This window comes from Pseudomonas sp. B21-031 (genome assembly GCF_024748985.1).
In the GTDB taxonomy this organism is placed as follows: Bacteria; Pseudomonadota; Gammaproteobacteria; order Pseudomonadales; family Pseudomonadaceae; genus Aquipseudomonas; species Aquipseudomonas kermanshahensis.
Map to the genome: position 1 here is coordinate 1659478 of NZ_CP087181.1, position 115343 is coordinate 1774820.

The following is a 115343-nucleotide window of genomic DNA, read 5'->3' on the forward strand; positions in this document are numbered from 1 at the left end:
GCGCCAGGGTGATAACGGCAATTTCAGCGCGGCCATGGAGTATCTCGTCGTAGGCAGCTTCTGAATCCATGAACTGAATATCCAACGCCACCGAAGGGTACTGCCGGGTGAAGGCCCGTAAAAGCGGGGGCAAGCGGTGCAAGCCGATATGGTGGCTGGTGGCCAGGGTCAACCGACCACTCACTTCCCCGGTCAAATTGGTCAGCGCACGTCGGGTATCATCAAGCACGTTGAGAATCTGATAGGCCCGTGGCAACAACGCCCGCCCGGCTTCGGTCAAGGTCACTTCACGCCCCAGGCGGTCGAACAGGCGCACGTCCAGTTGCTGCTCGAGCCCGGCGATGCGTTTACTGATAGCCGGCTGTGTCAGGTGCAGACGTTCGCCAGCCCCCGAGAAGCTGCCGGTCTCGGCAATGGCGATAAAAGCGCTGAGGTTGGCCAGATCCATCTTTCAGATTCCTGGTGGTTATGCAAAGCATAAAAATTATGAATTTGAGTTATTCAATCTATCGCCATAGCATCGTCCGTACAAGCCAAGGGGTCTTTGGCATAGAAAGACGCTGATGAGGAACAGTCTGATGGCTGGCAAAACGCTCTACGACAAACTCTGGGAAGCCCATGAGGTCAAGCGCCGTGATGACGGCTCGTCCTTGATCTACATCGACCGCCACATCATCCACGAAGTGACGTCGCCCCAGGCCTTCGAAGGCCTGCGCCTAGCGAACCGCAAGCCATGGCGCATCGATACCAACATCGCCACGCCCGATCACAACGTACCGACCACGCCAGAGCGCAAAGGCGGTATCGACGCCATCGTCGACCAGGTGTCGCGCCTCCAGGTGCAGACCCTTGATGAGAACTGTGACGAGTACGGCATCGTCGAATTCAAGATGAATGACGAGCGTCAGGGCATCGTCCACGTCATCAGCCCAGAACAAGGTGCCACCTTGCCGGGCATGACCGTGGTCTGCGGCGACTCGCACACGTCCACTCACGGCGCTTTCGGTGCCTTGGCTCACGGCATCGGCACCTCCGAGGTCGAGCATGTGCTCGCTACCCAGTGCCTGGTCGCCAAGAAGATGAAGAACATGCTGGTGCGCGTCGAAGGCGAATTGCCTGCAGGCGTCACTGCCAAGGACATCGTCCTCGCCGTCATCGGCAAGATCGGCACCGCGGGTGGCAACGGCCACGCCATGGAATTCGCCGGCAGCGCCATCCGTGGCTTGTCCATGGAAGGCCGCATGACCATCTGCAACATGTCGATCGAAGCCGGTGCCCGCGTGGGCCTGGTGGCGACCGATGCCACCACCGTCGCCTATGTCGAAGGCCGCCCTTATGCACCGAAGGGCGAGCAATGGAAGCAAGCCGTCGAGTCGTGGAAAGACCTCGTCTCCGATGAAGACGCCGTGTTCGACACCGTGGTCGAACTGGACGCCGCGCAAATCAAGCCACAGGTCAGCTGGGGCACGTCGCCCGAGATGGTGTTGGCCGTTGACCAGCGCGTACCGGACCCGGCTGCCGAAGCCGACCTGGTCAAGCGGGGTTCGATCGAGCGTGCCTTGAAGTACATGGGCCTGACCGCCAACCAGGCGATCACCGATATCCAGCTGGACCGCGTGTTCATCGGCTCATGCACCAACTCGCGGATCGAAGACCTGCGCGCCGCGGCCGAAATCGCCAAGGGCCGCAAAGTGGCCGCTACCGTCAAGCAGGCCATCGTCGTCCCAGGCTCGGGCCTGGTGAAGGCGCAAGCCGAGCGTGAAGGCCTGGACAAGATCTTTCTCGAAGCCGGCTTCGAGTGGCGCGAGCCTGGTTGCTCGATGTGCCTGGCGATGAACCCGGATCGCCTGGAAAGCGGCGAGCACTGTGCCTCGACGTCCAACCGCAACTTCGAGGGCCGTCAGGGTGCCGGTGGTCGTACCCACCTGGTCAGCCCGGCCATGGCCGCCGCTGCTGCGGTGACCGGCCACTTCATCGATGTCCGCGAGTTGATCCAAGGGAGCGCAGCATGAAAGCCTTTACCCAGCACACTGGCCTCGTCGCGCCATTGGACCGTGCCAATGTCGACACCGACCAAATCATCCCCAAGCAGTTTCTCAAGTCGATCAAGCGCACCGGCTTCGGCCCCAACCTGTTCGACGAGTGGCGCTATCTGGACGTGGGCCAGCCCTACCAGGACAACAGCAAGCGCCCGTTGAACGAAGAGTTCGTGCTCAACCACGCGCGCTACCAGGGTGCCAGCGTGTTGCTGGCGCGGGAAAACTTCGGTTGCGGTTCGAGCCGCGAGCACGCGCCTTGGGCATTGGACGAGTACGGCTTCCGCAGCGTCATCGCACCGAGCTTTGCCGACATCTTCTTCAACAACAGCTTCAAGAACGGCTTGCTGCCGATCATCCTCAGCGATGAGGAAGTCGACGAGCTGTTCAAGCAGGTCGAAGCCAACCCTGGCTATCAGCTCACCATCGACCTGCAGGCCCAAGCCGTGACCCGTCCTGATGGCAAGGTGCTGCACTTCGAGATCGACGCGTTCCGCAAGCACTGCTTGCTTAACGGCCTCGATGACATCGGCCTGACCCTGCAGGACGGCGATTCGATCAAGGCCTTCGAAGGCAAGCACCGCGCCAGCCAGCCTTGGCTGTTTCGCGATGCCTGATTGATGTAACCGGGTTTGCTAGCTTCATCGCCGGCAAGCGGTTGCCTCAGATCCTGTGCAGGTCGTTTGATCTGTTGGGTATCTGTGGGAGCCGGCTTGCCGGCGATAGAGGCAGTAGAGTCAACCCAAAATCAGAAGGAATTACCATGACCAGCACCACCCACACCGACGTGGTCCAACGCCAGTTCGGCGAGCAGGCCAACGCCTACCTCAGCAGCGCCGTACACGCCCAGGGCACCGAATTCGCCCTGCTGCAAGCCGCCCTGGCCGGCCAGGCCGAGGCCCGCGTGCTGGACCTGGGCTGCGGTGCTGGTCATGTCAGTTTCCACGTTGCGCCCCTGGTCGCCGAAGTGGTCGCTTACGACCTGTCGCAGTCCATGCTCGATGTGGTGGCCAGCGCCGCCGCTGACCGTGGCCTGGGCAATATCACCACGCAACGCGGCGCCGCCGAACGCCTGCCGTTCGCCGACGCCTCGTTCGACTTCGTCTTCAGCCGCTACTCGGCACACCACTGGAGCGACCTGGGCCTGGCCCTGCGCGAAGTGCGCCGCGTGCTGAAGCCGGGTGGGGTCGCGGCCTTCATCGATGTCATGTCGCCGGGCAGCCCGTTGCTCGACACCTACCTGCAAACCGTCGAGGTGCTGCGCGATACCAGCCACGTGCGTGACTATTCTGCCGCCGAATGGCAACGCCAGGTCAGCGAAGCCGGCCTGCATGTGCGCAGCCACACCCGCCAGCCGCTGCGCCTGGAGTTTGGCACCTGGGTCGAGCGTATGCGTACCCCCGAACCCATGCGTGTGGCCATACGCCAATTGCAGCAAGCCATGGGCGAGGAAGTGCGGCAGTATTACCAGATCGAAGCCGACGGCTCGTTCAGCACCGATGTGCTGGTGCTTTGGGCTGAGCGCTAAGTTTTTTTCGGTGTGGCCGAGCTGGCCGCACCGCTTGAATGGATAGAGGAAAGCATGAGCAAGCAGATTCTGATTCTCCCAGGTGATGGCATTGGTCCGGAAATCATGGCCGAGGCGGTCAAGGTGCTGGAGCTGGCCAACGACAAGTTCCAGCTCGGCTTCAGCCTGGCCCACGACGTGATTGGTGGCGCGGCTATCGACAAGCACGGCGTGCCGCTGGCTGACGAGACCCTGGAACGTGCGCGCCAGGCCGATGCCGTGCTGCTGGGCGCTGTGGGCGGCCCGAAATGGGACAAGATCGAGCGTGACATCCGCCCTGAGCGCGGCCTGCTGAAAATCCGTTCGCAACTGGGCCTGTTCGCCAACCTGCGCCCGGCCATCCTTTACCCGCAACTGGCCGATGCCTCGTCGCTCAAGCCGGAAATCGTCTCGGGCCTGGATATCCTCATCGTTCGCGAACTGACCGGTGGCATTTATTTCGGCGCGCCACGTGGCCAGCGTGAACTCGAAGGCGGCGAGCGCCAGGCTTATGACACGCTGCCCTACAGCGAAAGCGAAGTACGCCGTATTGCCCGCGTCGGCTTCGACATGGCCCGTGTGCGCGGCAAGAAGCTGTGTTCGGTGGACAAAGCCAACGTTCTGGCGTCCAGCCAGCTGTGGCGCGAAGTGGTCGAAGATGTGGCCAAGGATTACCCGGATGTCGAGCTGAGCCACATGTACGTGGACAACGCCGCCATGCAGTTGGTGCGCGCGCCCAAGCAGTTCGACGTGGTAGTGACCGACAACATGTTCGGTGACATCCTGTCGGATGAAGCTTCCATGCTGACCGGTTCCATCGGCATGCTGCCGTCGGCGTCGTTGGATGCCAACAACAAGGGCATGTACGAGCCATGCCACGGCTCGGCGCCGGACATCGCCGGGCAGGGCATCGCCAACCCGCTGGCGACCATTTTGTCGGTGTCGATGATGCTGCGTTACAGCTTCAACCAGCACGCTGCCGCCGAGGCCATCGAGCAGGCGGTCAGCCTGGTGCTGGACCAAGGGCTGCGCACCGGTGACATCTGGTCAGCCGGGTGCGACAAAGTAGGCACGCAGGAAATGGGCGACGCAGTAGTCGCAGCGCTGCGGAATCTGTAATCTCTCTGGCCCGCCACCGTTTTTGGTCGGTGGCGGCCCACTTTTAGCAAAGGTGTAGTTGCGATGAAACGTGTAGGTCTGATCGGTTGGCGCGGTATGGTCGGTTCCGTGCTCATGCAGCGGATGCTGGAGGAGCAGGATTTCGACCTTATCGAGCCGGTGTTCTTCACCACCTCCAATGTCGGTGGCCAAGGCCCGAACGTGGGCAAGGATACGGGTCCGCTCAAGGACGCTTATTCGATTGAAGAACTCAAGACCCTCGACGTGATCCTGACCTGTCAGGGCGGCGACTACACCAACGAGGTCTTCCCTAAGCTGCGTGAAGCGGGCTGGCAGGGTTACTGGATCGATGCCGCCTCGTCCCTGCGCATGCAGGATGACGCGGTGATCATCCTCGACCCGGTCAACCGCAAGGTGATCGACCAGCAGCTTGATGCCGGTACCAAGAACTACATCGGCGGCAACTGCACCGTCAGCCTCATGCTGATGGGCCTGGGCGGGCTGTTCGAAGCTGGCCTGGTCGAGTGGATGAGCGCCATGACTTATCAGGCGGCCTCCGGTGCCGGCGCGCAGAACATGCGTGAGCTGATCAAGCAGATGGGCGCGACCCATGCCGCAGTGGCCGATGACCTGGCCAACCCGGCCAGCGCCATCCTCGACATCGACCGCAAGGTTGCCGAGACCATGCGCGGCGAAGCGTTCCCGACCGAGAACTTTGGCGTTCCGCTGGCCGGCAGCCTGATTCCGTGGATCGACAAGGAACTGCCGAACGGGCAGAGCCGTGAAGAGTGGAAGGCCCAGGCCGAGACCAACAAGATCCTCGGCCGTTTCAAGAGCCCGATCCCGGTCGATGGCATTTGCGTGCGCATCGGCGCCATGCGTTGCCACAGCCAGGCGCTGACCATCAAGCTGAACAAGGACGTGCCACTGGCCGATATCGAAGGCATGATCAGCCAGCACAACCCTTGGGTGAAGCTGGTGCCGAACCAACGCGAGATCAGCATGCAAGAGCTGACCCCGACCAAGGTCACTGGCACCCTGAACATCCCAGTGGGCCGTCTGCGCAAGCTGAACATGGGTTCGCAGTACCTGGGCGCGTTCACCGTCGGCGACCAGTTGCTGTGGGGCGCCGCCGAACCGCTGCGCCGCATGCTGCGGATTCTGCTGGAGCGTTGATCGCTTTGCTGTGACCGAAAACCCGTGCTGGTGACAGCACGGGTTTTTTTATTCAAGGCACGGGCTTTACCCGTTCTGAAGGCCTTCGCGTCGGCTTCGTTGGCCACGCCTGGGCAATGCGAGTAAAGTGCCGCTCCCGTTTCGCCTGAGGCAGCCTGCAGCATGAACCCTTCTATCGATATCGCCGTCGTCGGCGCCACCGGCAGCGTCGGTGAAACCCTTGTACAGATTCTCGAAGAACTGGCGTTCCCGGTCGCCACGTTGCACCTGCTGGCCAGCATGGAGTCTGCTGGGAGCAGCGTGATGTTCGCCGGCAAGAAGCTCAAGGTCCGTGAAGTGGACAGCTTCGATTTCGCCCAGGTCAAACTGGCATTCTTTGCCGCTGGCGCTGCGGTCAGCCGCAGCTTTGCCTGCAAGGCGCTGCAGGCTGGTTGCACGGTCATCGACCTGTCCGCAGGCCTGGACGATGCCCTTGCGCTGGTCCCTGAAGCCAACGCCGAACGCCTGGCCGGCCTGACGCTGCCAGCGCGCATTGCCAGCCCCAGTTCCGCCGCCGTTGCCTTGGCTGTGGCGCTGGCGCCGCTTAAAGACCTGCTGGACATCGAGCGGGTGCAGGTAATGGCCTCACTGGCGATCTCCGCACAGGGGCGCGAGGCGGTCAGCGAGCTGGCCCGGCAGACCGCCGAGCTGCTTAACGCCCGCCCACTGGAGCCGCGCTTCTTCGATCGGCAGGTGGCCTTCAACCTGCTGGCACAGGTCGGCCCCGCCGACGAACAGGGCCATACTGCGCTGGAGCGGCGCCTGGTCAGCGAGCTGCGTGTGCTGCTGGGCCAGCCTGAACTGAAGATTTCCGTGAGTTGCGTTCAAGTCCCGGTGTTTTTCGGCGATAGCTTCAGTGTGGCTGTGCAGAGCCGTCGCCCGGTCGACCTGGCGGCGGTCAATCAAGCCCTTGAGGCTGCCGACAGTGTCGAACTGGTGGAGCGCGACGATTATCCGACGCCGGTCGGTGACGCAGTGGGCCAAGACGTGGTCTATGTTGGACGTGTACGCCATGGTGTCGATGACGACCAGCAGCTCAACCTCTGGCTGACCACCGACAACCTGCGTAAAGGCGCCGCGCTCAACGCTGTGCAAGTGGCGCAATTGTTGATTAAACACAGGCTGTAAAAGATACTGCGAGCACTTTTGTCCTGCTCTGCATGCAGGTTTCGGGACGATTCATACAAGGGAAGAGGTCATGCTTCGAATTCGCAAACTGGTCCTGGCCATGGCTGCTGCCTCGGCGCTGTCGTCGGGCATGGCCAATGCGTTGGGCTTGGGGGAGCTGACCCTCAAGTCGGCACAGAATCAGCCGCTGGACGCCGAGATCGAATTGCTCGACGTGCGCGACCTCACTGCCGCCGAAGTGGCGCCGAGCCTGGCGCCGCCGGAAGAGTTCAGCAAGGCGGGGGTAACCTTTGCGACTTACCTCGAAGACCTGACATTCACGCCGGTGATCAACCCCAACGGCAAGAGCGTGCTGCGCGTCACCTCCAGCCAGCCGCTGCCGGGGTCTGTGGTCAAGTTTCTGGTGCAGGTGATGTGGCCGCAGGGGCGACTGCTGCGTGACTACAGCGTCCTGCTCGACCAGGCCAAGGCGCAGGGCAAACAGCCTGCGCCAGGCAATGTCGCACCCGCAGTGACGGGTGCCAGCAACTACACCACCCAGCGCCGCGACACCCTGTGGCAGATTGCTGCGCGCAACAGCCAGGGCGGCTCGATTCAGCAGACCATGATCGCGATCCAGGCGCTGAACCCGGACGCCTTCATTGGTAACAACATCAACCAGTTGAAGGTGGGCCAGGTACTGCGCCTGCCCGACCAGCAACAAATCCAGGCCATTGCTCAGGGTGAGGCGGTTCGCGATGTGGCCGAGCAGTATGCGGCCTGGCGTGAAGGCCGGCGCCTGGGGCCGCGTGCCCGTCAGCTCGATGCCACCCGCCGCGGTGCCGCCGAGGCCGCGCCAGAGCGCATTGCCCAAGGTGACAACCTGCGCCTGGTCAGCCCCGGCAACCAGGCAGGCGCTGCGCCGGCCAAAGGGCTGAACGACAAACTGGCCGTGGCCCAGGAAAGCCTCGATACCACCCGTCGTGACAACGATGAGCTCAAGAGCCGCATGGCGGACCTGCAGAGCCAACTAGACAAACTGCAGCGTCTGATCGCGCTGAAAAACGACCAGTTGGCCCGGCTTGAAGCCCAGGGCGCAGCAGGTCAGGCGCCAGTCGCCGCTGCTCTGCCAGGCGAGCCTGCGCCGGCCAATCCGGCAGCTAATGCCGAGGCGGACGTAAAACCTGCACCGGCAGCCGTCGATACCGCGCCGGCCAGTGTGCCTGACGCCCAGCCGCGGGCTGACGGCGTGCTCGGCAACCCGTTGCTGCTGTGGCTGATTGCAGGGTCTGCGTTCCTCGTGCTGTTGCTGCTGCTGGTGCTGCTGATGCGCAAGCGCAAGGCCCAGGAAGAAGCCGAGAAACACCTGCGCATGGCGCGGGCCTTGGCGGAGGAAGAGCAGGGTGCGGGCCTGGATATCGATGCCGACAGCTTTGAAGGCCTGGAGGTCTCGGCGCCGAGCGTAACGCTGTCGCCAGCGGTGGTCGCGGCGTCTGCCGCTGCCGCCACTGCTGCAGAAAAACCCGCGGTCGCGCTCGCCGAGCCAGCGCCGCAGCCAGACACGACGGCCGCCCTGTTGGCGGAAGTCGAGCAAAGCCTGCAAAGCGGCCGCCTGAATCATGCCGCCGAGCTGCTTGAGACGGCCCTTGCCGCAGAACCTGAGCGTGACGTGCTGCGCCTGAAACTGATGGAAGTGTATGCCCGTCAGGGTGATCACAGTGCGTTTGTCGAGCAGGAGCGTGTGCTGCCGGCGACTGAGCAGAATGTTGCTCAGGTCGACGAACTCAAAGGCCGTTTCCCTGCGATGCTGGGGCTGGCCGCCGCCGGTCTGGGGGCAGCAGCATTGGCTGCCGAGATGGATGAGCAGTACGTGCAGGGCCTGCTGCAGGACCCGCCTGAGGCGCCGGTTGTTGAAGATACCGTGCCCGAGGGCGCCTCAGAGGCCGAGCCAGAGGTGCTGGTAGAGCCCGATTTTGTCGCAGAGCAAGCGCTGGACGACATCGTCGAGCCTGAGGCCGAGGCCATCAGCGAGGTGCCATCGCTTGATGCATCGGACCTGGACAGCGACTTCGACCTCAGCCTGGGTGAAGACCTGCCCGAGGAAGACCCGTTGACAGCGCCGCTGCTGGACGAGCCGGTGCTGGACGAAGTTGTGCTGGATGAACCTGTGCTGGACGAAGTGCAAGTAGAGGAACAGCCCGCTGCCGTGGAGGCTGAGCTGCAAGCTTACGCTGAAACAGACGCTGAAACAGACGTTGCAGCCGATGCCGATGCTGATTTCGAGGCGATGCTGGCGCAGGCCGAGCCGCAGCCCGTTGCCGATCTGGATGACTTCGACCTCGACGTCAGCGAGCCCGTAGCCCCGGCTGTCGGCGAAGAGACGCCGGTTGACGTTGCCGACGAGCTGGCAGCCTTCGACAGCGTGCCGGAGTTTGACCCGGTCACCGAACTGGACCTGCCGTCGGACTTCGACCTTTCGCTGTCGCTGGAGGATGATTCGCCGGCTGCCAAGAGCTTTGCTTCGGAGCTGGATGACGTCAACGCGGAGCTGGACAAGCTGTCCCAGAACCTCGAGTCGCCTTCGCTGGAGCCACACTTCACCGCTGAAGACGCCGTTGAGCAGCCTGAGCCCGAGCCGCTGGACGACTTGGACTTCGACTTCTTCTCTGGCAGTGATGAAGTCGCCACCAAGCTCGACCTGGCGCGCGCCTACATCGACATGGGTGACCACCAGGGCGCCCGTGACATCCTCGATGAAGTCGTCAAGGACGGCGACGGGACGCAGCGTCAGGAAGCCGAGGACATGTTGTCTCGGTTGGTCTGAGCCCTGTTTTGAGGTTTCGCGGCTAAACAGATGTAACCACCCCCAACGGCAGCCCAACAGGGCTGCCGTTGTCGTTATAATCCCGCCATTGCGTAATCACCACAGGTTTCATGCTCTTGGACATCATCGACACCGCCGCCGAATCCGCGGCTGAAGGCTACTCCCGCATCGCCCTGGGCGTGGAATACAAGGGCTCGCGCTACCGCGGCTGGCAGCGCCAGGCCAGCGGCGTGCCCAGCGTCCAGCAAGCCCTTGAGCAGGCGTTGTCGAAAGTCGCGAACGAGCCGATTTCCGTGATCTGCGCCGGGCGCACCGATGCCGGGGTTCACGGTTGCGGGCAGATCGTGCACTTCGACACGCGCGCCATCCGCGATGAGCGCGCCTGGACCCTGGGCACCAATTTCAACCTGCCCCACGACATCAGCGTGGTCTGGTCGCGCCCGATGCCGGCGGACTTCCATGCCCGCTTCAAGGCGACTGCCCGGCGTTACCGCTACGTCATCTACAACGACCCGATCCGCCCCGCGCACCTGGCCGAGGAGGTGACCTGGAACCATCGCCCGCTGGATGTCGAGCGCATGGCTGAAGCCGCCGAGTTCCTGCTCGGTACCCACGACTTCAGCGCCTTCCGCGCCAGCCAGTGCCAGGCCAAGTCGCCGATCAAGCACATCCATCACCTGCGCGTCACCCGCCATGGCCAGATGATCGTGCTGGACGTGCGCGCCACGGCGTTCCTGCACCACATGGTGCGCAACATCGCCGGTGTGTTGATGACCATCGGCGCGGGTGAGCGGCCCGCCACCTGGGCGCGGGAAGTTTTGGAAGGGCGTAACCGCCGCGAGGGTGGGGTGACGGCACACCCGTACGGTTTGTACCTAGTGCAAGTGGAATACCCCGAAGCCTTCCAACTGCCCCAGCGTTACATCGGCCCACACTTTTTGACCGGCTATGAGGCATTGGCAGACTGACGGGCCAAAAGCCTTTTGCTAACATCCGGCCTTCACCGAAACAGCAGGGTTCGCAGTCCATGAGCAACGTTCGCAGCAAGATCTGCGGGATTACCCGTATCGAAGACGCGCTGGCTGCCGCCGAGGCGGGGGCCGATGCCATCGGCTTCGTCTTCTATGCCAAGAGCCCGCGTGCCGTGGACGTGCGCCAGGCGCGCGCGATCATTGCCGAGCTGCCGCCGTTCGTGACCACCGTCGGGTTGTTCGTCAACGCCTCGCGTTGCGAGCTCAACGAGATCCTCGAAGTGGTTCCCCTGGACCTGCTACAGTTCCACGGCGACGAAACCCCGCAAGACTGTGAAGGCTTCCATCGCCCCTGGATCAAGGCCCTGCGCGTGCGCCCGGGTGATGACCTGGAAGCGGCCTGTCGGCTTTATGCTGGCGCCCGCGGTATCTTGCTGGACACCTATGTGCCCGGCGTGCCCGGGGGCACGGGTGAAGCCTTCGACTGGTCGCTGGTGCCGGCGCGCCTGAGCAAGCCGATCATCCTGGCCGGTGGCCTGGACGCGCAGAATGTCGACCGGGCCATTGCCCAGGTCAGGCCTTATGCGGTGGATGTCAGCGGCGGTGTGGAGCAGGCCAAGGGCATCAAGGATGCGGCAAAGATCGAAGCCTTCATGCGTGCGGTGAAACAGGCGTGACGGTGGATGTGACGGTTGGCGGCGCACCATCGTCCATAGCTATCGCAGCCCCTGCGGGGCGCCCGCCGATGCGGTGGGCGAACAACACATTAACGGTGGCGCGGCGCGCCGGAAGCCCCGGCGGCCGTTCCATCATCGTTTCATAAAAGATATTGAGCTCAAGGGCAGGGCAGGCCGGTTACGCCGGCCCCCGCCCGCCGATACTGGAGAAAGAAAGCATGAGCAACTGGTTAGTCGACAAACTGATCCCTTCGATCATGCGTTCCGAGGTGAAGAAGAGCTCGGTGCCTGAAGGCCTGTGGCACAAGTGCCCGGCTTGCGAGGCCGTGCTGTATCGTCCGGAGCTGGAAAAGACCCTCGATGTCTGCCCTAAGTGCAACCACCACATGCGCATTGGCGCACGTGCGCGTATCGACATCTTCCTCGACGCCGAAGGCCGTGCCGAACTGGGCGCCGAACTGGAGCCGGTCGACCGCCTGAAATTCCGCGATGGCAAGAAGTACAAGGACCGCCTCACCGGTGCGCAGAAGCAGACCGGCGAAAAAGACGCGCTGATCTCCATGAGCGGTACCCTGATGGGCATGCCGATCGTGGTCAGCGCGTTCGAATTCTCCTTCATGGGCGGCTCCATGGGTGCCATCGTCGGTGAGCGTTTCGTTCGCGCCGCCAACTACGCCCTGGAAAACCGCTGCCCGATGGTCTGTTTCTCGGCCTCGGGTGGCGCACGCATGCAGGAAGCGCTGATCTCGCTGATGCAGATGGCCAAGACCTCGGCTGTGCTGGCGCGCCTGCGTGAAGAAGGCATTCCGTTCATCTCCGTGCTGACCGATCCGGTCTACGGCGGCGTTTCCGCCAGCCTGGCGATGCTGGGCGACGTCATCGTCGGCGAGCCCAAAGCACTGATCGGCTTTGCCGGCCCGCGCGTGATCGAGCAGACCGTGCGCGAGAAGCTGCCAGAAGGCTTCCAGCGCAGCGAGTTCCTGTTGGAACACGGCGCTATCGACCTGATCATCTCCCGTGGCGAACTGCGCCCGCGCCTGGCCCGTCTGCTGGCACAGATGACCGGCCAGGAAACCCCGGAGCAGGCACGTGAGGCGGCTGCGGTCGCGTGATGACACAACGAACCCTGGGCGAATGGCTCGCCTACCTCGAGCAGTTGCACCCTTCGGCCATCGACATGGGGCTGGAGCGTTCGCAGAACGTGCTTGCCCGCCTGGGGCTGGGCAAGTTGGCACCGCGCGTGGTGACCGTCACCGGCACCAATGGCAAGGGCTCCACCTGTGCCTTCGTCGCCGCGATGCTGCGTGCCCAGGGGCTCAAGGTGGGCGTATACAGCTCGCCACACCTGTTGCGTTACAACGAGCGGGTGCTCATCGATGGCCAAGAGGCCAGTGATGAGCGCCTGTGCGAAGCCTTCGCCGCCGTCGAGGCGGCGCGAGGCGACATTTCCTTAACCTATTTCGAGATGGGCACCCTGGCGGCGTTCTGGTTGTTCTACCAGTCCAAGCTGGATGCCGTGGTGCTCGAAGTGGGCCTCGGTGGCCGTCTGGACACCGTGAACGTGGTGGATGCCGACCTGGCGCTGGTGACCAGTATCGGTGTCGACCATGTCGATTATCTGGGTGATACCCGTGAGCTTGTCGCCTTCGAGAAGGCCGGCATCTTCCGCGCTGGCAAGCCGGCGCTGTGTGGCGACCTTGATCCGCCGCAGCCCTTGCTGGACAAGGCCCATGAGCTGGCGGCGCCGTTGTTCTTGCGTGGGCGTGACTTCGACCTGGAAAGCACAGGCGACAGCTGGCACTGGCGTGGGAAAACGACCGAGGGTGGCCTGGTAGCGTTGCACGATCTGCCATTGCTAGACCTGCCCATGGAGAACGCCACCCTGGCCCTGCAGGCCTACCTGTTGATGGGCCTGCCCTGGGATGCCAGTCAGTTGCGCCAGGCGCTGCTCGATACCCGTATCACCGGTCGCCTCGATCGCCGTGAAGTGTGCTGGCAGGGCAAGCGTGTGGAGCTGTTGCTGGATGTCGGGCATAACCCGCATGCTGCGGCGTACCTGGCGCGGCGCCTGGCGGCAAGGCCGGTCAAGGGGCGCCGCCTGGCGGTGTTCGGCCTGCTGGCCGACAAGGACCTGCCGGGCGTTGTCGAGCCTTTGCAGGCACTGGTCGACGACTGGGCGGTCGCACCGCTGGACACGCCGCGCAGCCGTCCGGCCGCAGAACTTGCTGACACCTTGACGAACCTCGGCGCCGCGGTGAAGTCTTATGCCAGCGTCGACGCGGCCCTCGAAGGGCAATGCGCGCAGGCGACGGCGGATGATCAGGTCCTGCTGTTCGGTTCGTTTTTCTGTGTCGCCCAGGCCCTGGAGTGGTTGGCGCGGCAGGCCCCGGAGGGTTGAGTAGATGGCAGTGCTGGATAAAGGGATGAAACAGCGCATGGTGGGTGCGTTGGTGCTGGTGGCGCTGGCGGTGATCTTCCTGCCGATGCTGTTCACCCGCGAGGACGAGATGCGCCAGGTGCGTGTCGAGGCCCCGCAGGCGCCGGCCATGCCGAGCCTGCCAGAAGTGCAAGTGGAGCCGGTCGCCGTGCCGGAGCCGCAGGTGCTTGCAGAGGAGCCGCAGCAGCCACCGGTGGTGGTTGACGAGTCTACCGCGCCAGCCAGCACGCCTAGCCAGCCGATTACGCCATCCCCGCAGACGCAGACGCAAACGCAGGTCCAGGCTGCCAAGTCGCCAGCGCCCAAGGTTGAAGCCAAGCCAGCCGCCACACCTGCGCCTGCCGTTGCCGCCGCCAAGCCCGCAGCGCCGTCGAAGATCGACGTGAATGGGTTGCCGGTCAGCTGGTCTATCCAGCTGGCCAGCCTGTCCAATCGTGCCGGGGCAGAAAGCCTGCAGCAGACGTTGCGAAGCCAGGGCTACAACGCCTATATCCGCTCGGCGGGCGGTATGAACCGGGTGTACGTCGGGCCACTGATCGAGCGCGCCGAGGCCGAGCGCGTACGTGATGCAATCAACCGCAAGCACAGCCTCAAAGGCTTTGTGGTGCGCTTCCAGCCTGAAAAAGGTTGAGCCAGGGGCTGCTCTGCAGCCCATTCGCGGGACAAGTGGGATCGCCGCACCGCCGCTCCCACCCGAACTGTGCAGCCTTCAAGGCTAGCGCCGCACCTGTGGGAGCTGGCTTGCCAGCGAAGAGGCCAGAACCACCAACATAAGGCGGTTGCTAACCTACAGACCGTGCAGGCCATGCAGCGATCCAGTCTTAATAGGAGCGGCCTTTCGCCATCGCTAATCGGCCCGACATTCCGCTTACCCCCAGCCCGCCGCTCTGGTAAAATGCGCCGCCTCAAACGTCTGCAGGCAGCACCGTGGCATTTACCTGGGTTGATTGGGCGATCATCGCGATCATCGCCGTCTCCACACTGATCAGTCTCAAGCGCGGCTTCGTCAAGGAAGCCTTGTCCTTGCTCATCTGGATCATTGCCGGTGCGGTTGCCTGGATGTTCGGTGGCTCGCTCTCGGTGTATCTTGAAAGCTACATCCAGACGCCATCGATGCGCATCATCGCAGGCTGCGCCATTCTTTTCGTCGCCACCCTGCTGGTGGGGGCCATGGTCAACTTCCTTGTCGGCGAGCTGATCCGCGTGACCGGGCTGTCGGGTACCGATCGTTTCCTCGGCATGGCCTTCGGCGCAGCGCGCGGGGCCTTGCTGGTGGTAGTGGCCATCGGGCTGCTTAGCCTGGGGCCGGTTCAACAAGACACCTGGTGGCAGGAATCACGCCTGATACCACAATTTCTCTTGGTCGCTGACTGGTCGAAAAACCTGATTCTGGGTTTCACCAGCCAGTGGATGTCCAGTGGGGTGATCAGCACACCGGCTGATCTCCCGTTCAAGGAACAGTTGCTCGGGCCGGCAAAGCCCTGAGCGCTATTCACTCAAGTTTCGTCAAAGTAGGGGTTGCGTCGCATGTGTGGCATCGTCGGTATCGTCGGTAAGTCGAACGTCAATCAGGCGCTGTATGACGCGCTTACGGTCCTCCAGCACCGCGGCCAGGACGCTGCCGGTATCGTGACCAGCCATGACGGCCGGTTATTCCTGCGCAAGGATAATGGCCTGGTGCGCGATGTCTTCCAGCAGCGCCACATGCAGCGCCTGGTCGGCCACATGGGTATCGGCCACGTGCGCTACCCAACGGCGGGCAGCTCGACCTCGGCCGAGGCCCAGCCGTTCTACGTCAACTCGCCGTACGGCATCACCCTGGCGCACAACGGCAACCTGACCAACGTCGAGCAGTTGGCCAAGGAGATCTACGAGTCCGACCTGCGCCACGTCAACACCAATTCCGACTCGGAAGTGCTGCTGAACGTGTTCGCCCACGAGCTGGCCGTACGCGGCAAGCTGCAGCCGACTGAAGAAGATGTGTTCGCTGCGGTTTCCCACGTGCACAGCCGCTGCGTGGGTGGTTATGCGGTGGTGGCGATGGTCACCGGTTATGGCATCGTCGGTTTCCGTGACCCGAACGGTATTCGCCCGGTGGTGTTCGGCCAGCGTCACACCGACGAAGGTGTGGAGTACATGATCGCCTCCGAAAGCGTCGCCCTGGACGTGCTCGGCTTCACCCTGATTCGTGACCTGGCGCCAGGCGAAGCGGTGTACATCACCGAAGAAGGCCAGCTGTACACCAAACAGTGCGCACAAAACCCGAAACTGCAGCCGTGCATCTTCGAACACGTCTACCTGGCCCGTCCGGACTCGATCATGGATGGCGTCTCGGTGTACAAGGCGCGCCTGCGCATGGGCGAGAAGCTGGCTGAGAAAATTCAGCGTGAACGCCCTGAGCACAACATCGACGTGGTCATCCCGATCCCGGACACCAGCCGCACTGCGGCGCTGGAGCTGGCCAACCACCTCGGCGTCAAGTTCCGCGAAGGTTTCGTCAAGAACCGCTACATCGGCCGTACTTTCATCATGCCCGGCCAGGCCGCGCGCAAGAAATCGGTACGCCAGAAGCTCAACGCCATCGAGCTGGAATTCCGCGGCAAGAACGTGATGCTGGTGGACGACTCGATCGTGCGCGGCACCACCTGCAAGCAGATCATCCAGATGGCCCGCGAAGCCGGCGCCAAGAACGTCTACTTCTGCTCCGCAGCCCCTGCGGTGCGCTACCCCAACGTCTACGGCATCGACATGCCGAGCGCTCACGAACTGATCGCCCACAACCGCACCACCGAACAGGTGGCCGAGTTGATCGGCGCCGACTGGCTGATTTACCAGGACCTGCCGGACCTGATCGAATCGGTCGGTGGCGGCAAGATCAAGATCGAGCACTTCGATTGCGCGGTGTTCAACGGTGAATACGTTACCGGCGACATCGACGCAGCCTACCTTGATCGTATCGAGCAGGCCCGTAACGACCTGGCGAAGGTTAAGACCCAGGCGGTCAGCGCGATCATCGACCTCTACAACAACTGATTAGGGAGCGACGGCATGACGGATCAATGGGATGCCGGACGACTGGACAGTGACCTCGAGGGTGTCGGCTTCGACACCCTGGCGGTACGCGCCGGGCAAAACCGTACACCGGAGGCCGAGCACAGCGAAGCGCTGTTTCTGACCTCCAGCTATGTTTTCCGTACGGCCGCCGATGCGGCTGCACGCTTTGCTGGCGAAACGCCGGGTAACGTCTATTCGCGCTACACCAACCCGACTGTGCGTGCCTTCGAGGAACGCCTGGCGGCCATGGAGGGCGCCGAGCAGGCTGTAGCGACGTCCACCGGTATGGCGGCGATCCTCGCCGTGGTCATGTCGCTGTGCAGCGCCGGTGACCATGTGCTGGTGTCGCAGAGCGTATTCGGCTCGACCATCAGCCTGTTCGAGAAATACTTCAAGCGCTTCGGCGTCGAGGTGGACTATGTGCCGCTGGTCGACCTGTCGGGTTGGGAAAAGGCCATCAAGGCCAACACCAAGCTGCTGATCGTCGAGTCGCCGTCCAACCCGTTGGCCGAGCTGGTCGATATCACTGCCCTCAGCGAAGTCGCCCACGCGCGTGGCGCCATGCTGGTGGTGGACAACTGTTTCAGCACCCCGGCACTGCAGCAGCCACTCAAGCTGGGTGCCGACATCGTGTTCCACTCGGCAACCAAGTTCATCGATGGCCAGGGCCGTTGCATGGGCGGTGTGGTGGCTGGGCGCAGTGAGCAGATGAAAGAAGTGGTGGGCTTCCTGCGTACCGCAGGCCCGACCCTCAGCCCGTTCAATGCGTGGATCTTCACCAAGGGTCTGGAAACGCTCAAGCTGCGCATGCGTGCGCACTGCGAGAGCGCTCAGCAACTGGCTGAGTGGCTGGAGCAGCAGGACGGCATCGAGAAGGTGCATTACGCCGGCCTGCCGAGCCACCCGCAGCACGAACTGGCCAAGCGCCAGATGAGCGGCTTTGGTGCGGTGGTCAGCTTCGAGGTCAAGGGCGGCAAAGAAGGCGCCTGGCGCTTCATCGATGCCACGCGGGTCATCTCGATCACCACCAACCTGGGTGACAGCAAGACCACCATCGCGCACCCCGCCACCACCTCCCACGGCCGCTTGTCGCCGCAGGAGCGTGAGGCAGCGGGTATCCGCGACAGCCTGGTCCGCGTTGCCGTGGGCCTTGAAGATGTGGCCGACCTGCAGGCAGACCTCGCCCGTGGGTTGGCGGCACTGTGATTGAAATCAGCGGCAGTAAGCCAGGCCATAACGGCCGGGTAGCCTTGGTGACCGGTGCCGCTCGCGGCATCGGCCTGGGGATTGCCGCCTGGTTGATCTGCGAAGGCTGGCAGGTGGTGCTAAGCGACCTTGACCGCCCACGCGGCGCCAAGGTGGCCAAGGCGTTGGGTGACAACGCCTGGTTCATCACCATGGACGTTGCCGACGAGGCGCAGGTCAGTGCCGGGGTGTCCGAGGTACTGGGGCAGTTCGGTCGGCTCGACGCGTTGGTGTGCAATGCGGCGATCGCCAACCCGCACAACCAGACGCTGGAAAGCCTTAGCCTGGCGCAATGGAACCGGGTACTGGCGGTCAACCTCAATGGCCCGATGCTGCTGGCCAAGCATTGCGCGCCTTACCTGCGTGCGCATAACGGGTCGATCGTCAACCTGACCTCGACCCGGGCACGGCAGTCCGAACCGGACACCGAAGCCTATGCGGCAAGCAAGGGCGGCCTGGTCGCGTTGACCCATGCCCTGGCCATGAGCCTGGGCCCGGAGATCCGTGTCAATGCGGTGAGCCCGGGGTGGATCGATGCACGTGACCCTTCCCAGCGCCGTGCCGAACCGTTGACTGACGCCGACCATGCCCAGCACCCGACGGGCAGGGTAGGGACGGTGGAAGACGTGGCGGCCATGGTGGCCTGGCTGTTGTCGCGCCAAGCAGCTTTCGTCACCGGCCAGGAATTCGTGGTCGATGGCGGCATGACCCGCAAGATGATCTACACCTGAGCTGTCAGATGTTAAGAAGGGGACCGAAAGGTCCCCTTTTTGTTTCCAGCGATTATTCATCGCCCAACCGCTTGGTGTAGGAGCAGCCTTGTGCTGCGAAGGGGCAGCGAGCTCATGCTGAATCGTCGGTGCTTTCACCGGCCACTTCGCAGCACAAGGCTGCTCCTACAGTGAAGGCAGCATTGATCCGTGGCCTCACACCGGCAAACCTCTTTTTTGCCCTTTTTGAAAAAAAATTCAATGGGGGTATTGACTTAGCATCGGTACCTGCGTAAATTTCGCGGCCTCAGCGAAGCAAACGCAACAAGCAACATCGCGGGGGTGATTAGCTCAGCCGGGAGAGCATCTGCCTTACAAGCAGAGGGTCGGCGGTTCGATCCCGTCATCACCCACCACTTCCTGAGCGTTCCTGGTGCAGGAAGCTTCGAAAGAAGCAGATAGCCAGAGAGGAACAAGGCCTGATAAGCCAAGACGTAAGTCACTATGCGCAGCGGTAGTTCAGTCGGTTAGAATACCGGCCTGTCACGCCGGGGGTCGCGGGTTCGAGTCCCGTCCGCTGCGCCACTTTTTAGTAACAGATGGGTGCCTTGCACCGGTCTGAGACCAAAAGGCAAATATGCCTGAGGTCGATCCCAGTTTCAATTGGGCGCAAGCCTGAACGATACGCAGCGGTAGTTCAGTCGGTTAGAATACCGGCCTGTCACGCCGGGGGTCGCGGGTTCGAGTCCCGTCCGCTGCGCCATCTTCGCTTCGAAGCCCCTTGAACGCTTCGAAGCAACAAAAAGAGCGATCAACGTGTCGCTTTTTTTGTGCCTGACTTCACTGTGCCCTTGGCCAGTAAGCAGGCAACAGGTTTCAACTGGGCGCAAGCCCAAGCGATACGCAGCGGTAGTTCAGTCGGTTAGAATACCGGCCTGTCACGCCGGGGGTCGCGGGTTCGAGTCCCGTCCGCTGCGCCATCTTCGCCTCGAGGCCCCTTGAACGCCTCGAAGCAACGCGAAAAGCGACCTTAGGGTCGCTTTTTTCGTTTTCACGCCCTGCCAGTCCACATTTACACGAAGCTGACAGACTCTTCACGGATGAACGGTTTCAGTGCCCGTGCGCAGTGATGCACAATAGGCACCTTCTCGACTTACCCGGAATTCGCAATGACCAGATCATCCGTCTTTGGTGCGCTCGGGCTGGCCCTGGTGCTGGCGGGCGTGACCGGTTGTTCCTCAAAAAAAGCCGCCATCTACGAGCACGAGAACTTCGATGACTCGGGCACCTTCTCGCGCAGCTTCCCGGTGACCGATGCCGGCTCCTGCGAGGCCGCACGGCGCGCCTTGCTCAGCCAGGGTTACATCATTACCAGCAGCGGTGCCAACCAGGTGACCGGCAACAAGAGCTTCCAGCAGAATAGCGAAAACCACCTGCAGATCAGCTTCAACGTCACCTGCGCACCCGACGTGAGCGACGAGCAGCGCTCGACCATGTTCGCCAACGCCCTGCAGGACCGCTACAGCCTGAAGAAATCCAACACTTCCGCCAGCCTTGGCGTGGGCGTGCTGGGTTCGGTGTCCATGCCAATCGGCTCCAGTGATGACTCGATGGTCAAGGTTGCCAGCGAAACGGTGACGGCGGCGCAGTTCTACGACCGTTACTTCGCACTGGTAGAGAGCTATCTGCCGAAGCCGAAAAAGACCAGCAAGGCTAAGGCAAAGGTCGAGCCTGAGGCGCCCGCAGCCAAGGTTGAAAAGCCAGCCGTAGACCTGGGGCTGCCGGAGCAGGCGGCTGCAGCGCCTGTGGCCGCTCCCGTAACGCCTGCGGCTGAATCCACCCCAGCGCCTCCTGCCGCCATTGCCCCCGCCAACGAAGTGCCAGCGGCGCCAGTGGCGAATGACAGCCAGGGGTCACAGCCAGTAGCGCCGCCCGCCGAGCCTGCGCCTATCCACGTGCAACAAGAGGCACAGCCTGCAGAGCCCGCACCTGCGGCGCTCTGACACATTCCCTGTTACAGACAGGCGGCGATAACGCCGTCGATACCTGCTACGTTTACTTCTCATGAGCTTGTCATCATTCCTTCACCCAACCTGCTTAGGTTGAAGGCGACATCTACTAAGACAAATGAGAAAAGAGGACGCAGGGCAATGGATGAATATCAGGAAGAGCTGCTCGAGTTCCAGGCATACGAACTGGACACTCCGGAACCCGCCGACGACGCCACCGAACTTTAGCCGGCCTGCCGCTGAATGCGGCGAAACTCCCCCGGCGTGAGGCCGGTCCAGCGCTTGAATGCGCGCTGGAAAGCCTCTGCCGAAGCAAACCCCAACAGATAAGCGATTTCGCCGAAAGCCAGCTCCGTGTCACGGATGTAGGTTTCGGCCAGGTCGCGCCGTGTCTCGTTCAACACGTCGCGAAAACGCGTCCCTTCTTCGGCCAGCTTGCGCCGCAATGTCCAGGTCGGCAGTTGCAGGCTCAGCGCCACTTCGTCCAGGTCCGGTTCGCGGCCGCCATTGAGCAGTGGGCCGAGCAGGTGCGTGATGCGTTCGCCCAGGCTGCGTACCCGCGTGCGCTGTTGCAACTCCGCTTCGCAAAGTTGCAGCAGGTGCTGCCAGGTGCTCGGGCAGTGCTGCGGGTTGGCCATCTGCAGGGTGGCGCGGCTCAGGCGCAGTTGATTACCGTCGGCGCCGAACTGCACCGGGGTGCTGCACAGCGCCTGGTACTGGGCGGCATAGGGCGGCGCGGCAAATTCGATTTCAAGCCGTTCGGCCTGCAGCACAGTCCCCGCCAGGCCGCCCAGTTGCGCCAGCCAGCCGGCGAGCAGTGAGTCGACCACGAAGCGGTTGTAGGTGTTGTAGGGGCTGATGGAGTAAAAACGCAGCCAGGCGCCTTGGGCATCTTCCTGAAAGCGCGAGTGGCCCCGGTAGTTGGCAGCGTACAGCGGCTCGAAGCGCAACAAGGTACGCGCCGCTTCGCCCACTGTGGGCGCCTGGGCCGCGGTGATGCCCGCAAGGCCTGCATGGGCCATGCGGCTCAGGCGGCCCATGTGCAGGCCCAAGGCCGGCTCGGCGCACAGCGCGATGGCGGCATGCCCAAGGTGCATGTAACGCGGGATCGACAGGCGTGCACCGGCTTCGGCCAGGCGTGCAGCATCCAGGCCATAGCGTTGCAGCAGGGGCGCAGGGTCGTGGCCCAGCACGCGCAGGGCCTCGGCCAGTGGCTGGACAAACCCTACCGACAGATCACCCAGGCGCACGCGGGGGCGGGCCACGGGGTTACAACCAGAGGTTCAGCAGGCGGGCGCCATGGCTGGGGTTGCCCGCCAGCAGTTGGCCCGACTGATGGGCGAAGCCCTGGCCATCGCTGGCCTGCTCCCAGAACTGCCCACGCATGAACACGCTCATGCTGCTGACGTCTTCGCCAGCGGCCTGGGTCAGGCGTTGCCAGGCGTTTTGTTCGCTGACTTCGCCACGCTTGAGGGTGAGCTCGGCCGCCGCGTCCTGATGGCGATTGCCACGCCATGGCGCCTCCCAGCTGCCTTTGCCACTGAGGAATACCGGGTTGGCGATCAATTGCACGGATTGTTGTGCCAGTTGCTGGTGGTTTTCCGGGTACCAGCTGTCACTGCCGACCAGTACGCCCAGGCGCCCGGCCGGGGTTTGCAGCACCTGCAGCGGTTGCTGGCGGCCATCATGGATGAAACGGCGGGTTTCGCTGTCCGGGTACTGCTGACGCTGTGGCTGGCCCAGCAGCGAGCCGTCGCCGGCAAACACCACGCTGCTGTTGTACAACGGGCCATTGCCGGCGTGCAGCACGCCTTGTTTGACATACGGGGCAGGCAACACGATGGAGCCGGCCACCAGGGTGACGCCAAACTCCTTGGCCAGGCCACCGAACACCTGCTGATAATCGGCGGCCATCTGCTCGGCCTTCATGCGCAGGTGGGCGTCGCTGCGCCAGTCGTCGGCGTTGGCGCGCAGCATGGCCAGGCCATAGCGCAGTGGGTTGCTCAGCTCTAGCCATTGCAAGGCCTCGCGGCTCTGCGTGACTTGGTACAGCTCGTTCTTTTCACCCCGAGCCCACAGCCAGGTACCGATGTGCTCGGGCAGCACCACCACCGTGCGGGGGCCAACCAGTCCCTGTACGCGTGCCTGCTGCAAATAGGCCGAAAGCTTGCGGTGCAGGCGTTGCAGGTTCTGGTAGTCACTGGGGTAGAGCAGTGGTTCGACGCCAAGCAAATTGCCTTGCTCACCGGGCACGCCATGGTTGAGCGCCAGCTCGATGCGCAGGTCGGAAAGGTAATGGCCTTCCGGGCGCTGCTGGGTCCAGAAGCCGTAGCCGCACAGGGCGGCAATCATCACCAGCGCCAAGGCGCTTGCCAGAAGTTTTCGCATGAAGCGGTACAGCGCCTAGGAAGTCGGAGTTGTCTAGGGTAGCCCTGCTGTGCGGGAGGATCAATAAGTTGTCAGTTTCGATCATTGAGGCTGTTCAAACAGCTGTTTAATGTCAGGGGCAGATAAACGACGGGGCCCGCCGGCCGGCGAGGAACCCGCATTCCGTGATCACGCCACATGGGGACATTCCATGGCTGCCGACCGTTATCCGCACCTGCTCGCACCGCTCGACCTGGGCTTCACCACCTTGCGCAACCGCACCCTGATGGGCTCGATGCACACCGGTCTTGAAGAACGCCCCGGCGGCTTCGAGCGCATGGCGGCCTATTTTGCCGAGCGCGCCCGTGGCGGCGTCGGCCTGATGGTCACCGGCGGTATCGCACCGAATGACGAGGGCGGCGTCTATTCCGGCGCTGCCAAGCTCAGCACCGAGGAAGAGGCCGACAAGCACCGCATCGTGACCGAGGCGGTGCATGCCGCTGGCGGCAAGATCTGCCTGCAGATCCTCCATGCCGGGCGCTATGCCTACAGCCCGCGCCAGGTAGCACCCAGCGCGATCCAGGCGCCGATCAACCCGTTCAAGCCCAAAGAACTGGACGAAGCAGGCATCGAGAAACAGATCGCCGACTTCGTCAACTGCGCCGCGCTGGCCCAGCGGGCCGGCTATGACGGCGTCGAGATCATGGGTTCGGAAGGCTACTTCATCAACCAGTTCCTGGCCGCACACACCAACCACCGCACTGACCGGTGGGGGGGCAGCTATGAAAATCGCATGCGCCTGGCCGTCGAGATCGTCAGCCGTGTGCGTGAGGCGGTGGGCCCGAATTTCATCATCATCTTCCGCCTGTCGATGCTCGACCTGGTCGAAGGGGGCAGCACCTGGGACGAAATCGAGCTGCTGGCCAAGGCCATCGAGCAGGCGGGGGCGACCCTGATCAACACCGGTATCGGTTGGCACGAAGCGCGTATCCCGACCATCGCCACCAAAGTGCCGCGGGCGGCGTTCAGCAAGGTCACGGCCAAGCTGCGCGGCACCGTGAGCATTCCGCTGATCACCACCAACCGCATCAACACCCCGGAAGTGGCCGAGGTGGTGCTCGCCGAAGGCGATGCCGACATGGTCTCGATGGCCCGGCCGTTCCTGGCCGACCCGGATTTCGTCAACAAGGCCGCTGCCGGGCGCGCTGACGAGATCAACACCTGCATCGGTTGCAACCAAGCCTGCCTGGACCACACGTTTGGCGGCAAGTTGACCAGTTGCCTGGTCAACCCGCGCGCCTGCCACGAAACCGAACTCAACTACCTGTCTGTGCGCACCGTGAAGCGTATTGCCGTTGTCGGTGCTGGCCCGGCCGGCCTGGCTGCCGCCACCGTGGCCGCCGAGCGGGGCCACCAGGTCACTTTGTTCGATGCCGCCGGCGAGATCGGCGGGCAGTTCAACGTGGCCAAGCGGGTGCCGGGCAAGGAAGAGTTCTTCGAGACCCTGCGCTATTTCCGTAACAAGCTGAGCAGCACTGGTGTAGACCTGCGCCTGAACACCCGCGTCGATGTACAGGCGCTGGTGGACGGCGGTTTCGACGAGGTTATCCTGGCCACCGGCATCGCGCCGCGTACGCCCGCGATCCCGGGGGTCGAGCATGCCAAGGTGCTCAGCTACCTGGACGTGCTGCTGCAGCGTAAGCCAGTCGGCCAGGCGGTCGCGGTGATTGGCGCGGGTGGCATCGGTTTCGATGTGTCCGAATACCTGGTGCACCAGGGCGTGGCCAGCAGTCAGGACCGCGAGGCGTTCTGGAAAGAGTGGGGCATCGACACCCAGCTCGAGGCCCGCGGTGGCGTGGCCGGCATCAAGGCTGCGCCGCACGCGCCGGCGCGCCAGGTGTATCTGCTGCAGCGCAAGCAGTCCAAGGTCGGCGACGGGTTGGGCAAGACCACCGGCTGGATCCACCGGACGGGGCTGAAGAACAAGCAGGTGCAGATGCTCAACGGCGTGGAGTACCTGGGTATCGATGATGCCGGCTTGCATATTCGGGTCGGCGGCGGTGAGCCGCAATTGCTGGCGGTGGACAACGTGGTGATCTGTGCAGGGCAGGAGCCGCTGCGAGAGCTGCAAGAAGGCTTGCTGGCCGCAGGCCAGTCGGTGCACTTGATCGGTGGCGCGGATGTGGCGGCCGAGCTGGATGCCAAGCGGGCGATCAACCAAGGCTCGCGGTTGGCTGCCGAGCTTTGAGATGGCCGGGGGCCGCGAAGCGGCCCCCGATGTTCACTGATAAACTGAAGCCTTCGCTTCAGGCCCCGATCCATGTCTATCGATTTTCTGGACCTGCCCCAGGCTCCTCTACACCCCCTGAACCTGCCCTGGCTACAAAACGCCAAGGTCGAAGTCGCCATCTTGCGCCTGGACCTGATTGACCCCCTGATCAGCGGCAACAAGTGGTTCAAGCTGCGCCACCACCTCCAGCACGCCCATGAATCAGGTGCTCCTGGCCTGATCAGCCTCGGCGGCAGCCACTCCAACCACCTTCATGCCCTGGCCGCTGCCGGCAAACGCTTCGGCTTCGCCACGGCCGGCCTGCTGCGTGGCCACCCTCAGGACACGCCGACGGTGCGCGATCTGCAGGCGTTGGGCATGCACGTGCACTGGCTCGGCTATGGCGGCTACCGCGCCCGTCATGAGGCGGGTTTCTGGCAACCCTGGCAGGCACGCTACCCCGGTTGGCACTGCATCCCCGAAGGCGGCGGCGGCTTGGCCGGCGCGCAGGGTTGCGGGTTGATCGTCGCGCAGGCGCGCGCGCAACTGGCCGAGATCGGTTGGGACGATTACAGCGCCTGGTGGCTGGCCGCGGGTACCGGTACAACGTTGGCCGGCCTGGTGCTGGCAGAGGCGGGCGCGCATGACGTGCATGGCGCGCTGGCGGTGCCCCGCGATCACGGCGTGCCGGACGTTGTGAGGGATCTGGCCGGCGGCAGTGGCTATCAACTGCATGATGCCTGCCGGGGCGGCTTCGCTCGGATCGACGACGAGCTGCTGGCGTTCATCGACGCTTGCGAGCGGCACACAGGCGTGCCGCTAGAAGCGCTCTACACCGGCAAGGCCCTGCTGGCGCTGCGCGAGCAGGTCGAGGCCGGCCTGTTCGCGCCCGGCACCCGCCTGATCGTGCTGCATACCGGTGGCCTGCAAGGCCGGCGCGGTTATTTGTAGGGCAGCATGCGCAGCAGCGTGTTGTCGCGCTGCACGTAGTGGTGATACAGCCCGGCCAATGCATGCAGGCCGATCAGCCAGTAACCCCAGCTGCCGATGCGTTCATGCCAGCCTTTGATGAATTTGGCCTGGTCTGGGTCTGCGCCGATGAGGTGCGGCAGTTCCAGCCCATAAAAAGGGACTGGCTTGTCGGCGGCACTCAAAATCAGCCAGCCGGCGAGGGGTAGGCCGATCATCAGCAGGTACAGCGCCAGGTGCATCAGGTGGGCAAGGCCGGTCTGCCAGGCTGGTGGCTTGGGCAGGATGGGCGGGGTGGGGCGGCTCAGGCGCACGGCCAGACGCAGCCAGACCAGTACGAACACGGTCAGGCCCAGCATGAAGTGCAGGTCCTTCATCAGATTGCGCTCGGCGCTGTCCTTGGGGAACAGGCCGCGAAACTCGATGCAGGCGTATACGACGGCCAGTAGCACCAGCATCAGCCAATGCAGGGCGATGGACAGGCGCGCGTAATGTTGCGTGGGGCTGGATGAAACCATGGAGGATCCTCATCATCAGGTCTTGAAATGGCGCTCTTGGTGGCGCTCAGGACTCACTGTATCCGCTTGGCGGAACCAATCTTTGCTCCAGGTCGGTGAAAATTGTGTTGCTTGTACCGGCCTCTTCGCGGGCACAATCATCGCGTGGGCAAAAGTGGCCAGCTATCAGCCACCAGAAACACCCGCTCCACTTCATACCAGGCACCCTCGGCCTCCTGCTCCAGCCTGACCAACATCTGCGCCGGCGCATGCTCATCCAGCCCCTGCAGCCAGGCCCCGAACTGCAGTGCCGTCCAGCACTCATCCGCCTCGACCCGCGCCGGTGCCAGCCAGGCATCGCGGGGCAAAGGCTGCCAGCGTTCGCCAGTGGCCATCGACCAATCCTGCCGCCGCAACCAGCGCCCGCGCAGGTGCAGTGGGTTGGCCCCCGCGGGCGGTTCTGCCTGCCCAGGCCAGGGGTAGAACAGGTAACCGGCCAGCCACAGATGCGCCTGCACCTGCTGCACGCCAAGCCCGGCCAAGGCCACGCGGCTCTGTGCGCCACTGGACATCGGCAACTGATGCCCAGTCAGGTGCGCCAATTTGATCCCCAGCCGGTCATGGCAACCTGGGCCAAGCCATTGCGTCGGGTCTCGGCCATCGCTGTGGGTAGGCCCCAGATAAAACTTGATGGCCAACTCGAAATGCTGCACCCCTTCGTTATCCCTCAGCAGAATGTCCAGCTCACCCAGCGTCTGCCCGCCTGCGCGAATCGCCAGGTTCGCTGCCAGCAACTCAAGGCCCGGCGCCTGGCTCAGGGCGAACTGCCAGAGGCATTCGTAGTACAGGCCCAGCCGCCGACTGGTCAGGCGCGCCAGCCTGTCGCGCAGCGCTTGCTCGTCGGCATCCAGGGCCAGCAGCCAGGCTTTCAGGCGTTGCGGATCATCGGCCCAGGCGCTGCCGGCCAACGGGTGGCGCTGGGGGCAGGGCGGGGCGCTCAGCAGCGGGGGCGACAGCAATGCCCAGGCCAGGTCGCGCACGGCCGGGCGGCGCAACTGGCGAGGTAAGTCGTGGAGTTCGGCGAAAGGCATCATCCAGCGAGCATAGCCGGTTTGCCGCTACCCGGTCGTTTCGCCCATAATCGGCGCATAGTCACCCGCCGCAGAGCCTCGCAGGAGCCCCATGGAGCAATTTCGCAATATCGGTATCATCGGACGCCTTGGCAGCTCGCAGGTGCTCGACACCATTCGCCGACTGAAAAAATTCCTCCTCGAGCGCCACCTGCACGTGATCCTCGAGGACACCATCGCCGAAGTCCTGCCCGGCCACGGCCTGCAGACGTCCACGCGCAAGCTGCTGGGCGAGGTCTGCGACCTGGTCATCGTCGTCGGCGGTGACGGCAGCCTGCTCGGCGCCGCCCGCGCGCTGGCCCGGCACAATATTCCGGTGCTCGGCATCAACCGCGGCAACTTGGGCTTTCTCACCGACATCCGCCCTGACGAGTTGGAAGAAAAGGTCGCCGAAGTGCTCGACGGCCACTACCTGGTGGAAAACCGCTTCCTGCTGCAGGCCGAAGTGCGCCGTCACCACGAGGCCATCGGCCAGGGCGATGCGCTCAACGACGTGGTCTTGCACCCCGGCAAGTCGACGCGGATGATCGAGTTCGAAATCTACATCGACGGCCAGTTCGTCTGCAGCCAGAAGGCCGACGGCCTGATCGTTGCCACCCCAACCGGCTCGACCGCCTACGCGTTGTCGGCCGGTGGCCCGATCATGCACCCCAAGCTCGACGCCATCGTCATCGTGCCGATGTACCCGCATACCCTGTCGGGCCGGCCGATCGTGGTGGACGGCAACAGCGAACTGAAGATTGTCGTGGCCAAGGACCTGCAGATCTACCCGCAGGTGTCCTGTGACGGCCAGAACCACTTCACCTGCGCCCCTGGCGACACCATCACGGTGAGCAAGAAGCCGCAGAAACTGCGCCTTATCCACCCGCTGGACCATAATTACTACGAAGTGTGCCGTACCAAACTCGGCTGGGGCAGCCGCCTTGGAAGCAGGGACGACTGATGCTCGATCCGGCGCGAAGTTTTGACATCATCGGTGACGTGCATGGCTGTGCGCTGACCCTTGAACGCTTGCTCGACGCCCTCGGTTACAAACGTGTGGCCGGCGTCTGGCGTCACCCGCGGCGCCAGGCATTGTTCCTGGGCGACATCGTCGACCGTGGGCCGCGCATCCGCGAGGCATTGCACATCGTGCACGACATGGTCGAGGCCGGCCAGGCGTTCTGCATCATGGGCAACCATGAGTACAACGCCCTGGGCTGGGTCACCCCGGCGCTGCCTGGCAGCGGCAAGGCCCATGTGCGCGAACACACGCCACGTCACGCCCGGCTGATCGACGAGACCCTCACGCAGTTCGCCCACCACCCCGGCGACTGGCATGACTTCGTCAATTGGTTCTACGAACTGCCGCTGTTCGTCGACGCCGGGCGTTTCCGCCTGGTGCATGCCTGCTGGGACCCACGGCTGATCGAGCCGCTGCGCCAGCAATACCCGGACGGGCGCATCGACGAACATTTCATCCAGGCCTCGGCTGTGCCCGGCAGCTTCGCCGCCACCGTGTGCAATCGCCTGCTGCGGGGCACCGATATGCGCCTGCCGGACGGCTTGACCCTGACCGGTGGCGATGGCCTGACCCGCGCCTTCTTCCGCACCAAGTTCTGGGAAGAAGACCCGCAAACCTATGGCGACATCGTGTTCCAGCCCGACGCGCTGCCTGAAGCCGTCGCCAGCACGCCACTGAGCCATACCCAGAAGAACGCCTTGCTGCGCTATGCCGAGGACGAACCTTTGTTGTTCGTTGGCCACTACTGGCGCAGCGGCCGCCCAGCGCCGATCCGCGACAACCTGGCCTGCCTCGACTACAGCGCGGTGCTTTACGGCAAGCTGGTCGCCTATCGGCTGGATGATGAAACCCGTATCGACCCGCACAAGTTCGTCTGGGTCGACGTCGACCGCCCACAGGCCAATCAATGAACATAATCGAAGTGATGCGCCTGCCGCTGTCGGTCGACCTCAGCGGCTTCGTGCACCTGCTGCAACGCTTGCAGGTGCCACACCGGGTCAGTGAAGAAGGTGAAGTCCAGGTGCTGTGGGCCCCCGACACGCTGGCCCAGGATGTGCTGCAACTCTACCAGCGCTATCCCGACGGTAACGCCGACCTTGAGCTTGCGCAGGCCCCTGTGGAAGGGGATTCAGCCGCGAGTGCCCCCACACAACCGTCCTTGAAAGATCAGGTAAAAGCCTGCAAGGTCACCGCCGCTGTCCTGCTGCTGTGCTTCATCGTTGCCGGCATCACCGGCCTTGGCGACAATTTCTCGACCATTGGCTGGTTCACCTTCCTCGACTTCCGCGTGCAGGGCGACTACCTGTACTTCACCCCACTGGCTCAGGGCCTCGCCGAAGGCCAATGGTGGCGCCTGGTGTCGCCGATGCTGCTGCATTTCGGCGTGCTGCACCTGGCCATGAACAGCCTGTGGTACTGGGAACTGGGTAAACGTATCGAGCTACGCCAGGGACCATGGCTGTTGCTGGGGCTGACCCTGCTGTTCAGCCTGGTCTCCAACCTGGCCCAGCACTACACCAGTGGCGCGAGCCTGTTTGGCGGGTTGTCCGGGGTGCTGTACGGCCTGCTCGGGCACATCTGGCTGTACCAGTGGCTGGCGCCCAACCCGCACTTCAACCTGCCCAAGGGCGTGCTGGTGATGATGCTCATCTGGCTGGTGGTGTGCCTGACCGGCGTGGTCGGCCAGCTCGGTTTCGGCCAAATCGCCAACGCCGCCCACGTCGGCGGCCTGCTCATCGGATGCCTGACAGGGCTCTTGGGTGGCGGCATGGCCCGGCGTAAACTGTCGGCTTGAATTAGGAGACGCTATGTCCACTTTCGCGCAAATGATCGAAAACATTACTCCCGAGATCTACGAGAGCCTGAAAACGGCCGTGGAAATCGGCAAATGGTCCGATGGCCGCAAGCTCACTGCCGAGCAGAAAGAGCTGTCACTGCAGGCGGTGATCGCCTGGGAAATGAAAAACCTCCCCGAAGACCAGCGCACCGGCTACATGGGGCCGCAAGAGTGTGCCTCGAAGTCTGCGCCGATCGCTAACATTCTGTTCAAGTCGGACTCGGTACATTGATCGAACTCGCTCGTGGCTCTTTGAGCAAGATGGCGGTGCGCCTTGAAGCACCGGTCGTGCAATACAGCTTTCGCCTGGGTGAAGAGCAGGTACCGGTCAACCCGTTGATCGGCCAGCGCCTGCGCCTGGAGTACCTCGGCGCCATTCACTGCAGCCATTGCGGCAAGCGCACCAAGACCAGCTTCAGCCAGGGTTACTGCTACCCGTGCATGACCAAGCTGGCCCAGTGCGACGTGTGCATCATGGCCCCGGAACGCTGCCACTATGACGCCGGCACCTGCCGCGAACCGTCCTGGGGCGAGCAGTTCTGCATGACCGACCACGTGGTCTACCTGGCCAACTCGTCAGGGGTCAAGGTCGGTATTACCCGCGCCACCCAGCTGCCCACGCGCTGGCTTGACCAGGGTGCCAGCCAGGCGCTGCCGATCATGCGCGTGGCCACCCGCCAGCAGTCGGGCCTGGTCGAAGACGTGCTGCGCAGCCAGGTACCGGACCGCACCAACTGGCGCGCCCTGCTCAAGGGTGACGCCGAAGCGCTGGACCTGGTGGCCATTCGTGAACAGATTTTCGATGCCTGTGCCGATGGCCTGCGCGACCTGCAAGCGCGCTTCGGCTTGCAGGCGATCCAGCCGCTGCCCGATGCCGAAGTGGTGCAGATGCGTTACCCGGTCGAGGCCTACCCGACGAAGATCGTCAGCTTCAACCTGGACAAGAACCCGGTAGTGGAAGGCACGCTGCTGGGCATCAAGGGCCAGTACCTGATCTTCGACACCGGCGTGATCAACATTCGCAAGTACACGGCCTACCAGTTGGCCGTGCTCCAGTAAAAAGGACCTGCACATGCGTACCGAACAACCGCAAGTGATCTACCTCAAGGACTACCAGGCGCCCGAGTACCTGATCGACGAGACGCACCTGACCTTCGAGCTGTTCGAGGACCACACCCTGGTCCATGCGCAACTGGTCATGCGCCGCAACCCGGCACGTGGTGCCGGCCTGCCGCCGTTGGTGCTCGATGGCCAGCAGCTTGAGCTGCTGCGCGCTTCGCTGGACGATGTCGAGCTGCAGGCGAGCGATTACCAGCTCGAAGCCGACAGCCTGACCGTGCAGCCCAAGGCCGAGCGTTTCACCCTCGACACCAGCGTGAAGATCCACCCCGAGAGCAACACTGCGCTGGAAGGCCTGTACAAGTCCGGCAAGATGTTCTGCACCCAGTGCGAGGCCGAGGGCTTCCGCAAGATCACTTACTACCTCGACCGCCCGGACGTGATGAGCACCTTCACCACCACGGTGATCGCCGAGCAGCATCGCTACCCGGTGCTGTTGTCCAACGGAAACCCGACCGGCAGCGGGCCGGCCGAAGACGGCCGCCACTGGGCAACCTGGGAAGACCCGTTCAAGAAGCCGGCCTACCTGTTCGCGCTGGTAGCGGGTGACTTGTGGTGCATCGAAGACAACTTCAAGCGCCAATCCGGCCGCGATGTGATGCTGCGCATTTATGTCGAGCCCGAGAACCTCGACAAGTGTGACCACGCCATGGTCAGCCTGAAGAAGTCCATGCGCTGGGACGAAGAAGTCTATGGCCGTGAGTACGACCTGGACATCTTCATGATCGTCGCGGTCAACGACTTCAACATGGGCGCCATGGAAAACAAGGGCCTGAACATCTTCAACTCCAGCTGTGTGCTGGCCCGGGCCGAAACCGCCACCGACGCCGCCCACCAGCGTGTCGAAGGCGTGGTCGCCCACGAATACTTCCACAACTGGTCGGGCAACCGCGTCACCTGCCGTGACTGGTTCCAGCTGTCGCTCAAGGAAGGCTTCACGGTGTTCCGCGACGCCGAGTTCAGCGCCGACATGAACTCGCGCACGGTCAAGCGCATCGAAGACGTCGCCTACCTGCGGACCCACCAGTTCGCCGAAGATGCCGGCCCCATGGCCCACCCGGTGCGCCCGGACAGCTTCATTGAAATCTCCAACTTCTACACCCTGACTGTGTACGAAAAGGGCGCCGAGGTTGTACGCATGGTCCGCACCCTGCTGGGGGCCGAGGGCTTCCGCAAAGGCAGCGACCTGTACTTCGAACGCCACGATGGCCAGGCGGTGACCACCGACGACTTCATCAAGGCCATGGAAGATGCCAACGGCGTTGACCTGACCCAGTTCAAACGCTGGTACAACCAGGCGGGCACGCCGCGCCTGGAAGTCAGCGAAGCCTATGATGCAGGCGCCCAGACTTACAGCCTGACCTTCCGCCAGAGCTGCCCACAGACCCCGGACAAGGCCGAGAAGCTGCCGTTCGTGATCCCGGTCGAGCTGGGCCTGCTGGATGCCGAAGGCAACGACCTGCCGCTGCGCCTGGCGGGTGAGACTGCGGCTGGCGGCACCAGCCGCGTGCTGTCGGTGACCGAGGCGGAGCAAACCTTCACCTTCGAAGGCCTCACGGCCAAGCCGCTGCCCTCGCTGCTGCGAGGCTTCAGCGCGCCGGTGAAGTTGAGCTTCCCGTACGACCGCGACCAGCTGATGTTCCTCATGCAGCACGACAGCGATGGTTTCAACCGCTGGGAAGCGGGCCAGCAGCTCTCGGTGCAAGTGCTGCAGGAGTTGATCGGCCAGCATCAGCGCGGCGAAGCGCTGAAGCTCGACCCGCGCCTGATCACCGCCTTGGGCACTGTGCTGGGCAACGCGTCGCTGGACGCCGCGATGGTGGCCGAAATGCTGTCGCTGCCAGGCGAGGCTTACCTCACTGAGATTAGCCAGGTGGCCGACGTCGATGCCATCCACGCCGCCCGCGAGTTCGCCCGCCAGCAGATCGCCGAGCAGCTGTTCGATGGCCTGTGGGCCCGCTACCAGGCCCACCGCGAGGTCTCGCGCAGCACGGCCTACGTCGCTGCGGCCGAGCACTTCGCCCGCCGCAGCCTGCAGAACATCGCCCTGTCGTACCTGATGCTCAGCGGCAAGCCGCAGGTGCTGGAGGCGACCCTGGAGCAGTTCGACCAGTGCGACAACATGACCGAACGCCTGACCGCCCTGGCGGTGCTGGTCAACTCGCCGTTCGAAGCCGAGCGGGCCAAGGCGCTGGACACCTTCGCCGAGCACTTCAAGGACAACCCGTTGGTCATGGACCAGTGGTTCAGCGTGCAGGCCGCCAGTTCGCTGCCTGGCGGGTTGGCCCGGGTCAAGGCGCTGATGCAGCACCCGGCGTTCACCCTGAAAAACCCGAACAAGGTGCGGGCGTTGGTGGGGGCGTTTGCCGGGCAGAACCTGGTCAACTTCCATGCGGCCGATGGTTCGGGTTATCGCTTCCTGGCGGACCTGGTGATCGAGCTGAATGCGCTGAACCCGCAGATTGCTTCGCGCCAATTGGCACCGCTGACCCGCTGGCGCAAGTACGACGACGCGCGTCAGGCGTTGATGAAGGGTGAGCTGGAGCTGATTCTGGCTTCTGGGTCGCTGTCCAGTGATGTGTATGAGGTGGTGAGCAAGAGCTTGGCGTGAGTGCTCGATAGCCTGAACGGGCCCTTTCGCGGGACAAGCCCGCTCCTACAGGTACTGTGCACTACCTGTGGGAGCGGGCTTGTCCCGCGAAGCTTTTGGGCGGTTAACAAAACATAACGTCCCGCTCGTTGTATTCCCGCAACCTTCCCCGCTACGATCCCCTCAAGCTATTGCAGGCCTCTACCACAGGCATTTCGCAGTACCTGCAAGGCATTGACCCACTAAGAACAACAAACAGGGGACGGTCATGAGGGAGCAGCTGATGGCGCAGACCAGGCGTGGAGCCTGGCCGCTGGCCGCCGGTGCGATGCTGGCGCTGGCATTGGGCATGTGGACGGGCAGTGTCGAAGCCGCTGCCGCCGACGAATACTCGACCGAATCGGCCAAGGCCAGTCAGAGCCTGCTGATCGACGCCGCCCAGGCCGGCAAGCGTCTGGTCGTGGTCGGTGATCGCGGTCATATCCTGTTCTCCGACGACCAGGGCAAGACCTGGACTCAGGCCCGGGTACCCACCCGGCAACTGCTCACCGCTGTGTTCTTCCTCGACGACAAGCGCGGCTGGGCCGTCGGCCACGATGCGCAGATCCTCGCCAGCACTGATGGCGGCGCGACCTGGAGCAAGCAATTCGAAGACCTGTCCCGCGAAGCCCCGCTGCTCGACGTCACCTTCCTCGACGCCCAGCACGGTTTTGCCGTGGGTGCCTATGGCGCACTGCTGGAAACCACCGACGGCGGCCAGCACTGGCAGGACGTCGCCGAGCGCCTGGACAACGCCGATCAACTGCACCTTAACGGCATCGCCGTAATCAAGGACGCCGGCCTGTTCATCGTCGGAGAGCAGGGCAGCATGTTCCGCTCAGGTGACAACGGCCAGACCTGGGCCAAGGTCGACGGCCCGTACGAGGGCTCGCTGTTCGGTGTAATGGGCACCGCCCAGCCACAGACGCTGTTGGCCTACGGCCTGCGTGGCAACCTGTTCCGTTCTACCGACTTCGGCGACAGCTGGCAGCCGATCGAACTCAAAGCCGCGCGCGGCACGCTCGAATTCGGCCTGGCAAGCGCTACGCTTGTCGAGGATGGCAGCGTGGTGCTGGTCGGTAACGGCGGCAGTGTATTGCGCAGCCATGACGACGGGCAGACCTTCAGCGTCTACAACCGTGCCGACCGCATCGCCCTGGCCGGCGTCACTGGCCTGACAACCGGGGGCTTGCTGCTGGTGGGGCAGGGTGGCGTGCACCTGGCCACCGCCGAAGGCGCCGACCAGGCTGCCAAGGAGGCGCGTCCATGACCAGCAGGGAGAGCATCACCATGCACCCGCATCACCAGGACAAGGCCACGCTGCTCGAACGCCTGATCTTCAACAACCGCCCCGTGGTCATCGCCCTGTGCGTGCTGGTCAGCATTTTCCTGTTCTGGCAGGCCACGCAGATCCGCCCCTCGACCAGTTTCGAGAAGATGATCCCGCTCGAGCACCCGTTCATCGAACAGATGATGGAGCACCGCAACGACCTGGCCAACCTCGGCAACACCGTGCGTATTTCGGTGGAGGCGGTCAACGGTGACATCTTCGACAAGGACTACATGGAGACGCTGCGCCAGATCCATGACGAGGTGTTCTACATCCCTGGTGTCGACCGCGCCGGGCTGAAGTCGCTGTGGAGCCCCAGCGTGCGCTGGACCGAGGTGACCGAAGAGGGCTTCTCCGGTGGCGAGGTGATCCCCAATACCTACAACGGCTCGGCCGAAAGCCTCGATGCCTTGCGCGACAACGTGCTCAAGTCCGGCCAGGTCGGGCGCCTGGTGGGCAACAACTTCAAGTCCAGCATCGTCGATGTGCCGCTGCTGGAGAGCTACCCCGACCCGCAGGACCAAGGCAAGCAGGTCAAGCTCGACTACCAGCAGTTCTCGCACCTGCTCGAAGAGAAGATCCGCGACAAGTTCCAGGTGCAGAACCCCAACGTGAAGATCCATATCGTTGGCTTCGCCAAGAAGGTCGGCGACCTGATCGACGGCCTGGTGATGGTGGCGATGTTCTTTGGCGTGGCCCTGGGCATCACCTGGGTGCTGCTGTACTGGTTTACCTGGTGCATCCGCAGCACCATCGCTGTGCTCATCACCACCCTGGTGGCGGTGGTCTGGCAGCTGGGCTTGATGCATGCGGTGGGCTTTGGCCTCGACCCGTATTCGATGCTGGTACCCTTCCTGATCTTCGCCATCGGCATTTCCCACGGGGTGCAGAAGATCAACGGCATCGCCTTGCAGTCGAGCGGCGCCGACAACGCACTGACCGCTGCCCGGCGCACGTTCCGCCAGCTGTTCCTGCCGGGGATGATCGCCATCCTTGCTGACGCAGTGGGCTTCATCACCCTGCTCATCATCGACATCGGTGTCATCCGCGAGCTGGCCATCGGCGCCTCGATCGGCGTCGCGGTGATCGTCTTTACCAACCTGATCTTGCTGCCGGTGGCGATTTCCTATGTCGGCATCAGCAAGAAGGCGGTCGAGCGCAGTAAGAAGGACGCGACCCGCGAGCACCCGTTCTGGCGCCTGCTGTCCAACTTCGCCAGTGCCAAGGTGGCGCCGGTGTCTGTTGCCGTGGCCTTGGTGATGTTCGCCGGTGGCCTCTGGTACAGCCAGAACCTGAAAATCGGTGACCTCGACCAGGGCGCGCCGGAGCTGCGCCCGGACTCGCGTTACAACCAGGACAACAACTTCATCATCAGCAACTATTCGACCAGCTCGGACGTGCTGGTGATCATGGTCAAGACGCCGTCGGAAAGCTGCTCGATCCACTCGACCATGGCGCCGATAGACGAGCTGATGTGGACCATGGAGAACACCCCGGGCGTGCAGTCGGCGATCTCGCTGGTGACCGTGTCCAAGCAGGTGATCAAGGGCATGAACGAGGGCAGCCTGAAATGGGAGACCCTGTCGCGCAACCCGGACATCCTCAACAACTCCATCGCCCGCGCCGACGGCCTGTACAACGCCGACTGCTCGCTGGCGCCGGTGCTGGTGTTCCTCAACGACCACAAGGCCGAGACCCTGGAGCGCGTCACCGCAGCCGCCAAGGCCTTTGCCGACAACCACAACAAAGAGGGCCTGCAGTTCCTGCTGGCAGCCGGTAACGCCGGGATCGAGGCGGCCACCAACGAGGTGATCAAGTCGGCCGAACTGACCATTCTGGTGTTGGTGTACATCTGCGTCGCGGTGATGTGCCTGATCACCTTCCGCTCGTTCGCTGCAACCCTGTGTATCGTCCTACCGCTGGTGCTGACCTCGGTGCTGGGCAATGCGCTGATGGCCTACATGGGCATTGGCGTGAAGGTCGCGACGTTACCGGTGGTGGCCTTGGGCGTGGGCATCGGCGTGGACTACGGCATCTACATCTACAGCCGCCTGGAAAGCTTCCTGCGTGCAGGCCTGCCGTTGCAGGAAGCCTATTACGAAACCCTGCGCTCGACCGGCAAGGCGGTGCTGTTCACCGGGTTGTGCCTGGCCATTGGTGTGTGCACCTGGATCTTCTCGGCGATCAAGTTCCAGGCCGACATGGGCTTGATGCTGACCTTCATGCTGCTGTGGAACATGTTCGGTGCGCTGTGGCTGTTGCCGGCACTGGCGCGGTTCCTGATCAAGCCTGAGAAGATGGTGGGCAAGGAGGGCGGGTCCATTTTTGCCCATTGATTGCTGGGGGCCGCGTTGCGGCCCATTCGCAGCACAAGGCTGCTCCTACAGGGGTTGAGTGTTGTTTGTAGGAGCAGCCTTGTGCTGCGAATGGGCTGCAGAGCAGCCCCAGGGTTATACTGCCGCCACATTTCAAATTGGTACCCTCATGTCCCCCCTCGCCACCGCCCTCCAAACCTGCGACATGCTGCTGATCGACGGCCTGCACGCCTTCGATTTCACGTCCAACGAAACCGGCCTCACCGTCGAATGCATGGACGGCCGCCAGCTGCGTCGCTGGAACTTCACCCCCGAGCAGATCGCTGCCGCCACCGCCACGGGTGACGAGTGGACGCTCAACGGTGCCCAGGGCGAGCATCGTCTAGTCTGTATGAGTGCCTTTCGCGCCCCGGATGAAGACCACGATGAACCGGATCTGGACGAGCCTGCTGACCGCTAGCCTGATGAGCCTGACAATCAACGCCCACGCCGCCACGCTGCTGGTGGGCAGCTACACCGATGGCCAGAGCCAAGGCATCTACCGCTACCTGTTCGACAGCAAGACAGGCCAGATCGCGCCGACCCCGCAACAGGTGGTCAAGAGCGAGAACCCTTCCTGGCTGGTGCTCTCGGCCGACCAACGGCAACTGTTTACAGTCAACGAAACCGCGCAAGGCCACGTCAGCAGTTTCAGCGTGAGCCGCAAAGGCGAGATCCAACCGCTCAACCAGGTGGCCACCCGAGGTGACGAGCCGACCCACGCCAGCCTCAGTCGCGACCAGCGCTTCCTGTTCGTTGCCAACTACGCCGTCAAGCCAGACCCCGGCGGCAGCCTGGTGGTGATCCCGGTGGCCAAGGACGGCAAGCTCAAGGACGTGGTGCAGCAAGCCCGCCATAAACCAAGCGGCGTAAACCCCGAACGCCAGGCCGGCGCCCATGTGCATTCGCTGGTGCTGTCGCCGGACGGCCAGCACCTGTATGCCTGCGACCTGGGCGCCGACAAGGTGTTCATCTACCGTTACGACGGTGCCAGCACAGACCACCCGCTGACGCCGGCGATTCCGGCGTCGGTGGCCCTGCCGCCGGGCAGCGGCCCGCGTCACCTGCTGTTCGACGCTAAGGGGCGACACGCCTACCTGACCCTGGAAATGAGCGCCGAGGTGGTGGTGTTCGATGTGCAGAACGCCAGCCTGGTCGAACGCCAGCGTCTACCCCTGACGGACCACCAGGACGCTGCGGCCAAAGCGGCTGGCGGCCTGCACCTGTCGGCGGATGGGCGCTTCTTGTACGTGAGTAATCGCGGCACGGCCAATGAGATCGTGGCCTTCAGCGTGGGCAAGGACGATGGCCAGTTGGCGTTCTTGCAACGCCGTTCGGTAGAGGGCGATCACCCTCGGGAATTTACCCTCGACCCAAGCGACAAATTCCTGTTGGTGGCCAACCAGAAGAGTGACCAGATCGTGGTCATGCGCCGTGACCCGCGTAGCGGCAAGCTCGGTGAGACAGTACAGATGCTGCCGCAGGCTGCGCCGTCGGACCTGAAGTTCATCGAGTGACGCCAGGTGTTCGGCGTTCGTTTTTGGGCGTTCTTGAGATCGAGCGCCGCCCGCGCGGCGCTTCGCAGCACAAGGCTGCTCCTACATTTGTTTCGGGCCAGTCACGCCTGTGAAGGCGGCGCGCGACCGCCCTGTCAGTCCAACTCGATATCGCGCCATGCACCTGTAGGAGCAGCCTTGTGCTGCGAAGCGCCGCGCGGGCGGCGTTCGATCTCAAAACTACTCAAGCATGCCCGCCGGACACTGCCAGCTATCGCGCCATCACTGCCTTGAACAGATCCGACTCCAGCCAGCCCTCCAGCCAGCTCCGCACCCGCGGATAAGCCGCCTCGGCGAACCACTGCGGTTCGACCCCGGCAAACTGGCGCATCAGGGGCAGCAAGGCGGCATCGGCAAGGCTTGGGTGATCGGCCAGCAGGTAAGCACGCCCTTCGAGCAACGCCTCGAGCTCCGCCAACCAGGCTTCGGCCTGCTGGCGGTAGTGCTCGCGGGTATGTCCAGGGTAGCGCTCGGCGTACTTGTACAGGTTCACCTGCGCCTTGAACGTGCTGTCGTTTCGGGCGATCAGCGCCTCAGCCTGTTGCGCCGCCGCAGGGTCGGCCAGTAGCTGCCAGTCCTGCGGGTCGTTGCGTTGCAGTGCCCAGCGCATGATGTCCAGGCTTTCTTCCAGCACACCCGCCCCGGTGTCCAGCACCGGCACCGTGCCCTTGGGCGACAAGGCCAGCAGCGCGGCGGGCTTGTGCTTCATCGCCACTTCTTCGATCTGCACCTCGCACTCGGCGTAGCGCAAGGCCAGGCGCGCGCGCATGGCCCAAGGGCAGCGGCGGAACGAGTAGAGGATCACCCGCACACCTCGACGTCACTCAGGCCGTTGCCCTGGCGGCGTACCTGGATCTGCACCGGGATCCGCTCATGCATCTCCTGCACGTGGGAGATCACCGCCACCTTGCGCCCTTGGGCCTGCAGGCCGTCGAGGGCATCCATGGCCAGTTGCAGCGACTCTGGGTCGAGGCTGCCGAAGCCTTCGTCGATGAACAATGATTCAATGCGCAAGGTGCTCGACGCCATCGACGCCAGGCCAAGGGCCAGGGCCAGCGAGACCAGGAAGGTTTCACCGCCCGACAGCGAATGCACCGAGCGCAGCTCGTCGCCCATCTCGGTATCCAGCACCAGCAGGCCGAGGGCGCTGCCGCCACGTTTCAGGCGGTAACGACGCGCCAGCTGGCGCAATTGGCTGTTGGCATGGTGCAGCAGCAGGTCGAGGTTGTAACCCTGAGCGATCTTGCGGAACACATCGCCAGAGGCCGAGCCGATCAGCGCATTGAGCCGTGCCCAGCGCTGCCACTGCTGATGGGCGTGCTCAATTTCCGTGGCCAGGGCCTGGTACGCCTGTTGGCGGCGCTGGTCTTCGGCCTGGGCGGCGCGCAGCTCGGCGCACTGCTGTTCATGGTTGGCCAGCACTTCGCGTAGCTCAAGCAGTGACTGCTCCAGGTCCTCGGCCGTGGCCTCGACACTGGCTTGCGCGGCATGTTGCTGCAGCCGCTGTTCACGCTCCTGCAACAGCACGCGGCCTTGTTCGATAGCCTTTTCCGCCGCCTGCAGGTGCTGGCGCAGTTCAGCCATTTGCGCGTCGTCCATGGCCAGCAAGCGGTCCAGGCCACTGTCGTCCAGCTCGGGGTGTTCAGCGCGCCATTGGGCGATTTCCCCCTGCAACTGCTGGTGCTCCTGTTCGAGCGCCTGTTGGCGGGCGATGTTGGCCTTGAGTTCGCCGGCCAGTTGCAGGGCTTGGGTGCGGGCGTGTTGCAGGCGCTCGGCTGTTTCGGCCTCGCTGGTGCGGGCCTGCTCCACCTGCTGTTCCAGATGGCGCTGCCAATCTTCGGCGCGCGGGTGGTCACCCAGCAATTCGGCCAATGCGGCGCGGGCTTTTTCCATCTGCTCAGCCAGCCCGTTGATCTGCTGCTGCAGGTCTTGCTGGCGCTGCACGCGGGTGTGTTGCTGATCGTGCAGGCGCTCCAGCTGTTGCTGGCGTTGCTGTTGTTCCTGCAGTTCGTCCTTTTGCTGGTCCAGCTGTTGCTGGCGCTGGGCGATCTGCTGGTCAAGGCTGAGGAAGGCGTGTGCTGGCTCGTCGTGCAGTGACTGCAACACAGGCGCTGGCAGCAGGGTGGCGAAATCAGCCAAGGCCTGTTCGAGGCGTTCCTGGTCGGCGGCCAGGGCTTGATGCTGTTGGTCCAGGCGGCGCTGGGCCTGCTGTTGGGCTTCGCTGGCAGCCTGCAACTGCTGGTTCAGGCGGGCGGCATCGCGTTGCAGGGTCAGCAGGGTGGCCTGGCGTTTTTCGTCGCGCGCGATCTCTTGGTCGAGGCGCTGCAACTGGCTGTCCAGCCAACCACTGCGGGCCTTGCCTTCATGGGCGCTGAGGGCGGGCCACAAGGCATGGGCGGCGAGTTGGCCGGCCAATGGCTGCAATTGCTCGTTCAGTTGCGCCTGTTGGTGCTGGTACTCCTTGATCTGGCCGTTGACCACACCCACCTGGGTGCGCAGTTCGATCAGGCGGGTATTGAATTGCTCAACCTGGGCCAGGGCTGTGGCTTCTTCGGCCTGGTCATGCCGGCCAAGGCTCTGCAGCAGCGCTTCAGGCTGGTGGAAGGGGTGTTCGGCGCTGCCGCAAACCGGGCACGGTTCGCCATCGTGCAACTGCGCACGCAGTTCTTCGACGCTGGTGTTGCGTGCCAGGCGCTGGCGTTCCAGCAGTTGCCGGGTCAGTGCCAGCGCCTGCTCGGCGGCTTCCAGCTCGGCCTTGGCGGCAGTGCCTTCGCCAATCAATTGCTGGCGTTGCTGCAGGGCCTGTTGCTGGCGTTCGCGCAGCGACTGGATACCCTGTTGCAGCTCCTGCTCGCGGGCGTGCAGGCGCGACAGTTCTTCCACGGCGCGTTGTTGCTTACGGTTTTCTTGCAGCATGCCACCCAGCAGGTCGAGCTGCTCGGCCAGGGCCTGGGGCTCTGCTGCGGCTTCACGGAACAACACGTCGAGGGCGTCGCGCTGTTCTTGCAGTTGCGCATTGGCCTGGCTGGCCTGGGCCTGCAGGCCGGGCAGCTCTTCGCGGCCCTGGTTCAGGCGGTTGCCGATTTGCAGCAACTGTTGCAGTTGCGGGCGATAGGCCTGCCAGGCGTTGGTCAGGGCGGCCAGGGGCGCACTGTCAGCCAGGGCTGCTTCAATGTGGGCCAGCTGCTGTTGGCCGCGCTGCTGGTGCTCGCCCAGCTGCTGCAATTGTTGCTGCAGCTCGGCCGCGGCCAGGTCGGCCTGCTGGCCGGTTTCGCGCGCCTTGCCCAGTTCCTGTTCCAGGCGGGTGAGGGTGTCTTGCTCGGCGAACGCCTGGCGCAAGCGCGGGGCGTTTTCGCCTTGGCTGGCCTGGGCCTGGTTCAGCGCCTGGCGGGCTGATTCGAGGGCCTGCTCCAGTTCGCCGGTACGGTTTTGCAGGTCGCTTTGCTGGCGCTGTTGTGCGTCGAGCTCGCTGGCCAGTGGCGCGCGTTGCGCGGCCAAGGCCTGCTGCCGGTGGAACTGATGGCGCTGTGGCGCCAGTCGCTCCAGGCGTTGCAGGTCCAGGCGCTGTTCGGCCAGTTGCTGCCAGGCCTGTTCGGCGGCCTGCAGGGTTGCATGGGCTTCGGCCTGCTGCACCTGCAGCAGGCGCTGCTCATTGAGCCAGCCACGCTGTTGCTCCAACTGGCGCTCGCGCGCCTGGTCGGCCTTGAATTGCTGTTGCGCCTGCTCCAGGCGCTGGTCGAGCTCGGCGCGGGCTTCGGCCAGCAGCGGCAGCAGGTGGCTGGCACGGTCTTTCAGGGCGTTGTGCGTTTCACCGGCCTCGCGCGCCTTGCTAAAGGCGCGCTGGCCAAGGCGGGTGTAGATCGCGGTGTTTGTGAGCTTTTCCAGCAGCTCGCTGCGTTCCTTGTCGTCGGCCTTGAGGAACGCACCGAACTCGCTCTGGGCCAGCATCACCGCACGGGTGAACTGCTCGAAGTTCAGGCCCAGGCGTGCTTCGACCAGTTGCTTGTATTCGTTCTTGCCGCTGGCCAGCACCTGCTCGCTGTCCAGGTCATAGAAGCTCTGGCGGCTGTGTTGCAGCTTGCCATTGGCCTTGTCGCGGGCGCGGTTGGCTTCCCAGCGGGCGCGGTAGCGACGGCCATCGATGCCAACGAAGTCGACTTCGGCATAGCCGCTGCCCGTGCCGCGGCGCACCAGGTTGCGTGGGTCCGAGGTCGGGATCTCGCCGTCGGCGTCCGGTACCTTGGCTTCGCGGCCGATGTCGTTGAGCCGCGGCACGGTGCCGAACAGGGCCAGGCACAGGGCATCGAGCAGCGTGCTTTTGCCGGCGCCGGTTGGCCCGGTGATGGCGAACAGGCCGGCGCTGGCCAGGGGCTCGGCGGTGAAGTCGATGTCGATCGGGCCGGCCAGGGATGCCAGGTTCTTCAGGCGGATGGCGAGAATCTTCATGGCTGTTCCTCTTCCAGCTGGACGTCCTGCAAGAGCAGGGCGAAATCGGCCAGTGCCTGCTCATCGGCGGGGTTGCCGTAAGCCTGTTCCCAGGCGCGGCTGAACAGGTCCTGCGGGGTCATCTGGGACAGTTCGACGAAGGCCAGGTCGTCGTCCTCCGCACTAGCGCGCCCGGCGTATTCGGCGCTGATGCGGATCAGCCGCACGGCCTTGCCTTGCAGCGCGCCCTCCACTTGCTGGCGCAGGTCGGGTTGCGGTTCGTCCAGCACCACGCGCACTTCGAGCCAGGGCTGACGATTGGGGTCTTCGAGCAGGTCGATCACCGGCAGCTCAGCCAGCTGTACCAGCAACTCGCCGAGCGGCGCCGGGCCGATGCGTTGCAGGGCCACGGCGCGGGGCACCAGGCGCGGCTCGACACTGACCAGCTCGGCGCCGTCCAGCTCCACCTCCAGCACCTGGTGCGGGTAGTTGATTTCGGCAAACGACAGCGGGATCGGCGAGCCACTGTAGCGAATGCGCGCTTCGCGGTTGACCTTCTGCGGCTTGTGCAGGTGGCCCAGGGCGACATAGCTGATGGCCTTGTCGAACAGCTTGGCCGGCAGGGCCTCGGCATTGCCGATGATCAGGCTGCGCTCGGAGTCCTCGGACACCGCACCCCCGGCCATGTGGGCATGGCTGATGGCGACCAGCGCCTGGTCCTTCTTGCGCTTTTGCTGGGCAGCGGCAATCAGTTGCTGGTGCACCTGGGTGATGCCTTGCAGGTAGTCGTCACCCAGCTGCGGGCCGGTCACTTCTGCCGGGCGCAGGAAGGGCAGGGCCAGGCACCAGGCGCTGACCTTGCCGCGGGCGTTGGTCAGCGGGATCAGCAGGCGCTCGGCATCCAGCTGGCCTTCATCGAGCCAGTGCACACGGCCCAAGGCGTGGGTGCGCAGGCGGCGCATGAGCGCAGCGGGCAGTTCGATGCGTGAGCCGGAGTCGTGGTTGCCGGCGATCATCACGATGTCCAGCTTGGGCTGTTGCTCATGGGCCTGGACAATGAAGTCGTAGAGGCGCTCCTGGGCTTTGACCGGTGGGTTGACCGTGTCGAAGATGTCGCCAGCGATCAGCAGCGCATCCGGCTGGCGCAGGTGCAGCTGGCCGAGCAGCCAGTCGAGGAAGCAGGCGTGTTCGAAGTCGCGTTCCTGGCCGTGCAGGCTTTGGCCCAGGTGCCAGTCGGAGGTATGAAACAGACGCATGGATGACCTGTTGGTGTCGAGTCGAGCAAGCGGGGCTTGGCTTGGATGATGGGCGTTGGGCAGGGGGTATGGTAACTCAATGGTGGGGGGAGGGGGCATGGCTGGGGGGATGTTGGCGGATTGCGTGGGGGGGCGCATGTCTTGAGTTTTGCAGTGCCTATGAGATCGAGCGCCGCGCGGGCGGCGCTCGATCGGGGGTGTCAGAAATTTTGTGTTCGGGCATAACATGAGTAAGAGGTGCATGTATGCCAACCAAAAAGAAACCCCTTCGTGACCTACCAAAAATCCCCAAGGAGCTGCTCGAACAGTTCGGTGAGGGGCTGATGACCGCAGAGGCTATCGAAGACGCTTCTGCGGCCTTCAAGAAGGCCTTGATCGAGCGAGCATTGAGTGCCGAGCTCGGTCACCACCTGGGGTATCCGCCGGGCGCGCAGCGCCCAGAGGATGAAACCAACCAGCGCAATGGCAAAACGGGCAAGACGGTTTTGACGGGGGATGGCCCGCTGCGGCTGGAGATTCCCCGTGATCGGGATGGCAGTTTTGCCCCCATTCTGATCCCCAAGCATGAGCGGCGTTACACCGGTTTTGATGACAAGATCATCGCCATGTATGCCCGAGGCATGACCGTTCGAGAAATCCGCGCTTTCCTCTCTGAGCAATACGGGACGGACGTTTCCCATGACTTCATCAGCTCAGTCACGGACGAGGTGATGGAGGAAATTGGTGCGTGGCAACAGCGACCGCTTGAGCCGATGTACCCAGTCATTTTCTTCGATGCGCTGCGGGTCAAGATCCGAGAAGAAGGCCTTGTCCGCAACAAGGCGATTTACTTGGCGCTGGGTGTTTTACCCGATGGAACGCGCGATATTCTTGGTATCTGGATCGAAAACACCGAGGGTGCGAAGTTCTGGATGAAGGTCTTCAACGACCTCAAGACCCGCGGCGTAGAGGACGTGCTGATCGCCGTGACCGACGGTCTCAAAGGCATGCCAGAGGCGCTAAGCGCAGTATTTCCGGGAACAACGCTGCAAACATGCATCGTCCACTTGATCCGCAACAGCCTCGATTACGCGGCGTGGGACAAGCGCCGTGAGCTGGCCAAGGCGCTAAAACCGATCTATCAGGCCATCAACGCAGAAGCGGCTGAGGAAGCACTGGATGCCTTTGAAAATGGCCCTTGGGGTAAGCAATACCCAACGGTGGTGGCGGCCTGGAGACGAGCCTGGGATCGAGTGATTCCATTCTTTGTCTTCCCGCCTGCCATTCGAAAAGTGATCTATACGACCAACGCTATCGAAAGCATCAACGCTCAGCTACGCAAGATCATCAAGACCCGAGGCCACTTCCCGACGGATGACGCAGCGACCAAGCTGATCTGGCTTGGGCTGCGTAACATCACGGCAAACTGGGGATCGGCGGCTCATGACTGGAAGAGTGCGATGAATCAATTTGCGATTCTGTACGGAGATCGATTTATCAGGCCGACCTGGTAAAAGCATGGCCTGCCTGACGGCAGGCCGTTATCGGCCCGCACACAAAAAAACTGACACTCTCCTCGATCTGATAGGCGCTGAAATTACTGCGCCATGCACCCCACCCCTCATTTCGGATACAACGGCGGCAAGCTCCCGGTCTCCCCCGACGGCAGCAACACCTGCTCAGCCGGCGGAATCGTCCCGATCGCGCGCCACAAATCCTCACCCTGCCAATACTGCCCACTCTCGCTGTACAACGCCCCGTTCAACCCATCCAGCGCATCGGACAACGGTACGAACCGCGCTGCCATCTCCGCCAGGGTCTCCGGCTGCTGCCGCGCCCAGGCGTCGAGCGCTTGGCGTGTGGTCTGCGGGTCGTTGGCCTGGCAGGCGCGCTTGAGGTCGTCCAGCAGCGTGCGGGGGCTTGGGCCTTGTTGCGCGGCGCGCAGTACCGCGGGTTGTGAACGGGCCCGCCACCACAAGGCGAAGCCCAGCAGTGTGGTCAGGGCAAACACCAGCGTGGCCAGCTGCCACGGCCACAACAGGCTATTGCCCGCACGGGTGTCGCCGACCGGGGTGTCGGCGCTCAGGGCCGGGTTGTCCTGCACGCTCAGGGTGCGCGCTGGCAGGCTGGTGTGCTCCAGGTGGTCTTCGCGGGTGTTCCACCAGGCCACCTCCAGCGCTGGCAAGGCCAGTTCGCCGCTGTGGGTCGGCACCAGCGCTTCGCGCTCTTCGCGGTTGGCGGTCATGCCGCGCTCGTTGATTTCGTTGCGCAGCAGCGGCTGGTCGGGGTAGCGGCGCAGGCCGGTGATTTCGGTGGCCGGCAGCGGTGGCAGCTGGGTGCTGGACAAGCCGTCGGCGCGCAAGGTGATGTTGCGGGTGAGCGAATCACCGATCTGCGTCTGCTGGCTGCCCGGGTCGGGGTTCCAGTGTTCTTCAAGGGTCAGGCTGCGTGCCGGCAGCCAGGGCGCACCGGCTGGCCAGGCCGCTGGAATTGGGCGCACGTCCAGGCGCAGGGGCAGCGAGCTGACCTGGATCTGGCGGCCCGCACGCGGGGCGGCCGTGGCGGATTGTTCGTTGTCGGCGCTGGCAGCCGCAGTGGCGGTGAAGGTCAGCGCCGGCACTTCGAGGCTGCCACTTTGTTGCGGGTAGACGGCGTAGCGGGTTTCGATCACCCCGTGGCGCACGCCGTTGATTTCTTTCTCGTAGGTGCGCGACTCGCCCAGTGGTTCGACCTTGGCGTTTTCCAGCTGCAGTGGGCTGAGGCTGCTGTCGTCATACAGCGCCACCGAATGGTAGATGCGCAAGGTCAGCACGGCCTGGGCCTGGACATAGACCTCGTTGCTGTCCAGGGTCGCCTCGATGAACACCTGGGAGGCGCTTTCCTGGCGGCTGGCATCGGCTTGCAGCACTTGCAGGTCGATGGCCTGGCTGCGCGACTGGCCCAGTTGCAGCTCTGGAATGCGCAGGCTGCCGCTGCGCCGTGGCAGCAGGGTGATGATCCAGCGGGTGCTGGCGCGGGTCTCGCCATCAAGGGTGTGCAGGCTGTTCAGCTGGCGTGTGCCGCGTACTTCGAAGTCGCCTTCGAGGGCACGCAGGTCGGGTTTGCCAAACTGGGTCACGTCCTGGCTTTCAAGGGTCAGCTCCAGGCTTTCGCCGGCCTCCAGGCGGGTACGGTCGACGCTGGCTTGCAGCATGGGCTCGGCCTGGGCCATCAAGGCCCATGTGACACCGAGCAGAAAGACGCCGAAGCGACTCATCGTGGATTGTCCTGATGCAATTGCTGTTCATACCAGAATTTGCGCCGCAGCAGCTCCGCCGGGTTATCGGGGATCTCCCGTAGCCATTGTTCAAGGGCCTGACGCTGTTCGGCGTCGAGGTTGGTCGACACTGGGCGTTGGGGGGGCACGGTGACGTTGTCGTCGGCGCCCCCCTGGTTGCCGGGTGTGGCCTGGCTGTTGTTGCTGCCTTCGCCGGGTTGTTCGGCGTTGGCGGGTTCGTCATTGCCAGGGGTGCCCTGGGCCGGGCTGCTGGCCGAACTGCTGTTGCCTTCGGTTTCGCTGCCGGGTGTGCCTTGGGCCTCGTTGCTGGCGGGTTGTTCTTCGGCCTTGGCCTCGCGCTGTTGCAGCAGCTGCTGGACCAGTGCCTGGTTGTCCAGTGCCGGTTGCAGGTCGGGTTGGCGCTCCAGGGCCTGCTCGTAGGCGTCCAGGGCGGCTTCCAGCTCGCCACTGCGGGCCAGGGCATTGCCTCGATTGTAGTGGTCTGCTGCCGTGTTGCCTTGGGAGAATGCCTGGGCGGCACCGGCGTAATCGCCGGCCTGGTACAACGCCATGCCGCGCCACTGTGGGTTTTGGAAGTGGCGTGCGGCGCTGGCCGGGCGGCTCTGTTCGAGCAGGCGCTGGCCCTGCTGGTCGGGGCGCAGCCACAGGTCGTTGAACTCGAAGGCCTGGCTTGGTTGCGGCAAGGCCAGCAACAGGGGCAGGCAGAACAGCCAGCCGCGGCGACCGGCGCAGGCCGCCAGCAGCAACAGCGGAATCAGCAGCCAGTAACCCTGGTCGGCCCAGCTGTCCAATTGCAGGGTCTGGCCGTCGCTGCGTGCAGTGCGCGGGGTGTCGAACAGGCCCAGGCCGCGCAGGTCGAGGTCGTCGACCCGGGCATTGCGGTAGCGCCCGCCGGTGCCGCTGACAAATGCCTTGAGGCTGGCGCTGTCCAGGCGCGGCAGCAGAATACCGCCTTGGTCGTCCTTGAGGAATTCGCCGTTGGCTTGTCGCACCGGTGCCCCGTCTCGGCTGCCGATGCCCAACATCAGCAGGCTCGGGCCCTGGCGGCCGAGGGCCTGCGTGATGCCCTCGCGCTCCGCTGCGCTGAGCGAGGAGCCGATTAGCAGCAGGCGGCCTTGCCCCAGGCCGCTTTGGGCCAGCAGGGCCAGGCCTTTTTGCACGGCCAGGTCGGCGCGCTGGCCGGGTTTGGGCATGATCGAAGGGTCGATCGCCTCCAGCAGGTTGCGAGTGGTGCCCAGGTCATCGGACAGTGGCACCAGGGTGTGGGCGGACCCTGCGTAGACGATCAGCGCGGTCTGGCTGTCGTGGCGGCGTTCGAGCAGGTCGAGGACCTTGCGCCGGGCCTGTTCCAGGCGGTTGGGCGGGCTGTCCTCGGCGAGCATCTGCGGGGTCAGTTCGAGCAGGATGACCAGCGGGTCGGCAGGGCGCTGCCGGTTTTCTTCCACACGTTGCCAGCTGGGCCCGAGCAGGGCCAGCACCACCAGCGTCCAAGCCAGGCCCAGCGCCACCCAGGGCAGTTTGCTGGTGCTGCCGCTGCCGCCGCCGAGCAGCACGGCGTGGAACGCGGGCGGCAGGATCATTTGCCAACGCCCGGCGCGTTTGCGTCGGTGCCACAGCTTGAACAGCAGCCAGCCGAGCAGCGGCACTACCAATAGCCAGAGCGGGCGCAACCATTGTGGCCACAGGTCGATCATCGCCGTTTCCTCAGGCGCAGGCGTTTGAGGCGCTGGCGCCATTCGGGGTGCGGCTGCAGAAAGCGCGGTTTGCGCAGCAGGCGCTGCAAGCGGTTGTCTGGCCACTGCACGGCCACCACCAGCAGCACGCTGAGCAACAGTGCCAGGGCCAGCGGCCAGGCGTACAAGGCCTTGGCGGTGCGCGCCTGGGTTGGCTGCTGAGCCACTGGCTCCAACTGGTCGAGGGCGTCACCGATGGCGTTCAGTTCGGCGCCGTCGTGGGCGCGGAAGTAGGCGCCGTGGGTCAGCTCGGCGATTTCCTTGAGCGAGGCTTCGTCCAGGTCCAGGCTCGGGTTGAGGCCCAGCAGGCCGGGGGTGCCGCTGGCCTCGGGGTTAGCGCCGATGCCGATGGTATAGATGCGCACACCTTCCTGGGCGGCCAGGCGGGCGGCGGTCAGTGGGTGGATCTGCCCGCCGTTGTTGGCGCCGTCGGTGACCAGCACCAGCACGCGGCTTTGTGCCGGGCGTTGGCGCAGGCGCTTGACCGCAAGGCCTATGGCATCGCCGATGGCGGTGTTCTTGCCGGCGATGCCGATCTGCGCTTCGTCAAGGAAGGTGCGCACGGTACGCCGGTCGAAGGTCAGCGGCGCCTGCAGGTAGGCCTGGCTGCCAAACAGGATCAGCCCAACCCGGTCGCCTTCGCGGTCCTGAAGAAAGTCGCCAAGCAGCGCCTTGACCAGGTCGAGGCGGCTAATCTCGTCGTTCTTCCACTGCATGTCGGGGAAGTCCATGGAACCGGACACGTCCACCGCCACCAGCAGGTCGCGGCCGCTGGCGGCCACCGGTACTGGGTCGCCAAGCCATTGCGGGCGGGCCGCGGCCAGCAGCAGCAACAGCCAGATGATGACAAAGGGCGCCTGCTGGCGCCAGGTGGGCAGGTTGAGCCGTGCCCGGCGCCCGGCCAGGCCTTCCAGCTCGTTCAGAAAGCCCACTTTGAGCACCGGCTCGCCACTGTCGGCGGCTGGCAACACCAGGCGTGCCAGCCACGGCAGCGGCAGCAGGGCGAACATCCACGGCCAGGCCAGTTCAAACATGCTTGCGGATCCAGGTTTCGACGGCCTGGCTAAGCCCGACGATGGCTTTGTCGTCGAGCTTGCACTCAGGCTTGTAGGCGCCTTCGACCAGCACCATCCAACGCGTGAGGCCGGCGGCCGGGCAGCGGTTGTCGAGAAACGCCAGCCACTGGCGGCCGTTGAGGGTATGGCTGTTGGCGCCAGGGTAGTGGCTGCGGCACAGGCGCTTGAGCAGGGCATTGATCTGTTGCAGCCAGGCGCCGGCCGGGGCGCCGTCGTACGGGCGCGGCAGTTGGGCAAGTTCGGCCAGGGCGGCCACGCGTACCGGGTCGAGCGGTTGCTCGGCGCGCACGATGCGGCGTTTGCGCGGGCGCCAATGGCGTACGCGCCACAAGCCCCAGGCAAGCAGCGGCAGCAAGGCCAGCAGTACCCACCAACCTGGTGCCGGTGGCCACAGGCCGACTGCCGGCGGGGCAATCAGCGGTTGCAACTGGTCCAGCGGGGTCATTTGCTGCTCCCCGGGCGCTGGGCGTTCAGGTATTCGCGCAGTTGCTCGATCATCTCGCTTTGCGTACTCAGCGGCATCAGCACCACGCGCAGCTTCTGTGCCATCAGCTCCCAGCGGGCGATACGTGATTCGGCCTGCTGGCGGTAAGCCTGGCGCAAGCTGGCGTCGAGGGTGTCGAGCTCCAGTTGCGCGCTGCGCTGGGCGAAGCGCAGCAGGCCGGCTGCGGGCAGGGCATGGTCGAGCGGGTCGGAGACCGGTAGCAGCAGCAGGTCACAGTGGCGCGAGAGCATGGCCAGGTGCTGTTCGACCTGGTCGGTCAGCGAGCGCTCGTCGCAGATGACGATCGCCAGGCTGCCAGGGCGCAGCACCTCGCGCGCCCGGCGCAAGGCCAGGCCCAGGCTGTCGGCCTGGGGTGTGGCTTCGGTGTGCAGCGCCTGGTTGACCTTGGCCAGGCGGTTAAGCAGCTGCAGCAGGCTTTGCTTGCTGCGTCGGGGTTTGATTTCGTGGTGCTCGTTGTCGCCAAACACCAGCCCGCCGATGCGGTCGTTGTGGCCCAGTGCCGCCCAGCCGAACAGGGCCGCAGCCTGGGCTGCCAGTACCGACTTGAACATCAGCCCCGAGCCGAAGAACAGCCGCTGGCTCTGTTCGACCAGGATAAAGATCGGCCGCTCGCGCTCTTCATGGAACAGCTTGGTGTGCGGCTCCTGGGTGCGGGCGGTGACCCGCCAGTCGATGTTGCGCACATCGTCGCCGGCCTGGTACACGCGCACCTGGTCGAAGTCCACGCCGCGACCGCGTAGCTTGGAGTGGTGCAGGCCCACCAGCGGGCTGCGCTGGCCAGGCCGGGAAAACAGCTGGATTTCGCGTACGCGGTGGCGCATGTCGATCAGCTCGGCAAGGCCGATGCGGATGCCGGGTTCGGCGAGCTGTGCGGTGGGCATGGGGTCAGGCAACGGCGACGACGTCGAGGATGCGCTGGACCACGCGGTCCTGGTCGATCCCCGCAGCCTCGGCCTCGAACGACAGGATGATGCGGTGGCGCAGCACATCGAACAGCACCGCCTGGATGTCCTCGGGGCTGACGAAGTCGCGCCCGGCCAGCCAGGCGTGCGCACGCGCGCAGCGGTCGAGCGAGATCGAGCCACGCGGGCTGGCGCCGTAGGCGATCCAGTCGGCCAGTTCGGCGTCGAACTTGGCCGGCGTGCGCGTGGCCATGACCAGTTGCACCAGGTATTCCTCCACGGCATCGGCCATGTACAGGCCGAGGATTTCCTTGCGCGCGGCAAAAATGGCCTGCTGGCTGACCCGGCGCTCGGGCTTGGTCTCGCCGCCCAGTGCCTCGCCGCGTGCCTGCAGCAGGATGCGCCGTTCCACCGCAGCGTCGGGGAAGCCGATTTTTACGTGCATCAGGAAGCGGTCGAGCTGGGCTTCGGGCAGCGGGTAGGTACCCTCCTGCTCGATGGGGTTCTGGGTGGCCATGACCAGGAACAGCGGTGACAGGTCGTACGTGCTGCGGCCCACGCTGACCTGGCGCTCGGCCATGGCTTCGAGCAGCGCCGACTGGACCTTGGCCGGGGCGCGGTTGATTTCGTCGGCCAGCACCAGGTTATGGAAGATCGGCCCCTGCTGGAAGACGAAGCTGCCGGTTTCCGGGCGGTAGATTTCGGTGCCGGTAATGTCGGCCGGCAGCAGGTCGGGGGTGAACTGGATGCGATGGAACTGCGCCTCGATGCCTTCGGCGAGTTCTTTGATGGCTTTGGTCTTTGCCAGCCCGGGGGCACCTTCGACCAGCATATGGCCGTCGGCCAAAAGCACGATCAACAGCCGCTCGACCAGCTTTTCCTGGCCTAGGATCTGGGTGGAAAGAAAGGTGCGCAGCGCGATCAGCGCTTCACGGTGTTCCATCGGCGACGGTTCCTGGTATTGGGCCGCAGGCGCGCTGGGAACAGCTGCCTCGGCAAGGGGTGATACTTTAATCTATCCGGGGGGGTGGCGACCAATGGCGGCTGGCAAATTTATCCAGGCCGTCGGGCGTGGGCTTGTCGACAAGTCCTGCGTAACGTTCGGCGTTGGCTGATAGCCGGCCGCTGTGCCCTGGCGCCTGCTGATGCTCTTTGAGCACGCAGGACGCACGATGATGCAAACCCACCGCAGTAGCTTCGATACCATTGCGCCAACGACTTTGCGCGTTGGCGTGTTCTTTGATGGCACCGGCAACAACCTGGGCAATGCCACGGCGGCGGGCCAGGCTTCGGGGCCGCTGGCCGGTACCAGCTATGGCAATGCCTGGAGCAATGTGGCTTTGCTGCACGCGCTGTACCCGGCCGTCGGTAGCCCTGCGCCGGGCACGATGGCCTTTCTCAAGCTGTATGTCGAGGGCATCGGCACTACCGCGGGGGCGGCGGATTCCAGTTTTGCCTCGGCCACCGGGCGTGGGTGTACCGGCGTCGAGGCGCGCGTTGCCGAAGCCGTGACAATGATTGCCGACCAGTTGCGGGGCTGGTGCTCGGCGTATCCGCAAACGTGGCTCGCGCGGGTCGAGCTCGACCTGTTCGGCTTTAGCCGTGGCGCCGCTGCCGCCAGGCACCTGGCCAATGTGCTGTGTGATGACGCGAGCAACCTGTTGGGCACCTCGTGTGCTGTGTGCATCAATTTCATTGGCCTGTTCGACACCGTGGCGGCCATCGTCGCGCCGTTGCAGGGGGACTTCGACCCTGCCGACGATCGCCACGGCGGCTTGCGCCTGGGCCTGGGCAAGGGCATTGCGCGGCATGTGGTGCAATTGGTGGCCGGTGACGAGCGCCGGCATAACTTCCCGCTGGTGCGCAGCGAGGGTGACATTGTCGTGCCGGGCGTACACTCGAACATTGGCGGGGGCTACCTGCCGTGCATGCAGGAGCAGGTGCTGCTGTGCAAACCCCAGTCGCAGCGGGTGCCCGCGTGCACGAAGGCCGAATGCACCCGCGCCTACTCGGCGGCCAGCACCTTGCTGACATCGGCATTTGCCGAGCTGGGGGAACCACGGCCGTGGGTGCTGACCTGGGAGCAGCCAATTGCCGGCGGCAAGCCGGACGAGGCGCAAAAGCAGGTGTATGCGGCGGTTTATCGGGAGAGGGACGTGGCCGGCCATCTTTCCCGGGTGTACCTGAGCATCATGCGTGAACTGGCAGTGCGTGGTGGGGTGCCGTTTGCCGAGCTGGGCGGCGATGAAGCCCATCGGCTGCCCGATGACTTGCTGGAAATCAGCCGCAAGCTGCATGGCTTTGCCTTGGGTACCCGCCCCGATGTTGGCCTGACCGAGGGCGAGCAGCGCCTGCTGCGCGACACGTACATTCACACCTCGGCGCACTGGAACCCCGTGAAGGGCCTGCGCAACAGCACGCTGGACGTGCTGTTCGTCAATCGGCCTGGCGAAGCGGGGCGGGTGGAGCATGCAGACCCGATGGGGTGATTACGGCTGAGTACGTTTGAACCCAGGGGCGCGCCCGTTCAGTACCGCGTAGGCCAGCAGGCCGATGACCAAGCCCCAGAAGGCCCCGCCGATGCCCAACAGGGTGATGTTGGCGGCGGCTGCCAGAAAGGTGATCAGCGCGGCTTCGCGTGACTTCGCGTCGGCCATTGCACCGGCAAGGCTGGTGCCAATGGTACCCAGCAGCGCAAGGCCGGCGAGGGTGGTGATGAAGGTGGCGGGGAGTGCCATGAACACGCTGGCAAGTGTGACGCCGAATACCCCCACAAGGATGTAGCAGACCCCTGCGGCGATCCCCGCGATCCAGCGTTTGGCCGGGTCTTCATGGGCTTCCTTGCCGGTGCAGATAGCGGCGGTGATGGCCGCAATGTTGAACGCGTGCGAGCCGAACGGCGCCATAAGCAAAGAGCCCAGGCCGGTGACTGCGACAATCGGGTTGGCGCTGGTCTTGAAGCCGTCGTTGCGCAGCACCAGCATGCCGGGCATGTATTGCCCGGTCAGGGTAATCAGGAACAACGGCAACGCGACGCTGAGGGCTGCATTGAGGGTAAAGGCCGGGGCAGTGAACACCGGTGTCGCGATTTCCAGCGTGAGTTGCGAAAGGCCGGCCTGCCCCTGGACCAGCAGGTAAGCAAGGCCGAGGACGAGAATGCCTACGACCGCGTAACGGGCAGTAAAGCGTTTGAACACCACGTACGCTGCGATGAGCAACCCGGCCAGCACCGGGTCGACTGACAGGCCGGCAAATGCGCCGATGCCGAACTGTAAAAGAATACCGGCCAGCAACCCTGCCGCGACCCCGGCTGGGATGATCCGGACCAGCCTTTCGAAGTAACCGGTCAGGCCCAGCACTACGAAGCCGGCAGCGGACAGCAGGTACGCGCCAATGGCCTCGGCGTAGGGCACGCTGGCCAGTGCCGTGACCAGAAACGCGGCAGCCGGGGTGGACCAGGCCGTTATCAAGGGTTCGCGGCTGTACCAGGACAAGACAAGCCCGGTGATACCTACCCCGATCGACACCGCCCAGACCCATGACGAGGTCAGCTCCGGGCTTAGCCCGGCGACCTTGGCTGCCTGGAACACCAGGATGAAAGTGCCGCCGTAGTTGACGATGACCGAAACCAACCCGGCGATGGCGGGGTGCAGGATGTCGGTCAGCCCAAGCGATGCCGATGGGTGTTGAGCAGGCGTTGTCACAGGTGGCCTCCGTGCTTATGTGATTGATGAGTGCCTCTGCGCGTGTTCGCACAGAACGATGATCGCCAGCGTGGCGCACGCCGGGTAGGAGCAGCCTTGTGCTGCGAAGAGGGCCGTAATAGCAGCGACGATTTATGGTGTTGTCACCGGCCTCTTCGCAGCGCAAGGCTGCTCCTAAACGGTGCTGCTAGGTGCGGGCAGCTGATGCGTCCAGCAACCCTTTCAGGTAGGCACTGCCTTGAACGTCCAGTGGTTGCAGCGGCAGGCGCGGCGCCCCCACGTCCAGGCCAAGCATTTTCAGCCCGGCCTTGATGGTGGTGGGCAGGCCGCGTTGGGTGATGTATGCCAGCAACGCGTATTGTTGGTAGAACAGTGCCCGTGCTTCAGCCAGCTCGCCCTTCTGCACGGCGTCCCACAAAGCCAGGTTCAATGCGGGGATCAGGTTTGGCGCTGCGGTGCACCAGCCAGCGGCGCCGGCAACCAAGGCTTCCAGGGTGAGCGGGTTGCAGCCGTTGTAGAACGCCACCTTGCCATCGGTCGCGGTGTACAGGCGGTGCATGCGCTGAATGTCGCCGGTGCTTTCCTTGACCATGGTCACATTGGCCACCTCGCCGAGGATGCGCAAGATCAGCTCCACCGACAGGTCGGTGCCGCTGGTGCCCGGGTTGTTGTACAGCATGATCGGGATGTCGATTGCCGCGCCGACCGCCTTGTAGTGGTCGACCACCTCAGCCTCGGTCAGCTTCCAGTAGGAGATGGGCAACACCATCACCGCCGTGGCTCCGCCCGCCTGGGCCAGGCGGGCGCGCTGCACGGTACGTGCGGTAGTCAGGTCAGAGACGCTGACCACGCTGGGCACGCGACCAGCGATTTTCTCCAGGCTGTAGCGCACCACAGCTTCCCACTCGGCCTCGGACAGGTAGGCACCTTCGCCCGTGCTGCCCAGCGGGGCGATGGCGTGCACACCGGCCTGGATCAGGCTGTCGATGGATGTGCCCAGGGCGTCCAGATCGACCGAGCCGTCTGCCGCGAAGGGAGTGATGGTGTAGCCGATGACGCCGCGAATTACAGGTGTAGACATGACCAGGCACCTTTGCCGTTGTTCAGGAAGGGGGACAGCTGCAATTAGCCCAGGCACTCGCCATGGGCACGCAAGGCACGGCGCGCGTAGTAGCTGAACGCGGCGCCATGGCGTTTTGGCGTGGAAATCCAGTCATGGGCCTCTTTGCCAAGTGCTTCGGGGATCGGGCGGATTTCACCGGCGCCCATGGCCAGCAACTGCATCCTCGCCGCACGTTCGAACAGCAGGGCGAGTACGCAGGCTTCTTCGATCGATCGACCGGCGATCAGCAGGCCATGGTGAGAAAGCAGAATGGCCCGCTTGTCGCCGATGGCGCTGGCGATGATCTCGCCTTCTTCATTGCCCACCGGCACGCCTGGCCATTCTTTGAGGAAGGCGCAATCGTCGAACAGCGGGCAGAGGTCCATGTGCGAGATGGCCAGCGGCACTTCGAGCATCGACAAGGCCGCGCTGTGCAGCGGGTGGGTATGGATGATGCAGTTGACGTCGGGGCGTGCGCGGTACAGCCAGCTGTGGAAGCGGTTGGCAGGGTTGGCCATGCCCTGGCCTTGCAGCACCGTCAGGTCTTCGTCCACGACCAGCAGGTTGGAGGCCGAGATCTCGTCGAAGCCCAGGCCAAGCTGTTGCGTGTAATAGGTGCCAGGTTCCGCAGCGCGTGCGGTGATCTGCCCGGCCAGGCCCGAATCGTGGCCGCCGTCGAACAAAATCCGACAGGTCAGTGCGAGCTTCTGCCGCGCGGTGTAGGTGTTGTCGGCCAGCGCAGTCAGCATTTGCTGTTGGGCACGTTTGACGAGCTGGTCCTTGGGGGTCTGCATGGTCGTGGTCACAGTGGGGTACCTGCACGGGATAAGGGCGATGACGTCCTGGTTGCCGTGGTTGGCTTGAGGACACACGTCGATCTTAATGACACATTGTGTCATATGCAAGCAAAGTGTCATCGCACCATGGGATACCCCATGAAGGCATGCTCACGCCAAGAGAATGCCGGGGCCGCAAAGCGGCCCCAATACAGGCGACCGCTAATTCGGGCTTTGCTCCGGCAGCATCCCGCCTGCGGTTTCTTTTTCTAGAATCCTGGCCCCTGCACCGTCCTTGCCCAGCACATCCTCGGGGTTGCGCAGCGGGCAGTCTTCCAGCGACAGGCAGCCGCAGCCAATGCAGTTGTCCAGGCTGTCGCGTAACGCTTCCAAGGTGCGGATGCGTGCGTTCAGGTCTTCTCGCCAGGCCGATGACATCTCGCCCCACTGGGCGGCCGTGAGTTTGCTGTTCGGCGGGTAGCGGCCAAGGGCACGTTTGATGACCTCGAGGGGGATACCGGTGCGCTGGGCCACCTTGATGATGGCGATGGTGCGCAACACCAGCGCGGGGTAACGCCGCTGGTTGCCGGCGGTGCGCGTGCCGGCGATCAGCCCCTTGGATTCGTAGAAGTGCAGAGCGGACACCGCAACGCCGCTGCGCTTGGCGACCTCGCCGACAGTCAGCAGCCGCGTGCTGTTGGTGGATGATTTGGCTGTCACACCTGTTGACCTCAAGTTAAGTTGAGCTCTTATAGTCCTGCCCGATCTTTCCTGCAACCACCCCGCTGATCGGAGCAAGGCATGAACAAAAGGATGTTACTGGCCATGACTGTCGCCGCTGTCGGTGCCTTGGTCGGCGTCTACGCATTGTCGGGCAGTAGGGTTGCGGCCCAACAGGCTGCGGCGTGGCCGGTCACCAAAGTTGCGCTGGCCACTGCCGAGCCGGTCGACCTGGCGCGGCAACGTTTTGCCTCGGGGGAGCTGGAGGCGGTCAACCAGGTGCAGGTCGCGGCCGAGGTGGCAGGGCGCATCACCCACATCGCCTTTGCGTCGGGGCAGGCCGTCCGTGCCGGGCAGTTGCTGGTACAGCTCAACGATGCGCCCGAACAGGCTCAGCGCGTGCAACTGCGGGCGAAGCTGCGCAATGCCCAGGTCGCGGCGCAGCGGGCCAGTAAGTTGCGCGCGCTGAATGCCGTTTCGCAAGAGCTGCTGGATAACGCGACCACGGCGGTGGATGTGGCCGCGGGTGAGCTGCAGCATGTCGAAGCGCTGATTGCGCAAAAAGCCATACGCGCACCGTTTGCAGGCAATGTGGGTATTCGCCGTGTTCACCAGGGCCAGTACCTGGGCGCTGGCGAGGCGATTGCCAGCCTGACGGATACGCGCCAGTTGCACGTCAATTTTTCCCTCAGCGAACAGGCGGCCCCCGAGGTGAATGTCGGGCAACTGCTGGAACTGACCGTCGATGCTGTGCGCGGGCGGGTGTTCCAGGCACAGGTAGTGGCGGTCGATCCGCTGGTCAGCAAGTCGCGCCTGGTCCAGGTGCAGGCTGCCCTGCCGAACCTGGATGGGCAGCTGCAGCCGGGCATGTATGCCGGGGTCCGTTTGCCTGCCGCGCAGCTGTCGAGGGTACTGGCCGTGCCGGAAACGGCGATCACCTACACCGCCTACGGGCAGACGGTGTTCATTGCCAGCCAGGATCAGCAGGGCGTCATCAGCGTCAGCCGAGTACCGGTAACGACCGGTGAGCGCTGGCAGGGGCGTGTGGAAGTCACCTCGGGCCTCGCGCCGGGCGACAGGGTGGTGGTTTCCGGCCAGCTGAAATTGAGTGATGGCATGCAGGTCGAGCAGGTCGCAGAAGACAGCCTGCTGGACGTGGCCGGGGGGCAGCAACCGTGAACTTCACCGATACCTTCGTGCGTCGCCCCGTGCTGGCGCTGGTGGTCAGCAGCCTGATCGTGCTGATGGGGCTGTTCGCCCTGGGCAAGTTGCCGGTGCGCCAGTACCCCTTGCTGGAGAGCGCGACCATCACCATCAGTACCGACTATCCCGGCGCCTCCGCCGAACTCATGCAAGGCTTCGTGACCCAGCCGATCAGCCAGGCGGTTTCATCGGTTGAGGGCGTTGACTTCATGTCGTCATCATCGCTGCAGGGGCGCAGCCTGATTACCCTGCGCATGCTGCTCAACCGAGACTCGACCCAGGCGCTGGCCGAGACCATGGCCAAGGTCAACCAGGTGCGCTACCGCTTGCCAGAAAAAGCCTACGACCCGGTGGTGGAGCTTTCTGCCGGTGACTCTACGGCGGTGGCGTATGTCGGCTTCTCCAGCCAGACCCTGTCTATCCCGGAACTCAGTGACTACCTGTCGCGGGTGGTTGAGCCGCTGCTTTCGGGGATCGACGGCGTGGCCAAGGTGCAGACCTTCGGCGGGCAGAGCCTGGCCATGCGCCTGTGGCTCGACAGTGAGCAGATGGCCGGGCGCGGGGTGACGGCTGCCGACGTCGCGCAAGCGGTACGGGCCAACAATTACCAGGCGACACCGGGGCAGGTGCGCGGGCAGTTCGTGCTGGCCGATATCCAGGTCGACACCGACCTGACCCGCGTCGAAGACTTCCGTGACCTGATCATCCGCAACGACGGCACCGACCTTGTGCGCCTGCGTGATGTGGGCACTGTCGAACTGAGCGCGGCGGCCACCCGCACCAGTGCCACCCTGGATGGTAAACCCGCTGTGCACTTGGGGTTGTTCCCCACGCCATCGGGTAACCCACTGATCATCGTCGACGGCATTCGCGAATTGTTGCCGCAGATCCAGCAAACGCTCCCGCCCGGTGTGAAGGTGGCGCTGGCCTATGAGACGGCGCGGTTCATCGAGGCTTCGATCGAAGAAGTGTTGCGCACGCTGGTGGAAGCGATGCTGATCGTCGTGCTGGTGATCTGGCTGTGCCTGGGGTCACTGCGCAGCGTGACGATCGCGGTGGTGGCCATTCCGTTATCGATGCTGGGTGCAGCGGGGTTGATGCTGGCGTTCGGCTTCAGCCTCAACCTGTTGACCTTGTTGGCGATGGTGCTGGCCATCGGCCTGGTAGTGGACGATGCCGTCGTGGTGGTGGAGAACGTCCACCGTCACATCGAAGAAGGGCAAACACCGGTGGCGGCGGCGTTGGCCGGTGCCCGGGAAATCGCCGGGCCGGTGATCGCCATGACCCTGACCCTGGCCGCCGTGTACGCGCCCATTGGCTTGATGGGTGGGTTGACCGGTACGTTGTTCCGTGAATTTGCCCTGACCTTGGCGGGGGCGGTGATCGTTTCGGGCGTCGTTGCACTGACTCTGTCGCCGGTGATGAGTTCGTTGCTGCTCAAACCCGGCCAGCAGGACGGGGCCATGGCGCATTTCGCCGAAAGGGTGTTCGCTGCGCTCATGGCGGCCTATGCCCAGGCCTTGGCGTTTACCTTGGCGCGACGCTGGCTCAGTGCTGGTGTGGCCCTACTGGTTTGCCTGAGCCTGCCCTGGCTGTACCTGTTGCCACAGCGCGAGCTCGCACCGCCGGAGGACCAGGCGGCCGTGCTGACGGCAATCAAGTCGCCGCAACAGGCGAGCCTGGACTACGTCGAGCGTTTTGCCAGCAAACTCGACCAGGTGATGAAATCGATTCCCGAAACCACCGACACCTGGATCATCAACGGCACCGACGGCACGGCGGCCAGCTTCGGTGGCATCAACCTCAGTGCATGGCAGCAGCGCGAGCGCTCTGCCTCACAGATTCAAGCGCAACTGCAACAGGCGGTCGCGGACATCGAGGGCAGCAGTATCTTCGCCTTCCAGGTGGCGTCGTTGCCAGGTTCCAGTGGTGGCTTGCCGGTACAGATGGTGTTGCGCAGTGCCCAGGATTACCCGGTGCTGTACCAGACCATGGAAGTGCTCAAGCAGCGCGCCCGCGAGAGCGGTTTGTTCAGCGTGGTGGACAGCGACCTGGACTACAACAACCCGGTGGTCAAGGTCAGCATCGACCGCGCCAAGGCCGCCAGCCTGGGGATCAGCATGCAGGACATCGGCGAGTCGCTGGGCGTGCTGGTGGGCGAGCAGTACCTGAACCGCTTTGCCCTGTTCGGCCGCGCCTATGACGTGATCCCGCAAAGCATCCAGGACCAGCGCCTGACCCCGTCGGCACTGAACCGCCAGTACGTGCGGGCCGAAGATGGCAGCCTGGTGCCGTTGTCCACGGTGGTGCGCCTGGACATGCAGGTCGCGCCAAACCGCCTTTTGCAATTCGACCAGCAGAACGCAAGCACCCTGCAGGCCATCCCCGCGCCCGGTGTTTCGATGGGTAAGGCGGTGGCATTTCTGCAGCAGCTTGCCGCCGAGCTGCCGCCCGGTTTCAGCCATGATTGGCAATCGGAGTCGCGCCAGTATGTGCAGGAAGGCTTTGCCCTGATGTGGGCCTTTCTTGCCGCCTTGGTGGTGATCTACCTGGTGCTGGCCGCGCAGTATGAAAGCCTGGTGGACCCGCTGATCATCCTGGTGACCGTGCCGTTGTCGATCTGCGGTGCGTTGCTGCCGCTGGCGCTGGGTTGGGCCACGTTGAACATCTACACGCAGATTGGCTTGGTCACGCTGATCGGGCTGATCAGCAAGCACGGCATCCTGATGGTGGAGTTCGCCAACGAGATTCAGGTGCGCGACAACCTTGACCGTGCGGCGGCCATTGTGCGCGCCGCGCAAATTCGCCTGCGCCCGGTGTTGATGACCACGGCGGCGATGACCTTCGGTGTGATACCGCTGTTATTTGCCAGTGGCGCAGGGGCCAACAGCCGCTTTGGGCTGGGTGTGGTGATCGTCTGCGGCATGTTGATCGGTACGCTGTTCACCTTGTTCGTGCTGCCGGCTATCTACACCTGGCTGGCGCGAGATCACCGGCTGACCACCCTGCGTAAACAGCAACTGGCAGACGCCGAGCGGAGCGTTGGGGGGAGTATGCCTTGAGTGTTCATGTGGCGCCCCGGTGCCATATACCGCGGCGCCTGCATCGCCGGCAAGCCGGCTCCCACAGGATTCGGGGCTCGCTTGCGATTTTTGTGCTCTGCGTGACAGCCCAGCCCAGAGGAACAGGCGCGCAAATGCCCGGTTAGGCGCGTTCTGGTTTAAGGTGCGCGTAGGCCAAAATGGACTCTCACTGGAAGGACACGACACTGATGGACACTGCTTTTTCACCCGTCGCCGAGCGCCTGCACAATCGCCGATTCGCGGTAGCGAACAATGCACAAGGGCTCTCCGGTGCTGGCACGGTCTTTCATTACGTTGTCGATGGAGGCGCCATCACCAGCCACTATCAGGGCGGCAGGATCGGGATTGGCAATCAGGTAGGCCGTGTTACAGGCCCCGACACGATCGAGCTTCTTTTTCAGTGTTTGACCACTGAAGGTGAAATGCTGGCCGGCTGGTCGCGCGGTACGGTGGGGCTCGATCAAGCCGGTCGCACCACGCTGCACTTCGTTTGGGGCTGGTTGTCGGGTGCGACGGGGGGAGGCGAATCCCGCTACGTCGAGCTCGTCGAGTAGCAGCAGCCCCCCGCAGCGCTCACTTGCCGCTGATCACCCGGGTCCACAGCCGGGTGCTCAAGCGCATGCCTGCCGGTGACAGGGTCTGGATCGGATCCCGTTGCACGCTGCACGTTGGGAATTTAGTCTCGCGCTTTCCGCGTCGTGTCGCACAGCACATACCACGCATCAGGATGGCGTTTGTGTGTGTTGATTTGCGTATGATTTTACGCAATATTGTGTGTTGTCGATTCGGGGGAGCCGCTGCATCTCCTCCCGTCTCCCTTTACTCTTTGGAGGCAATGCAGCAAACCGATGGGAGCAAGCATGCGATGGCTGGACTAATGACCAGAGCTGAGCAGGCGGTGTCTGCTACGGCAATGGCTAGAACGTTTGGAGCGCGTTTAAAGGAAGTGACGAGCGGGGATGCAACCCACCTCGTCATTTTCAAGGACAATGAGCCGGCTGCTGTGCTGATAGGTGTTGAGGCCTACCAAGCCATGCAGGACGAGCTCGAAGATCTGCGCGCAGAACGGCTGGCTGCCGAGCGCCTACTCAGCCTGAAAGAGGAAAATAGCGTGAGCCTTGAAGATATGGAGGCTCGCTTCAGGTAGGAACGCGATGATCTGGAATGTCAGGTTTCACCCTGAAGTAGAAAATGACCTTCTGCAGCTTGGGCGCGCGGAGGCACAAAGAGTCCTCAGAGTGGTGCGTGAGCGTATCGCAGGAGGCGAGCCTGACAAGCTAGGCAAGCCCCTTAGGGGCGTGCTGGCGGGTTGCCGCAGAATTCGCACAGGCGATGTGCGCATTGTCTATCGAATTAACGGCACCGAGATCGTTTTGGTTCTCTGCATAGATGCCAGGCGCGATGATGAAGTGTACGAAGCTGCCTATAAACGTGTGTAAACCCTAAGTCCCGCTTGAGCGGGATTTAGGGTTCCCTGCTTGGGAAATGACAGCCCTCAAACCTCGCAGACAAACGTCCCCGTCCCCTCAAGAATGTTCTGCAGCGTCTCCTTCACCTCGTCCATGTCGCTCAGTTCGCTGGTCAGGATGATCTCCAGCGCTTCATCCCCCCTCAGCGCATCGCGGTCCCCGGCCGCCACTTCGATCAGCAGGCGCTGCGCGCTCAGGGTCACTTTCAGCCCGTCCAGCGTCGACGGCTCGTCATCCAGGGTCAGGTCGACCGTGTCTTCATCCGGGTAACGGGTAAGCAGGAACATCTGACCCTTGTCGCTGTGGCAGCAGAGGGTCGCCATGTTGTCTTCCTCGTCATCGCAAGGGGTGGCGAAGAGCAGGGCGGTGTTGATTTGCATGGACAGGCTCAGGTCAAAGGAAACGGAAGGGAATTCTGACAGTCTTGCACGTATCCATAAACGTAAAGTTACCCCCCCTTGACCGAAATTGTCGCAGCGCTGCAAGCGTTGGTGACTACTCAGTCGTTAAGCTTCGGCGAGCCCTGGGCGTGCTGTGCACGTCCAACGCCTGGTTATAACCGTCCGCCATGCCACGGGTTGGCTATTGTTGATCCGTACACGGCGCACGCGAGCGACGCTTCAATTATTACAAAGCCCAAGCGGAGTACCACAGATGGCGTTTTTCACCGCAGCCAGCAAGGCCGACTTCCAGCATCAACTGCAAGCGGCTCTGGCGCAGCACATCAGCGAACAGGCACTGCCACAAGTGGCGCTGTTCGCCGAACAGTTCTTCGGCATCATCTCTATGGACGAACTCACCCAGCGCAGGCTTTCCGACCTGGCTGGCTGTACCCTTTCTGCCTGGCGCATCATCGAGCGCTTCGACGCCGAACAACCTCAAGTGCGGGTGTACAACCCTGATTACGAACGCAACGGCTGGCAATCGACCCACACCGTGGTCGAGGTGCTGCACCACGACCTGCCCTTCCTGGTCGACTCGGTGCGCACCGAGCTCAACCGCCGTGGCTACAGCATCCACACCCTGCAAACCACGGTATTGAGCGTACGCCGCGGCGCCAAAGGCGAGCTGCTGGAGCTGCTGCCCAAGGGGACCCACGGCGAAGGCGTGCGCCATGAGTCGCTGATGTACCTGGAGATCGACCGCTGCGCCAACGCCGCCGAACTGACGGTGCTGGCCCGTGAAATCGAACAAGTGCTGGCCGAAGTGCGGGTGGCGGTCGCCGATTTCGAACCGATGAAGGCCAAGCTACGCGAAGTCGTGGCGCTGGTGGAACAGACCGCGTTTGGCCCGGCGCAGCATGACAAAGGCGAGGTGAAGGCGTTTCTCGAGTGGCTGCTGGACAACCATTTCACCTTCCTTGGCTACGAAGAATTCACCGTCCAGGGCGGCAGCGATGGCGGCCAGATGGTCTACGACGAACAGTCGTTCCTCGGCCTGCCACGGCGCCTGCGCGTGGGGCTGACGGCTGAAGAGCTGCGTATCGAAGACTACGCCGTGGCCTACCTCAACGAGCCGCTGCTGCTGTCCTTCGCCAAGGCCGCGCTGCCCAGCCGCGTGCACCGCCCGGCCTACCCGGACTACGTGTCGATCCGCCAGCTGGACGCGGATGGCAAGGTGGTCAAGGAACACCGCTTCATGGGCTTGTACACCTCCTCGGTGTATGGCGAGAGCGTGCATGCCATCCCGTACATCCGGGTCAAGGTTGCCGAAGTTGAGCGCCGTTCGGGCTTTGACCCCAAGGCTCACCTGGGCAAGGAACTGGCCCAGGTGCTCGAAGTGCTGCCGCGCGACGACCTGTTCCAGACCCCGATCGATGAGCTGTTCAGCACGGTCATGGCCATCGTGCAGATCCAGGAACGCAACAAGATTCGCGTGTTCCTGCGCAAAGACCCTTACGGCCGCTTCTGCTACTGCCTGGCCTATGTGCCGCGCGAGGTCTACTCCACCGAAGTGCGGCAGAAGATCCAGCAGGTGCTGATGGAGCGCCTCAAAGCCAGCGACTGCGAGTTCTGGACCTTCTTCTCCGAATCGGTGCTGGCGCGCGTGCAGCTGATTTTGCGGGTCGACCCGAAGAACCGCATCGACATCGACCCGCAGCAGCTGGAAAACGAAGTGATTCAGGCCTGCCGCTCGTGGCAGGACGATTACTCGACCCTGGTGGTAGAGAACTTTGGCGAAGCCCAAGGCACCAACATCCTGGCCGACTTCCCCAAAGGCTTCCCAGCGGGCTACCGCGAACGCTTCGCGGCGCACTCGGCCGTGGTCGACCTGCAGCATGTGCTGGGGCTGTCTGAAAGCAAGCCGCTGGCCATGAGCTTCTACCAGCCGCTGACCCAGGTCGGCGAGCGTACCCTGCATTGCAAGCTGTACCACGCCGACACCCCGCTGGCGCTGTCCGATGTCTTGCCGATTCTGGAAAACCTCGGTTTGCGCGTGCTTGGCGAGTTCCCGTATCGCCTGCGCCACGCCAATGGCCGTGAGTACTGGATCCATGACTTCGCCTTCACCTACAGCGAAGGCCTGAGCCTGGATATCCAGCAGCTCAACGACACCCTGCAGGACGCCTTCATCCACATCGTCCGCGGCGATGCCGAGAACGACGCCTTCAACCGCCTGGTGCTGACCGCCGGCCTGCCGTGGCGCGATGTGGCGCTGCTGCGTGCGTATGCCCGTTACCTCAAACAGATCCGCCTGGGCTTCGACCTGGGCTATATCGCCAGCACCTTGAACAACCACACCGGTATCGCCCGCGAACTGACCCGGTTGTTCAAGACCCGCTTCTACCTGGCGCGCAAACTGACCCAAGACGACCTGGACGACAAGCAGCAGCGTCTGGAGCAGGCGATTTTGACGGCGCTGGACGATGTTCAGGTGCTCAACGAAGACCGCATCCTGCGTCGCTACCTGGACCTGATCAAGGCCACCCTGCGCACCAACTTCTACCAGCCCGATGCCAACGGCCACAACAAGTCGTACTTCAGCTTCAAGTTCAACCCGAAGCTGATCCCCGAGCTGCCAAAGCCGGTACCCAAGTTCGAGATCTTCGTTTATTCGCCACGGGTCGAAGGTGTGCACCTGCGCTTCGGCAACGTCGCCCGTGGCGGCCTGCGCTGGTCGGACCGCGAGGAAGACTTCCGCACTGAGGTGCTCGGCCTGGTCAAGGCCCAGCAGGTGAAGAACTCGGTCATCGTGCCAGTCGGCGCCAAAGGCGGCTTCCTGCCGCGCCGCCTGCCCCTGGGCGGCAGCCGTGACGAGATCGCTGCCGAAGGCATTGCCTGCTACCGCATCTTCATTTCTGGCCTGCTCGACATCACCGACAACCTCAAGGACGGGGGCGTGGTGCCGCCGGCCAACGTAGTGCGGCACGATGAAGACGATCCGTACCTGGTAGTGGCCGCCGACAAAGGCACCGCGACGTTCTCGGACATCGCCAACGGCATCGCCATCGACTACGGCTTCTGGCTGGGCGACGCCTTTGCCTCGGGCGGCTCGGCCGGTTATGACCACAAGAAGATGGGCATCACCGCCCGTGGCGCCTGGGTGGGTGTACAGCGCCACTTCCGCGAGCGCGGCATCAACGTGCAGGAAGACCCGATTACCGTGATCGGGGTCGGCGACATGGCCGGCGACGTGTTCGGCAATGGCTTGCTGATGTCCGACAAACTCAAGCTGGTGGCGGCGTTCAACCACCTGCACATCTTCATCGACCCGAACCCGGAGCCGGCCAACAGCTTCGCCGAGCGCAAGCGCCTGTTCGACCTGCCGCGTTCGGCCTGGAGCGACTACGACACCAGCATCATGTCCGAAGGCGGCGGGATCTTCCCGCGCAGTGCCAAGAGCATTGCCATCAGCCCGCAGATGAAAGAACGCTTTGCCATCGAAGCCGACCGCCTGACCCCGACCGAACTGCTCAACGCACTGCTCAAGGCACCGGTCGACCTGCTGTGGAACGGCGGCATCGGCACTTATGTGAAGGCCAGCAGCGAGAGCCACGCCGATGTCGGCGACAAGGCCAACGACGCCCTGCGCGTCAACGGCAATGAGCTGCGCTGCAAGGTGGTGGGCGAGGGCGGTAACCTGGGCATGACCCAGCTTGGCCGGGTCGAGTTCGGCCTCAATGGCGGCGCGACCAACACTGACTTCATCGACAACGCCGGCGGCGTGGACTGCTCGGACCACGAGGTCAATATCAAGATCCTGCTCAATGAAGTGGTGCAGGGTGGCGACATGACCGAGAAGCAGCGCAACCAGTTGCTCGGCAGCATGACCGAAGAAGTCGGCGCGCTGGTGCTGGGCAACAACTACAAGCAGACCCAGGCGTTGTCCCTGGCGGCCCGCCGCGCCCGCGAGCGGATTGCCGAATACAAGCGCCTGATGGCGGACCTGGAAGGGCGTGGCAAGCTCGACCGTGCCATCGAGTTCCTGCCGTCCGAAGAGCAACTGGCCGAGCGCCTGGCGGCTGGCCAGGGCCTGACCCGTGCCGAGCTGTCGGTGCTGATCTCGTACAGCAAGATCGACCTCAAGGAGCAGCTGCTGAAGTCGCTGGTGCCTGACGACGATTACCTGACCCGCGACATGGAGACCGCGTTCCCGCCGTCACTGGTCAGCAAGTTCGCCGAGTCCATGCGCCGTCATCGCCTGAAACGCGAGATCGTCAGCACCCAGATCGCCAACGACCTGGTCAACAACATGGGCATCACCTTCGTCCAGCGCCTGAAGGAATCGACCGGCATGAGCCCGGCCAACGTGGCGGGCGCCTATGTGATCGTGCGCGACATCTTCCACCTGCCGCACTGGTTCCGTCAGATCGAAGCGCTGGACTATCAGGTGCCGGCCGAAATCCAGCTGACCCTGATGGACGAGTTGATGCGCCTGGGCCGCCGTGCCACGCGCTGGTTCCTGCGCAGCCGCCGCAACGAGCAGGATGCTGGGCGTGATACCGCGCATTTCGGGCCGAAAATCGCGCAACTGGGGCTCAAGCTCGACGAACTGCTGGAAGGCCCGACCCGCGAGCGCTGGATGGTTCGCTACCAGGGCTTTGTCGACGCCGGTGTGCCAGAGCTGCTGGCGCGCATGGTGGCCGGTACCAGCCACCTGTACACCTTGTTGCCGATCATCGAGGCGGCGGATGTGACCGGCCATGACCCGGCGCAGGTGGCCAAGGCGTTCTTTGCCGTGGGCAGCTCGCTGGACCTGACCTGGTACCTGCAGGAGATCAGCAACCTGCCGGTGGAAAACAACTGGCAGGCCCTGGCCCGCGAGGCGTTCCGCGACGATATCGACCTGCAGCAGCGGGCGATCACCATTTCTGTGCTGCAGATGGTCGATGCACCGCAGGACATGGATGCCCGCGTGGCGCTGTGGGCTGAGCAGCACCGGGTGATGGTCGAGCGCTGGCGCGCGATGCTGGACGACCTGCGCAATGCCACCGGGACTGACTATGCGATGTACGCGGTGGCCAACCGCGAGCTGGTCGACCTGGCCATGAGCGGGCAGGCGGTGGTGGTGCCGTCCTGATCGATAGTCTGAAATGAAAAAGCCCCGGCAGTGATGCCGGGGCTTTTTTAGGGGGCTTGCCCCGCGAAGAGGCCGCTGCAGGCTTACTTGAACCGCCGCTCCACGCCTTTTTCCACCAGAATCTTCGCCGAAATCTCCTCCACCGAAAAATGCGTGGAATTGATATTGGGAATGTTCTCCCGCCGGAAAAGGCTCTCTACCTCGCGCACCTCGAACTCGCACTGGGCAAAGCTGGAATAGCGGCTGTTGGGCTTGCGCTCGTGGCGGATGGCCGTCAGGCGGTCCGGGTCGATGGTCAGGCCAAACAGCTTGCTGTGGTGCTTTTTCAGCACCGCCGGCAGTTGCAGGCGCTCCATGTCATCTTCGGTCAGCGGGTAGTTGGCCGCACGAATACCGAACTGCATGGCCATGTACAGGCAGGTTGGCGTCTTGCCGCAGCGCGAGACACCCACCAGAATCAGGTCGGCCTTGTCGTAGTAGTGCGTGCGCGCGCCATCATCGTTGTCCAGGGCGAAGTTGACCGCCTCGATACGCTCCATGTAGTTGGAGTTGCCGCCAATCGAGTGGGATTTGCCGACGGAATACGACGAATGGGCGGTCAATTCTTGCTCGAGCGGGGATAAAAACGACGAAAAGATGTCGATCATGAAGCCATTCGAGGTCGCCAGGATCTCGCGGATGTCCTGATTGACGATGGTGTCGAAGATGATTGGGCGCACACCATCGCGCTCGGCGGCAGCGTTGATTTGCTGCACCATGGTGCGCGCTTTGTCCGGCGTATCGATGTAGGGACGGGTGAATTTGTTGAACGGAATGCTTTCGAATTGAGCGAGCAAGCTTTGCCCCAGGGTCTCGGCGGTGATGCCGGTGCCGTCGGAGATGAAGAACGCGGTTCTTTTCATTTGCACCCTGGGCCTTAAGCTGATGACGTTTCTTGGATATGATAAGTTCGGTTTGCCGAATGCGGCTGTCGGCATTCTCACTTATTTTCCAGGTACAGGCCACAAACGCCCGGCCAAGTCAAAGCAGACAGGCGGGCGCCTTTGAGCTTTTCCAACACAGTTAGTGGAGAGATCACCTTGGTAGAGTACGTAGTTTCCCTCGATAAGCTCGGCGTCCATGATGTGGAGCATGTGGGGGGCAAGAACGCATCCCTGGGCGAGATGATCAGCAACCTTGCGGGTGCTGGTGTATCGGTGCCGGGCGGCTTTGCCACTACGGCGCAGGCGTACCGCGATTTTCTCGAACAGAGTGGTCTCAACGACCGGATCCATGCCGCACTCGATGCGCTGGACGTGGATGACATCAACGCCTTGACCAAAACCGGCGCGCAGATTCGCCAGTGGGTCATGGAAGCCGAGTTCCCGGCGCGTCTGGATGCGGAAATCCGTACGGCCTTCGCCGAAATGGCCGCTGGCAACGACAACATGGCCGTAGCCGTGCGCTCTTCGGCCACCGCCGAAGACCTGCCGGACGCCTCGTTTGCCGGTCAACAAGAAACCTTCCTGAACATCCGCGGCGTCGACAACGTGATCCGCGCGGCCAAAGAAGTGTTCGCCTCGCTGTTCAACGACCGCGCCATTGCCTACCGCGTACACCAGGGCTTCGACCACAAGCTGGTGGCCCTGTCGGCCGGCGTGCAGCGCATGGTCCGCTCCGAGACCGGCACCGCCGGCGTGATGTTCACCCTCGACACCGAGTCGGGCTTCCGCGACGTGGTGTTCATCACCGGCGCCTATGGCCTGGGTGAAACCGTCGTGCAGGGTGCGGTCAACCCTGACGAGTTCTACGTACACAAAAACACCTTGCAGGCAGGCCGCCCGGCCATTCTGCGCCGCAACTTGGGCAGCAAGGCGATCAAGATGATCTACGGCGACGAGGCCAAGGCCGGTCGTTCGGTCAAGACCGTCGAAGTCGACCGCGCCGAACGCGCCCGCTTCTGCCTGAGCGACGCCGAAGTCAATGAACTGGCCAAGCAGGCCATGATCATCGAGCAGCACTATCAGCGCCCGATGGACATCGAGTGGGCCAAAGACGGTGACGACGGCAAGCTGTACATCGTTCAGGCCCGCCCTGAAACCGTAAAAAGCCGTTCCAGCGCCAATGTCATGGAACGCTACCTGCTCAAAGAGAAAGGCACCGTACTGGTCGAAGGCCGCGCCATCGGCCAGCGCATCGGCGCCGGCAAGGTGCGCGTGATCAACGACGTGTCGGAAATGGACAAGGTCCAGCCGGGCGACGTGCTGGTTTCCGACATGACCGACCCGGACTGGGAACCGGTCATGAAGCGCGCCAGCGCCATCGTCACCAACCGTGGCGGGCGTACTTGCCACGCGGCGATCATTGCCCGTGAGCTGGGTATTCCGGCCGTTGTCGGTTGCGGCAACGCCACCCAACTGCTCAAGGATGGCCAGGGCGTAACTGTCTCCTGCGCCGAAGGCGATACCGGCTTCATCTTCGAAGGCGAGCTGGGCTTCGACATCAAGCAGAACTCGGTCGACGCCATGCCGGACCTGCCGTTCAAGATCATGATGAACGTCGGCAACCCGGACCGTGCCTTCGACTTCGCCCAGCTGCCCAACGCCGGTGTCGGCCTGGCGCGCCTGGAGTTCATCATCAACCGCATGATCGGCGTGCACCCCAAGGCGCTGCTGAACTATGCCGGCCTGCCGGCAGAGCTCAAGGACAGCGTCGACAAGCGTATCGCCGGCTACGACGACCCGGTCGGCTTCTATGTCGAGAAACTGGTCGAAGGCATCAGCACCCTGGCGGCAGCCTTCTACCCGAAAAAGGTCATCGTGCGCCTGTCGGACTTCAAGTCCAACGAATACGCCAACCTGATCGGCGGCAAGCTGTACGAGCCGGAAGAAGAAAACCCGATGCTGGGCTTCCGTGGCGCTTCGCGTTACATCAGCGAATCGTTCCGTGACTGCTTCGAGCTCGAATGCCGCGCGCTGAAGCGCGTGCGCAACGAAATGGGGCTGACCAACGTCGAAATCATGGTGCCGTTCGTGCGCACCTTGGGCGAAGCCAGCCAGGTCATCGACCTGTTGGCTGAAAACGGCCTGGCCCGTGGCGACAATGGCCTGCGCGTGATCATGATGTGCGAGCTGCCGTCCAACGCGATTCTGGCCGAAGAGTTCCTGGAATACTTCGACGGCTTCTCGATCGGCTCCAACGACCTGACCCAGCTGACCCTGGGCCTGGACCGTGACTCGGGTATCATTGCGCACCTGTTCGACGAGCGTAACCCGGCCGTCAAGAAGCTGCTGGCCAACGCCATTCAGGCATGCAACAAGGCTGGCAAGTACATCGGCATCTGCGGCCAGGGCCCATCGGACCACCCGGACCTGGCCAAATGGCTGATGGAGCAGGGCATCGAAAGCGTGTCGCTGAACCCGGACTCGGTGCTCGAGACCTGGTTCTTCCTGGCCGAGGGCCAGGGCGCAGCCTGATACAGTGAATTGCGGGAGCGCGTCTGGCGCGCTCCCGCCTGGTTTTATCCAGGGCGAGTTCCAGTAATGGTTCCCGCCCTTTTTTGTGCACCAAGCAACCTTATGCATAGCAGCAGCACTTTATTTCCCGTGGCCTTGCTCAGCGCAGAGCGCCGAGGCGATCTGAGCGAGGACGTGTACCGGATCAAGGCTGGCAACAGCCCAGACCCGAGCGTCGAGCTGGCCGTGACCCGCCTCGGGTTGGCTGACCAGCCGGGCGCCCAGGGCGTACCGGTCATTCTCTTGCACGGCAGTTTCTCCAACCGCCGTTTTTGGTATTCGCCCAAAGGCATCGGCCTGGGCGCGTTTCTCGCCCGCGCAGGTTTCGATGTGTGGATCCCGGAGATGCGAGGCCATGGCCTGTCGCCGCGCAATCGCCAGTGGCAGCACAACCGTGTCGCCGACTATGCCCGCGATGACTTGCCTTTGATCGCCGCGTTCGTTCAGGAGCAGGCCGGCCAGGCGCCGCACTGGGTTGGCCATTCCCTGGGCGGTACTACCCTGGCCGCCGCGCTGGGTGGCGGGTTTCTGACCCCTGAGCAGGTCGCCAGCGCCGCTTTTTTTGGCACCCAGGTCAGCCGGGTGTATTGGCCCTTGAAAGTGCCGCCGGTGGTGTGGGGGGCGAAGTTGTTGCTCAAGCGATGGCGGCAGATTCCGGGGCAGCGGTTAAAACGTGGCCCCGAGGACGAGCCGATCGGCCTGGCCCTCGAAAGCATGCGCTGGCATGGCCTGTTCGGGCGCTTTGGCGACAAGGACAATGACTGGTGGGCCGGGCTTGCACGGGTCGATGTGCCGGTGCTGGCCGTGGCCGGCGCGGGCGACTTCCAGGACCCTGTATGGGCTTGCCGCAAGCTGTTCGAGCAGTTGGGCGGGGCGCGCAAGCAGTTTCTGCGGCTGGGGCGCGAGGAAGGCTTCGAGGCGTTCGGGCATGTCGACATGCTGGTCAGCAAGCCGGCCCAGGCTCAGGTCTGGCCGTTGGTGGAGCGCTGGTTGAGGGACCCCTTGGTGCCCGTGCATGCTTCGATTGTGATGGTGGAGCCTGTGTTGGCCAGCTGATTCTTTGCGGCCTGCACTGGCCCTTTCGCGGGCAAGCCCGCTCCCACAGGATTACTGCAGCTTCAAGGCCAGTGGTATTGCTGTAGGAGCGGGCTTGCCGCGAAAGGGCCAGTACAGGCACAAGCTGACCACTCAGTCCTGGATGACTGCGACAGCCTCTCCGGTGTAGCCTTGGCCCACACCCGCTTTCGTTGTGACTGACAGGAGCTTCCCATGCAGCATTACGTAACGCCCGACCTCTGCGACGCCTACCCCGACCTGATCCAGGTGCTCGAACCCATGTTCAGCAACTTCGGTGGCCGCGATTCGTTCGGCGGCCAAATCGTCACCCTCAAATGCTTCGAAGACAACTCGCTGGTCAAGGAGCAGGTCGAACTCGACGGCAAGGGCAAGGTGCTGGTGGTCGACGGCGGCGGTTCGCTGCGCTGTGCGCTGCTGGGCGACATGCTAGCCGAGAAGGCTGCCAAAAATGGCTGGGAAGGCCTGGTGATCTACGGCTGCGTACGCGACGTGGACATCCTGATCCAGACCGACGTCGGCGTGCAGGCCCTGGCCAGCCATCCGAAAAAGAGCAACAAGCGCGGCATCGGCGAGCTCGACGTGCCAGTGACCTTCGCCGGTGTGACCTTCCGCTCGGGTGAATACGTATATGCCGACAACAATGGCGTGCTGGTCTCGCCAAGCCCGCTGAAAATGCCGGAGTGATGCGCCGCACGCGCTGATGGAGCTTTGATGTTCGAGGAAGACAACGCGCAGTGGGGGCTGGTGCATGCCCTGGTGCTCGATGGCAAAGGCGGCGCGCGCTCGATTGCCCGTACCGAACTGGACGACCTGCAACTGCACCCCCAGGAAAGCCTCTGGCTGCACTGGGACCGCAGCCACCCGCAAACCCGTACCTGGCTGCTGCGCGACAGCGGCCTGAGCGAGTTTGCCTGCGACTTGCTGCTGGAAGAAAACACCCGGCCGCGCTTGCTGCCGCTGGTGGATGAACAGCTGTTGCTGTTTTTGCGCGGGGTCAACCTCAACCCGGGCGCCGAGCCTGAAGACATGGTTTCGGTGCGCATTTTCGCCGAGGCGCAACGGGTTATCTCGCTGCGCCTGCGGCCGCTGCGGGCCAGCGATGAGATTCTGCAGTTGCTCAGCGAGGGCAGGGGGCCGAAGTCGGCTTCCGAGTTGTTGCTGTTGATGGGGGAGCTGTTGACCGAAAAGGTCCAGGGCCTGGTCAGCGACCTGTCCGAACTGGTCGATCTCGAAGAAGAAAAGGTCGAATCCGACGAACGGTACACACCAGAGCAGGGCAGCCTGCAGCAGATCCGCCGCCGGGCTGCTGGCCTGCGGCGTTTTCTGGCGCCGCAGCGTGAAATCTACGCCCAGCTGTCACGCAGCAAGTGGAGCTGGTTCGCCGATGCCGACGCCGACTACTGGAACGAGTTGAACAACAGCTTGATCCGCTACCTCGAAGAGCTCGAGCTGACCCGCGAGCGAGCCGCGCTGGTGCTTGAGAGCGAGGACCGGCGCCGCAGCGAGCGGATGAACCGGACCATGTACCGCTTCGGCATCATCACCTGTATTTTCCTGCCCATGAGCTTCGTTACCGGGCTGCTCGGCATCAACGTCGGCGGTATTCCGGGGTCGAACAGCCCGTATGGCTTCCTGTTCGCCAGCCTACTGGTGCTGGGCCTGGCGGTGGGGCAGTGGTGGCTGTTCCGGCGGTTGCGGTGGGTGTGAATGGCTATTGACCTGTACTGGCCCCTTCGCGGGCAAGCCCGCTCACTCCGGCATTGCATTGAGTTATCTCGCAGCGCGATCCCTGTGGCAGCGGGCTTGCCCGCGAAGAATCCGGCGCGTGTTCATTTTGAAACATTCGTCCCAATGCGATGTGTGACCCATCGCCGTGCCATCTCGTCTCTTGCTGATACTGCGCGAGGTGCCCATGCACGATCCGTTTGAAGAATCCCTGCGCGACCTGCTCAAGGCGTCACCGTCCGGCCAGGACCGAGATGACGCCGCCTGCCTGGGTCGTGTGCTGAAAACCGCCAACCGCCAGGTCGGTGCGGGTGATCTGTTCAGCCTGCTTGGCCGTTGGAGCCAGGCGCTGCTGATTGCCGTCAACAATGGCTCGGCGCATGTTGCGCCCGTGCGTAGAAACTCTACCCGCAACGCTGCCACCGGCAGCAAAGCAGATAAGGCCGATTGAATATGGAACTGGATCTCTGGACCCAAAGCCTGGTCACTGCCATGACGGCCCTTTGGACCAAGGTGGCGAACTTCATCCCTAACCTGTTCGGCGCGCTGGTGGTGGTGCTGCTCGGTTTCGTGGTGGCCAAGCTGCTCGATGCGCTGCTCTCCAAGTTGCTCGCCAAGCTTGGCCTGGACCGCCTGATGGCCGGTACCGGGCTGACCAAGATGTTGAGCCGGGGTGGCATCCAGGTGCCGATATCGACCCTGATCGGCAAGATCGTCTACTGGTTCGTGTTGCTGATCTTCCTCGTCTCGGCTGCTGAATCGCTGGGCCTTGAGCGGGTGTCGGCGACCCTCGACATGCTCGCTCTGTACCTGCCTAAAGTGTTCGGCGCGGCGTTGGTGCTGCTGGCCGGCGTGCTGCTGGCGCAGGTGGCTAATGGCCTGGTGCGCGGTGCTGCCGAAGGCATTGGCCTTGAGTACTCCGCAGGCCTTGGGCGTATCACCCAAGGCCTGGTGATCATCATCAGCATTTCTGTGGCCATCAGCCAGCTCGAGGTCAAGACCGACCTGCTGAACCACGTCATCGTCATCGGGCTGATTACCGTTGGTCTGGCCGTTGCCTTGGCCATGGGCCTTGGTAGCCGCGAAATCGCTGGGCAAATTCTGGCCGGCATCTACGTGCGCGAGCTGTACCAAGTCGGCCAGCAGGTGCGGATTGGAGAGGTCGAAGGGCATATCGAGGAAATCGGCACGGTGAAGACGACGCTGTTGACCGATGATGGCGAACTGGTGTCGCTGTCTAACCGCGTGTTGCTTGAGCAGCGTGTCAATAGCCGCTAACCGCACAAAAGCTGTTAATGTATGCCGCCGCGAAATCGACCCCACGGGGTCGAGCGGCGACATTGACCTGACTGTCGGCCAGATCCGTTTTGAATAAAGTTCATTCGCCGCCCATGCGTTATGACCCCCGCGAGCTCACCGACGAAGAGTTGGTGGCGCGTTCGCATGAGGAGCTGTACCACGTTACCCGCGCCTATGAGGAGCTCATGCGGCGCTACCAGCGGACCCTGTTCAACGTCTGTGCACGTTATTTGGGGAACGACCGGGATGCCGACGATGTCTGTCAGGAAGTGATGCTGAAAGTGCTGTACGGGCTGAAGAACTTCGAAGGCAAATCGAAGTTCAAGACCTGGCTCTACAGCATCACCTACAACGAGTGCATTACCCAGTACCGCAAGGAGCGACGCAAACGTCGGTTGATGGATGCCTTGAGTCTGGACCCTATTGAAGAGGCGTCCGAAGACAAGGCACCCAAACCCGAAGAAAAAGGCGGGCTGGACAAATGGCTCGTGCATGTGAACCCGATTGATCGGGAAATCCTGGTGCTGCGATTTGTCGCAGAGCTGGAATTTCAGGAAATCGCGGATATCATGCACATGGGCCTGAGCGCGACGAAAATGCGTTACAAGCGCGCGCTAGACAAGCTTCGAGAGAAATTTCACGGGCTGGATGAAACTTAAGCGCGTGCAATAATCTCTAACGAATCGGCGAGTTCTGCTAGACTAGCCGTCGAGTTGTCCCCCTTGTTGTTGGTGGGACTGCTTAACTATCACCAGATGGGGATTTAACGGATGAAATTGAAAAACACCTTGGGCTTGGCCATTGGCTCGCTCGTAGCCGCTACTTCGTTCGGCGTTCTGGCTCAAGGCCAAGGCGCAGTTGAAATCGAAGGTAACGTTACCAAGCAGTACTACGACAGCGAGCGTAACTTCAAGAACGACGGCACCAATCCTGGTGTTCGCCTCGGTTACTTCCTGACCGACGACGTCTCCCTGGACCTGGGCTACAACGAGACTCACAACGCTCGTGGTGAAGTCTTCAACAAAGACATCAAAGGTTCCAAAGCCAAGCTCGACGCTACCTACCACTTCGGTACCGTAGGCGATGCTCTGCGTCCGTACGTTTCCGCTGGTTTCGCTCACGAGAGCCTGGGCCAAGCTACCCGTAGCGGCCGCGACCACTCCACCTTCGCCAACGTTGGCGCTGGCGCCAAGTGGTACATCACCGACATGTTCTTCGCCCGTGCTGGCGTTGAAGCCATGTACAACATCGACAACGGCAACACCGAGTGGGGCCCATCCGTTGGTGTTGGTCTGAACTTCGGTGGCAGCGGTGGCAAAGTTGCTCCAGCTCCGGCTCCAGTAGCTGAAGTCTGCTCCGACAGCGACAACGACGGCGTGTGCGACAACGTCGACAAGTGCCCAGACACCCCGGCCAACGTTACCGTTGACGCCGACGGCTGCCCGGCTGTTGCCGAAGTCGTTCGTGTTGAGCTGGACGTCAAGTTCGACTTCGACAAGTCGGTCGTCAAGCCAAACAGCTACGGCGACATCAAGAACCTGGCTGACTTCATGAAGCAGTACCCACAAACCACCACCGTGGTTGAAGGTCACACTGACTCCGTAGGTCCAGACGCTTACAACCAGAAGCTGTCCGAGCGTCGTGCCAACGCTGTCAAGCAAGTCCTGACCCAGCAGTACGGCGTAGAATCCAGCCGTGTTGACTCGGTTGGCTACGGTGAGACCCGTCCGGTTGCTGACAACGCCACCGAAGAAGGTCGCGCTGTTAACCGTCGCGTTGAAGCGCAAGTAGAAGCCCAAGCCAAGTAATTGGTTCGATGCTTCATGAAAAACCCGGCCTCGGCCGGGTTTTTCTTTGCCTGCTATTTCATGGCCGCCGGCTAGCCAGCGGCTGACCATTCCATCAGCTGTGCCGGAGCAACCCCAACCACCTCGCCAATCACCAATATCGCCGGGCTGCACAGCCCGAACGCCCGCGCATCCTCAACCATCCCCTGCACATCACTGCGGCACTCACGCTGCTGCGGCAATGACGCATTCTCGATCATCGCCACCGGTATATGGGGCGCCATGCCGCCTTCCAGCAACCCCTGGCGAATCTGCTCCAGCCGCGCAACACCCATGTACACCACCAACGTCGTGCCGCCCTGCACCAGCGCCGCCCAGTTCAGTTCGCTGTCATCCTGGGTATGTGCGGTTACCAGCGTCACGCCGCGGCTCACCCCGCGTGACGTCAGTGATATGCCGCATTGCGTCGCCCCCGCCAAGCCTGCCGTGATGCCGTTGACCAGCTCGACCTCGATGCCATGGCTTTGCAGCCAGGCAGCTTCTTCGCCACCCCGGCCGAAGATGCACGGGTCGCCGCCTTTGAGCCGCACTACACAGCGTCCCTGGCGCGCATGGCGCAACATCAGGCGCTGGATGAAGGCCTGCGGCGTGGAGCGGCAGCCACCGCGCTTGCCCACAGCAATCACCCTTGCCTGTGGGCAATGCTCCAGCACGGCGGGGTTCACCAGGTCGTCGATCATCACCACCTGGGCGTGCTGCAGGGCGCGCACAGCCTTCAAGGTGAGCAGTTCGGGGTCACCAGGGCCGGCACCGACCAGCCAGACTTTTGCATTCATCAACGTTTCCTCATCGGTAAGGCGACTCAGCCCTTGAGCAGGGTGAGCAGCAGTATCAGGTTGCCCAGCAGGGACAGCAGGGCCAGGGTGCGCCAGACTTTCAGCGGTTCGCGCTCCAGCAAAGGCCGGGGGCGATGGGGCGCATCCTGGCGGTCGCCGCGTTCGAGCAGCAGCAACCAGTGTTCGGCTGTTTCAAAGCGGTGCGCCGGGTCGGCCGCCACTGCTTGCAGCAGGTTGTGCTGCAACCATTCCGGCAGGTCAGGGCGATAGCGCGAGGCATTGACCGGCTGGCCGAAGCGTGGCCGCTGGAATGGCTCCACTTCGCCATAGGGGTAGTGCCCGGTCAGCAGGTGGTAGAGCGTCACGCCGGCGGCATAGAGGTCTTGCCGCGGGCTGGGGGGCTGGCCTTCGAAGGCTTCCGGGGCGATGAAGGAGGGCGTGCCGGGCAGCTCGTGCTGCGGGTCTTCGGACAGGCCAGGGCAGTAGGCCAAACCGAAGTCCAGCAGGCGCAGTTGGCCATCGGCGCCCAGGTGCAGGTTTTCGGGTTTGATGTCGCGGTGTAGCAAGTTGCGCCGATGCAGCACGCCGACGGCTTGCAGCAGTTGACGGGCCATTTCCAGCCACTGCGCCAGCGGCAGCGGCCCGTGCTCGTTGAGCAGCGCCGAAAGGCTTTGGCCGGGGTATTCGCGCATCACGTAGTACAGGTGCTGGCGCTGGCTGGCGACGTGCAGTTCAGGGAAGTGCCGCCCGGCCACCCTGCGCAGGAACCACTCTTCCATCAGCAGCCCTTGTGCCGCCCCGGTCTCCTGTTCGCGGACGGCGGGCAGGGTCTTGAGCAGCCACGCGTGGCCGTGGCCGTCGCGTGCCCGGTACAGCAGGGATTGGCGGCTGTGCGAGAGCAGCGCCTCGATCTGCCAGCCATCGATCACCTGGCCTTCGCGAAGGGGGCCGGGCACAGGCCACTGCTGTAGCTGTGCCAAGGTATCGCCCAGGTTGGTCGGCCCCAGTTCTTCAACCTGCACCAACAAGGCGCTGGCGTTGTCCTGGCTGCCATTGAGGTGTGCGCTGGCAACCAGGGTATCGGCCGCCTGTTGCAGGTCGGGCTGCTCGCGCAAGACCGACTGGATGTGCTGGTCACCCAGGCTGGCCCAGACCCCATCGCTCAAGAGCACGAAGCACTCGCCTGCCTGCAGTTCGCCTTCCAGGTAATCGACCAGCAGGTGCTGGTCCAGCCCTAGCGCGCGTTTGAGCACATGCTGCATGCCCGGTTGATCCCATACGTGGTCTTCGCTCAAGCACTGCAGGCGGCCATGGTGCCAGCGGTAGACGCGGCAGTCGCCGACATGTGCCAGGGTAAAGCGCCGACCGCGCAGTACCAGTGCGCTGAGTGTGGTCAACAGCGGCTGGCCGCTGCCCTGAGCGCGCAGCCAGCGGTTTTGCGCCAGCAGCAGGCGGTCCAGCGCTTGTGCCACGCTCCAGGTGGCGGGGGTGGCGTAGTAGTCCAGTGCCAGCGCCTGCAAGCTGGCCCGTGCGGCCAGGCCGCCATCGGCGCATTGGCTGACACCGTCGGCGAGGGCGAACAGGTAACCCTTGCTGGCGGCCAGCTCCGGCGCCGGGGTGACCAGGCGCAGGGCATCCTGGTTTTCCGCGCGGGGCCCGGTGGCGCTGGCGTGGGCAAAGCTCAGTTGCAGGCTCATGGGGGCGCCTCAGACCCGTGCCGCGGTCACGGCAGCCGAGCCCCAGGTGGTGCGCCAGCGCTGCTTGACGCCATGCAGGCCGAACCAGGCCAGCAAGCCGAGGCTGGCGAACAGCCACAGCCCCAATTGATAGTCGCCGGTGTGTTGCTTGATGGTGCCAAGGCCCGCGGCCAGCAGGAAGCCGCCAATGCCGCCGGCCATGCCGATCAGCCCGGTCATCACCCCGATTTCCTGGCGGAAACGTTGCGGCACCAACTGGAACACAGCGCCATTGCCAGCGCCCAGGCCGAGCATGGCGCTGACGAACAGCGCCAGCGCCGCCGCCGCGCTGGGCAAGTTGAAGCCTACGGCCGCGATGCAGATGGCGGCCACGCTGTACATGCCCAACAGGGTGCGAATGCCGCCAAAGCGATCGGCCAGGGCGCCGCCGAGCGGGCGCATCAGGCTGCCGGCAAACACGCAGGCGGCAGTGTAGTAGCCAGCGATAACCGGGCTCAGGCCATACTGGTCGCTGAAGTAGCCGGGCAGGGCACTGGCCAGGCCGATGAAGCCGCCGAAGGTAACGCTGTAGAAGAACATGAACCACCAGCTGTCGCGGTCACCGAGGGCCTTGAGGTAGTCGGCCATGGCTTTGCGCTTGGGCCGCTCGGGCGCGTTGCGCGCCAGCAGCGCGAACACCACCAGGGTCAGCGACAGCGGGATCAGGGCGAAGCCGAACACGTTGTTCCAGCCAAAGCCTGCAGCCAAGGCCGGTGCCAGCAAAGCGGCGAACACCGTGCCGGAGTTGCCGGCCCCGGCGATGCCCATGGCCTTGCCTTGGTGCTGCGGCGGGTACCACTGCGAAGCCAGCGGCAGCGAAACCGCGAACGAGGCGCCGGCAAAGCCCAGGAACACCCCCAGCAGCAAGGCCTGTTCATAGCTGTGCACGCCCAGGTACCAAGCGCCAGCCAGGGCGACGATGACGATCACCTGGCCGATCAGGCCGGCGGTCTTGGGCGAAAGGCGGTCAACCAGCAGCCCCATGGCAAAGCGCAGTATTGCGCCGGCCAGGATCGGCGTGGCCACCATCAGGCCCCGTTGCTGTGCACTCAGTTGCAGGTCGGCAGCGATTTGCACCGCCAGCGGGCCGAGCAGGTACCAGACCATAAAGCTCAGGTCGAAATACAGGAACGCGGCGAACAGCGTGGGCACATGCCCGGATTTCCAGAAGCTGGTACTCATTGAACACCTCACTCGGCAAAGCAACGGAACGAAAAAGACGCCGCTACCCGGTCCACGGTTGTGGATGGGTGAGCGACGTCTTTGTCGGGATTTAAGTGGGGCAACCGCCGTTGGCTACCGGTGATGTTTGTTCAGCAAGAGATGGGCCAACATTGCTGCGGCCGCTTCGCAGATGACCCTGCTGTCATTGAACGACACATAACTGATTCATTTAGCAGAGCCATGTGGGAGCCGGCTTGCCGGCGATCACCGGCAAAGCCGGTGCCATACACCGTGGCGCCTGCATCGCCGGCAAGCCGGCTCCCACAGGTTTGAAGGCTCGCTTACGATCTTTGTTCTCGCGCGACAGCACAGCCCAAAGGGCTATGTCTTCTCAGCCCAGCATCTCGTGCATGGCGATGATCTGCTCGGCCACCTGGATCAGCTTCTGCTGGCGGCTCATGGCCTGGCGGCGCATCAGGGTGTAGGCCTGCTCTTCGTTGCAGTCTTTCATCTTCATCAGCAGGCCCTTGGCCTGTTCGATCCGCTTGCGTTCGGCCAGTTGCTGGTCACGCGCCAGCAACTGCGCCCTAAGGGCCTGGTCGCTCTCGAAGCGGGCCATGGCCACATCCAGAATCGGCTGCAAACGCGCAGCATGAATGCCCTCGACGATATAGGCGCTGACCCCCGCCTGGATCGCCTGGCGCATTACGCCGGGGTCATGTTCGTCGGTAAACAGCACGATGGGCCGCGGTCGGTCGCGGCTGACCAGTACCACGTGTTCCATCACGTCGCGGTCCGGTGCGTCGGTATCGATCAACACGACGTCCGGATGCACCGTTTCGACGCAGGCGGGCAAATCGATGGTCAGACCAGGGGCTTCGATCACGTCGAAACCGGCCTCGCTCAAGGCGGCCTTGAGCCGGCCCAGTTTGTTTTGAGTGTCGTCGATCAGCAGGATACGCAGCATGTTCATCCCCCTCACAGGCCAACGCGGGCTTCGGGTGTGTCGCCCAAGGCGTGCAGGCTGAAGCTGCGGGCATAGCCGTAGGGGTCGCTGCCGTCCCAGCGGGTACCGTCGATCAGCAGGCTGCTTCGCATCGGTTGCTCAAGGCACGCTATGCCTAGGGCGTCTGCCGCTTCGTGGTAAAGCGCCAGTTGCTGGACCTGGCTGGCCACGCCGAGGTAGTCGGGGTCGTCTCGCAATAGTCCCCAGCGGCGGAACTGGGTCATGAACCACATGCCGTCGGACAAATACGGCAGGTTGGCCCGGCCCTGGTCGAACAGGCGCAAAGCGTGGGGGTCTTGCCACTGGTTGCCCAGCCCGTCTTGGTAGTCACCCAGCAGGCGGGGCTCGACAGTGCTCGTCGGCGTGTCCAGGTAAGCACTGCCGCTGAGCAACTGTGCTGTGCTGCGGCGGTTCTCAGGGCTTTGCTCAATGAAGCGGCTGGCTGCGAGTATCGCCTTGATCAGGGCACGGGCGCTGTTGGGGTATTGCTCGGCGAAGGCGCGGGCGCAAGCGAGCACCTTCTCCGGGTGGTCTGGCCAGATCGACTGGCTGGTTGCCAGGGTAAAGCCCTGGCCCTTGGCGACGGCATCCGCCGCCCAAGGTTCGCCTGCACAAAACCCGTCGATGCGGCCAGCCTGGATATGTGCGGCCATCTGCGCGGGCGGCACCACCACGCTGTCGACATCGCGCAGCGGGTGGATGCCCTGGCTCGCCAGCCAGTAGTACAACCACATGGCGTGGGTGCCGGTGGGGAAAGTCTGGGCAAAGGTCAGGCGTGCGCCATGCTGGTGCACCAGCCGCGCCAATGCCTCAGGGCTGGTCACGCCCTTGCGTTGCAGGGCGGGCGATAGGTTGATGGCCTGGGCATTCTGGTTCAGCCCCATGAGCACGGCCATGTCGCTGGCGGGCACACCGCCAATGCCCAGGTGCACGGCATACGCCAGGCCATACAGGCAGTGCGCGGCATCCAGCTCGCCGCTGACCAGTTTGTCGCGCAGCCCCGCCCAAGAGCCCTGGCGCTTTAGGTTGAGGGTCAGGCCGTGTTGCTGGGCAAAGCCCTGGGTGGCGGCGACCACGACCGAGGCGCAGTCGGTCAGGGCCATGAAGCCAATGTTCAGGCTGGGCTTTTCCGGTGCGTCGCTGCCGTTGACCCAGGCCAGGGGCGTTGCTCGGGTTGCTGTGTTCACAAGGATCCTCGCCCGTACTGAAAAGGCAGTGTGCGGTGAGCGAAGCAACGCATGTGCCAATCGGCCCTAGGATTTACTGTCATGCCAGCCGTGCGCTGGCTATAATCGCCCCCTCATTCACCCCGAGCCTTGCCCGCCCATGTATACCCTGGCCCGCCAGCTGCTGTTCAAGCTTTCCCCGGAAACCTCCCACGACCTGTCCCTGGACCTGATCGGTGCCGGTGGCCGTCTCGGCCTCAACGGCATGCTGTGCAAACAGCCGGCAGCGTTGCCGGTGTCGGTCATGGGCTTGAACTTTGCCAACCCGGTGGGCCTCGCCGCTGGCCTGGACAAGAACGGCGCGGCAATCGATGGCTTCGCCCAACTGGGCTTCGGCTTCGTCGAGATCGGTACCGTCACACCGCGCCCGCAACCCGGCAACCCGAAGCCGCGGATTTTCCGTCTGCCAGAGGCAACGGCAATCATCAACCGCATGGGCTTCAACAACCTGGGCGTCGATCACCTGCTCGAGCGCGTGCGGGCATCGCGTTACAACGGCGTACTGGGCATCAACATCGGCAAAAACTTCGACACCCCGGTCGAGCGGGCGGTCGATGACTACCTGATCTGCCTGGACAAGGTCTATACCGAAGCCACCTACATCACAGTCAACGTCAGCTCGCCGAACACACCGGGCCTGCGCAGCCTGCAGTTTGGCGACTCGCTGAAGCAGTTGCTCGATGCCTTGGCCGAGCGCCGTGAGCATTTGGCGGTCACGCACGGCAAGCGCGTGCCGTTGGCGATCAAGATTGCCCCTGACATGAGCGACGAAGAAACCGCACTGGTGGCTGCTGCGCTGATGGAATCGGGCATGGACGCGGTGATCGCTACCAACACCACCCTGAGCCGCGAAGGCGTCGAGCACTTGCCTTATGGCGGCGAAGCCGGTGGTTTGTCGGGGGCGCCGGTGCTTGAGAAGAGCACCCACACGGTGAAGGTGTTGGCCGGTGAGCTGGGCGGCAAGTTGCCGATCATTGCGGCGGGTGGCATTACCGAGGGGCGTCACGCCGCCGAGAAAATCGCTGCGGGTGCCAGCCTGGTACAGATTTACTCGGGCTTCATTTATAAGGGGCCGGCGCTGATTCGCGAATCGGTCGATGCGATTGCCGCTCTGCCTCGCGCTTAAGTCGCGGGCATAAAAAGGGCCCCATCAAGGGGCCCCTGGGCCGAAGCCCGCCGCCCGGATGGGGCGCGCATGGTGACTCGAATTCAGTGTCCTCGTTCAGCCAAAGGCGTGATTTTCGGAGAGCCTGTGGATGCCAGCGATGCCTGTTTCACCGGCGCACCTCGCATCGAAACCTTCTCGCCAGCCGTTGTTCCAGTTGAATTGTTTTTCACCCTCGTAGGGGCAAAGCTCCTTGGATTTACCGGCGATTCCGTATAGGAAACCACGTTTGTATGCTCTTTCCAACGGATCACGCTTAAGTCTTCTCATAGGGTGCTGCCCTCACTTGTTGACTGTAATGTCCCGTCGGCCTCTCCGAGGCCGGGCAGAATCGTTCTGCCGGTATGCGCTCGCTGCCGGCGTGGCGAGCGGAAGGTGCCGCCTCGTTGCGAAGCGGCCTGAGACCAGTTCTAACGAATGCGCGTCACAGTGTGAATGATCGATTTGTCATAAGGACGTAACGTTTCTAAGGGTGAAGGGATAAGTAAATAAATGCGACTCAACCTTATTTGTCGCTGAGCCCGCAATGATCGGGGTTTGCCGATCATTGACGTCATTTCGCCAGCGTCGCTGCGCCATGACAGAATTATTTTGAAATGCGACGAAGGGTCACATCGGCCCCTGCATCGCTCGAATTTTTAATGCTGCCTGATGATCTAAGCTGTCTTTGCCCCTGGCGAAGTGCTGGTCGGTCAGGCGGCCCGGTCCTTGCGCTGCGCAATTGCGCGCAGGCAATGGCCACTCGGATGCCTGCTGGAAGGGTGTTCGGGCAAACATCGCGGGGCGATGCGTCGCCTCGTCAGTCAAATAGCCTAAGGCTCTGGAATACTCATGTCGGACCGTTTCGAAATTTACCTCACCTGCCCCAAAGGCCTGGAAGGCCTGCTCGCTGAAGAGGCCAAGGGCCTCGGCCTCGATGAAGTGCGTGAGCACACCTCGGCCATTCGCGGCGCCGCCGACATGGAAACCGCCTATCGCCTGTGCCTGTGGTCGCGCCTGGCGAACCGGGTGTTGCTGGTGCTCAAGCGCTTCAACATGAAGAACGCCGACGACCTCTACGACGGCGTCAACGCGGTTGACTGGGCAGACCACCTGGCGGCCGACGGCACCCTTGCGGTGGAATTCAGTGGCCATGGCTCGGGCATCGACAACACCCACTTCGGCGCGCTCAAGGTCAAGGACGCCATCGTCGACAAGCTGCGCAACCGTGAAGGCCTGCGCCCGTCGGTGGAAAAGATCGACCCCGATGTGCGCGTGCACCTGCGCCTGGACCGTGGCGAGGCGATTCTCTCGCTCGACCTGTCTGGCCACAGCCTGCACCAGCGCGGCTATCGCCTGCAGCAAGGCGCCGCGCCCCTCAAGGAAAACCTTGCGGCAGCCGTGCTGATCCGCGCCGGCTGGCCACGCATCGCTGCTGAGGGCGGCGCCCTGGCCGACCCGATGTGTGGTGTGGGTACCTTCCTTGTTGAAGCCGCCATGATTGCCGCCGACATCGCCCCTAACCTCAAGCGCGAACGCTGGGGCTTCAGCGCCTGGCTTGGCCATGTGCCAGCCCTGTGGCGCAAGGTTCACGACGAGGCGCAAGCGCGTGCGCAGGCCGGCTTGGCCAAGCCACCGCTGTGGATCCGTGGCTACGAGGCCGACCCGCGGTTGATCCAGCCGGGGCGCAACAACGTCGAGCGCGCGGGCCTGAGCGACTGGGTCAAGATCTACCAGGGCGAGGTCAGCACCTTCGAGCCGCGGCCTGACCAGAACCAGAAAGGCCTGGTGATCAGCAACCCGCCATACGGCGAGCGTCTGGGTGACGAAGCCAGCCTGTTGTACCTCTACCAGAACCTTGGCGAGCGTCTGCGCCAAGCGTGCATGGGCTGGGAAGCCGCGGTGTTCACCGGGGCGCCGGAGCTGGGCAAGCGCATGGGCATTCGTAGCCACAAGCAATACGCCTTCTGGAACGGTGCATTGCCGTGCAAGCTGCTGTTGTTCAAGGTGCAGCCTGACCAGTTCGTGACTGGCGAGCGCCGTGACGCCCAGGCTGAACCCACCGATGCCCGTCGTCAGGAGCCGCAGGCCAGCGAACCGGCGCGTTTGTCGGAAGGCGCGCAGATGTTCGCCAACCGCCTGCAGAAGAACCTCAAGCAACTGGGCAAGTGGGCCCGTCGCGAGCAGGTCGACTGCTACCGCCTGTACGATGCCGACATGCCCGAGTACGCCCTCGCAGTCGACCTTTACCACGACTGGGTGCACGTGCAGGAGTACGCCGCGCCCCGTTCGATCGACCCGGAAAAGGCCCAGGCGCGCCTGCTCGATGCACTGGCAGCGATCCCGCAGGCGTTGGGTATTTCCCCTCAGCGCGTGGTGCTCAAGCGCCGTGAGCGGCAGAGCGGCACCCGCCAGTACGAGCGCCAAGCCACCGAGGGGCGCTTCCAGGAAGTCAATGAAGGCGGCGTCAAGCTGCTGGTCAACCTCACCGACTACCTCGACACTGGCTTGTTCCTCGACCATCGCCCGATGCGCATGCGCATCCAGCGCGAAGCCGCCGGCAAGCACTTCCTCAACCTCTTCTGCTACACCGCCACGGCCACCGTGCATGCGGCCAAGGGCGGTGCTCGCAGTACCACCAGTGTCGACCTGTCGAAAACCTACCTGGACTGGGCGCGGCGCAACCTTGCGCTCAACGGCTTCTCCGAGCGTAACCGCCTGGAGCAGGGCGATGTGATGGCCTGGCTGGACGCCAACCGTGACAGCTATGACTTGATCTTCATCGACCCGCCGACCTTCTCCAACTCCAAGCGCATGGAAGGGGTGTTCGACGTTCAGCGCGACCATGTGCAACTGCTCGACCTGGCGATGGCGCGCCTGGCGCCAGGCGGCGTGCTGTATTTCTCCAACAACTTCCGCAAGTTCCAGCTCGATGAGCACCTGATGGCGCGCTACGCGGTGGAGGAAATCAGCGCCCAGACCCTGGACCCGGACTTCGCCCGCAACAACCGCATCCACCGGGCGTGGCGCCTGCAACTGCGCTGAGGCGACGAGGTACATTGCGTAGCTAGTGGCCAATAGCTATAACTGATGCCAGGGCAAGATAATCCGCAGGACGCTGACGTGACGAGATGGGTGTATGTCCAAGTTTGGCGTGCGTGCGAGGTTACTTGGCCTGTGCACGGAAGGCGTGTCCGCGTGGGCGGTGGCGCTGGTAGCGTTGGTGGCCGGCTGCCTGTTGTCGGCCGTCCTGGCCCTTGCCGCGCAGGCGTTCTACAAACAGCAGCTGCGCCAGCGCTTCGAGTTGCTGGCCAGCGAGCGCTTCAGCCGCATCGCTGAGCGCTTTGACGATCAGCAGCAGCGCCTGGACGGGCTGCGGCGGTTCTTCAGTTTCTCCAACGAGGTTACCCCCCGCGAATTCGAGGGCTATGCACGGCCTTTGTTGCGCCGCACCCTGGCGTACGCTTGGGCGCCGCGGGTAGAGGCCGCGCAGCGCGCCGAATTCGAGCACAGCACCGCTACCTGGTTGGGCCAGGACTATGTGATCCGCGATCAGGATGCGCAGGGCGCTTGGCAACCTGCGCCCCTGCGTGATCACTACTTTCCTGTGCGCTTCACCCAGTCGACAGACGCGCCCGCGCTCCCTTACGGGCTTGACCTGGCTGGCAAAGGTGCGCGGCAAGCCACCCTGGCGCGGGCGTTGGAACCTGGCAGCATGGCGGTGTCGGAACCCCTGGCCATGCTGGAGACTGGTGCCGTTCGGCCGGCGGCGGATGCACGCGGCCTGTTGATGGTGGCACCGGTGTTCTCCGACGCAGCCCCGCAAGGCGCGGCGGTGGGCTATGTGATGGCGTTGCTCAACTTGCGCGATCTCATCAGCGATGGCCTGCCAGCGGCAACCGATGACAACCTGGTCGTGCGCATCGAAGACCCTTCCGGGCTGAAGGGGCCGGAAGTGGTGTTCGACTCACGGAATGAGGCCGCGCCCCTGGCCCTGGCCCTGGCCAGCAGCCAGTTGCTATACCTGGCCGATCACCCTTTCCAATTGCTTATCCGGCCGAGCCAGGCCTTTCTGAAGGCCAATCATTCTTCGGCGGCACTGACCGTCGGCCTGTTGGGTGGGCTGTTGAGCGTGCTGCTCAGTGCCTTGCTCTACAACCTGTTCAGCCAGCGCCAGCGCGCCTTGACCCTGGTCGAGCAGCGCACGGCCGAGCTGCGGGTCAGCGAACAGTCCTTGCGCGGTACGCACAACCAGCTGCGCAGCGTGCTGGATGCAGCGACCCAGGTGGCGATCATCGCCACCAACCTCAAGGGGGTGGTCAGCACCTTCAATGCCGGTGCCGAGCGCATGCTCGGCTACTCGGCCAACGAGGCGATCGGCCATTTGCGCCTCGAGGACCTGGTGTTGCCCGACGAGCTCAGCCAGCGCGCCCACGCCTTGAGCCTGCGATACAGGCGTCACATCGCCGGCGGCCAGGCCATGTTTGCCGAAACGGTGCAGGAAAGGGGTGAAGAGCCAGGCGAGTGGACCTTGGTACGCACCGATGGCAGTCACCTTGTCGCCAACATGCTGGTCACCGCCATGCTCGATGAACAAGGCCTGTGGGTTGGCTACCTGGCCATCTGCATCGACGTCACCGAGCGGCGCCGGGTACACGAGGCGCTGGCCGCACGTGACCGGCTGCTGGAAAAGCTCAGTGCCGAAGTGCCGGGCGGCATCTACCAGTACCGCCTGGATGCCAATGGCCATTCCTGTTTCCCGTATGCCAGCAAAGGCCTTTACGACATTTATGAGGTCGACCTGCAGCAGTTGCGTGAGGATGCCACGGTGGTGTTCGAGCGCATTCATCCCGATGACCTGGAGCGCGTGCGCCGTTCGGTGGGCTATTCAGCCGTCCACCTTACGCCGTGGCGCGAGGAATACCGGGTGTGCCTGCCGCAGGCGGGGTTGCGCTGGGTGCGTGGTGAGGCGACCCCGGAGGTGGGTGAGGCGGGGTGTACCCTGTGGCATGGCTACCTGACCGACATCTCCGACCTCAAGGGGGTGGAGGAGGAGTTGCGTGCCCTGTCGGTGACCGACTCACTGACCGGTATCCATAACCGGCGCTATTTCCAGGAGCGGCTCAAGGCCGAGCTGGACCGCGCCCAGCGCGATGGCCTGGCGCTGGCGGTGATCATGCTCGATATCGACCACTTCAAGCGCATCAACGACCAGTTCGGCCATGCCGTGGGCGACCTGGTGCTGCGCAGCCTGTGCCAGCGCATCGGCCATCGCCTGCGGCGGACCGACGTGTTCTGCCGGTTGGGTGGGGAAGAGTTCATGGTGCTGTGCCCGGGCAGCGATGCCGAGCAGGCGCGGTTGCTGGCGCTTGAGCTGTGGCAAAGCGTGCGCAACGTCCCGATTGAGGGCGTGGGCGAGGTGACGGCGAGCTTTGGTGTGGCGGGCTGGCGGCCAGGGGAGGGGGCGGATGCGTTGCTGTTGCGGGCGGATGCCGGGGTGTATGCGGCCAAGCAGGCAGGACGGGACCGGGTCGAAGCGGAGTTGACCTGAGCGCCAACTCAGCAGGGACCCTGTGGGAGCGGGCTTGCCCGCGAAGCATGCGCCTTCGCGGGCAAGCCCGCTCCCACAGTAATTGCGTCAGCTTTTAGAAGCTGGGCCAGACAGTTGGCCCCACAGAAAGCGTGCTGACCTTTCGCCTACACAGCAATCACTGTGCGGCTGCCGCAGCGCTCGCACCCAGCTTCGGCTGGCGATACAGGTCCAGTAGCACCTGGTCCAGCACCTGCGATGCGCCCCACGGTTTCGGGTCGTTCAAAATCGCCGCCACTGCCCAGGTATGCCCGTTGCTGTCGCGGCTGAACCCCGCGATGGCGCGCACGGTGTTCAGCGTACCGGTCTTGATGTGGCCTTCACCGGTCATTGCCGTGCGCTTCAGGCGCTTGCGCATGGTGCCGTCCATACCCACCAGCGGCATGGAGCTGATGAACTCGGCGGAGTAGGGGCTCTTCCAGGCGGCCTGGAGCAGCGCCGCCATCTCGCGGGTGCTGACGCGCTCGGCGCGCGACAGGCCGGAGCCGTTTTCCATCACCAGGTGTGGCGCGGTGATGCCTTTTTTCGCCAACCATTGGCGCACCACACGTTGCGCCGCACGGGCGTCATCGCCATCGGCATCGGTACGGAACTGCGCGCCCAGGCTAAGGAACAGCTGCTGGGCCATGGTGTTGTTGCTGTACTTGTTGATGTCGCGGATCACTTCCACCAGGTCAGGCGAGAAGGCCCGTGCCAGCAGGCGTGCGCTCTTGGGGACGTTCTCGACGCGGTCGCTGCCCTGAATGCTGCCACCCAGCTCGTTCCAGATCGCCCGCACGGCACCGGCGGCGTAGGCCGGGTGATCGAGCAGCGACAGGTAGGTCTGCGAGTTGCAGCCATCACCCAGCTGGCCGCTGACCACCACACTGACACCGTCGGCCTGTTGCACAGGGTTGTAGCGCACGTCACCGGTGCACTGCTTGGACGCCACGGCCTTGACCTGGTTGTCGATGCGAATGTTGGCAATCGGCGGTTCGACCGCGATCGTCACCTTGCCGCCATCGTTGCGGGCAACGAAGCGCAGTGCCTTGAGGTTGACCAGCAGCGAGTCGGGTTTGACCAGGAACGGCTTGTTGACGTCACCGCCGTCATCGTTGAACTGCGGCAGGTTAGGCTGTACGAAGTGGCTACGGTCCAGCACCAGGTCACCGGTGATGGTGCGCACGCCGTTGGCGCGCAGGTCACGCATCAGCAGCCACAGTTTTTCCATGTTCAGCTTCGGGTCGCCGCCACCTTTGAGGTAGAGGTTGCCGTTGAGCACACCGTTGCTCAGGGTGCCGTCGGTGTAGAACTCGGTTTTCCACTGGAAGGTCGGGCCGAGCAGTTCCAGGGCCGCGTAGGTGGTGACCAGCTTCATGGTCGAGGCCGGGTTCACCGACACATCGGCATTGAACACCGTCGCCGCGCCAGGCCCATCCAGCGGCAGCATCACCAGCGACAGGGCGGTGTCCTGCAGTTTGTTGGCTTTCAGCGCCTGCTGCACCTTGGGCGGCAGGCTGGTATTGACGGCGGCGGCCTGGCTGGGCAAGGCGAAGGGCAGGAGCAGGCCGGCGAGAACGAGAGGACGGAGCGTTTTGATCATATTCAGTAAATACCCTGCGGCGAGGGAAAAGGACATTGGGGCTGTAAGAGATGATGGCCCCAGAACGTAATAGAACGCGCATTATGCCCCAAGCGTAGCCACGATGGGCCACGTTCGACGGAAAACGCCACCCACAAAAAAGGCCACCGCAAAGGGTGGCCTTTTCAGCGTTCAAGCCGCTGGGTACCGCGCAGGTATCACTCAGCCGCGTTGATCGGCTTGTCCGGATACCAGGCGTCGAGCAGTGGGCTGACTTCGATCTTGGTCAGTTCGCCACGGCCTTTGAGCCAGGCTTCGACGGCAGCGCGTTGTTCTTCGCTGACCGAACCGCGTTTGGCCGAGCACACCAGGCCGAAATCGTCACCGCCTACGTAGTCGAGGCCATTGGCGTCCATGGCTTCTTCCAGGAAGGCATCGAGGAATGCATCGATTGCCTGGTCATCCAGATCTTCCTTGAAGTCCAGGTTCAGCTCGAAGCCCAATTCCTGAAACTCGTCGACACACAGCTTTTTGCGCAGGCGACGGGAGCGGTTAGTGGCCATGAAACAATCCTCTTAGGTAATATCGCCGCGCAGTCTACCAGCTTCGGCGTTTGGCTGCCTTCCTGATTCAACTTCGTCGGTACCTGCAAGCTCTCCAGCCAGGCCCATTTCCACGCGGCGCATGTGCCGCGCCAGCGCCTGACGCCTTAGCTGCCGTTGCGGGGTTGTTAAACCAATGTTCTCCAGTGCTTCGCACGCCGCCATCAGCTGCGTGGCTTCCAGCAGGCGCGCGGCACTGAGAACCTTGTGCGCCTGGTCGGCAACGGCGGCGGCGTCTTCGGGGGGCAGGTCCATCAAGATCATCAGGTCGGTACGCAGGCTCTGGTGCAGCGCCGTGAGAAAACGCTTGCGGTCCTTTGGGTCCGCCCCGACGATTGCGCCCAGGCCATTCAGATCAAAGGGCTTGCGCCGCCACGGCTGCCGGCCCTGCGGCTTGATGCCAGCCAGGTGCTGGCTGAGCGTAGTTAGGCTGATGGGTTTGAGCAGGCAGTCATCCATGCCGGCATCCAGGCACTTGCGCATGACCTCGGGTTGCGCGTTGGCGGTATAGCCGAGGATGGTGCAGCGCGGTCGCCCGCGTTGCCGTTCTTCGGCACGTACCGCACTGGCCAGCTGATAGCCGTTCATGTGCGGCATGTTGCAGTCGAGCACCAGCACATCGAAGGTACCGGCACGCCAGCTGCTCAGGCCTTCGCGGCCATCCCTGGCGCATGTATGGCCAAGGCCCAGGTAGCCCAGCTGCTGGGCCATCAACTGCAGGTTGGCGGGGTGGTCGTCGATCACCAGCACATTCAAGCGAGGATCGGGCACGTCGACGTTCTCGATAACCGGCATCCCGACCGATACGGCGCTGACGGTTTGCAAAGGCATCTTAAGGCGAACCTGGGTGCCGACATCCTCCAGGCTTTTGATCGTCAAGGTGCCGCCCATCATGTCGCACAGGTTTCGGCAAATGGCCAACCCAAGGCCGGTACCCGCACGGGCGCCTGGGCTGTGGGGGTTGGCCTGGATGAAGGGGTTGAACAGGCGCTGCAGGTCATCGGCGTGAATGCCGATGCCGCTGTCACGCACCTCCAGTTCGAGCGTCGGGGAGGAGGGCGTACCTTCGTCCTGCAAACAGACGCAGATGCGCACCTGGCCATGCTCGGTAAACTTGATGGCGTTGTTGACCAGGTTGGACAGCACCTGCTTGAAGCGCAGCGGGTCGAGCAATGCATGGCAGCGGGCCGACGGCTCGATGATCACCTCCAGCGCCAGGCCTTTTTGCCGTGCCTGGCCATCGAAGATGCGCCCCACCGACTCGACCAGTGCCGCCAGGTCGACCGGTTCTGGCGCGAGTGACAGGTGCCCGGATTCGATGCGCACGATGTCGAGGATATCGCCAATCAGCCCCAGCAGGTCCTTGGCCGAGTGATGGGCCAGCTCCAGCGCAGAGCGGTCCACCCGCCCTTGGTCGGCGCGTTTGACGGCCAGCTCCAGCATGCCGATGACCGCGTTCATCGGGGTGCGAATTTCATGGCTGATGGTCGCCAGGAAGGTGCTCTTGGCACGGTTCGCATCCTCGGCTTGCTGCTTGGCCTGGCGCAGCTCCAGCACCAGCTGGCGACGGTCGCTGATATCGATCCAGCCGCCGATGATGCCTTGTACTTCGCCCAGCGAGTCACGGTACGGCAGTATCCAGTGGTAGATGGTCATTTCCCGGCCTTTGACCCGCAACGGGCGATCGATGATCAGCGGGGTGCCTGCCGCCATGACCTTCAGGTAGTCAGCGTGGATCTGGCGGGTCTGCTCGCGGTCAGCGAACAGGCTTTCTTCCAGGCGCTTGCCTATGACTTCCTCGTTACAGGCCTGTACAGCCTCCAGGTAACTGTCGTTGCAGCTTTGCAGGCAGCCCTCACGGTCACGCACATACATGGGGTGGGGGGTGCCGTTGAGCAGCGCGCGCATGAACGCCAGTTGGTCGTTCAATGCCCGCTCGGCGCTTTGCCGCTGCCTGATCTGCAGGCGCAGGCGGGCATTCCAGATCAGTGCCATCAGTAACAGAAGCGCTGTGCCCAGCAGCACTTGCCAGGCAAGCCGGCGAAAATTCTGCCAGGTGCTGTCGTCGTGCAAGCCGTAACCACGCCATCGGTTATTGATCACCCCCAGCTCTTCTGGCGAAATGCTCATCAGCGCTTTGTCGAGAATCGAAACCAGTGTGGGCGACTGGTCGCTGGCTGCCATGGCGTAGCTGGCAGGCTCGCTGCCAACCGTGGTGCGTATGACCAGGTCGGGGTTGGCGGCCACGGCATGGTTGGCATCGATCAAGGTGGTGATCACGGCATCGACAGCGCCGCTTTTGAGCAAGGCCATGGAATAGAAGGTGCTCTCGGTTTCGATCCGGCCAATGCGCGGATAGCGCGTGGAGAGCAAGACGTCCATTGCGCTGTATCGGGTAATCGCGACACGTCGGTCCCTCAGTTGTTCCAGGGAGGCGAATTGCCCCTTGTCAGCGAGGCTGACCAGCACATAGACGCTGTCCAGGTAGGGTCGGCTGATTTGCAGGGTCTGCTTGGCTACGCCATCGGTGGTGAGCGCCGCAATCACATCCGCTCGGCCGTCTTCGAGCCGGGCGACCATGTCGGCGATACCGCTGGCGCGCTGTACCTCGAAGCGCAGGCCGGTGCGCAGGCGGATGAGCTCCAGCAGGTCGGCGGTGATGCCCCTGAAATAGCCTGAACTGTCGAAGAAGGACACCGGGGCTGCTGTGTCGTCGATCGCCACGCGCATGACCGGGTGGTGTTGCAGCCAGATTTCTTCAGTCTCCGTCAGTTGCAGCTTGCGGTCGGTCAACAGCAGGTCGCTGCCCGCACTCCAGCGCTTGAAGATGCTGGTGCGCAAGGTGGCGGGCTGGCTGTCGAGTGTGGCGTTCACCAGCTCCATCAGCAGCGTGTCCTGCTGGCGCACGGCGAAGCTGAAGCCGATGGCTTCGTGTTTGCTGAAATTGGCAATGCGCAGGCCAGGCAGGTGGCCGCGGTTGAGTTGATAGTGGGTGGAGATGGTGTCGCCGATGAACACGTCGGCCTGGCCGAATGCCACGGCATTCAAGGCTTGGGAAGATGAGCCGAACGCCAGCAGATGGGCTTTCGGGTAGGCGCTGCCAACCTCCTGTCTTGGCAGGTAGTGGTAAAGCATGCCCAGGCGCATGTCTTCCAGGCCCATGTCCAGTGCGCGGCCTTCGTTTTCACGGGTGACCAGCACCGGCTGGTCAACCGCATAAGGGTGCGAAAGTGCCAGGCCGTCCGTGGTTGCCTCATAGCCATTCGCACTGCCGAGCAGGTCGATGTCGCCGCGTTTGAGTGCTTCCACGGCAGCCTGCCGGTTTGAAAAGCGCAGCACCCGTACCGGCAACTGCAAGGCGAGGCCGATCAGGTTGGCATATTCGGCGGTGAGGCCTTGGTAGTCACGCCCGCCACTGGTGATGTCGAAAGGTGGGTAGTCGGGTGCTGAGGTGCCCAGCACCAGCTCGTGACGGCTTTCGAGCCACTGGTGTTGTTGGGGCGTGAGCGAAAGCGGAGCTGGCGTTGCCGGTGAGCGTGCCAGCAGCGCGTAGGCAGAAGCGCTGTGGTGGTTGGCCTGGGCCCCACCGCTGAACAGCGCCAGGGCAAGTAACAGCCGGGCGAGAAGGCGCGCCATGAAAACCCTCAGACCAGTGCGTTGCGTTTGGCCATTTCGATCAGATCCACCAAAGTGTCGACCTGGAGTTTGTGCATCAGGCGCTTCTTGTAGGTGCTGACCGTCTTGTTGCTAAGGAACATGCCCTTGGCGATTTCCTTGTTGCTTCGGCCTTGAGCGAAGAGTTGCAAGACCATCAATTCACGGTCATTGACCTGTCGGAAAAGTTGCAGGTCTGCATTGACCGTCTGATTGTGTTTGATGGCCTGGCTGGGGAAATAGTTATACCCAGCCAGCACGGCTTTGATTGCACTGAGCAGTTCGCTAAGGTCTTCTTGTTTGCATACATAGCCTGCAGCGCCCGAGTGCATGCAGCGCACGGCGAACAACGCCGGGGACTGGGCGGTCAATACCAGCACCTTCAGTGGCAGGGACATGGCCTGGAACCGGGAAAGTACCTCTAGCCCGTCTAGCTTGGGGATGCTGATGTCGAGGATGACCAGGTCGGGTGTGGTCTCTCGAATCATCTGCATGGCATCTACGCCATTGTCCGATTCGCCGACGATCTTGTAGTTCTGATTCTCCAGCAACATACGGACGGCCAGACGGATAACGGGGTGGTCGTCGACTATAAATACGGAATGCATGTTCAACTTCCCTGCGGGCGAGTGAGGGTGACGGCTGGCACCTTATCCCAGTTGGAAGTCATCGGGCATGCGAGGAAGGGCTATTAGCCCTATATGGGAAATGGCTTACAAGATAAAACAAATCGGGCTACGCAATGAGCGCATTAAACTCAATGTCAAACCTTGTTTGGTAACTTTTCGTTGATTGTTATTCGTGGTGTTTAATCAGTGACGGGCATGGGTAGGAAGTTTCCTAGGTAGGCAGGTGCAGCAAGCGCGTGCGCGCAGGCTGCACCTGCCTGGCTCAGGTCGGGCTGGAGCGCCCGGTCATTTCGCGGGCCATTTCGCTGGCATAGCTGTCGGTCATTCCGGCGATGAAGTCGATCATGCGCAGGAACGCGCTGTGCAATGACCCGTGGGGGTCCGGTGCATTGTTGCCGATCAGGTCGAGTACACGGCGGCTCTTGAACGAGGGTGTGCGGCCGCCGTGCTGTTCGAGGGCCGCGCCGCAGAAGGTGTTGAGGAGGATCTCGAGCGTGGTGTAGGCGCCGATCTCGTGCAGGGTCTTGCGTTTATCCTGGAAGATCTTGTTGCGCGCCATGTCCTTGGCTTGCAGCACGCAGTGCTTGGCCGGGCCGTGCATGTGCTCGACCAGGTCGCCGCTCAGGTGCCCGCCAAGCAGTGCCGTTTGCTGCTCGACGAAGGCGCGGGCGGCGGCGTTGGTCAGGTGTTCGATGGCCTTGCCGCGCAAGATCGCCAGCTTGCGCCGGCGCGAATCGCGGGGGCCGAGTTGGCGATAGGTCTCCGGCAGGTCGTCGCCGACCAGGTCGAGCAGCAGCGCCTCGACTTCCGCATACTGCAGCAACTCCATTTCCACGCCGTCTTCCAGGTCGATCAGCGCGTAGCAGATGTCATCTGCGGCCTCCATCAAGTAGACCAGAGGGTGGCGTGCCCAGCGCTGATGTTCCAGTTGTGGCAGGCCGAGCTTGCGGGCGATCTGTTCGAGCAGTGGCAGTTCGCTCTGGTAGCTGCCGAACTTGTGTTTCTTGTAGCCCAGGGCATCGGCGTGACGGGCGCTCCAGGGGTACTTCAAGTAAGTGCCGAGGGTGGCGTAGGTCAGCCGGGTACCGCCATCGAACTGGTGATACTCCAGTTGGGTGAGGACGCGAAAGCCTTGGGCATTGCCTTCGAAGTTGAGGAAATCGGCACGCTCGTCGTCGCTCATGTCGTCCAGCCAGCCACGCCCTGCTGCCTGCTGGAACCAGTGGCGGATGGCGTCTTCGCCGGAATGGCCGAAGGGTGGGTTGCCGATGTCGTGGGCCAGGCAGGCCGATTGCACGATCATCCCCAGGTCACTGGGCTCGCACCAGTCCGGCAGGCTGTCACGCAAGGTTTCGCCCACCCGCATGCCGAGCGAGCGGCCGACGCAGCTGACTTCCAGTGAGTGGGTCAGGCGCGTGTGGATATGGTCGTTGCTGGAGACCGGGTGTACTTGGGTCTTGCGCCCAAGCCGGCGGAAGGCGCCGGAGAAGATGATTCGGTCGTGGTCTTTGTGGAAGGGGCTGCGCCCGAGTTCTTCGGGGCTATACAGGGCTTTGCCCAGGCGTTCGCGGGTCAGCAGGGTATGCCAGTCCAAGGCTCGATCTCCTGTCGGTCGATGGGCATAGCTTCCTGTGTCGAGAGGCACCATGCAAGCTGAAGGTTGACGCGGTTTCTTGTAGGAGCAGCCTTGTGCTGCGAAGAGGCCGGTGTGGGCTGCAGATATCTGCTTTGACTGCACCGGCCTCTTCGCAGCACAAGGCTGCTCCTACAAGGGGCGTATTGAGGGCTAAACGTCAGGGTCGCCGGCCATTTTGCAGGTACAGCCGGACCAGCGGCAGCAAGCTGCTGCCCAAGCGCACCAGCCGTGTCAGGTTGCCACTGCGTACGCCCTTGCCGGTCAAAAAGCCCAAGGCGACCACGGCGCCAATCCCCCACAGCGGGGCGTGCTTGATGCCAAGCCCCCCGTGCAGCGAACTGCCCATGCCACGTATGCGCTGCAGCGGTTCGAGCAGTTGCCCCGACTCATGGCGGATTTCCTGGCGGTGCATCTCCATGCGCAGGCGCAGCAACGCTTTGCGCAGTTCGCGTGGGTTACGGGTGTTGGGCAGTTCAGGCAGGCTCATGGCAACAGGCGCTCCCGGTCCTTGGCGAGTTCTTCAAGGGTCGCGCCGAAAGGCGACGACTCGTCGAACACTGCCGCTTTCAAACGCAACCCGCAATACAGCGCGGCCAAACCATAGAACACGCACAGACCGATGATTCCCGCCAGGCGATAACTGTCCCACAGCAGCACCAACAGCAACCCTGACAGCGCTGTCAGCAAGAGCAGGGCGAACACCAGGGCCAGGCCTGCGAACAGCAGCAAGCTCAAGGTGCGGCCTTTCTGTTCCTGCAGCTCGATCCCGAACAGTTCGATGTGGCTGTGCAGCAGCCCGAGCATGGCTGCGCCCAGGCGCTTGCCCGAAGCGCTGGTGCCGATGGCGTCATTCTCCATGGGTGACCTCTCAGCGCCTGGCCAGCAGGCCGATCAACAGACCGACGCCTGCGGCAATGCCGATGGCCTGCCACGGGTTCTCCTGAACGTACTGCTCAGCGCTGCCGAGGGCCGCCTGGCCACGGTCGCGCACCGATTCCTGGGTCAACTGCAGGGTTTCGCGGGCTTGGGTCAGGCGGTCGTGGATCTGCTCGCGCAATTCATCCGCTTGGTCGCCGGCCAGGTTCGCCGTGTCGGCAAGCAGCTTCTCGGTATCGCGGACCAGGGCCTGGAAGTCAGCCATCAATATCTCTTGCGCAGTCTTTGCCGATTTGCTGGCCATGGGGTCTCTCCCTGTCGATGTGTGATGGTAGTTCGAGTAATAGCACGCGCGGAAGGTTCAAGTGCCTGTGCTGGTATGGGCTTTGCTAAGTCTTTGCCACGTTGCGGGGCGCTACCGGCGGGCATTGCGCCGATTCAGGGCGCCCTGGGTGACGTGTACCGTTAAACCTTAACCCAATCCACGACAAACCCAAGAAAAAACCACGCAGGCCTCGCCCAAGTCATCTGATGGGGCAGGGGGCTGGCACCGATTCGGTGCAGGGATGCAGGTTCTTGAACTGTCCTGGTGCCTTTTCAGCAGGTCTGCCTATTTCATGGAACACATGCACAGCGCGATGGACTCTCTGGTCCACGGTTCGAATACCCTGTTCATCCTCATGGGCGCCATTCTGGTGCTGGCCATGCATGCTGGCTTCGCTTTTCTCGAAGTGGGCACCGTGCGGCACAAGAACCAGGTCAATGCGTTGTCGAAGATTCTCAGCGACTTCGCCATCTCGGCGCTGGTGTACTTCTTCATCGGCTACTGGATCGCCTACGGCGTGAACTTTTTCCAGCCGGCGACGGCACTGGCGGCCGACCATGGTTATGCGCTGGTCAAATGCTTCTTTCTGCTGACGTTCGCGGCGGCCATCCCGGCGATCATCTCTGGAGGGATTGCCGAGCGGGCGCGTTTTGTCCCGCAGCTGTGTGCCACGGCGTTGATCGTGGCATTTGTCTACCCGTTCTTCGAGGGCGTGGTGTGGAACGGCAACCTGGGCGTGCAGGCTTGGCTGCAAGCACGCTTTGGCGCGCCGTTCCATGACTTTGCCGGCTCCGTCGTGGTGCATGCCATGGGCGGCTGGCTGGCGCTGGCCGCCGTGGTGCTGTTGGGGGCCCGGCGCGGGCGTTACCGCGATGGGCGCCTGGTGGCCTTCGCACCGTCGAGCATTCCGTTTCTGGCGCTGGGGTCGTGGATCCTGATCATTGGCTGGTTCGGCTTCAATGTCATGAGCGCCCAGACCTTGCAGGGGGTCAGCGGCCTGGTGGCGATCAACTCGTTGCTGGCCATGGTCGGGGGTACCCTGGCGGCGCTGCTGGCCGGGCGTAACGACCCAGGCTTCTTGCATAACGGGCCGCTGGCCGGGCTGGTGGCGATTTGTGCTGGCTCCGACCTGATGCACCCGATTGGCGCGCTGGCCACCGGCCTGGTGGCCGGGGTGCTGTTCGTCTGGAGTTTTACCGCGGCGCAGAACCGCTGGAAAATCGACGACGTGCTCGGCGTGTGGCCGTTGCACGGCCTGTGTGGCGTGTGGGGTGGCATTGCCTGCGGCGTGTTCGGCCAGGCGGCGCTGGGCGGTATGGGGGGCGTCAGCCTGGTCAGCCAATTGCTGGGCAGCTTGATGGGTGTACTGGTGGCATTGCTGGGGGGCTTTACCATCTATGGTGCAATCCGCGCAGTGCACGGCTTGCGCTTGAGCCACGAGCAGGAATTCCAGGGCGCGGACCTGTCACTGCACCGCATCGGTGCAACCAGTCAGGATTGAGCGAGGTCAGGTGCGCGCAGGGCGGTACAGACCTAGAATAGGCTTTTCCAAAGCCAAACCGAGACCCGCCCCATGCTGCCTGAATGCCAACTGTTCGGCACCCTCGGCTGCCACCTGTGCGAAGTGGCCGAGGCCGTGCTGATGCCTTTCGTCGACCATGGCCTGTTGGTGGAACTGGTCGACATTGCCGATAACGAAACCATGGTCGAGCGCTACGGCTTGATCATTCCCGTGCTGCGGCGGTGTGACACCGGCGCTGAGCTGCACTGGCCGTTCGATGCCGAGCAAGTGGTGGCGTTTCTCGCACCATGAAGGCTTCTGGGGGATGATTTCCTCACGCCATGGTTAAGCGTGCAGGTCGATGATCGGGTGCCGGCGCACTGCTGCCGGTGTCCTTACACTGTCATCGAGAATTCCACCATGTTCATCACCCCTCATTTCACCCTTGATGAAATGACCGTTTCACAGATTGCCGCAAGGGAAGGGCTCGACAACACCCCAACGCCCGAGGCACTGGCCAATTTGCAGGTGCTGTGTGGCGCACTTGAAACGATACGCGCGCTGTTTGGTGCACCGGTAATCGTCAGCAGCGGGTATCGCAGCAGTGCACTCAACCAGCGTATCGGCGGCTCACCGAAGAGTCAGCACGTTCAGGGCCTGGCTGCCGACTTCACGGTGATAGACGTCAGCCCTCGGGATACGGTACGCAAGATCTGCGACAGCGACGTGCCTTTCGACCAGTTGATCCTGGAGTTCGACCGGTGGGTGCATCTGTCCGTGGTCAATGGCGCCCCACGGCGCCAAGTGCTGACCATTCGTGAGGGCACGGGGTACCTGCCGGGGCTGCAATGAGCCGAGGGTGAATTGACGACGGCGAGGGCAAGTCCGTATGCTGTATATAAATACAGTATACGAGGTAAAGCCATGCTCAACGTCGAGCAACTCAAGTACAGCGTCAACCGCATGCCCGTTGAGCGGGTGTGCGACGCCGTTCTGGAACTGCGCCTCGAGGGCCTGGTGACCGATGACCGCACACCGTTCGGCAAGGTCCACTTCAACACTTGTTTTGCCGAAATCGAGGCCTTGTTCCAGCGTGCCGGCTACCACCGTGGGCTGGATGTGGTGGGTTATCAGGGGTTGTTGTATGCCTTGTATGACCCCGGCCGCTGGGAGGCGGTGCAGGTGCTGCGCTGGTTGAAGGAGCGCAGCGAGGCGCGGGATCAGGCTGGTTGAGGTGGCGGGCATGGGGGATAATGCGCGGCCTTGTACCTTTCGAGCGCTGCCATGACCCCGCCTTTCGACCCCGCCCGCCAGCAAGCCAGCACGGTGTGCCTGCCACCCGGCAACTGGGCGACGGTGCTCGATTGCCTGTGTGACCATTTCAAGGCCATCGATCGTGCGCAGTGGCTTGACCGCTTTGCCCGTGGCCGGGTGCTGGATGCCCAGGGGCAGCCCATCCCTGCCGAACTGGCTTACCGACGTGGCATGCGCTTGCATTATTTTCGCGAGGTGCCGAACGAACGGCCCATTCCAGTACAGGAGGCCGTGCTGCACGTGGATGAGCACCTCGTGGTTGCCGATAAACCGCATTTTCTGCCGGTTACACCCACCGGTGAATATGTCGAGCAGACCCTGTTGCGCCGGCTGATCCGGCGCCTGGACAATCCGCACCTGGTGCCATTGCACCGTATCGACCGGCATACCGCAGGGCTGGTCCTGTTCTCTGCCAACCCGCAGACCCGCAGTGCGTATCAGCGCTTGTTCCCCGAGCGACGGATCGACAAGCGCTATCAGGCCATCGCCGCTGCCATGCCGCAGCATGAGTTCCCGCTGGTGCATAAAAGCCGCCTGGTGCATGGCGAGCCGTTTTTCCGCATGCATGAGGTCGAGGGCGTAGACAACAGCGAAACCTTTGCCCAAGTGCTGGAAACGCAGGGCGAGCTGTGGCGTTACGGCCTGTCGCCTGTGACCGGCAAGACCCATCAGTTGCGTGTGCACATGGCGGCGTTGGGGGCAGCGATCTGCAACGACCCGTTCTACCCCGAACTGCTCCAGGTCGAAGACGATTATCAGAAGCCGTTGAAGTTGTTGGCGCAGAGCTTGCGTTTTGATGACCCGTTGACGGGGGAAGAGCGGTACTTCGAGAGCCGGTTGCGCCTGGACTGGTAACGCACCAGTCTGCCATTCGCGGTCTCTGTAGGAGCAGCACAAGGCTGCTCCTACAAAAGCGCCGCGCCTCAGCGTTTGAAGCGCTCCACCAGCGAGTACAGACGGGTAACGGACCAGTCTGCCATTCGCGGTCTCTGTAGGAGCAGCCTTGTGCTGCGAAGAAGAGGCCGGTGCAGGCAAAGCAAATCTCTGCAGCCCACCCCGGCCTCTTCGCAGCACAAGGCTGCTCCTACAAAAAGCGCCGCGCCTCAGCGTTTGAAGCGCTCCACCAGCGAGTACAGACGGGTAACGCACCAGTCTGCCATTCGCGGTCTCTGTAGGAGCAGCCTTGCGCTGCGAAGAAGAGGCCGGTGCAGGCAAAGCAAATCTCTGCAGCCCACCCCGGCCTCTTCGCAGCACAAGGCTGCTCCTACAAAAGCGCCGCGCCTCAGCGTTTGAAGCGCTCCACCAGCGAGTACAGACGGGTAACGCACCAGTCTGCCATTCGCGGTCTCTGTAGGAGCAGCCTTGCGCTGCGAAGAGGCCGGTGCAGGCAAAGCAAATCTCTGCAGCCCACCCCGGCCTCTTCGCAGCACAAGGCTGCTCCTACAAAAAGCGCCGCGCCTCAGCGTTTGAAGCGCTCCACCAGCGAGTACAGACGGGTAACGGACCAGTCTGCCATTCGCGGTCTCTGTAGGAGCAGCCTTGTGCTGCGAAGAAGAGGCCGGTGCAGGCAAAGCAAATCTCTGCAGCCCACCCCGGCCTCTTCGCAGCACAAGGCTGCTCCTACAAAAGCGCCGCGCCTCAGCGGTTGAAGCGCTCCACCAGCGAGTACTGGCTCCCCGCCGTGCTGGTCAGCTCTTCGCTGAGCTGTGCCGAGTGCTGAGCCTGTTCGGCGGTCTGGTCGGCCAGTGTGGCGATGGTGCTGATGTTGCGGCTGATCTCGTCAGCCACAGCGGTTTGCTCTTCGGTAGCGGCCGCGATCTGGGTCGCCATGTCGGTGATGTTGGCCACCGCTTCGCTGATCCCGACCAAAGCCTCATCGGCCTGCATCACCCGGTCGACCCCTTCCTGAGCCTGGCGATGGCCGGTTTCCATGGTCAGCACCGCGTTGCTGGCGGTCTGCTGCAGTTTGGCGATCAGGTTGTGGATTTGCCCAGTGGACTCGGCGGTGCGCTGGGCCAACTGGCGGACTTCGTCGGCCACGACGGCAAAGCCACGGCCCATCTCACCGGCGCGGGCCGCTTCGATGGCAGCGTTCAGCGCCAGTAGGTTGGTCTGGTCGGCGATGCCTTTGATCACATCGACCACACCGCCGATTTCGTCACTGTCCTTGGCCAGTTGCGTCACTGTCTGGCCGGTTTCACCCACGGCGGCCGACAAACGCTCGATGGCCTCGCGGGTCTCACCGGCAATCTGCCGGCCCTGGCTGGTCAGGCGATTGGCTTCCTGGGTGGCGTCGGCGGTGCGCTGTACGTGGTTGGCCACTTCCTGGGTGGTGGCGGCCATCTGGTTGACGGCGGCTGCCACTTGTTCGGTTTCCACGCGCTGGCGCTCGAGCCCGGATGAGCTCTGATGGGCCAGGGCGTCGGATTGCCGTGCCTGTTCGCTGAGGTGTTCGGCACTGTCCTGCAGGCGCGTCAGGCAGGTCTTCATGCGTGCATCCTGGCTGAGCATGGCCATTTCCAGGCGGGCCTGAACCCCACGGCTGTCGGTGTACATCTGCGCGATCAGCGGGTCGGAGGTGGTTTGCTCGGCCAGTCGTAGCAAGCGCTTGAGGCCACGCTGTTGCCAGGTCAGGCCGAGCAGGCCGAGTGGTACCGACAGGGCGGCGGCCAGGCCGAAGCCCCAGGAGTGCCCCAGCCAGTTGCCGATCAGGAAGCCCACCTGGCTGACCAGGATGAACGGCAGCCAGTCCTGCAGAATCGGCAGCCACTGATCGCGACGTGGCACCGCCGACTTGCCCTGGTTGAGGCGCTGGTAGAGGGCTTCGGCACGGCGGATCTGTTCGGCGGTGGGCTTGACCCGCACCGACTCGAAACCGACCACCTGATTGTTGTCGAAGACCGGCGTGACATAGGCGTTGACCCAGTAGTGGTCACCGTTCTTGCAGCGGTTCTTGACGATGCCCATCCACGGCTGACCTTGCTTGAGGGTCTGCCACATGTGGGCAAACACCGCGGCCGGCACGTCAGGGTGGCGCACCAGGTTGTGCGGCGCGCCGGTCAGCTCCTCGCGGGTGAAGCCACTGATGTCGATGAACGCATCATTGCAGTAGCTGATCACGCCCTTGGCGTTGGTGGTGGAGATCAACCGCTGCTGGGCAGGGAAAGTCCGTTCTCTCTGGGTAATCGGCTGGTTGTTACGCATGGGTCGGTAATCCGCAAGAATCCGCAAGGCTTTGGTGAGGTATCGGCAAGCTACTGGTTTTATTGAATGGATATTTAATGTGCTTGATTTGTGGCAATGAGCCATCTTCTGATTTGAGCTAGTGAGCGGCTGATTTCGATGAAGATAGCGGCATTATTGCTAATTTACGACGTGCGGGTCGGATGATGACTTAGCGGGCGGCAAAGAGCCAGCATGCGTGAAGGGAGGGGGCGTCTCTAGGGCGTTGGCGTGTATGAGGTCGAGCGCCGCCTGCGCGGCGATTCGCAGCACAAGGCTGCTCCTACAGGTGTTCCGGGCCAGTTACGCCTGTGCCGGCGCGCGACCGCTTCAGGAAAAATTGGCCCAAAAAAATGTAGGAGCAGCCTTGTGCTGCGAAGCGCCGCGCAGGCGGCGCTGGATCTCAAGAGCGCAGCTAAACCACGGCTAAACCTACCCCCCAGCAATCAGCTGACGTAACACGTAATGCAAGATCCCCCCTGCCTTGAAGTACTCGACCTCATTCAAGGTATCGATCCGGCACAGCACGTCGATCTGCTCCTGTTGCCCGTCCTCACGAGTGATGCGCAGTTTCAGGCTCATGCCCGGCCGAATGTGCGCGTCGTTCAGGCCCAGCACATCGATCTTCTCTTTTCCGGTCAACGCCAGTTGCTTACGATCGTGCCCGGCGTTGAACTGCAACGGCAGCACGCCCATGCCCACCAGGTTTGAACGGTGGATACGCTCGAAGCTTTCCGCCAGTACTGCCTTGACTCCCAGCAGGTTGGTGCCTTTGGCGGCCCAGTCGCGGCTGGAGCCGGTGCCGTATTCCTGGCCGGCGATTACCACCAGCGGTGTGCCGTCTGCCTGATAGCGCATGGCGGCATCGTAGATCGACAGTTTTTCGCCCGTGGGCACGTACAGGGTGTTGCCGCCTTCCTCGCCCGCGAGCATCTCGTTGCGGATACGGATGTTGGCGAACGTACCGCGCATCATCACCTCATGGTTGCCCCGCCGCGAACCGTAGGAGTTGAAGTCCCGCGGTTCCACACCCTTGTCGCGCAGGTAGCGCCCGGCAGGGCTGTCGGCCTTGATGTTGCCGGCCGGGGAGATGTGGTCGGTGGTGACCGAGTCGCCCAGCAGGGCCAAGATGCGTGCCCCTTGGATGTCCTCGATCGCTGGCGGCGGCCCGCCGATGCCGTCGAAGAACGGCGGGTGCTGGATGTAGGTGGACGCGTCCTGCCAGACATAAGTGGCCGCTTGCGGCACCTCGATGGCCTGCCATTTCGCATCGCCCTCGAAGACTTCAGCGTACTCTTTGTGGAACATCGCGGTGTCGACCTTGGCCACGGCGGCGGCGATTTCCTGCTGGCTGGGCCAGATGTCGCGCAGGTACACCGGCTGGCCGTCCTTGCCGGTACCCAGCGAATCGCGGGTAAGGTCCACGCGCACACTGCCGGCCAGGGCATAGGCCACCACCAGCGGCGGCGACGCCAACCAGTTGGTCTTGACCAGTGGGTGCACGCGGCCCTCGAAGTTTCGGTTACCCGAGAGCACTGAGGCCACGGTCAGGTCGGCGCTGCCGATGGCTTTCTCGATCGCCTCATCGAGTGGGCCGGAGTTGCCGATGCAGGTGGTGCAGCCATAGCCCACCAGGTCAAAGCCCAGCTTATTCAGGTACGGCGTCAGCCCGGCTGCCTCGAAGTAGTCAGTCACCACCTTGGAGCCAGGGGCGAGCGAGCTCTTGACCCAAGGTTTGCGCTGCAGGCCTTTTTCCAGGGCCTTTTTCGCCACCAGCCCGGCGGCCATCATCACGCTTGGGTTGGAGGTGTTGGTGCACGAGGTGATCGCGGCGATCACCACAGCGCCATCACGCAGGGTGTGGGTTTGGCCTGCGTGGCTGTAGTCGATTTCGCCCGCCTGGTCGGCGTTGCCCACCGCCACACCGCCACCGCCTTCACTTTCCAGGCGGCCGACTTCCTTGGCCAGCGGCTTGGGCTGCAGTTCGATGAAGTGGTTGAACGCTTGGCTGACCTGGCCCAGGGCGACGCGGTCCTGAGGGCGCTTGGGCCCGGCCAGGCTGGCCTCGACCTCGTCCATGTCCAGCGCCAGCGTGTCGCTGAACAGCGGTTCCTGGCCTGGCTGGCGCCACAGGCCCTGTGCCTTACAGTACTGCTCGACCAATTGTACCGTTGCCTTCGGGCGGCCAGAAAGCCGCAGGTAGTCGAGGGTCACCTCGTCGACCGGGAAGAAGCCGCAGGTGGCGCCATACTCCGGAGCCATGTTGGCGATGGTGGCGCGGTCGGCCAGGGGCAGGTCGGCCAGGCCGTCGCCGTAGAATTCGACGAACTTGCCCACCACGCCCTTCTTGCGCAGCATCTGCGTCACGGTCAGCACCAGGTCGGTGGCAGTGATGCCTTCACGCAGCTTGCCGGTGAGTTTGAAGCCGATCACTTCCGGGATCAGCATCGACACCGGCTGGCCGAGCATGGCCGCCTCGGCCTCGATGCCGCCAACGCCCCAGCCCAGCACGCCCAGGCCGTTGATCATGGTGGTGTGCGAATCGGTGCCGACCAGGGTGTCGGGGAAGGCGTAGGTGCGGCCGTCTTCGTCGCGGGTCCAGACGGTGCGGCCCAGGTATTCCAGGTTGACCTGGTGGCAGATGCCGGTGCCCGGTGGCACGACGCGGAAGTTGTCGAAGGCGTTCTGGCCCCAGCGCAAAAAGGCGTAGCGTTCGCCATTGCGCTGCATCTCGATGTCGACGTTCTGGGTGAAGGCCTCCGGGGTGGCGTAGCGGTCGACCATCACCGAGTGGTCGATCACCAGGTCGACCGGCGATAGCGGGTTGATCCGCTGCGGGTCGCCACCGGCCTTGGCCATGGCGGCACGCATGGCTGCGAGGTCGACCACGGCGGGCACACCGGTGAAGTCCTGCATCAGCACCCTGGCCGGCCGGTACTGGATTTCCCGGTCGGAGCGGCGCGCTTCCAGCCATTGGGCGATGGCGCGCAGGTCGTCGCCGGTGACGGTCTTGCCGTCCTCCCAACGCAGCAGGTTTTCCAGCAACACTTTCAGCGACATGGGCAGGCGTTGCAGGTCGCCCAGCTGGCGAGCGGCCTCGGTAAGGCTGTAATAGTGATACGTAAGGTCATCGACCTTGAGGGTTTTGAGCGTGTTCAGGCTATCGAGCGAGGGCATTGCCAACTCCTTCTGCGCCGGTGCCCGGCAAATCAGGTGTTTGCCGGTGTCACCGCTCTGTTTCGATCCGCACGGTACGGACCTGGCTGAATGGTCAGGTTAGACCGGTTTGGCTTGGCTGACCCTTTTCTGGACCGGCGGGACGTGTCGCAGGTTCCGAACTTCCTTTATTATCGCCGCCCTGCCGGCGCCTGTTGCGCGCCCGCCGTCGTGGAGTGAGAGATGAGTACCCTGTTCATGCATTGCCGGCCCGGTTTCGAGGGCGAGGTCTGCGCCGAAATCAGCGAACACGCTGCCCGCCTGGGGGTTGCCGGCTATGCCAAAGGCAAACCGCAGAGCGCCAGCGCCGAGTTTGTCTGCACCGAGGCCAACGGCGCCGAGCGACTGATGGGGGAACTGCGCTTCGCTGAGCTGATCTTCCCGCGTCAGTGGGCCCGCGGCGGTTATGTCGAGTTGCCAGAAAGCGACCGCATCAGCGTGTTGCTGGAGCACCTGGCCGACCTGCCTGTCTTCGGCAGCCTGTGGCTGGAGGTGCTCGACAGCAACGACGGCAAGGAACTGTCGACGTTCTGCCGCAAGTTCGAAGTGCCCTTGCGCAAGGCCCTGGAAAAGGCCGGCCGCCTGGTCGAAGACGCCAGCCGCCCGCGGCTGTTGCTGACCTTCATCACCGGCCGGCGTGTGTTTGTCGGCCTGGCCGCAGGCAACAACAGCGCCCTTTGGCCGATGGGCATCCCGCGTCTGAAGTTTCCCCGTGAGGCGCCCAGCCGTTCAACCCTCAAGCTGGAAGAAGCCTGGCATCAGTTCATCCCCCGCGAGCAGTGGGAGCAGCGCCTGGGCGACGACATGACCGGGGTCGACCTGGGCGCCTCGCCGGGTGGCTGGACCTACCAGCTGGTGCGCCGCGGCATGCTGGTCACCGCCATCGACAACGGCCCGATGGCCGAAAGCCTGATGGACACCGGGCTGGTCCAGCACCTGATGGCAGATGGGTTTACCTGGCAGCCGAAGCAGCCGGTGGACTGGATGGTTTGCGACATCGTCGAGAAGCCGGCGCGGACCACTTCGCTGATCGAAACCTGGCTGGGTGAAGGCCTGTGCCGCGAGGCGGTGGTCAACCTCAAACTGCCGATGAAGCAGCGTTACGCCGAAGTGCGGCGCTTGCTCGACCGCATGGAAGCCACGTTCAAAGCGCGCAAGATCCGGGTTTCGATCGCCTGCAAGCAGCTGTATCACGACCGTGAGGAAGTGACCTGCCATCTGCGCAGGCTGGACCTGAAGCCGCGTTGAGTGCAAGTGCGGCGCGTGGCCCTTGGTCCGTGCCGCACGATGCGCGACAATGACGATCATTTTTGGAGCCACCCATGACTGACTTCACCCCCGACGCCGTCCTCGATGCCACCGGCCTGAACTGCCCGGAGCCTGTGATGATGCTGCACCAGCACGTCCGGGACCTGGCTGCCGGTGGCCTGCTCAAGGTCATCGCCACCGACCCGTCGACCCGCCGCGACATCCCCAAGTTCTGCAACTTCCTCGGCCACGAACTGCTGCAGCAGCAAGAGGACGCCGGCACCTTCCTGTACTGGATCCGTAAGAAAGCCGACTGAGCCGCTCTGGAACACGCCGCGCGTAGCGCCTACACTGCGTTCCCCTGACAGGAGAGCGCCATGCTGATAGTTGCCGACGAGAACATTCCGCTGCTCGATGCCTTCTTTGAAGGTTTCGGCGAGATCCGCCGCTATCCGGGCAGAAGCCTCGATGCCGCCAGCGTCAAGGACGCCGACGTACTGCTGGTGCGTTCGGTGACCAAGGTCGACCGCCAACTGCTCGAAGGCAGCCGGGTGCGTTTTGTCGGCACTTGCACCATCGGCACCGACCACCTCGACCTGGATTACTTTGCCGAAGCGGGCATCCACTGGAGCAGCGCCCCAGGCTGTAATGCCCGCGGTGTGGTGGACTACGTGCTGGGCAGCCTGTTGACCCTGGCCGAGCTGGACGGTGTGGCGCTGCCCGCGCGCACGTATGGCGTAGTGGGCGCAGGGGAGGTCGGTGGCCGCCTGATGCGTGTACTGCATGGCCTGGGCTGGAAGGTGCTGGTGTGTGACCCGCTGCGTCAGGCCGCCGAAGGGGGCGATTACGTCAGCCTCGAGACGGTGCTGGAACAGTGCGATGTCATCAGCCTGCACACCCCCTTGCAGCGCGGCGGCGAGCACCCTACCTGGCACCTGCTGGGCCAGGCGCAACTGGCCCAGCTGCGCCCCGGCGCGTGGTTGATCAACGCCAGCCGTGGCCCGGTGGTGGACAACGCGGCCTTGTGTGAGCTGCTGCTGGACCGTGAAGACGTGCACGCCGTGCTTGATGTGTGGGAAGGCGAGCCGCAGGTCGACCTGCAACTGGCCGACCTGTGCACGCTGGCGTCGCCGCACATCGCCGGCTACAGCCTTGATGGCCGGCAGCGTGGCACGGCGCAGATCTATCAGGCGCTGTGCCGTTTCCTCGGCCAAGCTGAGCGCGTGAACCTGGCCGACTTGCTGCCCAAGCCGCCGCTGGCGCAGATCGAGCTCGATGCCAGTACCGACCCGGCCTGGGCCTTGGCCACCCTGTGCCGCGCCGTGTACGACCCGCGCCGTGACGACGCGGACTTCCGCCGCAGCTTGAGCGACGACCCGGCCGAGCAGCGCGCGGCTTTCGATCAGTTGCGCAAGCAGTATCCGCCGCGGCGTGAGGTCGAAGGGCTGGCGGTGCGGATTCGTGGCGAGTCGCCGCAATTGGCGCAGTTGGTCAGTGCGTTGGGTGGCGTGTTGGTCTGAGTGACGGGCAATAAAAACCCGGCGCACGCGCCGGGTTGTAATGAATTCGCCGATTAGCCCTTCTGGGCTTTTCCGACCCGGCTTTGTTCCAGTTTCTCGCAGGCTTTCTGGATCATCTGCTCGGTGATCGGAACCTCGCGCCCCTGGGCGTCGATGATCGAACCGCACGCCTGAGGTTGCGGGGTGTTCTGCGGTTTTGCGGTGTCGCTGCCATGTTGCAAGCTCATATCGGTCTCCTCATCAGGTTCAAACTCAGGGTAACCCTGTGCGATGACTGGCCAGTGACAGCCCCTTGGACGTCACGGCAGAAACAGTCCAACAGAAACGGCGCTAAAGCTCCAGAGGCTGTTTAGATCGAAAAGCTATAGCCACCCTCGGGCGCTCCTCCCGTGCCGATGAGTGGTAGTCTGCTGCATCCTCGCCGTTTTGGTTGCCGCCATGCCCGAATCCGTTTCTGCAGGTCAACGTCGCGCTTTGCGCCTGAGTTGGCAATTCGTTCGCCCGTACCGCCGGCAGATGCTGCTGGCGTTGCTGGCCTTGGTGGTCACCGCTGCTATCACGCTGTCGATGGGGCAGGGCATTCGCCTGCTGGTGGACCAAGGTTTCATGACCCGTTCCGCGCACCAGCTCAACCAGACCATTGGCCTGTTCCTGCTGCTGGTGCTGGCACTGGCAGTAGGGACGTTCAGCCGCTTCTACCTGGTCTCGTGGATCGGCGAGCGCTGTGTGGCTGACATTCGCCGCGCGGTATTCGATCATCTGGTCGGCCTGCACCCAGGCTTTTTCGAAGACAACCGCAGCTCCGAGATCCAGTCGCGGCTGACGGCCGACACTACGTTGTTGCAGTCGGTGATCGGCTCTTCGCTGTCGATGTTCCTGCGCAATGCCTTGATGGTGATCGGAGGTGTGGTACTGCTGTTTATCACCAACCCCAAGCTGACCAGCATCGTGGTCGTGGCCTTGCCACTGGTGCTAGCACCGATCCTGTTGTTTGGCCGTCGTGTGCGCAGCCTGTCGCGGCAGAGCCAGGATCGGGTGGCGGATGTCGGCAGCTACGTGGCCGAGACCCTCGGGCAGATCAAGACCGTCCAGGCCTACAACCACCAACCGCTCGATCGCGAGCTGTTCGCGGGCACTGTCGAGGCGGCCTTCAACGTGGCCAGGCAGCGTATTGCCCAGCGTGCCTGGCTGATCACCCTGGTCATCGTGCTGGTA

The 115343-nt window shown here is 63.4% G+C and carries 94 protein-coding genes and 4 tRNA genes (2 of these 98 only partly in view); 61 read left to right on the forward strand and 37 right to left on the reverse strand.

Features of this window, described 5'->3' with window-relative positions; translation table 11 throughout:
* A protein-coding gene (locus tag LOY53_RS07515) for a LysR family transcriptional regulator (RefSeq protein WP_027596733.1) crosses the window boundary here: on the reverse strand, window positions 1-448 show its 5' portion. The gene continues 431 nt to the left of window position 1, outside the view; only the first 448 of its 879 coding nucleotides appear in the window; its start codon is at window positions 446-448; its stop codon lies beyond the left edge, outside the window.
* A 130-nt stretch (window positions 449-578) separates the two neighbouring features.
* Between LOY53_RS07515 and leuC the strand changes: the two genes are divergently transcribed.
* The 21 genes from leuC to LOY53_RS07620 all read left to right on the forward strand — a co-directional run bounded on the left by leuC (window position 579) and on the right by LOY53_RS07620 (window position 20944).
* A complete protein-coding gene (gene leuC, locus LOY53_RS07520; protein ID WP_027596732.1) occupies window positions 579-2012 on the forward strand; it encodes a 3-isopropylmalate dehydratase large subunit in 1434 nt (477 codons plus the stop codon).
* Window positions 2009-2653 carry a 3-isopropylmalate dehydratase small subunit gene (gene leuD, locus LOY53_RS07525; RefSeq protein WP_238216361.1) on the forward strand — a complete coding sequence of 215 codons (645 nt, stop codon included), beginning with the start codon at window positions 2009-2011 and terminating at the stop codon, window positions 2651-2653. Before leuC ends, leuD begins: the two co-directional genes overlap by 4 nt.
* A gap of 146 nt (window positions 2654-2799) precedes the next feature.
* The gene (locus LOY53_RS07530) at window positions 2800-3564 is read left to right on the forward strand and encodes a class I SAM-dependent methyltransferase (RefSeq protein ID WP_252827133.1); all 765 of its coding nucleotides are present in this window, start codon (window positions 2800-2802) and stop codon (window positions 3562-3564) included.
* Window positions 3565-3618: 54 nt separating this feature from the next.
* Complete coding sequence (gene leuB, locus LOY53_RS07535) at window positions 3619-4701, forward strand: 3-isopropylmalate dehydrogenase (protein ID WP_027596729.1); 1083 nt, start codon at window positions 3619-3621, stop codon at window positions 4699-4701.
* A 63-nt stretch (window positions 4702-4764) separates the two neighbouring features.
* Window positions 4765-5877, forward strand: a complete 1113-nt coding sequence (gene asd, locus LOY53_RS07540) for an aspartate-semialdehyde dehydrogenase (protein ID WP_099453324.1) — start codon at window positions 4765-4767, stop codon at window positions 5875-5877.
* 162 nt (window positions 5878-6039) lie between these two features.
* Entirely contained in the window at window positions 6040-7044 is a 1005-nt protein-coding gene (locus LOY53_RS07545; RefSeq protein ID WP_099453325.1) for an aspartate-semialdehyde dehydrogenase, read from the forward strand.
* Window positions 7045-7114: 70 nt separating this feature from the next.
* Window positions 7115-9847 (forward strand): FimV/HubP family polar landmark protein, encoded by a 2733-nt coding sequence (locus LOY53_RS07550; RefSeq protein WP_252827134.1) that lies wholly within the window; start codon window positions 7115-7117, stop codon window positions 9845-9847.
* A 110-nt stretch (window positions 9848-9957) separates the two neighbouring features.
* Window positions 9958-10815, forward strand: a complete 858-nt coding sequence (truA, locus tag LOY53_RS07555; protein ID WP_027596725.1) for a tRNA pseudouridine(38-40) synthase TruA — start codon at window positions 9958-9960, stop codon at window positions 10813-10815.
* A 59-nt stretch (window positions 10816-10874) separates the two neighbouring features.
* Entirely contained in the window at window positions 10875-11495 is a 621-nt protein-coding gene (locus LOY53_RS07560; protein WP_258703806.1) for a phosphoribosylanthranilate isomerase, read from the forward strand.
* Window positions 11496-11713: 218 nt separating this feature from the next.
* Window positions 11714-12607 (forward strand): acetyl-CoA carboxylase, carboxyltransferase subunit beta, encoded by an 894-nt coding sequence (accD, locus tag LOY53_RS07565; RefSeq protein WP_027596723.1) that lies wholly within the window; start codon window positions 11714-11716, stop codon window positions 12605-12607.
* A complete protein-coding gene (gene folC / locus LOY53_RS07570) occupies window positions 12607-13893 on the forward strand; it encodes a bifunctional tetrahydrofolate synthase/dihydrofolate synthase (protein ID WP_252827135.1) in 1287 nt (428 codons plus the stop codon). The genes accD and folC overlap by 1 nt, the downstream gene beginning before the upstream one ends.
* 4 nt (window positions 13894-13897) lie before the next feature.
* Window positions 13898-14563 (forward strand): SPOR domain-containing protein, encoded by a 666-nt coding sequence (locus LOY53_RS07575; protein ID WP_252827136.1) that lies wholly within the window; start codon window positions 13898-13900, stop codon window positions 14561-14563.
* 296 nt (window positions 14564-14859) lie between these two features.
* Window positions 14860-15417 carry a CvpA family protein gene (locus tag LOY53_RS07580; RefSeq protein ID WP_012313468.1) on the forward strand — a complete coding sequence of 186 codons (558 nt, stop codon included), beginning with the start codon at window positions 14860-14862 and terminating at the stop codon, window positions 15415-15417.
* A gap of 42 nt (window positions 15418-15459) precedes the next feature.
* Window positions 15460-16965 carry an amidophosphoribosyltransferase gene (gene purF / locus LOY53_RS07585; protein WP_027596720.1) on the forward strand — a complete coding sequence of 502 codons (1506 nt, stop codon included), beginning with the start codon at window positions 15460-15462 and terminating at the stop codon, window positions 16963-16965.
* Window positions 16966-16980: 15 nt separating this feature from the next.
* A complete protein-coding gene (locus tag LOY53_RS07590; RefSeq protein ID WP_085273675.1) occupies window positions 16981-18192 on the forward strand; it encodes an O-succinylhomoserine sulfhydrylase in 1212 nt (403 codons plus the stop codon).
* Window positions 18189-18962 (forward strand): SDR family oxidoreductase, encoded by a 774-nt coding sequence (locus LOY53_RS07595; protein WP_252827137.1) that lies wholly within the window; start codon window positions 18189-18191, stop codon window positions 18960-18962. Before LOY53_RS07590 ends, LOY53_RS07595 begins: the two co-directional genes overlap by 4 nt.
* Window positions 18963-19281: 319 nt before the next feature.
* Window positions 19282-19357 (forward strand) — tRNA-Val (locus tag LOY53_RS07600).
* A gap of 92 nt (window positions 19358-19449) precedes the next feature.
* Window positions 19450-19526, forward strand: a tRNA-Asp gene (locus LOY53_RS07605).
* A gap of 101 nt (window positions 19527-19627) precedes the next feature.
* Window positions 19628-19704: transfer RNA gene (locus tag LOY53_RS07610), tRNA-Asp, on the forward strand.
* 140 nt (window positions 19705-19844) lie between these two features.
* Window positions 19845-19921: transfer RNA gene (locus LOY53_RS07615), tRNA-Asp, on the forward strand.
* Window positions 19922-20110: 189 nt separating this feature from the next.
* Window positions 20111-20944: a DUF2242 domain-containing protein gene (locus tag LOY53_RS07620; RefSeq protein ID WP_258703807.1), complete on the forward strand. Its 834-nt coding sequence runs from the start codon at window positions 20111-20113 to the stop codon at window positions 20942-20944.
* Between the two features lie 230 nt (window positions 20945-21174).
* On the opposite strand, the gene LOY53_RS07625 is transcribed toward LOY53_RS07620, so the two are convergent.
* Both LOY53_RS07625 and LOY53_RS07630 read right to left on the reverse strand, forming a co-directional pair.
* Complete coding sequence (locus LOY53_RS07625; RefSeq protein ID WP_258703808.1) at window positions 21175-22215, reverse strand: AraC family transcriptional regulator; 1041 nt, start codon at window positions 22213-22215, stop codon at window positions 21175-21177.
* A gap of 4 nt (window positions 22216-22219) precedes the next feature.
* Window positions 22220-23338, reverse strand: a complete 1119-nt coding sequence (locus LOY53_RS07630; RefSeq protein ID WP_252827140.1) for a nitrilase-related carbon-nitrogen hydrolase — start codon at window positions 23336-23338, stop codon at window positions 22220-22222.
* Window positions 23339-23528: 190 nt separating this feature from the next.
* Between LOY53_RS07630 and LOY53_RS07635 the strand changes: the two genes are divergently transcribed.
* Window positions 23529-25565: an NADPH-dependent 2,4-dienoyl-CoA reductase gene (locus LOY53_RS07635; protein WP_258703809.1), complete on the forward strand. Its 2037-nt coding sequence runs from the start codon at window positions 23529-23531 to the stop codon at window positions 25563-25565.
* Between the two features lie 78 nt (window positions 25566-25643).
* A complete protein-coding gene (locus LOY53_RS07640; RefSeq protein WP_252827394.1) occupies window positions 25644-26537 on the forward strand; it encodes a 1-aminocyclopropane-1-carboxylate deaminase/D-cysteine desulfhydrase in 894 nt (297 codons plus the stop codon).
* Here LOY53_RS07640 and cybB read toward each other — a convergent pair.
* Complete coding sequence (cybB, locus tag LOY53_RS07645) at window positions 26528-27073, reverse strand: cytochrome b561 (protein ID WP_027596712.1); 546 nt, start codon at window positions 27071-27073, stop codon at window positions 26528-26530. The two genes, LOY53_RS07640 and cybB, sit on opposite strands and share 10 nt — an antisense overlap.
* 137 nt (window positions 27074-27210) lie before the next feature.
* Window positions 27211-28146 (reverse strand): DUF1853 family protein, encoded by a 936-nt coding sequence (locus LOY53_RS07650; RefSeq protein ID WP_258703810.1) that lies wholly within the window; start codon window positions 28144-28146, stop codon window positions 27211-27213.
* An 88-nt stretch (window positions 28147-28234) separates the two neighbouring features.
* Here LOY53_RS07650 and LOY53_RS07655 point away from each other — a divergent pair, with 88 nt between their 5' ends.
* The 10 genes from LOY53_RS07655 to LOY53_RS07700 all read left to right on the forward strand — a co-directional run bounded on the left by LOY53_RS07655 (window position 28235) and on the right by LOY53_RS07700 (window position 39971).
* Window positions 28235-29125: an NAD(+) kinase gene (locus LOY53_RS07655; RefSeq protein ID WP_027596710.1), complete on the forward strand. Its 891-nt coding sequence runs from the start codon at window positions 28235-28237 to the stop codon at window positions 29123-29125.
* Window positions 29125-30096, forward strand: coding sequence for a metallophosphoesterase (locus LOY53_RS07660; RefSeq protein ID WP_027596709.1), 972 nt, complete (start codon window positions 29125-29127; stop codon window positions 30094-30096). Before LOY53_RS07655 ends, LOY53_RS07660 begins: the two co-directional genes overlap by 1 nt.
* Window positions 30093-30980, forward strand: coding sequence for a rhomboid family intramembrane serine protease (locus tag LOY53_RS07665; protein ID WP_027596708.1), 888 nt, complete (start codon window positions 30093-30095; stop codon window positions 30978-30980). Before LOY53_RS07660 ends, LOY53_RS07665 begins: the two co-directional genes overlap by 4 nt.
* A 13-nt stretch (window positions 30981-30993) precedes the next feature.
* On the forward strand, window positions 30994-31254 hold the full coding sequence (locus LOY53_RS07670) for a YeaC family protein (protein ID WP_051099822.1): 261 nt from the start codon (window positions 30994-30996) through the stop codon (window positions 31252-31254).
* Window positions 31251-32081, forward strand: coding sequence for a DUF2797 domain-containing protein (locus LOY53_RS07675; RefSeq protein WP_027596706.1), 831 nt, complete (start codon window positions 31251-31253; stop codon window positions 32079-32081). The genes LOY53_RS07670 and LOY53_RS07675 overlap by 4 nt, the downstream gene beginning before the upstream one ends.
* Window positions 32082-32094: 13 nt before the next feature.
* A complete protein-coding gene (gene pepN, locus LOY53_RS07680; RefSeq protein ID WP_258703811.1) occupies window positions 32095-34752 on the forward strand; it encodes an aminopeptidase N in 2658 nt (885 codons plus the stop codon).
* A gap of 247 nt (window positions 34753-34999) precedes the next feature.
* Entirely contained in the window at window positions 35000-36040 is a 1041-nt protein-coding gene (locus LOY53_RS07685; RefSeq protein WP_252827146.1) for a YCF48-related protein, read from the forward strand.
* Between the two features lie 20 nt (window positions 36041-36060).
* Window positions 36061-38436, forward strand: a complete 2376-nt coding sequence (locus LOY53_RS07690; RefSeq protein ID WP_258704161.1) for an RND family transporter — start codon at window positions 36061-36063, stop codon at window positions 38434-38436.
* A 148-nt stretch (window positions 38437-38584) separates the two neighbouring features.
* Window positions 38585-38875, forward strand: coding sequence for a DUF5629 family protein (locus LOY53_RS07695; RefSeq protein ID WP_027596702.1), 291 nt, complete (start codon window positions 38585-38587; stop codon window positions 38873-38875).
* Complete coding sequence (locus tag LOY53_RS07700; protein ID WP_258703812.1) at window positions 38841-39971, forward strand: lactonase family protein; 1131 nt, start codon at window positions 38841-38843, stop codon at window positions 39969-39971. The genes LOY53_RS07695 and LOY53_RS07700 overlap by 35 nt, the downstream gene beginning before the upstream one ends.
* A gap of 250 nt (window positions 39972-40221) precedes the next feature.
* Here LOY53_RS07700 and LOY53_RS07705 read toward each other — a convergent pair whose 3' ends face one another.
* From LOY53_RS07705 to LOY53_RS07715, 3 genes are read right to left on the reverse strand one after another with little or no spacing between them, the layout of a single operon-like run.
* Window positions 40222-40815 (reverse strand): glutathione S-transferase, encoded by a 594-nt coding sequence (locus LOY53_RS07705; RefSeq protein WP_258703813.1) that lies wholly within the window; start codon window positions 40813-40815, stop codon window positions 40222-40224.
* A complete protein-coding gene (locus tag LOY53_RS07710) occupies window positions 40812-44456 on the reverse strand; it encodes an AAA family ATPase (RefSeq protein ID WP_258703814.1) in 3645 nt (1214 codons plus the stop codon). Before LOY53_RS07710 ends, LOY53_RS07705 begins: the two co-directional genes overlap by 4 nt.
* A complete protein-coding gene (locus tag LOY53_RS07715; protein ID WP_099453343.1) occupies window positions 44453-45691 on the reverse strand; it encodes an exonuclease SbcCD subunit D C-terminal domain-containing protein in 1239 nt (412 codons plus the stop codon). Before LOY53_RS07715 ends, LOY53_RS07710 begins: the two co-directional genes overlap by 4 nt.
* Before the next feature lie 245 nt (window positions 45692-45936).
* Here LOY53_RS07715 and LOY53_RS07720 point away from each other — a divergent pair, with 245 nt between their 5' ends.
* A complete protein-coding gene (locus LOY53_RS07720) occupies window positions 45937-47184 on the forward strand; it encodes an IS256 family transposase (protein WP_252823597.1) in 1248 nt (415 codons plus the stop codon).
* A 107-nt stretch (window positions 47185-47291) separates the two neighbouring features.
* Here the strand turns inward: LOY53_RS07720 and LOY53_RS07725 are convergent, their stop codons facing one another.
* The 6 genes from LOY53_RS07725 to LOY53_RS07750 are packed head-to-tail and all read right to left on the reverse strand — an operon-like array spanning window position 47292 to window position 54106.
* Complete coding sequence (locus LOY53_RS07725; protein ID WP_085273667.1) at window positions 47292-48926, reverse strand: BatD family protein; 1635 nt, start codon at window positions 48924-48926, stop codon at window positions 47292-47294.
* Window positions 48923-50641: a tetratricopeptide repeat protein gene (locus LOY53_RS07730; RefSeq protein WP_252827150.1), complete on the reverse strand. Its 1719-nt coding sequence runs from the start codon at window positions 50639-50641 to the stop codon at window positions 48923-48925. Before LOY53_RS07730 ends, LOY53_RS07725 begins: the two co-directional genes overlap by 4 nt.
* On the reverse strand, window positions 50638-51714 hold the full coding sequence (locus tag LOY53_RS07735; protein ID WP_027596695.1) for a VWA domain-containing protein: 1077 nt from the start codon (window positions 51712-51714) through the stop codon (window positions 50638-50640). Before LOY53_RS07735 ends, LOY53_RS07730 begins: the two co-directional genes overlap by 4 nt.
* The gene (locus LOY53_RS07740) at window positions 51707-52201 is read right to left on the reverse strand and encodes a DUF4381 domain-containing protein (RefSeq protein WP_027596694.1); all 495 of its coding nucleotides are present in this window, start codon (window positions 52199-52201) and stop codon (window positions 51707-51709) included. The genes LOY53_RS07735 and LOY53_RS07740 overlap by 8 nt, the downstream gene beginning before the upstream one ends.
* Window positions 52198-53142 (reverse strand): DUF58 domain-containing protein, encoded by a 945-nt coding sequence (locus LOY53_RS07745; protein ID WP_186683325.1) that lies wholly within the window; start codon window positions 53140-53142, stop codon window positions 52198-52200. Before LOY53_RS07745 ends, LOY53_RS07740 begins: the two co-directional genes overlap by 4 nt.
* Window positions 53143-53146: 4 nt before the next feature.
* Complete coding sequence (locus LOY53_RS07750) at window positions 53147-54106, reverse strand: MoxR family ATPase (RefSeq protein WP_027596692.1); 960 nt, start codon at window positions 54104-54106, stop codon at window positions 53147-53149.
* A 229-nt stretch (window positions 54107-54335) separates the two neighbouring features.
* Here LOY53_RS07750 and LOY53_RS07755 point away from each other — a divergent pair, with 229 nt between their 5' ends.
* Window positions 54336-55652, forward strand: a complete 1317-nt coding sequence (locus tag LOY53_RS07755) for a DUF2235 domain-containing protein (protein WP_258703815.1) — start codon at window positions 54336-54338, stop codon at window positions 55650-55652.
* Here the strand turns inward: LOY53_RS07755 and LOY53_RS07760 are convergent, their stop codons facing one another.
* The 4 genes from LOY53_RS07760 to soxR form a co-directional block, all read right to left on the reverse strand.
* Complete coding sequence (locus tag LOY53_RS07760) at window positions 55653-56867, reverse strand: benzoate/H(+) symporter BenE family transporter (RefSeq protein ID WP_252827152.1); 1215 nt, start codon at window positions 56865-56867, stop codon at window positions 55653-55655. It lies immediately after the preceding gene.
* A gap of 187 nt (window positions 56868-57054) precedes the next feature.
* Window positions 57055-57948: a dihydrodipicolinate synthase family protein gene (locus tag LOY53_RS07765; protein WP_252827153.1), complete on the reverse strand. Its 894-nt coding sequence runs from the start codon at window positions 57946-57948 to the stop codon at window positions 57055-57057.
* A gap of 44 nt (window positions 57949-57992) precedes the next feature.
* Window positions 57993-58763, reverse strand: coding sequence for an aldolase (locus LOY53_RS07770; protein ID WP_408981368.1), 771 nt, complete (start codon window positions 58761-58763; stop codon window positions 57993-57995).
* A gap of 204 nt (window positions 58764-58967) precedes the next feature.
* Complete coding sequence (soxR, locus tag LOY53_RS07775; RefSeq protein WP_408981369.1) at window positions 58968-59432, reverse strand: redox-sensitive transcriptional activator SoxR; 465 nt, start codon at window positions 59430-59432, stop codon at window positions 58968-58970.
* Window positions 59433-59546: 114 nt separating this feature from the next.
* Between soxR and LOY53_RS07780 the strand changes: the two genes are divergently transcribed.
* The 5 genes from LOY53_RS07780 to LOY53_RS07800 all read left to right on the forward strand — a co-directional run bounded on the left by LOY53_RS07780 (window position 59547) and on the right by LOY53_RS07800 (window position 65190).
* On the forward strand, window positions 59547-60644 hold the full coding sequence (locus LOY53_RS07780) for an efflux RND transporter periplasmic adaptor subunit (RefSeq protein WP_252827157.1): 1098 nt from the start codon (window positions 59547-59549) through the stop codon (window positions 60642-60644).
* Window positions 60641-63730, forward strand: a complete 3090-nt coding sequence (locus LOY53_RS07785) for a MexW/MexI family multidrug efflux RND transporter permease subunit (protein WP_258703816.1) — start codon at window positions 60641-60643, stop codon at window positions 63728-63730. The genes LOY53_RS07780 and LOY53_RS07785 overlap by 4 nt, the downstream gene beginning before the upstream one ends.
* Before the next feature lie 209 nt (window positions 63731-63939).
* Window positions 63940-64305: a hypothetical protein gene (locus tag LOY53_RS07790; RefSeq protein WP_258703817.1), complete on the forward strand. Its 366-nt coding sequence runs from the start codon at window positions 63940-63942 to the stop codon at window positions 64303-64305.
* A 359-nt stretch (window positions 64306-64664) separates the two neighbouring features.
* Window positions 64665-64898 (forward strand): type II toxin-antitoxin system Phd/YefM family antitoxin, encoded by a 234-nt coding sequence (locus LOY53_RS07795; protein WP_027596682.1) that lies wholly within the window; start codon window positions 64665-64667, stop codon window positions 64896-64898.
* A gap of 7 nt (window positions 64899-64905) precedes the next feature.
* Window positions 64906-65190: a type II toxin-antitoxin system RelE/ParE family toxin gene (locus LOY53_RS07800; protein ID WP_252827167.1), complete on the forward strand. Its 285-nt coding sequence runs from the start codon at window positions 64906-64908 to the stop codon at window positions 65188-65190.
* A gap of 56 nt (window positions 65191-65246) precedes the next feature.
* Here the strand turns inward: LOY53_RS07800 and LOY53_RS07805 are convergent, their stop codons facing one another.
* Window positions 65247-65600, reverse strand: a complete 354-nt coding sequence (locus tag LOY53_RS07805) for a hypothetical protein (RefSeq protein ID WP_252827169.1) — start codon at window positions 65598-65600, stop codon at window positions 65247-65249.
* Window positions 65601-65874: 274 nt separating this feature from the next.
* Here LOY53_RS07805 and LOY53_RS07810 point away from each other — a divergent pair, with 274 nt between their 5' ends.
* On the forward strand, window positions 65875-70740 hold the full coding sequence (locus LOY53_RS07810) for an NAD-glutamate dehydrogenase (protein ID WP_258703818.1): 4866 nt from the start codon (window positions 65875-65877) through the stop codon (window positions 70738-70740).
* Between the two features lie 83 nt (window positions 70741-70823).
* Here LOY53_RS07810 and LOY53_RS07815 read toward each other — a convergent pair whose 3' ends face one another.
* A complete protein-coding gene (locus LOY53_RS07815) occupies window positions 70824-71642 on the reverse strand; it encodes a pyruvate, water dikinase regulatory protein (protein ID WP_027596678.1) in 819 nt (272 codons plus the stop codon).
* A gap of 177 nt (window positions 71643-71819) precedes the next feature.
* Between LOY53_RS07815 and ppsA the strand changes: the two genes are divergently transcribed.
* The 8 genes from ppsA to LOY53_RS07855 all read left to right on the forward strand — a co-directional run bounded on the left by ppsA (window position 71820) and on the right by LOY53_RS07855 (window position 80143).
* Window positions 71820-74195 carry a phosphoenolpyruvate synthase gene (gene ppsA, locus LOY53_RS07820; RefSeq protein ID WP_027596677.1) on the forward strand — a complete coding sequence of 792 codons (2376 nt, stop codon included), beginning with the start codon at window positions 71820-71822 and terminating at the stop codon, window positions 74193-74195.
* 102 nt (window positions 74196-74297) lie between these two features.
* Window positions 74298-75290, forward strand: a complete 993-nt coding sequence (locus tag LOY53_RS07825; RefSeq protein WP_258703819.1) for a lysophospholipase — start codon at window positions 74298-74300, stop codon at window positions 75288-75290.
* Between the two features lie 213 nt (window positions 75291-75503).
* Window positions 75504-75995: a ribonuclease E activity regulator RraA gene (gene rraA / locus LOY53_RS07830; protein ID WP_252827172.1), complete on the forward strand. Its 492-nt coding sequence runs from the start codon at window positions 75504-75506 to the stop codon at window positions 75993-75995.
* Between the two features lie 27 nt (window positions 75996-76022).
* Window positions 76023-77018: a zinc transporter ZntB gene (locus LOY53_RS07835; protein WP_027596674.1), complete on the forward strand. Its 996-nt coding sequence runs from the start codon at window positions 76023-76025 to the stop codon at window positions 77016-77018.
* A 205-nt stretch (window positions 77019-77223) separates the two neighbouring features.
* Window positions 77224-77487: a hypothetical protein gene (locus tag LOY53_RS07840; RefSeq protein WP_033700486.1), complete on the forward strand. Its 264-nt coding sequence runs from the start codon at window positions 77224-77226 to the stop codon at window positions 77485-77487.
* Window positions 77488-77489: 2 nt separating this feature from the next.
* On the forward strand, window positions 77490-78314 hold the full coding sequence (locus tag LOY53_RS07845; RefSeq protein ID WP_258703820.1) for a mechanosensitive ion channel family protein: 825 nt from the start codon (window positions 77490-77492) through the stop codon (window positions 78312-78314).
* Window positions 78315-78427: 113 nt separating this feature from the next.
* Window positions 78428-78994, forward strand: a complete 567-nt coding sequence (sigX, locus tag LOY53_RS07850; RefSeq protein ID WP_033694384.1) for an RNA polymerase sigma factor SigX — start codon at window positions 78428-78430, stop codon at window positions 78992-78994.
* A 111-nt stretch (window positions 78995-79105) separates the two neighbouring features.
* Window positions 79106-80143 carry an OmpA family protein gene (locus tag LOY53_RS07855; RefSeq protein ID WP_027596670.1) on the forward strand — a complete coding sequence of 346 codons (1038 nt, stop codon included), beginning with the start codon at window positions 79106-79108 and terminating at the stop codon, window positions 80141-80143.
* 71 nt (window positions 80144-80214) lie between these two features.
* Here LOY53_RS07855 and cobA read toward each other — a convergent pair whose 3' ends face one another.
* From cobA to LOY53_RS07880, 5 genes are all read right to left on the reverse strand, one after another.
* Window positions 80215-80958 carry a uroporphyrinogen-III C-methyltransferase gene (cobA, locus tag LOY53_RS07860; protein ID WP_258703821.1) on the reverse strand — a complete coding sequence of 248 codons (744 nt, stop codon included), beginning with the start codon at window positions 80956-80958 and terminating at the stop codon, window positions 80215-80217.
* Window positions 80959-80984: 26 nt separating this feature from the next.
* The gene (locus tag LOY53_RS07865) at window positions 80985-82655 is read right to left on the reverse strand and encodes a bifunctional protein-serine/threonine kinase/phosphatase (protein ID WP_258703822.1); all 1671 of its coding nucleotides are present in this window, start codon (window positions 82653-82655) and stop codon (window positions 80985-80987) included.
* A 9-nt stretch (window positions 82656-82664) separates the two neighbouring features.
* On the reverse strand, window positions 82665-83876 hold the full coding sequence (locus tag LOY53_RS07870) for a NarK/NasA family nitrate transporter (RefSeq protein WP_258703823.1): 1212 nt from the start codon (window positions 83874-83876) through the stop codon (window positions 82665-82667).
* A 373-nt stretch (window positions 83877-84249) separates the two neighbouring features.
* A complete protein-coding gene (locus LOY53_RS07875) occupies window positions 84250-84825 on the reverse strand; it encodes an ANTAR domain-containing response regulator (protein WP_258703824.1) in 576 nt (191 codons plus the stop codon).
* 11 nt (window positions 84826-84836) lie between these two features.
* Window positions 84837-86051 carry a CmpA/NrtA family ABC transporter substrate-binding protein gene (locus LOY53_RS07880; protein ID WP_258703825.1) on the reverse strand — a complete coding sequence of 405 codons (1215 nt, stop codon included), beginning with the start codon at window positions 86049-86051 and terminating at the stop codon, window positions 84837-84839.
* Between the two features lie 139 nt (window positions 86052-86190).
* On the opposite strand from LOY53_RS07880, the gene LOY53_RS07885 reads away from it, so the two are divergent.
* Window positions 86191-87216: a quinone-dependent dihydroorotate dehydrogenase gene (locus LOY53_RS07885; protein ID WP_252827177.1), complete on the forward strand. Its 1026-nt coding sequence runs from the start codon at window positions 86191-86193 to the stop codon at window positions 87214-87216.
* A gap of 96 nt (window positions 87217-87312) precedes the next feature.
* Here the strand turns inward: LOY53_RS07885 and rmf are convergent, their stop codons facing one another.
* Window positions 87313-87525 (reverse strand): ribosome modulation factor, encoded by a 213-nt coding sequence (rmf, locus tag LOY53_RS07890; RefSeq protein ID WP_186682375.1) that lies wholly within the window; start codon window positions 87523-87525, stop codon window positions 87313-87315.
* A gap of 561 nt (window positions 87526-88086) precedes the next feature.
* Here rmf and rlmKL point away from each other — a divergent pair.
* Window positions 88087-90279 carry a bifunctional 23S rRNA (guanine(2069)-N(7))-methyltransferase RlmK/23S rRNA (guanine(2445)-N(2))-methyltransferase RlmL gene (gene rlmKL / locus LOY53_RS07895; protein WP_027596663.1) on the forward strand — a complete coding sequence of 731 codons (2193 nt, stop codon included), beginning with the start codon at window positions 88087-88089 and terminating at the stop codon, window positions 90277-90279.
* A 94-nt stretch (window positions 90280-90373) separates the two neighbouring features.
* On the forward strand, window positions 90374-92785 hold the full coding sequence (locus tag LOY53_RS07900) for a diguanylate cyclase (RefSeq protein ID WP_258703826.1): 2412 nt from the start codon (window positions 90374-90376) through the stop codon (window positions 92783-92785).
* A gap of 157 nt (window positions 92786-92942) precedes the next feature.
* On the opposite strand, the gene dacB is transcribed toward LOY53_RS07900, so the two are convergent.
* From dacB to LOY53_RS07940, 8 genes are all read right to left on the reverse strand, one after another.
* Entirely contained in the window at window positions 92943-94406 is a 1464-nt protein-coding gene (gene dacB, locus LOY53_RS07905) for a D-alanyl-D-alanine carboxypeptidase/D-alanyl-D-alanine-endopeptidase (RefSeq protein ID WP_238214640.1), read from the reverse strand.
* A gap of 197 nt (window positions 94407-94603) precedes the next feature.
* Window positions 94604-94948 carry a YggL family protein gene (locus LOY53_RS07910; RefSeq protein WP_027596660.1) on the reverse strand — a complete coding sequence of 115 codons (345 nt, stop codon included), beginning with the start codon at window positions 94946-94948 and terminating at the stop codon, window positions 94604-94606.
* Between the two features lie 12 nt (window positions 94949-94960).
* Window positions 94961-98623: an ATP-binding protein gene (locus LOY53_RS07915; RefSeq protein WP_252827180.1), complete on the reverse strand. Its 3663-nt coding sequence runs from the start codon at window positions 98621-98623 to the stop codon at window positions 94961-94963.
* Between the two features lie 8 nt (window positions 98624-98631).
* Entirely contained in the window at window positions 98632-99249 is a 618-nt protein-coding gene (locus LOY53_RS07920; RefSeq protein ID WP_027596659.1) for a response regulator transcription factor, read from the reverse strand.
* Between the two features lie 283 nt (window positions 99250-99532).
* Window positions 99533-100864 (reverse strand): deoxyguanosinetriphosphate triphosphohydrolase, encoded by a 1332-nt coding sequence (locus LOY53_RS07925; protein ID WP_099453365.1) that lies wholly within the window; start codon window positions 100862-100864, stop codon window positions 99533-99535.
* Window positions 100865-101063: 199 nt separating this feature from the next.
* Entirely contained in the window at window positions 101064-101393 is a 330-nt protein-coding gene (locus LOY53_RS07930) for a hypothetical protein (RefSeq protein ID WP_099453366.1), read from the reverse strand.
* Window positions 101390-101764 carry a phage holin family protein gene (locus tag LOY53_RS07935; RefSeq protein WP_027596656.1) on the reverse strand — a complete coding sequence of 125 codons (375 nt, stop codon included), beginning with the start codon at window positions 101762-101764 and terminating at the stop codon, window positions 101390-101392. The genes LOY53_RS07930 and LOY53_RS07935 overlap by 4 nt, the downstream gene beginning before the upstream one ends.
* A gap of 10 nt (window positions 101765-101774) precedes the next feature.
* A complete protein-coding gene (locus LOY53_RS07940) occupies window positions 101775-102086 on the reverse strand; it encodes a YqjD family protein (RefSeq protein ID WP_027596655.1) in 312 nt (103 codons plus the stop codon).
* A gap of 313 nt (window positions 102087-102399) precedes the next feature.
* Here LOY53_RS07940 and LOY53_RS07945 point away from each other — a divergent pair, with 313 nt between their 5' ends.
* From LOY53_RS07945 to LOY53_RS07965, 5 genes are all read left to right on the forward strand, one after another.
* Window positions 102400-103608: an ammonium transporter gene (locus LOY53_RS07945; protein WP_027596654.1), complete on the forward strand. Its 1209-nt coding sequence runs from the start codon at window positions 102400-102402 to the stop codon at window positions 103606-103608.
* Window positions 103609-103680: 72 nt separating this feature from the next.
* Window positions 103681-103920 (forward strand): glutaredoxin family protein, encoded by a 240-nt coding sequence (locus LOY53_RS07950; protein WP_099453367.1) that lies wholly within the window; start codon window positions 103681-103683, stop codon window positions 103918-103920.
* Between the two features lie 108 nt (window positions 103921-104028).
* Window positions 104029-104460, forward strand: a complete 432-nt coding sequence (locus LOY53_RS07955; RefSeq protein WP_252827182.1) for a D-Ala-D-Ala carboxypeptidase family metallohydrolase — start codon at window positions 104029-104031, stop codon at window positions 104458-104460.
* A gap of 72 nt (window positions 104461-104532) precedes the next feature.
* Window positions 104533-104841: a hypothetical protein gene (locus tag LOY53_RS07960; RefSeq protein ID WP_027596652.1), complete on the forward strand. Its 309-nt coding sequence runs from the start codon at window positions 104533-104535 to the stop codon at window positions 104839-104841.
* A 51-nt stretch (window positions 104842-104892) separates the two neighbouring features.
* Complete coding sequence (locus tag LOY53_RS07965; protein ID WP_252827183.1) at window positions 104893-105777, forward strand: pseudouridine synthase; 885 nt, start codon at window positions 104893-104895, stop codon at window positions 105775-105777.
* Window positions 105778-106560: 783 nt separating this feature from the next.
* Here LOY53_RS07965 and LOY53_RS07970 read toward each other — a convergent pair.
* Both LOY53_RS07970 and acnA read right to left on the reverse strand, forming a co-directional pair.
* On the reverse strand, window positions 106561-108126 hold the full coding sequence (locus tag LOY53_RS07970) for a PAS domain-containing methyl-accepting chemotaxis protein (protein WP_027596650.1): 1566 nt from the start codon (window positions 108124-108126) through the stop codon (window positions 106561-106563).
* 450 nt (window positions 108127-108576) lie between these two features.
* Window positions 108577-111321, reverse strand: a complete 2745-nt coding sequence (gene acnA, locus LOY53_RS07975; RefSeq protein WP_258703827.1) for an aconitate hydratase AcnA — start codon at window positions 111319-111321, stop codon at window positions 108577-108579.
* A 222-nt stretch (window positions 111322-111543) separates the two neighbouring features.
* Here acnA and rlmM point away from each other — a divergent pair, with 222 nt between their 5' ends.
* The 3 genes from rlmM (at window position 111544) to pdxB (ending at window position 114128) form a co-directional block, all read left to right on the forward strand.
* Window positions 111544-112608, forward strand: coding sequence for a 23S rRNA (cytidine(2498)-2'-O)-methyltransferase RlmM (rlmM, locus tag LOY53_RS07980; RefSeq protein ID WP_027596648.1), 1065 nt, complete (start codon window positions 111544-111546; stop codon window positions 112606-112608).
* 74 nt (window positions 112609-112682) lie between these two features.
* Window positions 112683-112925, forward strand: coding sequence for a sulfurtransferase TusA (gene tusA, locus LOY53_RS07985; RefSeq protein ID WP_027596647.1), 243 nt, complete (start codon window positions 112683-112685; stop codon window positions 112923-112925).
* Window positions 112926-112985: 60 nt separating this feature from the next.
* Window positions 112986-114128 (forward strand): 4-phosphoerythronate dehydrogenase PdxB, encoded by a 1143-nt coding sequence (pdxB, locus tag LOY53_RS07990; RefSeq protein WP_252827185.1) that lies wholly within the window; start codon window positions 112986-112988, stop codon window positions 114126-114128.
* A gap of 53 nt (window positions 114129-114181) precedes the next feature.
* On the opposite strand, the gene LOY53_RS07995 is transcribed toward pdxB, so the two are convergent.
* Window positions 114182-114355, reverse strand: a complete 174-nt coding sequence (locus LOY53_RS07995; protein ID WP_172960377.1) for a PA1571 family protein — start codon at window positions 114353-114355, stop codon at window positions 114182-114184.
* Between the two features lie 211 nt (window positions 114356-114566).
* On the opposite strand from LOY53_RS07995, the gene LOY53_RS08000 reads away from it, so the two are divergent.
* Window positions 114567-115343, forward strand: the 5' portion of a protein-coding gene (locus tag LOY53_RS08000) for an ABC transporter transmembrane domain-containing protein (RefSeq protein ID WP_258703828.1). It continues 987 nt past the right edge of the window; 777 of the gene's 1764 nt are visible here — the first part of the coding sequence; the start codon lies at window positions 114567-114569; its stop codon lies off the right edge, out of view.

What these genes read in the sequence shown, in the direction of transcription:
- LOY53_RS07825 (WP_258703819.1), top strand. Translation starts at nt 74,298, where the DNA reads ATGCATAGCAGCAGCACTTTATTTCCCGTGGCCTTGCTCAGCGCAGAG.
- LOY53_RS07630 (WP_252827140.1), bottom strand. Translation starts at nt 23,338, where the DNA reads ATGCGAAAACTTCTGGCAAGCGCCTTGGCGCTGGTGATGATTGCCGCC.
- asd (WP_099453324.1), top strand. Translation starts at nt 4,765, where the DNA reads ATGAAACGTGTAGGTCTGATCGGTTGGCGCGGTATGGTCGGTTCCGTG.
- LOY53_RS07805 (WP_252827169.1), bottom strand. Translation starts at nt 65,600, where the DNA reads ATGCAAATCAACACCGCCCTGCTCTTCGCCACCCCTTGCGATGACGAG.
- LOY53_RS07910 (WP_027596660.1), bottom strand. Translation starts at nt 94,948, where the DNA reads ATGGCCACTAACCGCTCCCGTCGCCTGCGCAAAAAGCTGTGTGTCGAC.
- LOY53_RS07920 (WP_027596659.1), bottom strand. Translation starts at nt 99,249, where the DNA reads ATGCATTCCGTATTTATAGTCGACGACCACCCCGTTATCCGTCTGGCC.
- LOY53_RS07755 (WP_258703815.1), top strand. Translation starts at nt 54,336, where the DNA reads ATGATGCAAACCCACCGCAGTAGCTTCGATACCATTGCGCCAACGACT.
- LOY53_RS07810 (WP_258703818.1), top strand. Translation starts at nt 65,875, where the DNA reads ATGGCGTTTTTCACCGCAGCCAGCAAGGCCGACTTCCAGCATCAACTG.
- LOY53_RS07745 (WP_186683325.1), bottom strand. Translation starts at nt 53,142, where the DNA reads ATGCCCACCGCACAGCTCGCCGAACCCGGCATCCGCATCGGCCTTGCC.
- LOY53_RS07970 (WP_027596650.1), bottom strand. Translation starts at nt 108,126, where the DNA reads ATGCGTAACAACCAGCCGATTACCCAGAGAGAACGGACTTTCCCTGCC.
- LOY53_RS07945 (WP_027596654.1), top strand. Translation starts at nt 102,400, where the DNA reads ATGGAACACATGCACAGCGCGATGGACTCTCTGGTCCACGGTTCGAAT.
- LOY53_RS07840 (WP_033700486.1), top strand. Translation starts at nt 77,224, where the DNA reads ATGCACGATCCGTTTGAAGAATCCCTGCGCGACCTGCTCAAGGCGTCA.
- LOY53_RS07720 (WP_252823597.1), top strand. Translation starts at nt 45,937, where the DNA reads ATGCCAACCAAAAAGAAACCCCTTCGTGACCTACCAAAAATCCCCAAG.
- LOY53_RS07710 (WP_258703814.1), bottom strand. Translation starts at nt 44,456, where the DNA reads ATGAAGATTCTCGCCATCCGCCTGAAGAACCTGGCATCCCTGGCCGGC.
- LOY53_RS07800 (WP_252827167.1), top strand. Translation starts at nt 64,906, where the DNA reads ATGATCTGGAATGTCAGGTTTCACCCTGAAGTAGAAAATGACCTTCTG.
- LOY53_RS07935 (WP_027596656.1), bottom strand. Translation starts at nt 101,764, where the DNA reads ATGGAGAATGACGCCATCGGCACCAGCGCTTCGGGCAAGCGCCTGGGC.
- LOY53_RS07620 (WP_258703807.1), top strand. Translation starts at nt 20,111, where the DNA reads ATGACCAGATCATCCGTCTTTGGTGCGCTCGGGCTGGCCCTGGTGCTG.
- LOY53_RS07650 (WP_258703810.1), bottom strand. Translation starts at nt 28,146, where the DNA reads ATGATGCCTTTCGCCGAACTCCACGACTTACCTCGCCAGTTGCGCCGC.
- rmf (WP_186682375.1), bottom strand. Translation starts at nt 87,525, where the DNA reads ATGAGAAGACTTAAGCGTGATCCGTTGGAAAGAGCATACAAACGTGGT.
- LOY53_RS07770 (WP_408981368.1), bottom strand. Translation starts at nt 58,763, where the DNA reads ATGCAGACCCCCAAGGACCAGCTCGTCAAACGTGCCCAACAGCAAATG.
- LOY53_RS07715 (WP_099453343.1), bottom strand. Translation starts at nt 45,691, where the DNA reads ATGCGTCTGTTTCATACCTCCGACTGGCACCTGGGCCAAAGCCTGCAC.
- leuD (WP_238216361.1), top strand. Translation starts at nt 2,009, where the DNA reads ATGAAAGCCTTTACCCAGCACACTGGCCTCGTCGCGCCATTGGACCGT.
- folC (WP_252827135.1), top strand. Translation starts at nt 12,607, where the DNA reads ATGACACAACGAACCCTGGGCGAATGGCTCGCCTACCTCGAGCAGTTG.
- cobA (WP_258703821.1), bottom strand. Translation starts at nt 80,958, where the DNA reads ATGAATGCAAAAGTCTGGCTGGTCGGTGCCGGCCCTGGTGACCCCGAA.
- LOY53_RS07725 (WP_085273667.1), bottom strand. Translation starts at nt 48,926, where the DNA reads ATGAGTCGCTTCGGCGTCTTTCTGCTCGGTGTCACATGGGCCTTGATG.
- LOY53_RS07795 (WP_027596682.1), top strand. Translation starts at nt 64,665, where the DNA reads ATGGCTAGAACGTTTGGAGCGCGTTTAAAGGAAGTGACGAGCGGGGAT.
- LOY53_RS07660 (WP_027596709.1), top strand. Translation starts at nt 29,125, where the DNA reads ATGCTCGATCCGGCGCGAAGTTTTGACATCATCGGTGACGTGCATGGC.
- LOY53_RS07635 (WP_258703809.1), top strand. Translation starts at nt 23,529, where the DNA reads ATGGCTGCCGACCGTTATCCGCACCTGCTCGCACCGCTCGACCTGGGC.
- LOY53_RS07670 (WP_051099822.1), top strand. Translation starts at nt 30,994, where the DNA reads ATGTCCACTTTCGCGCAAATGATCGAAAACATTACTCCCGAGATCTAC.
- LOY53_RS07940 (WP_027596655.1), bottom strand. Translation starts at nt 102,086, where the DNA reads ATGGCCAGCAAATCGGCAAAGACTGCGCAAGAGATATTGATGGCTGAC.
- sigX (WP_033694384.1), top strand. Translation starts at nt 78,428, where the DNA reads ATGCGTTATGACCCCCGCGAGCTCACCGACGAAGAGTTGGTGGCGCGT.
- LOY53_RS07740 (WP_027596694.1), bottom strand. Translation starts at nt 52,201, where the DNA reads ATGACCCCGCTGGACCAGTTGCAACCGCTGATTGCCCCGCCGGCAGTC.
- LOY53_RS07780 (WP_252827157.1), top strand. Translation starts at nt 59,547, where the DNA reads ATGAACAAAAGGATGTTACTGGCCATGACTGTCGCCGCTGTCGGTGCC.
- LOY53_RS07790 (WP_258703817.1), top strand. Translation starts at nt 63,940, where the DNA reads ATGGACACTGCTTTTTCACCCGTCGCCGAGCGCCTGCACAATCGCCGA.
- LOY53_RS07955 (WP_252827182.1), top strand. Translation starts at nt 104,029, where the DNA reads ATGTTCATCACCCCTCATTTCACCCTTGATGAAATGACCGTTTCACAG.
- truA (WP_027596725.1), top strand. Translation starts at nt 9,958, where the DNA reads ATGCTCTTGGACATCATCGACACCGCCGCCGAATCCGCGGCTGAAGGC.
- leuC (WP_027596732.1), top strand. Translation starts at nt 579, where the DNA reads ATGGCTGGCAAAACGCTCTACGACAAACTCTGGGAAGCCCATGAGGTC.
- LOY53_RS07930 (WP_099453366.1), bottom strand. Translation starts at nt 101,393, where the DNA reads ATGAGCCTGCCTGAACTGCCCAACACCCGTAACCCACGCGAACTGCGC.
- LOY53_RS07665 (WP_027596708.1), top strand. Translation starts at nt 30,093, where the DNA reads ATGAACATAATCGAAGTGATGCGCCTGCCGCTGTCGGTCGACCTCAGC.
- rlmM (WP_027596648.1), top strand. Translation starts at nt 111,544, where the DNA reads ATGAGTACCCTGTTCATGCATTGCCGGCCCGGTTTCGAGGGCGAGGTC.
- LOY53_RS07965 (WP_252827183.1), top strand. Translation starts at nt 104,893, where the DNA reads ATGACCCCGCCTTTCGACCCCGCCCGCCAGCAAGCCAGCACGGTGTGC.
- LOY53_RS07765 (WP_252827153.1), bottom strand. Translation starts at nt 57,948, where the DNA reads ATGTCTACACCTGTAATTCGCGGCGTCATCGGCTACACCATCACTCCC.
- LOY53_RS07530 (WP_252827133.1), top strand. Translation starts at nt 2,800, where the DNA reads ATGACCAGCACCACCCACACCGACGTGGTCCAACGCCAGTTCGGCGAG.
- LOY53_RS07995 (WP_172960377.1), bottom strand. Translation starts at nt 114,355, where the DNA reads ATGAGCTTGCAACATGGCAGCGACACCGCAAAACCGCAGAACACCCCG.
- pepN (WP_258703811.1), top strand. Translation starts at nt 32,095, where the DNA reads ATGCGTACCGAACAACCGCAAGTGATCTACCTCAAGGACTACCAGGCG.
- LOY53_RS07695 (WP_027596702.1), top strand. Translation starts at nt 38,585, where the DNA reads ATGTCCCCCCTCGCCACCGCCCTCCAAACCTGCGACATGCTGCTGATC.
- LOY53_RS07885 (WP_252827177.1), top strand. Translation starts at nt 86,191, where the DNA reads ATGTATACCCTGGCCCGCCAGCTGCTGTTCAAGCTTTCCCCGGAAACC.
- LOY53_RS07730 (WP_252827150.1), bottom strand. Translation starts at nt 50,641, where the DNA reads ATGATCGACCTGTGGCCACAATGGTTGCGCCCGCTCTGGCTATTGGTA.
- LOY53_RS07835 (WP_027596674.1), top strand. Translation starts at nt 76,023, where the DNA reads ATGTTCGAGGAAGACAACGCGCAGTGGGGGCTGGTGCATGCCCTGGTG.
- LOY53_RS07900 (WP_258703826.1), top strand. Translation starts at nt 90,374, where the DNA reads ATGTCCAAGTTTGGCGTGCGTGCGAGGTTACTTGGCCTGTGCACGGAA.
- LOY53_RS07700 (WP_258703812.1), top strand. Translation starts at nt 38,841, where the DNA reads ATGAACCGGATCTGGACGAGCCTGCTGACCGCTAGCCTGATGAGCCTG.
- LOY53_RS07950 (WP_099453367.1), top strand. Translation starts at nt 103,681, where the DNA reads ATGCTGCCTGAATGCCAACTGTTCGGCACCCTCGGCTGCCACCTGTGC.
- LOY53_RS07560 (WP_258703806.1), top strand. Translation starts at nt 10,875, where the DNA reads ATGAGCAACGTTCGCAGCAAGATCTGCGGGATTACCCGTATCGAAGAC.
- LOY53_RS07550 (WP_252827134.1), top strand. Translation starts at nt 7,115, where the DNA reads ATGCTTCGAATTCGCAAACTGGTCCTGGCCATGGCTGCTGCCTCGGCG.
- LOY53_RS07685 (WP_252827146.1), top strand. Translation starts at nt 35,000, where the DNA reads ATGAGGGAGCAGCTGATGGCGCAGACCAGGCGTGGAGCCTGGCCGCTG.
- LOY53_RS07590 (WP_085273675.1), top strand. Translation starts at nt 16,981, where the DNA reads ATGACGGATCAATGGGATGCCGGACGACTGGACAGTGACCTCGAGGGT.
- cybB (WP_027596712.1), bottom strand. Translation starts at nt 27,073, where the DNA reads ATGGTTTCATCCAGCCCCACGCAACATTACGCGCGCCTGTCCATCGCC.
- dacB (WP_238214640.1), bottom strand. Translation starts at nt 94,406, where the DNA reads ATGATCAAAACGCTCCGTCCTCTCGTTCTCGCCGGCCTGCTCCTGCCC.
- LOY53_RS07750 (WP_027596692.1), bottom strand. Translation starts at nt 54,106, where the DNA reads ATGGAACACCGTGAAGCGCTGATCGCGCTGCGCACCTTTCTTTCCACC.
- tusA (WP_027596647.1), top strand. Translation starts at nt 112,683, where the DNA reads ATGACTGACTTCACCCCCGACGCCGTCCTCGATGCCACCGGCCTGAAC.
- purF (WP_027596720.1), top strand. Translation starts at nt 15,460, where the DNA reads ATGTGTGGCATCGTCGGTATCGTCGGTAAGTCGAACGTCAATCAGGCG.
- LOY53_RS07575 (WP_252827136.1), top strand. Translation starts at nt 13,898, where the DNA reads ATGGCAGTGCTGGATAAAGGGATGAAACAGCGCATGGTGGGTGCGTTG.
- rlmKL (WP_027596663.1), top strand. Translation starts at nt 88,087, where the DNA reads ATGTCGGACCGTTTCGAAATTTACCTCACCTGCCCCAAAGGCCTGGAA.
- LOY53_RS07545 (WP_099453325.1), top strand. Translation starts at nt 6,040, where the DNA reads ATGAACCCTTCTATCGATATCGCCGTCGTCGGCGCCACCGGCAGCGTC.
- LOY53_RS07690 (WP_258704161.1), top strand. Translation starts at nt 36,061, where the DNA reads ATGCACCCGCATCACCAGGACAAGGCCACGCTGCTCGAACGCCTGATC.
- LOY53_RS07865 (WP_258703822.1), bottom strand. Translation starts at nt 82,655, where the DNA reads ATGAGCCTGCAACTGAGCTTTGCCCACGCCAGCGCCACCGGGCCCCGC.
- LOY53_RS07735 (WP_027596695.1), bottom strand. Translation starts at nt 51,714, where the DNA reads ATGTTTGAACTGGCCTGGCCGTGGATGTTCGCCCTGCTGCCGCTGCCG.
- accD (WP_027596723.1), top strand. Translation starts at nt 11,714, where the DNA reads ATGAGCAACTGGTTAGTCGACAAACTGATCCCTTCGATCATGCGTTCC.
- LOY53_RS07845 (WP_258703820.1), top strand. Translation starts at nt 77,490, where the DNA reads ATGGAACTGGATCTCTGGACCCAAAGCCTGGTCACTGCCATGACGGCC.
- LOY53_RS07815 (WP_027596678.1), bottom strand. Translation starts at nt 71,642, where the DNA reads ATGAAAAGAACCGCGTTCTTCATCTCCGACGGCACCGGCATCACCGCC.
- acnA (WP_258703827.1), bottom strand. Translation starts at nt 111,321, where the DNA reads ATGCCCTCGCTCGATAGCCTGAACACGCTCAAAACCCTCAAGGTCGAT.
- LOY53_RS07870 (WP_258703823.1), bottom strand. Translation starts at nt 83,876, where the DNA reads ATGAGTACCAGCTTCTGGAAATCCGGGCATGTGCCCACGCTGTTCGCC.
- LOY53_RS07915 (WP_252827180.1), bottom strand. Translation starts at nt 98,623, where the DNA reads ATGGCGCGCCTTCTCGCCCGGCTGTTACTTGCCCTGGCGCTGTTCAGC.
- pdxB (WP_252827185.1), top strand. Translation starts at nt 112,986, where the DNA reads ATGCTGATAGTTGCCGACGAGAACATTCCGCTGCTCGATGCCTTCTTT.
- LOY53_RS07855 (WP_027596670.1), top strand. Translation starts at nt 79,106, where the DNA reads ATGAAATTGAAAAACACCTTGGGCTTGGCCATTGGCTCGCTCGTAGCC.
- LOY53_RS07875 (WP_258703824.1), bottom strand. Translation starts at nt 84,825, where the DNA reads ATGCTGCGTATCCTGCTGATCGACGACACTCAAAACAAACTGGGCCGG.
- rraA (WP_252827172.1), top strand. Translation starts at nt 75,504, where the DNA reads ATGCAGCATTACGTAACGCCCGACCTCTGCGACGCCTACCCCGACCTG.
- leuB (WP_027596729.1), top strand. Translation starts at nt 3,619, where the DNA reads ATGAGCAAGCAGATTCTGATTCTCCCAGGTGATGGCATTGGTCCGGAA.
- LOY53_RS07655 (WP_027596710.1), top strand. Translation starts at nt 28,235, where the DNA reads ATGGAGCAATTTCGCAATATCGGTATCATCGGACGCCTTGGCAGCTCG.
- LOY53_RS07960 (WP_027596652.1), top strand. Translation starts at nt 104,533, where the DNA reads ATGCTCAACGTCGAGCAACTCAAGTACAGCGTCAACCGCATGCCCGTT.